Annotated in this window: 99 protein-coding genes, 1 tRNA gene, 1 rRNA gene and 2 pseudogenes (1 of these 103 cut by a window edge); 39 read left to right on the top strand and 64 right to left on the bottom strand. The window is 59.1% G+C overall.

The annotated features are described in order from the left end of the window. Positions 1 to 1,752, bottom strand: partial view of an excinuclease ABC subunit UvrB gene (uvrB, locus tag AACY19_RS13965; RefSeq protein WP_339451046.1) — the 5' portion only. Its footprint begins 264 nt before the window's first position; 1,752 of the gene's 2,016 nt are visible here — the first part of the coding sequence; the start codon lies at positions 1,750 to 1,752; its stop codon lies off the left edge, out of view. Positions 1,753 to 2,090: 338 nt separating this feature from the next. Between uvrB and AACY19_RS13960 the strand changes: the two genes are divergently transcribed. Together AACY19_RS13960 and AACY19_RS13955 are read left to right on the top strand one after the other, a co-directional pair. Then, a complete protein-coding gene (locus AACY19_RS13960; RefSeq protein WP_339451044.1) occupies positions 2,091 to 3,287 on the top strand; it encodes an amino acid aminotransferase in 1,197 nt (398 codons plus the stop codon). A 228-nt stretch (positions 3,288 to 3,515) separates the two neighbouring features. Beyond that, complete coding sequence (locus AACY19_RS13955; RefSeq protein WP_339451042.1) at positions 3,516 to 3,716, top strand: hypothetical protein; 201 nt, start codon at positions 3,516 to 3,518, stop codon at positions 3,714 to 3,716. Here AACY19_RS13955 and AACY19_RS13950 read toward each other — a convergent pair. Continuing rightward, on the bottom strand, positions 3,713 to 3,943 hold the full coding sequence (locus AACY19_RS13950; RefSeq protein WP_339451376.1) for a hypothetical protein: 231 nt from the start codon (positions 3,941 to 3,943) through the stop codon (positions 3,713 to 3,715). The genes AACY19_RS13955 and AACY19_RS13950 overlap by 4 nt on opposite strands. 219 nt (positions 3,944 to 4,162) lie before the next feature. Between AACY19_RS13950 and AACY19_RS13945 the strand changes: the two genes are divergently transcribed. Further along, positions 4,163 to 4,238: transfer RNA gene (locus tag AACY19_RS13945), tRNA-Asn, on the top strand. 134 nt (positions 4,239 to 4,372) lie between these two features. On the opposite strand, the gene AACY19_RS13940 is transcribed toward AACY19_RS13945, so the two are convergent. The 3 genes and pseudogenes from AACY19_RS13940 to AACY19_RS13930 all read right to left on the bottom strand — a co-directional run. Continuing rightward, on the bottom strand, positions 4,373 to 5,902 hold the full coding sequence (locus AACY19_RS13940) for a nucleobase:cation symporter-2 family protein (protein WP_339451040.1): 1,530 nt from the start codon (positions 5,900 to 5,902) through the stop codon (positions 4,373 to 4,375). 173 nt (positions 5,903 to 6,075) lie between these two features. Next, entirely contained in the window at positions 6,076 to 6,903 is an 828-nt protein-coding gene (locus tag AACY19_RS13935) for an arylamine N-acetyltransferase family protein (RefSeq protein ID WP_339451038.1), read from the bottom strand. 100 nt (positions 6,904 to 7,003) lie between these two features. After that, a pseudogene (locus tag AACY19_RS13930) lies at positions 7,004 to 7,153 on the bottom strand (exodeoxyribonuclease III); the annotation flags it as partial. 185 nt (positions 7,154 to 7,338) lie between these two features. Between AACY19_RS13930 and AACY19_RS13925 the strand changes: the two are divergent. After that, positions 7,339 to 7,644 (top strand): hypothetical protein, encoded by a 306-nt coding sequence (locus AACY19_RS13925; protein ID WP_339451036.1) that lies wholly within the window; start codon positions 7,339 to 7,341, stop codon positions 7,642 to 7,644. A gap of 53 nt (positions 7,645 to 7,697) precedes the next feature. Here the strand turns inward: AACY19_RS13925 and AACY19_RS13920 are convergent, their stop codons facing one another. From AACY19_RS13920 to AACY19_RS13910, 3 genes are all read right to left on the bottom strand, one after another. Next, a complete protein-coding gene (locus AACY19_RS13920) occupies positions 7,698 to 9,266 on the bottom strand; it encodes a GGDEF domain-containing protein (RefSeq protein WP_339451034.1) in 1,569 nt (522 codons plus the stop codon). Between the two features lie 176 nt (positions 9,267 to 9,442). Next, complete coding sequence (locus AACY19_RS13915) at positions 9,443 to 10,216, bottom strand: aldolase (RefSeq protein ID WP_339451032.1); 774 nt, start codon at positions 10,214 to 10,216, stop codon at positions 9,443 to 9,445. 15 nt (positions 10,217 to 10,231) lie between these two features. Then, positions 10,232 to 10,936 carry a haloacid dehalogenase type II gene (locus AACY19_RS13910; protein ID WP_339451029.1) on the bottom strand — a complete coding sequence of 235 codons (705 nt, stop codon included), beginning with the start codon at positions 10,934 to 10,936 and terminating at the stop codon, positions 10,232 to 10,234. A gap of 109 nt (positions 10,937 to 11,045) precedes the next feature. On the opposite strand from AACY19_RS13910, the gene AACY19_RS13905 reads away from it, so the two are divergent. Next, positions 11,046 to 11,903, top strand: a complete 858-nt coding sequence (locus AACY19_RS13905) for a LysR family transcriptional regulator (RefSeq protein WP_339451027.1) — start codon at positions 11,046 to 11,048, stop codon at positions 11,901 to 11,903. Between the two features lie 16 nt (positions 11,904 to 11,919). On the opposite strand, the gene AACY19_RS13900 is transcribed toward AACY19_RS13905, so the two are convergent. The 4 genes from AACY19_RS13900 to AACY19_RS13885 all read right to left on the bottom strand — a co-directional run bounded on the left by AACY19_RS13900 (position 11,920) and on the right by AACY19_RS13885 (position 14,474). Further along, positions 11,920 to 12,444, bottom strand: a complete 525-nt coding sequence (locus tag AACY19_RS13900; RefSeq protein ID WP_339451025.1) for a hypothetical protein — start codon at positions 12,442 to 12,444, stop codon at positions 11,920 to 11,922. Then, on the bottom strand, positions 12,441 to 13,169 hold the full coding sequence (locus AACY19_RS13895) for an alpha/beta hydrolase (protein WP_339451023.1): 729 nt from the start codon (positions 13,167 to 13,169) through the stop codon (positions 12,441 to 12,443). Before AACY19_RS13895 ends, AACY19_RS13900 begins: the two co-directional genes overlap by 4 nt. A gap of 3 nt (positions 13,170 to 13,172) precedes the next feature. After that, positions 13,173 to 13,670 carry a PAAR domain-containing protein gene (locus tag AACY19_RS13890; protein ID WP_339451021.1) on the bottom strand — a complete coding sequence of 166 codons (498 nt, stop codon included), beginning with the start codon at positions 13,668 to 13,670 and terminating at the stop codon, positions 13,173 to 13,175. Between the two features lie 138 nt (positions 13,671 to 13,808). After that, entirely contained in the window at positions 13,809 to 14,474 is a 666-nt protein-coding gene (locus AACY19_RS13885; RefSeq protein ID WP_339451019.1) for a ribonuclease T2, read from the bottom strand. A gap of 165 nt (positions 14,475 to 14,639) precedes the next feature. On the opposite strand from AACY19_RS13885, the gene AACY19_RS13880 reads away from it, so the two are divergent. The 6 genes from AACY19_RS13880 to AACY19_RS13855 all read left to right on the top strand — a co-directional run bounded on the left by AACY19_RS13880 (position 14,640) and on the right by AACY19_RS13855 (position 19,919). Next, positions 14,640 to 15,110, top strand: coding sequence for a hypothetical protein (locus AACY19_RS13880; RefSeq protein ID WP_007915553.1), 471 nt, complete (start codon positions 14,640 to 14,642; stop codon positions 15,108 to 15,110). Positions 15,111 to 15,211: 101 nt separating this feature from the next. Next, positions 15,212 to 16,909: a copper resistance system multicopper oxidase gene (locus AACY19_RS13875; RefSeq protein WP_339451017.1), complete on the top strand. Its 1,698-nt coding sequence runs from the start codon at positions 15,212 to 15,214 to the stop codon at positions 16,907 to 16,909. Positions 16,910 to 16,920: 11 nt separating this feature from the next. Further along, a complete protein-coding gene (locus AACY19_RS13870) occupies positions 16,921 to 17,790 on the top strand; it encodes a copper resistance protein B (protein WP_339451015.1) in 870 nt (289 codons plus the stop codon). Positions 17,791 to 17,821: 31 nt separating this feature from the next. Further along, positions 17,822 to 18,196, top strand: coding sequence for a copper homeostasis periplasmic binding protein CopC (gene copC, locus AACY19_RS13865; protein WP_339451013.1), 375 nt, complete (start codon positions 17,822 to 17,824; stop codon positions 18,194 to 18,196). 3 nt (positions 18,197 to 18,199) lie between these two features. After that, positions 18,200 to 19,069, top strand: coding sequence for a copper homeostasis membrane protein CopD (gene copD, locus AACY19_RS13860; RefSeq protein ID WP_339451011.1), 870 nt, complete (start codon positions 18,200 to 18,202; stop codon positions 19,067 to 19,069). 58 nt (positions 19,070 to 19,127) lie between these two features. Beyond that, positions 19,128 to 19,919 carry a transporter substrate-binding domain-containing protein gene (locus AACY19_RS13855; protein ID WP_339451009.1) on the top strand — a complete coding sequence of 264 codons (792 nt, stop codon included), beginning with the start codon at positions 19,128 to 19,130 and terminating at the stop codon, positions 19,917 to 19,919. A gap of 259 nt (positions 19,920 to 20,178) precedes the next feature. Here the strand turns inward: AACY19_RS13855 and rimA are convergent, their stop codons facing one another. From rimA to AACY19_RS13840, 4 genes and pseudogenes are all read right to left on the bottom strand, one after another. Then, positions 20,179 to 20,958, bottom strand: coding sequence for a S6 modification regulatory phosphodiesterase RimA (gene rimA, locus AACY19_RS13850; protein WP_339451374.1), 780 nt, complete (start codon positions 20,956 to 20,958; stop codon positions 20,179 to 20,181). Between the two features lie 140 nt (positions 20,959 to 21,098). Beyond that, on the bottom strand, positions 21,099 to 21,878 hold the full coding sequence (locus AACY19_RS27930; protein WP_445262308.1) for a methyl-accepting chemotaxis protein: 780 nt from the start codon (positions 21,876 to 21,878) through the stop codon (positions 21,099 to 21,101). Positions 21,879 to 21,956: 78 nt separating this feature from the next. Continuing rightward, positions 21,957 to 23,033 (bottom strand): annotated as a pseudogene (locus AACY19_RS27925) (methyl-accepting chemotaxis protein); the annotation flags it as partial. 455 nt (positions 23,034 to 23,488) lie between these two features. Next, positions 23,489 to 23,851: a DUF6124 family protein gene (locus AACY19_RS13840; protein WP_339451005.1), complete on the bottom strand. Its 363-nt coding sequence runs from the start codon at positions 23,849 to 23,851 to the stop codon at positions 23,489 to 23,491. A gap of 543 nt (positions 23,852 to 24,394) precedes the next feature. Between AACY19_RS13840 and dusA the strand changes: the two genes are divergently transcribed. Continuing rightward, on the top strand, positions 24,395 to 25,381 hold the full coding sequence (gene dusA, locus AACY19_RS13835; protein WP_339451003.1) for a tRNA dihydrouridine(20/20a) synthase DusA: 987 nt from the start codon (positions 24,395 to 24,397) through the stop codon (positions 25,379 to 25,381). Between the two features lie 51 nt (positions 25,382 to 25,432). Here dusA and AACY19_RS13830 read toward each other — a convergent pair whose 3' ends face one another. Further along, on the bottom strand, positions 25,433 to 26,266 hold the full coding sequence (locus AACY19_RS13830) for an undecaprenyl-diphosphate phosphatase (protein WP_339451001.1): 834 nt from the start codon (positions 26,264 to 26,266) through the stop codon (positions 25,433 to 25,435). 506 nt (positions 26,267 to 26,772) lie between these two features. Between AACY19_RS13830 and AACY19_RS13825 the strand changes: the two genes are divergently transcribed. From AACY19_RS13825 to AACY19_RS13815, 3 genes are all read left to right on the top strand, one after another. Beyond that, positions 26,773 to 27,513 carry a winged helix-turn-helix domain-containing protein gene (locus tag AACY19_RS13825; RefSeq protein WP_339450999.1) on the top strand — a complete coding sequence of 247 codons (741 nt, stop codon included), beginning with the start codon at positions 26,773 to 26,775 and terminating at the stop codon, positions 27,511 to 27,513. Positions 27,514 to 27,790: 277 nt separating this feature from the next. Then, positions 27,791 to 28,447 carry a winged helix-turn-helix domain-containing protein gene (locus AACY19_RS13820; RefSeq protein WP_339450997.1) on the top strand — a complete coding sequence of 219 codons (657 nt, stop codon included), beginning with the start codon at positions 27,791 to 27,793 and terminating at the stop codon, positions 28,445 to 28,447. 391 nt (positions 28,448 to 28,838) lie between these two features. After that, positions 28,839 to 30,233: an undecaprenyl-phosphate glucose phosphotransferase gene (locus AACY19_RS13815; protein ID WP_339450995.1), complete on the top strand. Its 1,395-nt coding sequence runs from the start codon at positions 28,839 to 28,841 to the stop codon at positions 30,231 to 30,233. A 398-nt stretch (positions 30,234 to 30,631) separates the two neighbouring features. Here the strand turns inward: AACY19_RS13815 and AACY19_RS13805 are convergent, their stop codons facing one another. The 6 genes from AACY19_RS13805 to galE all read right to left on the bottom strand — a co-directional run bounded on the left by AACY19_RS13805 (position 30,632) and on the right by galE (position 36,832). Beyond that, the gene (locus tag AACY19_RS13805) at positions 30,632 to 32,710 is read right to left on the bottom strand and encodes a YjbH domain-containing protein (protein ID WP_339450993.1); all 2,079 of its coding nucleotides are present in this window, start codon (positions 32,708 to 32,710) and stop codon (positions 30,632 to 30,634) included. Further along, on the bottom strand, positions 32,707 to 33,465 hold the full coding sequence (locus AACY19_RS13800) for a capsule biosynthesis GfcC family protein (RefSeq protein ID WP_339450992.1): 759 nt from the start codon (positions 33,463 to 33,465) through the stop codon (positions 32,707 to 32,709). Before AACY19_RS13800 ends, AACY19_RS13805 begins: the two co-directional genes overlap by 4 nt. Further along, positions 33,465 to 34,130 carry a YjbF family lipoprotein gene (locus AACY19_RS13795; RefSeq protein WP_339450990.1) on the bottom strand — a complete coding sequence of 222 codons (666 nt, stop codon included), beginning with the start codon at positions 34,128 to 34,130 and terminating at the stop codon, positions 33,465 to 33,467. The genes AACY19_RS13800 and AACY19_RS13795 overlap by 1 nt, the downstream gene beginning before the upstream one ends. A gap of 11 nt (positions 34,131 to 34,141) precedes the next feature. Continuing rightward, a complete protein-coding gene (locus AACY19_RS13790) occupies positions 34,142 to 35,203 on the bottom strand; it encodes a polysaccharide biosynthesis/export family protein (protein ID WP_339450988.1) in 1,062 nt (353 codons plus the stop codon). A gap of 144 nt (positions 35,204 to 35,347) precedes the next feature. Beyond that, entirely contained in the window at positions 35,348 to 35,584 is a 237-nt protein-coding gene (locus AACY19_RS13785) for a hypothetical protein (protein WP_007910552.1), read from the bottom strand. 231 nt (positions 35,585 to 35,815) lie between these two features. Next, positions 35,816 to 36,832 (bottom strand): UDP-glucose 4-epimerase GalE, encoded by a 1,017-nt coding sequence (galE, locus tag AACY19_RS13780; protein WP_339450986.1) that lies wholly within the window; start codon positions 36,830 to 36,832, stop codon positions 35,816 to 35,818. A 390-nt stretch (positions 36,833 to 37,222) separates the two neighbouring features. Here galE and galU point away from each other — a divergent pair, with 390 nt between their 5' ends. Both galU and AACY19_RS13770 read left to right on the top strand, forming a co-directional pair. Beyond that, positions 37,223 to 38,056, top strand: a complete 834-nt coding sequence (gene galU, locus AACY19_RS13775) for a UTP--glucose-1-phosphate uridylyltransferase GalU (protein ID WP_339450984.1) — start codon at positions 37,223 to 37,225, stop codon at positions 38,054 to 38,056. 29 nt (positions 38,057 to 38,085) lie between these two features. Further along, positions 38,086 to 38,496 carry a mannose-1-phosphate guanylyltransferase gene (locus AACY19_RS13770; RefSeq protein WP_339450982.1) on the top strand — a complete coding sequence of 137 codons (411 nt, stop codon included), beginning with the start codon at positions 38,086 to 38,088 and terminating at the stop codon, positions 38,494 to 38,496. A gap of 32 nt (positions 38,497 to 38,528) precedes the next feature. Here AACY19_RS13770 and AACY19_RS13765 read toward each other — a convergent pair whose 3' ends face one another. The 8 genes from AACY19_RS13765 to AACY19_RS13730 all read right to left on the bottom strand — a co-directional run bounded on the left by AACY19_RS13765 (position 38,529) and on the right by AACY19_RS13730 (position 48,114). After that, entirely contained in the window at positions 38,529 to 39,659 is a 1,131-nt protein-coding gene (locus AACY19_RS13765; RefSeq protein ID WP_339450980.1) for an SGNH/GDSL hydrolase family protein, read from the bottom strand. A gap of 122 nt (positions 39,660 to 39,781) precedes the next feature. After that, positions 39,782 to 40,819, bottom strand: coding sequence for an acyltransferase family protein (locus AACY19_RS13760; protein ID WP_339450978.1), 1,038 nt, complete (start codon positions 40,817 to 40,819; stop codon positions 39,782 to 39,784). A 12-nt stretch (positions 40,820 to 40,831) separates the two neighbouring features. Then, positions 40,832 to 41,935: a hypothetical protein gene (locus AACY19_RS13755; RefSeq protein ID WP_339450976.1), complete on the bottom strand. Its 1,104-nt coding sequence runs from the start codon at positions 41,933 to 41,935 to the stop codon at positions 40,832 to 40,834. Continuing rightward, the gene (locus tag AACY19_RS13750) at positions 41,926 to 43,158 is read right to left on the bottom strand and encodes a phosphoribosylaminoimidazole carboxylase (protein WP_339450974.1); all 1,233 of its coding nucleotides are present in this window, start codon (positions 43,156 to 43,158) and stop codon (positions 41,926 to 41,928) included. Before AACY19_RS13750 ends, AACY19_RS13755 begins: the two co-directional genes overlap by 10 nt. After that, positions 43,155 to 44,267, bottom strand: a complete 1,113-nt coding sequence (locus tag AACY19_RS13745) for a polysaccharide pyruvyl transferase family protein (protein WP_339450972.1) — start codon at positions 44,265 to 44,267, stop codon at positions 43,155 to 43,157. The genes AACY19_RS13750 and AACY19_RS13745 overlap by 4 nt, the downstream gene beginning before the upstream one ends. Before the next feature lie 15 nt (positions 44,268 to 44,282). After that, entirely contained in the window at positions 44,283 to 45,365 is a 1,083-nt protein-coding gene (locus tag AACY19_RS13740; RefSeq protein WP_339450970.1) for a glycosyltransferase, read from the bottom strand. 40 nt (positions 45,366 to 45,405) lie between these two features. Next, on the bottom strand, positions 45,406 to 47,634 hold the full coding sequence (locus AACY19_RS13735) for a polysaccharide biosynthesis tyrosine autokinase (protein ID WP_339450968.1): 2,229 nt from the start codon (positions 47,632 to 47,634) through the stop codon (positions 45,406 to 45,408). Positions 47,635 to 47,673: 39 nt separating this feature from the next. After that, on the bottom strand, positions 47,674 to 48,114 hold the full coding sequence (locus AACY19_RS13730) for a low molecular weight protein-tyrosine-phosphatase (protein ID WP_339450966.1): 441 nt from the start codon (positions 48,112 to 48,114) through the stop codon (positions 47,674 to 47,676). A 294-nt stretch (positions 48,115 to 48,408) separates the two neighbouring features. On the opposite strand from AACY19_RS13730, the gene AACY19_RS13725 reads away from it, so the two are divergent. Then, complete coding sequence (locus tag AACY19_RS13725; protein ID WP_339450964.1) at positions 48,409 to 49,356, top strand: glycosyl hydrolase family 5; 948 nt, start codon at positions 48,409 to 48,411, stop codon at positions 49,354 to 49,356. A gap of 202 nt (positions 49,357 to 49,558) precedes the next feature. Beyond that, entirely contained in the window at positions 49,559 to 50,485 is a 927-nt protein-coding gene (gene tal, locus AACY19_RS13720; RefSeq protein WP_339450962.1) for a transaldolase, read from the top strand. Between the two features lie 125 nt (positions 50,486 to 50,610). On the opposite strand, the gene rssC is transcribed toward tal, so the two are convergent. Next, the gene (gene rssC / locus AACY19_RS13715; RefSeq protein WP_042560140.1) at positions 50,611 to 51,093 is read right to left on the bottom strand and encodes an anti-sigma factor antagonist RssC; all 483 of its coding nucleotides are present in this window, start codon (positions 51,091 to 51,093) and stop codon (positions 50,611 to 50,613) included. Then, positions 51,093 to 52,274 (bottom strand): two-component system response regulator RssB, encoded by a 1,182-nt coding sequence (rssB, locus tag AACY19_RS13710; RefSeq protein ID WP_339451372.1) that lies wholly within the window; start codon positions 52,272 to 52,274, stop codon positions 51,093 to 51,095. The genes rssC and rssB overlap by 1 nt, the downstream gene beginning before the upstream one ends. 274 nt (positions 52,275 to 52,548) lie before the next feature. Between rssB and AACY19_RS13705 the strand changes: the two genes are divergently transcribed. Continuing rightward, positions 52,549 to 52,848 carry a PilZ domain-containing protein gene (locus tag AACY19_RS13705; protein WP_339450960.1) on the top strand — a complete coding sequence of 100 codons (300 nt, stop codon included), beginning with the start codon at positions 52,549 to 52,551 and terminating at the stop codon, positions 52,846 to 52,848. A 53-nt stretch (positions 52,849 to 52,901) separates the two neighbouring features. Here AACY19_RS13705 and AACY19_RS13700 read toward each other — a convergent pair whose 3' ends face one another. Then, positions 52,902 to 53,591 carry an MlaA family lipoprotein gene (locus AACY19_RS13700; protein WP_339450958.1) on the bottom strand — a complete coding sequence of 230 codons (690 nt, stop codon included), beginning with the start codon at positions 53,589 to 53,591 and terminating at the stop codon, positions 52,902 to 52,904. A 198-nt stretch (positions 53,592 to 53,789) separates the two neighbouring features. Here AACY19_RS13700 and AACY19_RS13695 point away from each other — a divergent pair, with 198 nt between their 5' ends. Continuing rightward, positions 53,790 to 54,410: an HAD family phosphatase gene (locus AACY19_RS13695; protein WP_339450956.1), complete on the top strand. Its 621-nt coding sequence runs from the start codon at positions 53,790 to 53,792 to the stop codon at positions 54,408 to 54,410. A gap of 108 nt (positions 54,411 to 54,518) precedes the next feature. Then, positions 54,519 to 54,782: a DUF4404 family protein gene (locus tag AACY19_RS13690; RefSeq protein WP_236428775.1), complete on the top strand. Its 264-nt coding sequence runs from the start codon at positions 54,519 to 54,521 to the stop codon at positions 54,780 to 54,782. A 173-nt stretch (positions 54,783 to 54,955) separates the two neighbouring features. On the opposite strand, the gene queF is transcribed toward AACY19_RS13690, so the two are convergent. Both queF and copI read right to left on the bottom strand, forming a co-directional pair. Continuing rightward, positions 54,956 to 55,786 (bottom strand): NADPH-dependent 7-cyano-7-deazaguanine reductase QueF, encoded by an 831-nt coding sequence (queF, locus tag AACY19_RS13685; RefSeq protein WP_339450950.1) that lies wholly within the window; start codon positions 55,784 to 55,786, stop codon positions 54,956 to 54,958. 61 nt (positions 55,787 to 55,847) lie between these two features. Next, positions 55,848 to 56,381, bottom strand: a complete 534-nt coding sequence (gene copI / locus AACY19_RS13680; RefSeq protein WP_339450948.1) for a copper-resistant cuproprotein CopI — start codon at positions 56,379 to 56,381, stop codon at positions 55,848 to 55,850. Between the two features lie 163 nt (positions 56,382 to 56,544). On the opposite strand from copI, the gene AACY19_RS13675 reads away from it, so the two are divergent. Continuing rightward, on the top strand, positions 56,545 to 57,225 hold the full coding sequence (locus tag AACY19_RS13675) for a heavy metal response regulator transcription factor (protein ID WP_339450946.1): 681 nt from the start codon (positions 56,545 to 56,547) through the stop codon (positions 57,223 to 57,225). Then, positions 57,225 to 58,574: a heavy metal sensor histidine kinase gene (locus AACY19_RS13670; RefSeq protein WP_339450944.1), complete on the top strand. Its 1,350-nt coding sequence runs from the start codon at positions 57,225 to 57,227 to the stop codon at positions 58,572 to 58,574. The genes AACY19_RS13675 and AACY19_RS13670 overlap by 1 nt, the downstream gene beginning before the upstream one ends. A 98-nt stretch (positions 58,575 to 58,672) precedes the next feature. Here AACY19_RS13670 and AACY19_RS13665 read toward each other — a convergent pair whose 3' ends face one another. From AACY19_RS13665 to AACY19_RS13655, 3 genes are all read right to left on the bottom strand, one after another. Then, complete coding sequence (locus AACY19_RS13665) at positions 58,673 to 59,917, bottom strand: lipoprotein-releasing ABC transporter permease subunit (RefSeq protein ID WP_339450942.1); 1,245 nt, start codon at positions 59,915 to 59,917, stop codon at positions 58,673 to 58,675. 63 nt (positions 59,918 to 59,980) lie between these two features. Next, entirely contained in the window at positions 59,981 to 60,679 is a 699-nt protein-coding gene (lolD, locus tag AACY19_RS13660) for a lipoprotein-releasing ABC transporter ATP-binding protein LolD (RefSeq protein WP_445262307.1), read from the bottom strand. Next, positions 60,672 to 61,922 carry a lipoprotein-releasing ABC transporter permease subunit gene (locus tag AACY19_RS13655; RefSeq protein ID WP_339450938.1) on the bottom strand — a complete coding sequence of 417 codons (1,251 nt, stop codon included), beginning with the start codon at positions 61,920 to 61,922 and terminating at the stop codon, positions 60,672 to 60,674. Before AACY19_RS13655 ends, lolD begins: the two co-directional genes overlap by 8 nt. Positions 61,923 to 62,016: 94 nt before the next feature. On the opposite strand from AACY19_RS13655, the gene AACY19_RS13650 reads away from it, so the two are divergent. Continuing rightward, positions 62,017 to 62,598, top strand: a complete 582-nt coding sequence (locus AACY19_RS13650; RefSeq protein ID WP_339450936.1) for a PilZ domain-containing protein — start codon at positions 62,017 to 62,019, stop codon at positions 62,596 to 62,598. 14 nt (positions 62,599 to 62,612) lie between these two features. Then, positions 62,613 to 63,335 carry a glycerophosphodiester phosphodiesterase gene (locus AACY19_RS13645; protein ID WP_007910500.1) on the top strand — a complete coding sequence of 241 codons (723 nt, stop codon included), beginning with the start codon at positions 62,613 to 62,615 and terminating at the stop codon, positions 63,333 to 63,335. A 42-nt stretch (positions 63,336 to 63,377) separates the two neighbouring features. Here the strand turns inward: AACY19_RS13645 and sthA are convergent, their stop codons facing one another. Further along, positions 63,378 to 64,772: a Si-specific NAD(P)(+) transhydrogenase gene (sthA, locus tag AACY19_RS13640; RefSeq protein WP_016775479.1), complete on the bottom strand. Its 1,395-nt coding sequence runs from the start codon at positions 64,770 to 64,772 to the stop codon at positions 63,378 to 63,380. Positions 64,773 to 64,973: 201 nt separating this feature from the next. After that, on the bottom strand, positions 64,974 to 65,960 hold the full coding sequence (locus AACY19_RS13635; RefSeq protein ID WP_339450933.1) for an FAD:protein FMN transferase: 987 nt from the start codon (positions 65,958 to 65,960) through the stop codon (positions 64,974 to 64,976). Positions 65,961 to 66,092: 132 nt separating this feature from the next. On the opposite strand from AACY19_RS13635, the gene AACY19_RS13630 reads away from it, so the two are divergent. After that, positions 66,093 to 67,394 (top strand): MFS transporter, encoded by a 1,302-nt coding sequence (locus AACY19_RS13630; protein WP_339450931.1) that lies wholly within the window; start codon positions 66,093 to 66,095, stop codon positions 67,392 to 67,394. Positions 67,395 to 67,550: 156 nt separating this feature from the next. Here the strand turns inward: AACY19_RS13630 and AACY19_RS13625 are convergent, their stop codons facing one another. Continuing rightward, a complete protein-coding gene (locus tag AACY19_RS13625; protein WP_339450929.1) occupies positions 67,551 to 69,014 on the bottom strand; it encodes a glyceraldehyde-3-phosphate dehydrogenase in 1,464 nt (487 codons plus the stop codon). Between the two features lie 354 nt (positions 69,015 to 69,368). Here AACY19_RS13625 and mfd point away from each other — a divergent pair, with 354 nt between their 5' ends. The 3 genes from mfd to AACY19_RS13610 are packed head-to-tail and all read left to right on the top strand — an operon-like array spanning position 69,369 to position 76,097. Continuing rightward, complete coding sequence (gene mfd, locus AACY19_RS13620; RefSeq protein WP_339450927.1) at positions 69,369 to 72,818, top strand: transcription-repair coupling factor; 3,450 nt, start codon at positions 69,369 to 69,371, stop codon at positions 72,816 to 72,818. A 10-nt stretch (positions 72,819 to 72,828) separates the two neighbouring features. Continuing rightward, positions 72,829 to 73,395, top strand: a complete 567-nt coding sequence (locus AACY19_RS13615) for a CsiV family protein (RefSeq protein ID WP_339450925.1) — start codon at positions 72,829 to 72,831, stop codon at positions 73,393 to 73,395. Between the two features lie 11 nt (positions 73,396 to 73,406). Beyond that, complete coding sequence (locus AACY19_RS13610) at positions 73,407 to 76,097, top strand: DEAD/DEAH box helicase (protein ID WP_339450923.1); 2,691 nt, start codon at positions 73,407 to 73,409, stop codon at positions 76,095 to 76,097. A gap of 75 nt (positions 76,098 to 76,172) precedes the next feature. On the opposite strand, the gene AACY19_RS13605 is transcribed toward AACY19_RS13610, so the two are convergent. The 4 genes from AACY19_RS13605 to AACY19_RS13590 all read right to left on the bottom strand — a co-directional run bounded on the left by AACY19_RS13605 (position 76,173) and on the right by AACY19_RS13590 (position 82,102). Then, a complete protein-coding gene (locus AACY19_RS13605) occupies positions 76,173 to 79,466 on the bottom strand; it encodes a DEAD/DEAH box helicase (protein ID WP_339450921.1) in 3,294 nt (1,097 codons plus the stop codon). 9 nt (positions 79,467 to 79,475) lie between these two features. Next, positions 79,476 to 80,213 (bottom strand): S-methyl-5'-thioinosine phosphorylase, encoded by a 738-nt coding sequence (locus AACY19_RS13600; RefSeq protein ID WP_339450919.1) that lies wholly within the window; start codon positions 80,211 to 80,213, stop codon positions 79,476 to 79,478. A gap of 12 nt (positions 80,214 to 80,225) precedes the next feature. Further along, entirely contained in the window at positions 80,226 to 81,236 is a 1,011-nt protein-coding gene (nagZ, locus tag AACY19_RS13595; protein ID WP_339450917.1) for a beta-N-acetylhexosaminidase, read from the bottom strand. A 158-nt stretch (positions 81,237 to 81,394) separates the two neighbouring features. Next, a complete protein-coding gene (locus AACY19_RS13590; RefSeq protein WP_339450915.1) occupies positions 81,395 to 82,102 on the bottom strand; it encodes a TetR/AcrR family transcriptional regulator in 708 nt (235 codons plus the stop codon). 229 nt (positions 82,103 to 82,331) lie between these two features. Here AACY19_RS13590 and lexA point away from each other — a divergent pair, with 229 nt between their 5' ends. Beyond that, complete coding sequence (lexA, locus tag AACY19_RS13585; RefSeq protein ID WP_003226590.1) at positions 82,332 to 82,940, top strand: transcriptional repressor LexA; 609 nt, start codon at positions 82,332 to 82,334, stop codon at positions 82,938 to 82,940. An 11-nt stretch (positions 82,941 to 82,951) separates the two neighbouring features. After that, positions 82,952 to 83,425 carry an SOS-induced cell division inhibitor SulA gene (gene sulA / locus AACY19_RS13580; protein WP_339450913.1) on the top strand — a complete coding sequence of 158 codons (474 nt, stop codon included), beginning with the start codon at positions 82,952 to 82,954 and terminating at the stop codon, positions 83,423 to 83,425. Positions 83,426 to 83,521: 96 nt separating this feature from the next. Here sulA and AACY19_RS13575 read toward each other — a convergent pair whose 3' ends face one another. The 7 genes from AACY19_RS13575 to AACY19_RS13545 all read right to left on the bottom strand — a co-directional run bounded on the left by AACY19_RS13575 (position 83,522) and on the right by AACY19_RS13545 (position 91,926). Continuing rightward, entirely contained in the window at positions 83,522 to 83,755 is a 234-nt protein-coding gene (locus AACY19_RS13575) for a hypothetical protein (protein ID WP_008082203.1), read from the bottom strand. A gap of 106 nt (positions 83,756 to 83,861) precedes the next feature. Beyond that, positions 83,862 to 84,386, bottom strand: a complete 525-nt coding sequence (locus tag AACY19_RS13570; protein ID WP_339450911.1) for a DUF6586 family protein — start codon at positions 84,384 to 84,386, stop codon at positions 83,862 to 83,864. Positions 84,387 to 84,530: 144 nt separating this feature from the next. Further along, entirely contained in the window at positions 84,531 to 87,161 is a 2,631-nt protein-coding gene (gene topA / locus AACY19_RS13565; RefSeq protein ID WP_339450909.1) for a type I DNA topoisomerase, read from the bottom strand. A gap of 114 nt (positions 87,162 to 87,275) precedes the next feature. Continuing rightward, on the bottom strand, positions 87,276 to 87,512 hold the full coding sequence (locus AACY19_RS13560; protein ID WP_123532348.1) for a DUF1653 domain-containing protein: 237 nt from the start codon (positions 87,510 to 87,512) through the stop codon (positions 87,276 to 87,278). Positions 87,513 to 87,610: 98 nt separating this feature from the next. Then, positions 87,611 to 88,786, bottom strand: coding sequence for an acetyl-CoA C-acyltransferase FadA (gene fadA, locus AACY19_RS13555; RefSeq protein ID WP_007910465.1), 1,176 nt, complete (start codon positions 88,784 to 88,786; stop codon positions 87,611 to 87,613). 29 nt (positions 88,787 to 88,815) lie between these two features. Continuing rightward, a complete protein-coding gene (fadB, locus tag AACY19_RS13550) occupies positions 88,816 to 90,963 on the bottom strand; it encodes a fatty acid oxidation complex subunit alpha FadB (RefSeq protein WP_090284755.1) in 2,148 nt (715 codons plus the stop codon). 525 nt (positions 90,964 to 91,488) lie between these two features. Next, positions 91,489 to 91,926 (bottom strand): hypothetical protein, encoded by a 438-nt coding sequence (locus AACY19_RS13545; protein ID WP_339450901.1) that lies wholly within the window; start codon positions 91,924 to 91,926, stop codon positions 91,489 to 91,491. 102 nt (positions 91,927 to 92,028) lie between these two features. Between AACY19_RS13545 and AACY19_RS13540 the strand changes: the two genes are divergently transcribed. Next, the gene (locus AACY19_RS13540; protein ID WP_339450899.1) at positions 92,029 to 92,466 is read left to right on the top strand and encodes a universal stress protein; all 438 of its coding nucleotides are present in this window, start codon (positions 92,029 to 92,031) and stop codon (positions 92,464 to 92,466) included. Between the two features lie 105 nt (positions 92,467 to 92,571). On the opposite strand, the gene AACY19_RS13535 is transcribed toward AACY19_RS13540, so the two are convergent. Beyond that, positions 92,572 to 94,494 carry an ATP-binding cassette domain-containing protein gene (locus AACY19_RS13535; RefSeq protein WP_339450897.1) on the bottom strand — a complete coding sequence of 641 codons (1,923 nt, stop codon included), beginning with the start codon at positions 94,492 to 94,494 and terminating at the stop codon, positions 92,572 to 92,574. Between the two features lie 214 nt (positions 94,495 to 94,708). On the opposite strand from AACY19_RS13535, the gene AACY19_RS13530 reads away from it, so the two are divergent. Then, positions 94,709 to 96,637, top strand: coding sequence for a transglycosylase SLT domain-containing protein (locus tag AACY19_RS13530; protein WP_339450895.1), 1,929 nt, complete (start codon positions 94,709 to 94,711; stop codon positions 96,635 to 96,637). Between the two features lie 125 nt (positions 96,638 to 96,762). On the opposite strand, the gene AACY19_RS13525 is transcribed toward AACY19_RS13530, so the two are convergent. Beyond that, entirely contained in the window at positions 96,763 to 98,541 is a 1,779-nt protein-coding gene (locus AACY19_RS13525) for an ABC transporter transmembrane domain-containing protein (protein WP_339450893.1), read from the bottom strand. Between the two features lie 257 nt (positions 98,542 to 98,798). Here AACY19_RS13525 and AACY19_RS13520 point away from each other — a divergent pair, with 257 nt between their 5' ends. Continuing rightward, positions 98,799 to 98,978 (top strand): PA1571 family protein, encoded by a 180-nt coding sequence (locus AACY19_RS13520; protein ID WP_016983726.1) that lies wholly within the window; start codon positions 98,799 to 98,801, stop codon positions 98,976 to 98,978. Positions 98,979 to 99,092: 114 nt separating this feature from the next. Here AACY19_RS13520 and pdxB read toward each other — a convergent pair whose 3' ends face one another. Continuing rightward, positions 99,093 to 100,235, bottom strand: coding sequence for a 4-phosphoerythronate dehydrogenase PdxB (gene pdxB, locus AACY19_RS13515; RefSeq protein WP_339450891.1), 1,143 nt, complete (start codon positions 100,233 to 100,235; stop codon positions 99,093 to 99,095). A 160-nt stretch (positions 100,236 to 100,395) separates the two neighbouring features. Here pdxB and AACY19_RS13510 point away from each other — a divergent pair, with 160 nt between their 5' ends. Further along, positions 100,396 to 101,805, top strand: coding sequence for an MATE family efflux transporter (locus AACY19_RS13510; protein ID WP_339450889.1), 1,410 nt, complete (start codon positions 100,396 to 100,398; stop codon positions 101,803 to 101,805). A gap of 136 nt (positions 101,806 to 101,941) precedes the next feature. Here the strand turns inward: AACY19_RS13510 and tusA are convergent, their stop codons facing one another. Further along, positions 101,942 to 102,193, bottom strand: coding sequence for a sulfurtransferase TusA (tusA, locus tag AACY19_RS13505; RefSeq protein ID WP_007910424.1), 252 nt, complete (start codon positions 102,191 to 102,193; stop codon positions 101,942 to 101,944). 90 nt (positions 102,194 to 102,283) lie between these two features. After that, positions 102,284 to 103,357 (bottom strand): 23S rRNA (cytidine(2498)-2'-O)-methyltransferase RlmM, encoded by a 1,074-nt coding sequence (rlmM, locus tag AACY19_RS13500; protein WP_339450886.1) that lies wholly within the window; start codon positions 103,355 to 103,357, stop codon positions 102,284 to 102,286. Between the two features lie 221 nt (positions 103,358 to 103,578). On the opposite strand from rlmM, the gene acnA reads away from it, so the two are divergent. After that, entirely contained in the window at positions 103,579 to 106,320 is a 2,742-nt protein-coding gene (acnA, locus tag AACY19_RS13495; RefSeq protein WP_339450884.1) for an aconitate hydratase AcnA, read from the top strand. Positions 106,321 to 106,694: 374 nt separating this feature from the next. On the opposite strand, the gene AACY19_RS13490 is transcribed toward acnA, so the two are convergent. Next, the gene (locus tag AACY19_RS13490; RefSeq protein ID WP_339450882.1) at positions 106,695 to 107,183 is read right to left on the bottom strand and encodes an SRPBCC family protein; all 489 of its coding nucleotides are present in this window, start codon (positions 107,181 to 107,183) and stop codon (positions 106,695 to 106,697) included. A gap of 133 nt (positions 107,184 to 107,316) precedes the next feature. Between AACY19_RS13490 and AACY19_RS13485 the strand changes: the two genes are divergently transcribed. Beyond that, positions 107,317 to 107,721 carry a lysozyme inhibitor LprI family protein gene (locus tag AACY19_RS13485; protein WP_339450880.1) on the top strand — a complete coding sequence of 135 codons (405 nt, stop codon included), beginning with the start codon at positions 107,317 to 107,319 and terminating at the stop codon, positions 107,719 to 107,721. A gap of 115 nt (positions 107,722 to 107,836) precedes the next feature. Here the strand turns inward: AACY19_RS13485 and AACY19_RS13480 are convergent, their stop codons facing one another. The 3 genes from AACY19_RS13480 to AACY19_RS13470 all read right to left on the bottom strand — a co-directional run bounded on the left by AACY19_RS13480 (position 107,837) and on the right by AACY19_RS13470 (position 111,495). Beyond that, positions 107,837 to 108,862 carry a histone deacetylase family protein gene (locus AACY19_RS13480; RefSeq protein ID WP_339450878.1) on the bottom strand — a complete coding sequence of 342 codons (1,026 nt, stop codon included), beginning with the start codon at positions 108,860 to 108,862 and terminating at the stop codon, positions 107,837 to 107,839. 70 nt (positions 108,863 to 108,932) lie between these two features. Further along, on the bottom strand, positions 108,933 to 110,162 hold the full coding sequence (locus AACY19_RS13475; RefSeq protein WP_339450876.1) for a Zn-dependent hydrolase: 1,230 nt from the start codon (positions 110,160 to 110,162) through the stop codon (positions 108,933 to 108,935). Positions 110,163 to 110,184: 22 nt separating this feature from the next. After that, positions 110,185 to 111,495: an MFS transporter gene (locus AACY19_RS13470; protein ID WP_339450874.1), complete on the bottom strand. Its 1,311-nt coding sequence runs from the start codon at positions 111,493 to 111,495 to the stop codon at positions 110,185 to 110,187. A gap of 161 nt (positions 111,496 to 111,656) precedes the next feature. Here AACY19_RS13470 and AACY19_RS13465 point away from each other — a divergent pair, with 161 nt between their 5' ends. Beyond that, on the top strand, positions 111,657 to 112,592 hold the full coding sequence (locus AACY19_RS13465) for a LysR family transcriptional regulator (protein ID WP_339450872.1): 936 nt from the start codon (positions 111,657 to 111,659) through the stop codon (positions 112,590 to 112,592). A gap of 18 nt (positions 112,593 to 112,610) precedes the next feature. Here AACY19_RS13465 and mrdA read toward each other — a convergent pair whose 3' ends face one another. Continuing rightward, positions 112,611 to 114,503 (bottom strand): penicillin-binding protein 2, encoded by a 1,893-nt coding sequence (gene mrdA, locus AACY19_RS13460; RefSeq protein WP_339450870.1) that lies wholly within the window; start codon positions 114,501 to 114,503, stop codon positions 112,611 to 112,613. A gap of 224 nt (positions 114,504 to 114,727) precedes the next feature. Then, positions 114,728 to 114,805, bottom strand: a 5S ribosomal RNA gene (gene rrf, locus AACY19_RS27920); the annotation flags it as partial.

The raw sequence follows: 114,805 nt of genomic DNA, 5'->3' as shown, positions 1-114,805 counted from the left end.
CGGGGTGATGCCGTTTTCCAGGTTGAAGGCGATCTGCTTGTCGCGACGTCGCTCGGTTTCGCCAATCGCCCGCTCCATCGAACCGGTCATGCGATCCGCATAGAGAATCGCCCGGCCATTGAGGTTACGCGCCGCCCGGCCGATGGTCTGGATCAGCGAACGCTCGGAACGCAGAAAGCCTTCCTTGTCGGCGTCGAGAATCGCCACCAGCGACACTTCCGGCATGTCCAGGCCTTCGCGCAGCAGGTTGATCCCGACCAGCACATCAAAGGTGCCGAGACGCAGATCGCGGATGATCTCCACCCGTTCAACGGTGTCGATGTCCGAGTGCAGATAACGCACACGCACGCCGTGGTCAGCGAGGTAATCGGTAAGGTCTTCAGCCATGCGCTTGGTCAGCGTGGTGACCAGCACCCGCTCCTCGACCGCGACGCGCTTGGTGATTTCCGAGAGCAGATCGTCGACCTGAGTCAGCGCCGGACGCACTTCAACCTGCGGGTCGACCAGGCCGGTCGGCCGCACCACTTGCTCGACCACGCGCCCGGCATGCTCGGCCTCGTAGTTGCCCGGCGTCGCCGAAACGAAAATGGTCTGCGGGCTGACCCCTTCCCACTCGTCAAAACGCATCGGCCTGTTGTCCAGCGCCGACGGCAGGCGGAAGCCGTATTCGACGAGGGTTTCCTTGCGCGAACGGTCGCCCTTATACATCGCACCGACTTGCGGCACGCTGACGTGGGATTCGTCGATCACCAGCAAGGCGTCCGCCGGCAGGTAATCGTAGAGCGTCGGCGGCGCGGCACCGGCCGGACGTCCGGACAGGTAGCGCGAGTAGTTTTCGATGCCGTTGCAGTAGCCCAGTTCGAGGATCATCTCCAGGTCGAAACGGGTGCGCTGCTCCAGTCGCTGGGCTTCGACGAGTTTGTTGCTGCTGCGCAGGTATTCGAGACGCTCCTGCAATTCGACCTTGATGTGTTCGATGGCGTCGAGCAGGGTTTCCCGTGGCGTTACATAGTGGCTCTTCGGGTAGAACGTGAAGCGCGGCATCTTGCGGATGACTTCGCCGGTCAGCGGGTCGAACGCGGAAATGCTCTCGACTTCGTCATCGAACAGCTCGATGCGGATCGCTTCGAGATCGGATTCGGCCGGGTAGATGTCGATCACGTCGCCACGGACACGGAAGGTCGCGCGGGCAAAATCCATGTCGTTGCGGGTGTACTGCAGATCGGCCAAACGGCGCAGCAGCGCGCGCTGATCGAGTTTGTCACCGCGATCAACGTGCAGCACCATCTTCAGATAGGTTTCCGGACTACCCAGACCGTAGATGCACGACACCGTGGTGACGATGATCGCGTCCTTGCGCTCCAGCAACGCTTTGGTCGCGGACAGGCGCATCTGCTCGATGTGGTCGTTGATCGACGCATCCTTCTCGATGAAGGTGTCGGACGACGGCACATAGGCTTCGGGCTGATAGTAGTCATAGTAGGAAACGAAGTACTCGACGGCGTTGTTCGGGAAGAACGCCTTGAACTCACCGTACAACTGCGCCGCGAGGGTTTTGTTCGGCGCCAGCACCAGCGTCGGGCGCTGCACCTGCGAGATAACGTTGGCGATGCTGAAGGTCTTGCCCGAGCCGGTCACACCGAGCAGCGTCTGGTGCGCCAGCCCGGCTTCGATGCCCTCGACCAACTGGCGGATGGCTTCCGGCTGATCGCCGGCGGGCTCGAAGCGGGTGACGAGCTGGAATTCGGACATATACACCTCTGGAATCGTGGTTTTCCGAGCGACGCGGAACACCACGGGGACGACCGCAAACGACCGCCGTCGCGCAAGAAAAAACCCTGGATTGTGCTCAATGTGGTGGCGATTGCCTAAGCTTTCAAGGCAAACGTCCTACATCCGGTAAAGACTCTGACACGGTCATTCGACTAACGGTCGAGAAATAATCAGAAAAACTTACCGTAAAAGCCGATTCGCCTGTCGCCATGGCTCGCCGATGGCCTCTATACTAGCTCCCCGTTTGTGCACCGCTCTAGTGCATTCGGCTGGAGCGCCACACGTCCCTCCACTATCCATTCAGAGCCGCCGTAATAATGAGCCTGTTCTCCGCTGTCGAAATGGCACCCCGCGATCCAATCCTGGGCCTCAACGAAGCATTCAACGCCGATACCCGGACCACCAAGGTCAACCTGGGCGTCGGTGTGTACTGCAACGAAGAGGGGCGAATTCCACTTCTGCGCGCCGTGATCGAAGCCGAGACGATTCGCGTCGCGCAACACGCTTCGCGCGGCTACCTGCCCATCGACGGCATCGCTGCCTACGACCAGGCCGTGCAAAAACTGCTGTTCGGCAATGATTCGCCGCTGATCAGCGCCGGTCGCGTCATCACCACTCAGGCCGTCGGCGGGACCGGCGCACTGAAAATCGGTGCCGACTTCCTCAAGCAACTGCTGCCGAACGCCGTCGTGGCGATCAGCGACCCGAGCTGGGAAAACCATCGCGCGCTGTTCGAAACCGCGGGTTTCCCGGTGCAGAACTACCGCTACTACGACGCAGCCACCCACGATGTGAATCGTGCCGGCATGCTCGAAGACCTCAACGCCCTGCCGAACGGCTCGATCGTCATCCTCCACGCTTGCTGCCATAACCCGACCGGTGTCGACCTCACCCCGGCGGACTGGAACAACGTGCTGGAAGTGGTCAAGGCCAAAGGTCACGTGCCGTTCCTCGACATGGCGTACCAGGGTTTCGGCGACGGTATCGACGAAGACGCCGCTGCGGTGCGCCTGTTTGCCGAGTCTGGCCTGACCTTCTTCGTTTCGAGCTCGTTCTCGAAATCGTTCTCGCTGTACGGCGAGCGCGTTGGCGCCCTGTCGATCATCAGCGAATCGAAAGAAGAAAGCGCGCGCGTGCTGTCGCAGGTCAAGCGTGTGATCCGCACCAACTATTCCAACCCGCCGACCCACGGCGCGAGCATCGTTGCCGCCGTATTGAACAGCCCGGAACTGCGCGCGCAATGGGAAGCCGAACTAGCCGAAATGCGCCTGCGCATTCGCGGCATGCGCGAGCAGATGGTGGCCCTGCTGGCAGAGAAAGCCCCAGGCCGCGACTTCAGCTTCGTCAGCCGTCAGCGCGGGATGTTTTCCTACTCCGGCCTGACCACTGAACAAGTGCATCGCCTGCGTAACGAGTTCGGCATCTACGCCCTGGACACCGGCCGCATCTGCGTGGCCGCGCTGAACCAGAGCAACATCAAGGCTGTAACGGATGCGATTGTTCAGGTCATCTGATAACGCTGCGTGATGAAAAACGGGAAGCCTTCGGGCTTCCCGTTTTTATTTGTCCCGGATAACGCCCCATACCCTCTAGACTGCACATAGCTTGAATGGTGGGAGCGGGCTTGCTCGCGAATGGGGTGCATCAGGCAACAATGATGGCGACTGAACCCACGTATTCGCGAGCGAGCTCGCTCCCACAATGTTGATTTGTGGACACCACCGAATTTTGTGAGAAACCAAATGAAAAACGACAACCTGCGCGCCGACCGTGACGACCTGGATGACTTCATCCCCCGCACCTCGGCGAAACGCGACAAGAGCCTGGTGCTGCAAGTCGCTGCCGGAGTGTTTCTCGGCGGCCTGGCGCTGTGGCTGGTGCAACTGGCGGCGACGGCGGCTTACGCCAAACTGATGCTCGGCACCCTCACTTTCGGCAGTTAAGCCAGTTCGGATGCGCGCTGACTGGCAGCATCGTCATAGGCCACATAGAGCGATTCGGCGATCTGGCTTTTGATCGCCTTGGTGCTTTCCAGGCCAAGAACAAAACCTTCCGCCTTGGCGCCGGCGCGATTGAGCGCTTCAGCGGTACTGGCCTGAGTGATTGCGTCGAAAAGCTTTTCAGCGTGCGGGCCGACGCCTTTAGGGAGGCTGATTTGCGTGATGCTCATGCGAGCACCTCGTTTTTGCGGGTTGAATGATGCATGGCGCGTACCTTTTTGGCGAATGGCCGGCAGCGCGTGTGACCACTTCCGGGCGGCCATGGTAGACCTCCGCGGCGGTTCTGGTAATCGCTAATCGCTGACAAACCACCGTTCGTCCTTGTGAATCCGCTATTTTTACAACCAGCGCTTGACTTCTCTTTTTGAATCAGTAACATACGCACCAATTCCGCAATAGCTCAGTTGGTAGAGCAAATGACTGTTAATCATTGGGTCCCTGGTTCGAGTCCAGGTTGTGGAGCCAAATAGCAAAGCCCCTGAATCGGAAGATTCAGGGGCTTTTTTGTGGGCGCTGGAAAAGATCATCTTTTGATCCCACAAACGAAAAGGGCCGATCTGTGTTTCACAGATCGGCCCTTTTCTATTCAGGCACCGTCGTCAGACATGTTCGCTGGGCCTCACCTGCACCTTTGGTGCGCCGTGCCCATGATCATGATCATGATCATCAGGCTCGATCACCGGCACTTCATTGCCGTCGCAATCATGCAGCTTGCCATCGCTGAAGTAATCACCTTCACGCAGTGCCGCCAGGTCGCGATAACGCAAGGTGCGCTCCTCCGCCGCCGCAAACACCGACTGCTGATCCGAGTTGCCCGCGGTGAAGTGGTTGAACGCCAGGTTCAGCAGGATCGCCATGATCGCCGACGAGCTGATGCCCGAATGGAAAATGGTCGCGAACCAGCTCGGGAAGTGATCGTAGAAGTTCGGCGCGGCAATCGGGATCATGCCGAAGCCGATCGACGTCGCGACGATGATCAGGTTGACGTTGTTGCGGTAATCCACCTTCGACAGCGTGCGAATGCCGCTCGCCGCCACGGTGCCGAACAGCACGATCCCGGCACCACCCAGCACCGACGTCGGTACCGCTGCGATGACCCGCCCCATGAACGGCAACAGACCGAGGATCACCAGGAATATCCCACCGGTGGCGACCACGTAACGGCTCTTGATCCCCGTTACCGCCACCAGCCCGACGTTCTGGGCGAAGGCACTCTGGGTGAACGAACCGAAGATCGGCGCGAACATGCTCGACAGCATGTCGGCGCGCAGACCATTGCCCAGACGTTTGGAATCGACCTTGGTGCCGATGATTTCACCGACAGCGAGGATGTCCGCCGAGGTTTCCACCAGCGTCACCATGACCACGATGCACATCGACAGGATCGCGGCAAAGTGAAAGGTCGGCATGCCGAAGTGGAACGGCGTCGGGAAGCCGAACATCGGCCCGGTGGTAACACTGGAGAAATCCGCCATGCCGAGGAACACCGCCAGCACCGTGCCGATCACCATGGCCAACAGAATCGACAAGCGTGAGATCGTCGAACTGCCGACCTTGCTCAGCAGCAGCACCAACACCAGCGTGACAGCCGCCAGACCGATGTTTTGCATGCTGCCGAAGTCCGGCGCGTGGCTGTTGCCACCCATGGCCCAGCGTGCGGCCACCGGCATCAGCGTCAGGCCGATGGTGGTGATCACGATGCCGGTCACCAGCGGCGGGAAGAACTTGGTGATACGCGAGAACACCGGCGTGATCAATAACCCTATCAAGGATGCCGCGATCACCGCGCCCAGCACCGACTGAAAGCCACCCTCCCCGCCACTGCTGACGATGGCAACCATGGTCGCCACGCCGGAGAACGACACGCCCTGAACCAGCGGCAACTGACAACCAAAAAACGGCAGCCCCAGGGTTTGCAGCAGTGTCGCCAGCCCCCCCGCAAACAATGAAGCAGCAATCAGCAAACCAATGTCCGCCGGCGACAGCCCGGCAGCCTGACCGATGATCAGTGGCACCGCGACGATACCGCCATACATGGTCAGAACGTGTTGCAGGCCGTAAGCCATATTCGCGCCGACCCCGAGATTTTCGTCCTCGGGCCGTTGGTGTGAAACATGGGGCGTTTTCATGGTGGGGGGTTCCCTGGTTTTTGTTATGCGCACACTGTATTCAATACTCAGGACAAATGTCTATAGAGTTGTATACAACTTGTCGGTCACATAATGGATAGGTAGCCACCCAACCTTTTTGCCTGCGGCTGACGTCCCCCACAAATCAGGCAACACTTGCACAACCCTGAGCGTCAGGCAGGCCGGATGATCTGCGCCAGCACCCCACGCAGCTGAGGCTGGACGGGTACGCGAAGGCCGAACTCTTCGGTCAGCAGCGCAATCAGCTCATCGACATCGGTCAATTCGCGCCGCTCGCTTTCGGCGCCCATGCGATGCAGGGCGAAGCTGCCGTTGTTCAAGGTTTTGCGCCAGCCCTCGCCGGTGCGCGCAACCATGAGTCGATTGGCGAACGGTGACTCCGGGTGCGTCGAGACATACCAGTTGCCAACGGTGTAATCGATGTCTTCCTGGCGCTGCAGATCGAACAGGTACATCGCCCGCCATTCGCCCGCCACCTTGGCGCGGAGCATGTAGCCATCGGCCTGTTGCTCAATGCGAAAGGGTTCGTGGGGCGTGGTTTGCGTGGCTTCGCAATCCAGCATCAGCGGGGCGGTAGGCACCATGCCACCGAAGCCGACGTCGGTGATGTAGCGCACGTCGTCGAGGGTCACCAGCGTCAGGCGGTGCGTCCGCGCCGTCCAGCTGCCTTCAGGTTGATTCATCACCACCCGGGCCGAAATCCCGCGCACGTCAAAACCCAGCGTCTGCAACAACGCAAAAAACAGGTGGTTGAGTTCGTAGCAGTAACCGCCGCGCCCCGCGTGAAGGATTTTCTGCTCGACAGAGGCCAGATCGATCAACACCGGCGCGCCGGTGATCGTCGCCAGGTTTTCGAAGGTGAACTCGGCGGTATGCCGCTGCTGCAATTGACGCAGGGTTGCCAGCGTCGGTGCCGGCGGAGTGTCGAACCCCAATCGGCGCAGGTAGAGAGGCAGGTCTGTCAGGCGTGTTTCGCTCATTGCTCGGTCCCTAGGCAAGTGGCTGCGCATCGCTGCGCCAATGGCCAACATGTATACGGGATTGACCCCTCGCCCCGACAATTGATTTCGCCAATCGCGACTAGCGCCGTTTGCGCGAACCGATGCGAATCCACGTCGGAGCGTGGTCACTGGCGTGAGGCTCGTTGCGCACCCAGGCATCGACGCCCGCCTCGTGCAGATAAGGACTCAGCACCGGGTTGAGCAACAGGTGATCGATGCGCAGACCGTTGACGTTGAACGTGGCAATCCGCAAGTTTTTCATCGTGCGCAACTCCTGCCCATGAGCGGTAAAAATTGTGACCTTCCGGCACTTGCAGTGGTTGCACCTGACAACACCGCTCGTCACCCGACAGGCACCCAGTGTTGCGCACGTCAGACCAATGACAGGTAACCAGCCCTTTCTGGAGACTGACCATGACAAATCGCACACTGACCTCACTCTTCCTCGCCGGCCTGCTGGCCGCCATCTCTGCGGCGACCTTTGCTGCCAACGACGGCGCGGATGCCACCGGCACCAAGTCCGGCGCCACCAGCGGCTCGACCATGCCACCCAACAGCACACCCGGTGCGCCTTCCGGCGGTACGGGTTCTGGCAACGACGGGGCGGGCGGCGGCACCGGCACCAACGGTGGCGCCAGCGGCTCGGGTTCGGGCGCTGGCGGCGGCACTGGCGCGGCAGGGGGTGGCACCGGCGGCGCGGGCGGTGGCACAGGCAGCTGAACGAACAAGAGCAGACCGTGGTGAGCGCCTTGGCCTGCTTGCCTGCGCGGACCTCAGCGATCCGAACGCATCAGCTCGGCCAGACCGGCCTCCAGCGACAACACGGCGGCGCGGTTGCGACCGGCATTTTTTGCCTGGTACAACGCCGCGTCGGCCCGCTGGATGAAGACTTCCGGGCGGTCATTGCCACTTGGAACAAACGAATAGCAGCCCAGGCTCACGGTGAGATAGCCCGTCGGTGAGCCGCTGTGGGTAATGTGTTTGTCGATGACGCTGCGGCGAATCTGTCCGGCAATCGCCAGCGCACCATTGATATCCGTGTCCGGCAACAGCACCGCAAATTCCTCGCCGCCGTAGCGCACAGCCAGATCGGACTTGCGCTGGCAACAGGCCTTGAGCACTTGTGCCACCTGAGCAAGGCAATGGTCGCCGGCGACATGGCCGTAGGCATCGTTGTAGCGCTTGAAGAAATCGATATCGAGCATGATCAGGCTCACCGGGCTGACCTGCCGCGCGCCCCGGGCAAACTCGATCTCCAGCGAACGCTCGAACAAGCGCCGGTTGGCCAGTCCCGTGAGGCTGTCATGAGTGGCGATCTGCTCCAGCGTGCGCTGAGCCTTGCGCAGGTTTTTCTCGATCCGCTCGCCATTGCGCACTTGATGGAGGAACACCCAGCCGAACAGGCCAACGCCGAGAATCAGCAGTGCAACGATCACGCTGGACTGGATAGCACGCGCATACCAGCCTTTGAAAATCGTGTCCCGCGAGGTCGCCGCCGCGACCACCAGCGGGTACGACGCCAGTTGCCGGTAACCGTACAAGCGCACGACACCGTCCACCACCGAGTTGATCATTGCCGAACCGGAGGAGGCCTCGGGCAGCAACTTCTGGTAGATCCGGCCTTGCGCCAGCGACGATCCGATCAGGTTTTCATCGAAGGGCCGGTGCGCCAGCACCGTGCCGTCGGTCAAACCGAGGAACATGATGCCGTTGTTATCCAGGCTGAAACTTTCGAAGAAGCGGTCAAAGTACGACATCTTGATCCCGGCGAGCAGCACACCCTGGAAATTGCCGGCGCGGTCATTGATGCGCTTCGACATCGGGATGATCCACTCGCCGTTCTCGCGACTGCGTATCGCCGGGCCGATGTGTGCCAGGGTCGAGGCATTCTGCTGGTGAAACCTGAAATACTCACGATCCGCCACGCCATTGCCACGGGGCAAATCCGCGAACGAAGTGATGACCCATTGCCCCTGCTGTTCAAACAGGAACAGGCCATGCAACTGATCGAGTTGCTGCACCCGCCGGGCAAACGTGCGCTGCAAGCGAGCCTTCTGTGCGGCGCCGTAGCCATCCTCCTCGATCCAGTCGACCAGACTGCTCATCACCAGATCTGCCGCGAGAAAGGTGTCCTCGGCCTGTTGCGCCATTGCCCGAGTCAGGTTGTTCGAGGCCATCTTCGCCACTGCCAGATCCTGGCGGTGCGACTGTTCCAGTTGCATGTACAGCAAACCGAAAAGACACAGGCACACCGCCACAACAAACAGCGCCGCCGCTTTGCGAAGTGGCAGGCGCTTGAGCGTGCCGGGGGTCTGTTGCGGATCGTGAATGGGGATAGGCAAAAGCGTGTCCTGGGCAGGTACGACAAGGGCGCCAGCTGGAAAACCCTCGATTGGTGAGCGTAGCCCACCGGGATGTAAGGGGCAAACGCCCCCATCCCGCCCAGTTATATCGGCGCGTAGCGAGTTTGGATGATCGCCGTTCGCCGATTTATTTTCGATTGCTTCTTTGCGGTTAATCAGTTGTGAAGGGCCAGGCGCCGCATCGCACTGTGCAGATGCGCCCGTGCACTTTCGGGGTCGCCTTCGCGCATCTGCGCAGAGGCCCGTTGCGCGATCTCATGGGGTACCGGCTTCAATTCTCGCTGGGTTGCCATCGCCAGCCATTGGACCTGGGCGGCACGCTCCAGGTAATAGAGATCGTCCCAGGCTTGGGCGATGGTCGGTGCCGCAACGATCACGCCATGGTTTTTCAGAAACAGGATGTCGGCGTCCCCCATGACGCCAGCGATGCGGTCGCCTTCCGATTCGTCGAGCGCCAGGCCGTTGTAGTCCTCGTCTACCGCCGTGCGCCCGTAGAACTTCAGCGCGGTTTGCCCCAGCCACAGCAATGGCGGCCCCTGCAGCAGACACAGCGCCGTAGCGTGAGGCATGTGCGTGTGGAAGGCGACTCTCACCCGCGGCAACTGTTTATGCAGGCGCGCATGAATGTAGAACGCCGTTGCTTCCGGCTGCCCTTCGCCCTCCACCACGTTGCCGTGAAAGTCGCAGACCAGCAGGTTCTGCGCGGTGACTTCAGCAAAGGCATAGCCATAAGGATTGACCAGAAACAGATCGTCGTGCCCCGGCAACATCGCCGAAAAGTGATTGCAGATGCCCTCCTCCAGCCCGTGCAATGCGGCCAGTTGAAAACATGCCGCCAGCTCTTGGCGAGCCGTGAGGATCTCGTCGGTATCGAGGTTCAACGCCGCCGGGCGTGAAGCCCGCGCGTTGCCGGTCAGCGTGTGAGCCATAGCGGCCTCCGTGAATTACCAGCCAAGGGATTTGAACAGTGGCAAGACTTGATCGAGGCTGTTGACGACCGCATCAGGGCGATAGTTCGGCAACAACTGGCGACCCGTGCCACGGTCGATCCACACGCAGCGAAACCCCATGTCCCGCGCCGCCGTGTGGTCGAGCATCGGGCTGGCGCAGATGTGCACGACCTCAGCGCGGCTGACGCCCAATTGCTCATGAGCGTAGTCGAACAGGCGTGGCGCCGGCTTGTAGGCTCCGGCCTGTTGCGCGGTAATCACCCGGTCGATGTGGCCACCCAGTTGCGCGACATTGCCGGCGATGATGTCGTCATCGGTGTTGGAGACGATGCACAGTTTGAAGCCCATCGCCTTGAGCTGTGCGAGGGTTTCGATGACCTCGGGAAACGGCGGCATTTTCGGGATCGCGGCGGCGAGGCGCTGACTGTCCTCAGGCAGGCTCGGCAAATCCAGTTCCTGCAGCGCCAGCTGCAAGCCGAGGGCACTCAGCTCGCGAAAGGAACGATGCGGTGGGGTTTGTTCGAGGCGATGCTCGTGACGGTCGTAAACTTCGATCAGCAGGCCGACATCGATCCGATGCTCGCCCTTCTCGCTGAGGATTTCGCCAGCCACAGCTGTCAACCCTTCATCCCATTGGATCAACGTACCGTAGCAATCGAACGTCAGCCATAGCGGACGCGGCGTGTAAGTGAGTGTCATCGGTCGGTTCCTCCGTAGTGAGGACTTCAGCTTATGAGTGCCCGGTGATAGTGTGAAATTAAATAAATAGCCGACCGTCAGTTGCCAAGCCACTATCGAGAATACCGCCATGCTGGATCTGGAATTGCTGAAAACCTTCGTCTGCGTGGTCGATGAAGGCAGCTTCACCCGCGCCGCCGAGCGCGTGCACCGTACTCAATCGACGGTCAGCCAACAGGTGCGCAAACTTGAAGACACGGTCGGTCATGCCCTGTTGCTGCGCGATCGCACCGGGCTCAACGTTGCCGTCACCGAGCACGGCGAACTGCTGATCCACTACGCCCGCCGATTGCTGGCGTTGTCCGCCGAAGCCAGCGAAGCATTGGCCAGCGACCTCGACCTGGAAATCCTGCGCATCGGCATGCCCGAAGACTTCGACGCCCGGCGCATGGCGCTGATCCTCGCCGGTTTTACCCGCAGCCACCCGCAAGCGCGCCTGGAAACCATCAGCGGCATGAGCCTCGACCTGCGCCAGCGCCTCGATGCTGGCGACATCGACATCGCCCTGATCAAACGTGAACCCGACAGCGGCCCGGCGTGGGCCACCTGGGCGGAGCGGCTGGTGTGGGTGAAAAGTGCCGAGTTTGATTCGTCCTGTGGCGTGCTGCCGCTGGCGCTGTTTCCGCAGGGCTGCCTGTACCGACAGCGGGCGATTCGTTTGCTCGACGTTGCGCAACGGCCATGGCGAGTGGCGTTTGGCAGCCACAGCCTCACCGGCATTCAAGCGGCGGTGGCGTCAGGCCTCGGAGTTTCGGTGTTGCCGGTGTCGGCGGTGTTACCGCAGCATCAGGTGTGTACGGATTTGCCGGAACTGGCGCCGACGGAGTTGGCGTTGGTCAGTCGTGAGGGTGTGTTGAGCGGGTTGCAGCGTGGATTGGTAGAGTTTTTGCGTGGTGAGCTGGGAGTGGATGCGGGGGGATTTGCCTGAATTCCCCCCGCTTTCGTCATTCGGGTTTGTTGATTTCCCGCAGCAGATCCGCGACGGGAATGTTCATGGTGTTCGAGTAGTAGGGTTTGTAGCCGTAGGCGGTGACGACGACTTTGCAGGGGATTTGTTGTTTGTTGGCGAGGAGGTGGTTGAGTTCTGGTGCTGACAAGTCTCGCTCCGTACTTCGGTCGCTGGAGGTTTCACTAAGGAATGCGCGAGTAAGATAGGAAAATCCTGCCTTGTTATCTTCATTTTTTTCCGATCTGACCAAGCCGAATGCGGAAAACCGAATGGCCTTGCCCACGGAAAAATCATGATCATCCGCCAAGGCGCAATGAAGCATGCCTGAAATCATCCCGACTCGTTCTCCGCGATCAAAAAGGTCCAGTACATCAACATCCGACCGATAGCGGATGACGTATAGCAGCGACTTTTCTTTTTCCACAGACTTGAAGCTCAGGTTTGCGGGAGGCTTTGCGTGGTCCTTCGCACACCCCGAACACATAGCGAGCAGACCGCAAAGAAGTAGCCTGTACATCATGGAAACTCCTTCATGATTGCGTCAAAAAGAATATCGCCCGCCGACTTGCTTCCGGCGATACGGGCAGTAAACAAGCCCAATGCATTTGCGTGATTCGTGTCTACATTGACGTTCAATGAAGGGCCGCAGGAGATAAGCCACTTCTCACCAAAATCAGCGACCCCATCGGATGAGTCTCTTTGGGTCGGCATCGCTTTGATGTTGATCCAGTCCGCCGTTACAGGATCAGGGCGTTCGCGATAAATATCCGAACCTAACCAGACCAAAGCACCTTCCCCCACGGGATCAAGGGTAATCAGCATCTGAATCCGGTAACCCCATTCCGACATGATTCTTGTAAGGTGAGCACCGTTCCACCCGCCGAGACTGTGACCGACGATATAGACAGGACAGCTCTTGTAGGGAATGAGACCAAGGACATGCCGCTGAATGTCCTGTTTCCCTCTGACTTGGTTGTAACCCAGCCAGTCAGACTTGTATTTACCCTCCTTTGCCAGGTTTTTCGTGCGCTCATCAAAGTCCTTGCGGGCCTCTTGGATGTTTCCATAAGGCCCCGAAAAATAATAACGCTCCTTATCTCCCGCCCCTCCGACGAAAACCACAACCGCCTTGGTACTCTCCACCGGCACAGCCTTGTCACTGACATCCTTCTTGTCCGTCAGCGCATGTTCCTTGTGAAGCTTGTAATTGTTGCCCTTCGCGCACGTTACCGTTTCAGCCGCCATGCCTCACGCCTCCAGAAACAACTTGATGGTTTCAGGCAGGTGCGAGCTGACTTCGTGGGTGAACCCGTTAGCGTCGGAGACTCCATGCTCCAGACGCCCGTCCGCGCGCTGAATAACGTAAGGGTGATCAGGCATGGGCTCACCGGTCACGTCATTGACCAGTTTCAACTTGTCAGTGAAATGCACCGGCATCGGCAGCAAACCACTGAAGGGAGCCGATGTCACGGTGTCCCCGATGATGACCGTGCCTGAACCGCCGATGACGACATTGCCGTGCCCACCGGTGCTGTCCAGCGTCGCGGCGTTCAAGCCATTGATGAACACTGTCGATGCAACAGCGCCGGTAATCGGGCTACCGCAAGCCGATTTGTCTGTCATTCGCGCAGCCGCCAGACCGTCGAAATTTACATTCGGGGAGCCACTGACAATGGGATTGGTACCATGCCCCGGCAGCGGGCAGGCGGTTGGATCGGTGACGCGGGCAGCGGGTTTTCCGCTCATGAACTGCTCCTTGCAATGCTGGTGGGTCATCCTTTTGGGGGCGCAAGCATGCGTGAATTCGCCGGTTGCTTCAAACCTCCAGGCAAAAAAAGGCGCCCGATCAAGGCGCCTGTTCTGTAACCGCAGAAACCGTTCACATCACCGCGCCGGCGGCACTCGAATATCCCCCGCCCGGCACTGGGTCTTCACACCCTTGCCACATGCACCGAACTGCAGATCCTTGCCCATGCACACGCGCACTTCCGACAGCTCCGGGCCGCTGCAAATGACTGCGATGCCGTCTGCCGGAATGCCCGGATTGGCTTTGCGGAACAGGTCGGCGATTTCCTGCGCTTCGAAGTAGTACGAGCGGCTGAACGGCTGCAGTGGCTCCGGAATTTTTACCGCCGCAACGGCTTTGTCCGCCTCATCCAGATAGCCCATTGCGCCGAGGCCGCTGCAGGTGCCGTGCTTGGACCATTCATGATCGAGCAGTTTTTTGGTCGGGAACAGTGTCAGGCCTTTGCTGGTCTCCGCCGCCGAGAGCGTGGTCAGTGGCGGGCAGGATTCCGGCCAGCCGCCCTTGGCGTATTGCGGCCACAAACCGTGCAGCACAAAACCGTAACCCTTGCCGGAACACTGCACATCCTCTTTATGGGTCAGGCAGAACGTCGGCGACCAGGACAGCGTCAGCAGGTAGTAATCGAACACCCCCGCCACCGATTCCGCCTGGACCTTGCTCGACTGCGATTGGCGCGCCGAACTCAAACCGATGCTACCGGCCGTCAGGGCGATCACCGCCAAAATTGTAAACAGCTTTTTCATCTACCCGCTCCTTGGGACGCCTGCGTCCGTGGTTTCCGATCCTGACCAGACTTGGCCAGCGCTGATTTCGACACGCTTGTGTTGCAGGCGCATGACGCAAGGCAAGGCTGTACACCGCTGAACGGTCTACGATTAACAGGCAGACATCAAACCAAGGGAACCGAAATGAGTAAAGCAGACGAACTCGCCGCCAAACTCAAGCAAACCCGGCACACCCACGCTGACGCGGCGCTGGAGATCGATTGCTGGCCGGCGCAGGTCTACGACCTGTACCACCGCATCGAAGCGTGGCTGCAACCGGTCACCGAAGTCGGCCTGAAAATCCGCCGCAATCCGACCCACGTTTGCGAAACCTCGCCCGACGGCGAAAGTCATGATTACGCCATCGACCAACTGGTGATCGAAGCCAATCATCAGACCCTGACATTTGACCCCATCGCACGGTTTACCGAGGATGGCGCCGGCCGGGTACAGATCAACCCGTCCGCCACCGACACCTATCTGCTGCGCACCGTGGATGAACACGGGGAGAGCCATTGGTGGATGCAGTCGATTGAAACCGGACAGCAACTGGACGCCATCGCGCTGACGGAAAACAATCTGTTGCTGGCGGTGCAGGAAGGCCTCGGCCTGTAGCGCAGCCGGGCAAACTGTCAAAACTGTAATCTGCGCCTCAGCCAACTGAAAGCTGGCGCTGGTTAGTCTCCCCTCATGAGTCAAACGGGGACTTCCAGCACATGCCTTCCAACCCATCACGACGCACCTTCGTCAAAGGTTTCGCCGCCGGCAGCCTGCTCGGCGGCCTCAGCCTGTGGCGCATGCCGGTCTGGGCGCTGGACGCGCCCGGTCAAGTGAATGAACTGAGCGGCAGCGACTTCGAGTTGTTCATCGGTGAAACCCCGGTCAACTTCACCGGCAGTCCGCGCACGGCCATGACCATCAACGGCAGCCTGCCAGGCCCGCTGCTGCGCTGGCGCGAAGGCGACACCGTGACGCTGCGGGTGCGCAACCGCCTCAAGGACAGCACCTCGATCCATTGGCACGGCATTCTGCTGCCGGCGAACATGGACGGCGTACCGGGCCTGAGTTTCCACGGCATCGAACCGGGCGGGGTGTACGTCTACCAATTCAAAGTTCGGCAGCACGGCACCTACTGGTATCACAGCCATTCCGGCTTGCAGGAACAGGCCGGTGTCTACGGCCCGTTGGTGATCGACGCCCTGGAACCCGAGCCGTTCCACTACGACCGAGACTTGGTGGTGATGCTCAGCGACTGGACCGACGAAAACCCGGCCAGCCTGATGAAGACTCTGAAAAAACAATCCGACTACTACAACTTCCACAAGCGAACCGTGGGCGATTTCATCAACGACGTCAGCGAAAAAGGCTGGGGAGCGACCGTTGCCGACCGCAAGATGTGGGCAGAAATGAACATGAACCCCACCGACATCGCCGACGTCAGTGGCGCCACGTACACCTTCCTGATGAACGGCCACGCGCCGGATAGCAACTGGACCGGACTGTTCCGTCCCGGTGAAAAACTGCGGCTGCGCCTGATCAACGGCTCAGCCATGACCTACTTCGACGTGCGCATTCCGGGGCTGAAAATGACCGTGGTTGCGGCGGACGGTTTACATGTCAAACCGGTCAGCGTCGATGAACTGCGCATCGCGGTGGCCGAGACTTACGACGTGATCGTCGAACCGGACGCCGAGGTCCATACCCTGTTCGCACAGGCGATGGATCGCACCGGTTATGCTCGTGGCACCCTCGCCACTCGCGCGGGACTCTCGGCCGCGGTGCCTGCGCTGGACCCGCGCCCGCTGGTGAGCATGGACGACATGGGCATGGGCGGCATGGATCACGGTTCGATGGACATGAGCGCCATGGACCACTCGACGATGGGGCCGATGCAATCCCATCCCGACAGCGAAAAAGACAACCCGCTGGTGGACATGCAAGCCATGACTACCGCGCCAAAACTCAACGACCCCGGCCTCGGTCTGCGCAATAACGGGCGCCGCGTGCTGACCTACGCCGACCTGCGCAGCACCTTCGAAGACCCGGATGGCCGCGACCCGAGCCGCACAATCGAACTGCACCTGACCGGGCACATGGAAAAATTCGCCTGGTCGTTCAACGGCATCAAATTCTCCGACGCCGAGCCCTTGCGCCTGAAGTACGGCGAGCGCATCCGCCTGGTGCTGGTCAACGACACGATGATGACCCACCCCATTCACCTGCACGGCATGTGGAGCGATCTGGAAGACGAAAACGGCGACTTCCAGGTGCGCAAACACACCATCGACATGCCGCCCGGCACCCGCCGCACCTACCGCGTGACGGCTGACGCACTTGGCCGCTGGGCCTATCACTGCCATCTGCTTTATCACATGGAAATGGGCATGTTCCGCGAAGTGCGGGTGGAAGAATGAAGGGGCCCCTCATGACTCGATTCACTGCGTTATCCGTGCTGCTGATTGGCAGTTCGGCGATGGCCGCCAGCGACATGCAGGGGATGGATCACAGCCAGATGTCCGGCATGGACCACTCTGCAATGCAAAGCATGGACGACGGCATGATGCAACCCGCCGCGCCGACCGACAGTCGCACGCCGATCCCGCCGCTGACCGACGCCGACCGCGCCGCCGTGTTCACCAGCCCCGGCAGTCATCAGGTGCACGACCGCGCGATCAACACGTACTTCCTCGCCGACAAACTCGAATGGCAGGACGCCGACGACGGCAGCGCGCTGGCGTGGGATCTGTCCGGCTGGATCGGTGGCGACATCGACCGTCTGTGGCTGCGCTCCGAAGGTGAACGCAGCAACGGCAAAACCGAAGACGCCGAGATTCAGGCGCTGTGGGGCCACGCAATTTCGCCGTGGTGGGAGGTGGTCAGCGGCGTGCGCCAGGACTTCAAACCCGGCGCACCGCAGAGTTGGGCCGCCTTCGGCTTGCAGGGCATGGCGCTGTACAACTTCGAAGCCGAGGCCACGGCGTTTGTCGGCGAAGGCGGCCAGAGCGCGCTGCGATTGGAGGGCGACTACGACATCCTGCTGACCAATCGCCTGATCCTGCAGCCCACCGCTGAACTCAACATCTACGGCAAAAACGATGCGCAACGGGGTATCGGTTCCGGGCTGTCCAACACCGAAGCCGGCCTGCGTCTGCGCTATGAAATCCGCCGCGAGTTTGCGCCGTACATCGGCGTGACCTGGAACCGCACCTACGGCAAGACCGCTGATTTCGCACGCGATGAGGGCGAGGATCGCAGCGAAGCGCGACTCGTCCTCGGTGTGCGGATGTGGTTCTGAATCCCATTAGAAAACAACCCGGAGGTCTTGCATGCGCACTTTGAGAATCCCCCTTGTACTCGCTAGCGGCTTGCTCTTGAGCAGCCTCGCCCAGGCTCACCCGAAACTGCTGTCGTCGAGCCCGGCCGAAGGAGCCGAGGGCGCTGCGCCCGGCAAGATCGAACTGCACTTTTCGGAGAACCTGATGACCCGCTTCTCCGGCGCCAAACTGGTGATGACCGAAATGCCCGGCATGGCCCATTCACCGATGCCGATGAAAGCCAAAGTCAGCGCCGGCAGCGACCCGAAAAGCATGCTGATCACCCCGCTCTCGCCGTTGCCCGCCGGCACTTACCAGGTTGAATGGCGCGCAGTGTCCAGCGACACCCACCCGATCACTGGCAACGTCACGTTCAAAGTGAAGTGAGCGATGGTTGAGCTGATCAATATCATCCTGCGGTTTGCGTTGTATGTGGATTTGCTGCTGTTGTTCGGGCTGGCGTTGTTTGTGCTGTACAGCGCTGAGACCCTGCTGCGGTTTCGGCCGATGCTCCGCGGGATGGCATTGATCGGGGCGTTGTTGTCAGTGGCAGGATTGGTGTTGATGACCCGCTCCATGAGCGGCGAAACCGCGCTCGCGGCGCTGTGGCCGCATGTGCAAATGATGGTGCTGGAAACAGATGTCGGGCTGGCGTGGGCAGTGCGGATGACAGCATTGATCATCGTGGTGATTCTGCCGGTTTTGCCGCTTACAGCGATTGCCGGCGCAATCGCCCTCGCCTCTCTGGCCTGGAGCGGGCACGGGGCGATGGACGAGGGAGCGCTGCGTTTCTGGCATTTTCTCAGCGACATTCTGCACCTGCTCGCGGCGGGGGCATGGCTGGGCGCGATGCTGGCGCTGATGTTGATGGCGCGCGGTGCCAGGGATGAGACGCGCATTGGCCTGCTGGCTATTTCGGTCAAGCGCTTTGAATGGGTCGGCGCGGTGATTGTGCTGACGCTGTCGATTACCGGCGTGGTGAACTATCTGCTCATCGTCGGCCCGAGGCTGGACGACGTGCTGCTCGGCACTTACGGAATGTTGCTCGCGATCAAGGTTTTACTGTTTGCCGGGATGTTGGTGCTGGCGGCGTTGAACCGCTTTCATCTTGGTCCGGCATTGGCACAAGCGTTGTGCGATGGACAGCATGTCGTCGCGGCGCAGGCACTCAGACGAAGCGTCGCAGTAGAACTGGGCATTGCATTGCTGATCGTGGCCTTGGTGGCGTGGCTCGGCATGTTGAGTCCGGACGCGGGATGACACCCGGCAAAGCCTTTTACTACACTGGGCCACCTTCCTTTTCAGAAGCCCATTCGCAATGACAACTCTAAAAAGCACGATGATCTTCTGCGGCCTGCTGACCTTGGCCGCCGGCGCTCACGCAGAGCACGCTCCTACACACCTCGACAGCATCCAGCAACAAGGCGAACTGCGCGTCTGCACCACCGGCGACTACAAGCCTTACACCTTCAAACGCCCCGACGGCGACTTCGAAGGCATCGACATCACCATGGCCCGCTCGCTGGCCGACAGCCTCGGCGTCAAAGTGCAATGGGTGCAAACCACCTGGAAAACCCTGATGCCGGACATGCAGGCCGGCAAGTGCGACATCGGCATGGGTGGTATTTCGGTGACGCTGGAGCGACAGAAAAAAGCCTACTTCAGCAACACCCTCGACACCGATGGCAAGATCCCGCTGGTGCGCTGCGCCGATGTCAGCAAGTACCAGACTGTCGAGCAAATCAACCAGCCCGACGTGCGCCTGGTCGAACCCGCCGGCGGCACCAACGAAGCCTTTGTTCACGCCTTCCTGCCCAAGGCGCAACTGGCCCTGCACGACAACGTGACGATCTTCCAGCAACTGCTCGACAACAAGGCCGACGTGATGATCACCGACGCCTCGGAAGCGCTGTATCAGCAGAAACTCAAACCGGGTTTGTGCGCGGTCAATCCGCATCAGTACATGCAGTACGGCGAAAAGGCTTACTTGCTGCCGCGCGATGACATCAGCTGGAAACTGTATGTCGATCAGTGGCTGCATCTGAACAAAGTCACCGGCAAATATCAGCAAACCCTGAGCGAATGGATAGCCGTACCCGCCGCGCAGTAATCCTCAACCGTCATGCAACATCCCGGAGCTGTGCTGCTTGAGACTGTTGCCACCAAACTTCAACGTATTGGCGTTACGCCTCTCCGGCGACTGACAGTCGCCGGAGAGACAACGAATGCTGGTCAACCCACCCGCGCCCGAACAGCGTCATTGCACGGCAACCTTCGGCAGCAAATGTCCGGGATGATCAAGAATGAGCAAGCGGAGGGTGTTGTTTGGGTGAATGCGCTCAACGTTTTGCACACGTGCGCGGACGGGATTATCTCTCCAGCCACGCACTCGTCGGGATCTGCGCCAATGATTTGAAAGCAGGCCTGGCGAACCAGTACCCCTGCATCAGATAAATGCCGCAATCGGCAAGAAAGTCTCTTTCCTCGGCATCTTCTATGCCCTCGGCGATCACCTCAACGGCCAACTCTCTACACATGTTCACCACGTTACGCACGATGGTCTGGCGCACCCGGTCGCGGTGAATATTGCGGATCAGCGCCATATCCAGCTTGATCAAGTCCGGCTGGAAATCCGCCAACAAGTTAAGGCCGGAATAGCCTGCGCCAAAGTCATCAATCGCCGTCTTGAAACCGAACTCACGATACTCACGCAAGATGTTCATCAAATGCTTGTTGCTTTCAACGTGCTCGCCTTCCACGGCTTCGAAGATCAGCCGTTCCAGCGGAAAGCCGTAAGTGCGCGCCGCTTCAAGCGTGCTGCGAATGCACACTTCCGGCCGGTACACGGCATTCGGCAGAAAGTTGATCGACAGGTACTGGCTCATCCCTAACTCGGTCGCCGTGGAAATCGCCCGCACTCGACACAGTTGATCGAATCGATAACGGTTGTGATCGTCCACCTGCTCCAGCACGGAAAAGGCGCCCTCACCATTCACCCCTCGAACCAGGGCTTCATGGGCAAACGTCGTTTTATCGCGCAGATCCACAATGGGTTGAAAAGCGAAGGCGAAATCCATGTCCGGCACGCCTTTGTTCTTACAGCCCTGGCAGCCCCCGGGAGACGCGAATGATTTTGGAAAGTCGGTCATGACACCCCTGATAACGGGTTGCAACCTTCCATGGCGATAAATAAAACAGTGCTTGCCTTGGTTATCTGCAAACAAGGCAATAACTGAAGCCCGACGGCGCCTGGGTATTTGAAGACGCCGCGTGCTCTACGTTGAAATGATCAGGTGCGGAAATGCGCGGTCATTCGCTGCAGGTCCTGCCCCAGTGACGCCAGCTCAATTGTCGCTGCCGCACTTTCTTCGCTGGCGACAGCCGACTGGTCAGCCACATCACGCACACTGACAATGCTGCGATTGATTTCGTCGGCCACGGCACTTTGCTGCTCGGCGGCGGCCGAGATCTGCAGGCTCATTTCCTGAATCGTACCGATGGACTGGTTGATCTCGGTAATCGCCAAGTCGGCTTTCTGCGCCAACACCACCGTATCGAGGGTGCGCTCGCGGCTGGACGCCATCAGCGTCGCCGCCGCTTGCGTGCCTTGTTGCAGGGTGACGATCAGCGCTTCGATTTCCTTGGTCGAATCCTGCGTGCGCTGCGCCAGCGAGCGCACTTCGTCTGCCACCACAGCAAAACCACGCCCCTGCTCACCCGCCCGCGCCGCTTCAATCGCGGCGTTCAACGCCAGCAGATTGGTCTGCTCGGCAACGGCTTTGATCACATCGATCACTTTGCCGATCTGCTCGCTGTCCTGAGTCAGCACGTTCATCGCACCGCCCAACTCTTCAATGGCTACAGCGAGCTCGCTGATCTGTACCGTCGCCTGCTTCACCACCGTACTGCCATGGCGCGCCTGCTGATCGGCCAGGGTCGCGGCAGCGGAAGCATCGGTGGTGTTACGCGCAACTTCCTGCACCGTCGAAGCCATTTCGTGCATCGCCGTGGCGACTTGATCGACCTCGCTTTTTTGCTGACGCACACCCGCGCTGGTCTGCTCGCTCATGGCCGAGAGTTTTTCCGCAGAAGTGGAGATATGCGTGACGCCATTGCCGATACCTTGCACCAGCGTGTTCAGGTTCTGCGCCATGTCCTGCATTGCATTTTGCAGATCACCCAACTCGTCTTTGCGGTTTGATTTGGCCTGTACCGTCAGGTCGCCCTTGGCAATACGCCGAGCCAGTTCAACCGTCAGCGCCAGCGGCGCGGTGATCTGACGCGAGATGACCACCGAAGCAAACAGCCCGATCACCAGCGCCAACACGGTCAATACGGCCATCTGGATAAAGGCTGAATGCTGATCTTCACGCGCCAGGCGCTGCTGGGTGTCCATCAGCCCGTCCATGATGTTGTCCATCGCCTTGCTTTCCTGGTCGACCTGCTCGCGCATGGTCTGCTTCTGCTCAAACAGCCCGGCCACTTCCACCAATACGTCGCGATAACGCCGCATGCCGGTGTGCGCTTCCTCCAGTTGGCCCGACAGCGCCGTCGGCAGGCTGGTGCGCGCCTTGGTGATATCACTCAAGAAGCTATCGATGGTTTCCATCAGCAGTTTTTTGTTCACGTCGTTGGGCACCGCAATGTAACGGCGCAACATCAGGCGAAACGTGGTCATGCCATTGCGCAAATCGGCCACCGTGCGCAGCTCCCGAACGCGTTCGCCATCGGCAGACGCCAGCGCACTGGTCGTGGTGCCTTCAAGCATGCCGGCAAAAGTTTGCGCGTACTTGTCCGACAGCGCCGTCAGCGGTTTCAGGGCATCCGTGGTCGACTGATCGGCAGCGATCAGCCGCTTGACCTTCTGATCGTAGGCAACAATCGTGGTTTGCAAAGCCTTCAGGGCTTGCTGGTTCTCAGCGCGGGTCAAGGTGTCCAGCGCCTTGTTCACAAGGCCCTGCAAAACATTCAACTGCGCGGTATAGGACTCGGCGAACGCTGCATCAGCCGCGGCTTCGTACTGTTTCTCGGACAAACGCATCTCTTGCGTAGCGTCATTCAACGTGCCGATCAGACGCGTCGTACTCAAACGATCAACCAGCACGCTGTTGCTGTTATAGCCAATGAAGGCAACCGCCAAAACAGCCAACAGAAGAATGCCGAAACCGGTTCCCAGCTTGCGGGAAACCTTGATGTCACCCAGGAAATTCGATGCTACTGCCATATTCGGCCTCAAACGCCCTGACGCGAAACGCCAGGCACAAAAAATTGATCTCCGGTAACCACAGTCACCGTCCAGACATTCGGGGGTCGTCATCCAAGGCGTAATACGGGACGCTCCAGCTGTCCCTGAAATGCAAATGCCGATGCTGTTGAAGCGTCGAAAACAACCCGACGCGAGCACCGGCAGACAAACCCGTTACGTCGCAAACAGAGCGTCTGCACGCTGGATTTATCGTTTCAGCAAAGGTGTCTTGGAGGGATGCTATTAATTTTGCGAAAACTTGTACAACTTTATATTTTTGTATAATCGTTGAACTTTTTGAGCGGCGTGATGACGCATTGCCATCATAATTTGTGGCACATCGCTACTGGTGTAAAACGGGGCTGAAAATGCGAATTCTGGCGGTCGCCCCTCTGCGGCGAGCAGTGGCTGCAGGCCACAGAGGCGCGAAGGGTTTACGGCTTGATTTCGACCTGATCCAACGCCTGATTCACCGCCAACTCCCCTAACATCACCACCTGCGCAATGCCCAGCGCGGTCTTGCGCTGTGAGGGTTCGAGCGTCGCGGCGAAGTTATTGAGCATTTCCGAGGCGGAACCCAGCGTTTCGCTGGCATTGGCCAGCAGGGATTCCGAGTCGTACTTCGGGTTGGCAAAGTACATGCGTTCGGGCTCGTTGGTGCTGGCCATGATGTGGCTAGCGGGAAGGAGATAGTGATCGAGCGCGCGCTCGGCGGCTTCGTGGAGTTTTTTGGAGTTGAGGGAATCGTAGGGGGATGCGGGGTCGGTGTCCGGCGGATTCGGTGTTGGTTTGAACATGGTGTAACTCCTGACGGATGAACGAAAAGGAGCCATCACTCTCGCTACCAAACGAAGGGTGGAGGCCATACGCAGGTTGGTAGACCGGTCGTCAGGAACCCCGGCGCATCCGAAGACGCCCCGCGCATGACCACCATAAAACGAAGACGAGAAACGTCGTCGCAAGACAGTAGTCCTGTGCTTCTGACGGAGACGGGCTACCAAACCCGATCACTGGTTTTCAGTGACGTAGGGACGATAGAACCTGCGGGCTAGAGGCACAAGCCGGGGGATTCTGTCTTAGGTGTAGGGGGAGACGCAAGGTGGCGTAGGCTTAGGACTGCAGCGACAGGCTTCATTTAAACAAAAGTGTTTTTTCTGTTTGAAAAGGCTCTACGAGCAAGGTGATCGATTCAGAGCCAATAGGGACCAGACCACAATATTCAGTCGATTCGTCTCGCCTCATCCGCAAGCCAGAGCACGTAGTGCCGACCAGTAAGCCTCCACCCTATCCCAATCCTGATAAACTCCCCCACCTTCGCCCCTCTGATCCAGATTCCCCCAATGCCTCTACAACCCGCCCCACTCTCCCGCCGCTTCTCCGTCGCCCCGATGATGGATTGGACTGACCGCCATTGCCGTTTCTTCCTACGCCTCCTGTCGAAGAACGCCCTGCTCTACACCGAAATGGTCACCACCGGCGCGCTGCTCAACGGCGATCACGAACGTTTCCTCCGTCACAACGAAGCCGAGCACCCTCTCGCGCTGCAGTTGGGCGGTAGCGTCCCTCTCGATCTGGCCGCCTGCGCGCGAATGGCCCAGGAGCACGGCTACGACGAGGTAAACCTCAACGTCGGCTGCCCAAGTGATCGTGTGCAGAACAACATGATCGGTGCGTGCCTGATGGGCCATCCGCAACTGGTGGCGGATTGTGTGAAGGCGATGCGTGATGCGGTGTCGATTCCGGTAACGGTGAAGCATCGCATCGGCATCAACGGTCGGGACAGTTACGCGCAGCTGTGCGATTTCGTCGGCACCGTCCGCGATGCCGGGTGTACCAGTTTTACCGTGCATGCGCGGATTGCGATTCTGGAGGGGTTGTCGCCGAAGGAGAATCGCGACATTCCGCCGTTGCGTTATGACGTGGCGGCGCAGTTGAAGGCGGATTTTCCCGAGTTGGAGATTGTGCTGAATGGCGGGATCAAGACGATGGAGGCTTGCCATGAGCATTTGCAGACGTTCGACGGTGTGATGCTGGGGCGTGAGGCTTATCACAATCCGTATTTGCTGGCGGAGGTCGATCAACAGTTGTTCGGCAGTTCGGCGCCGGTGATCAGTCGGGCTGAGGCGTTGGCGCAGTTGCGTCCTTATATAGCCGAGCATTTGCTGGCCGGTGGCGCGATGCATCACATCACCCGGCATGTGCTTGGTTTGGGCACCGGGTTCCCGGGGGCGCGGAAATTCCGTCAGTTGTTGTCAGTGGATATCCACAAGGCCAAAGATCCGCTGGCGTTGCTGGATCAGGCTGCCGGGTTGCTTGAAGGGCGTTAATCCCCTGCTCTTGCATTGAGCCAGGCGGATTGCTCCGCCTGGCTTCAGCATTCAGGCGGCCGCTGCGGCGGTCCAGTTCACCCAGCCAAACACCCACGTCGCCAGAATCAACAAACCAAACGCGATTCGATACCACGCGAACGCGGCGTAGCTGTGGTTGGCGATAAATTTGAGCAAGCCACGCACGGCGATCATGGCGAAGATGAACGCGGTGACGAAGCCAAGGGCGAAGACTGGCAGGTCGTTGGGCTGGAACAGGTCGCGGTATTTGTAGCCGGAGTAAACGGCGGCGCCGACCATGGTGGGCATGGCGAGGAAGAACGAGAACTCGGTGGCGGCTTTGCGCGACAGGCCGAAGAGCAAACCGCCGATGATGGTGGAGCCGGAGCGTGAGGTGCCGGGAATCATCGCCAGGCATTGTACGAATCCGACTTTCAGTGCGTGGGACCAGCGCATGTCGTCGACATGTTCGACGCTGATCACATGGCTGCGCTGCTCGGCCCACAACATGATGATGCCGCCAACGACCAGTGCGACGGCAACGGTGATCGGGTTGAACAGGTATTCGTGAATGGCGTCGGCGAACAATACGCCCAGGACCACGGCGGGCAGAAAGGCGATCAGCAAGTTGAGGGTGAAGCGTTGCGCATTGCGTTCGGTGGGAAGGCCTTTGACGATTTCGAAGATCTTCGGGCGAAACTCCCAGACGACGGCGAGAATGGCGCCGAGTTGAATAATGATGTTGAACGCCATGGCGCGTTCGCCGCCAAACTCGAGCAAGTCGGCTACGATGATTTGGTGACCGGTACTTGAGATCGGCAGGAATTCGGTCAAGCCTTCTACCGCACCTAATATCAACACCTGAAAAAGCGTCCAGAAATCCATTAATCCTCCGTCAGAGCGCTCTTTTGCCGAGCGACCGGGTAATAACACTCAGGGGTTGAGTATCTGCAGTGAGACCATTGACCTACATAAATGCAAAAGTTCATCAGCCATAAAGATTACGTCTTATTAAAAGACGCACTCAAGGCATGTTAGTAATCGTCGGCTGACGAACTACGCAGAAAATATTTAGGGCTTGCTACAGAAAAAAGTTGCCCTGCCGATAAAGTGTGATCAATATCACATTATCCAGAGATGGCCAGACAGTGGCAAAAGGACATAGACAAAGGCATCGCAATAGACTCAAAATAGTGGCACCATTGCATATCGCCACCATCTAACCGCTAGTTCACAGCTCCGAGAAAAGCAACTAAAAGCCTGAAAAGCTTAATTATTGTTAGAAAACTCGCGAGACACGTCTAAATTCCGCGCAAATGTTACCAATTGTCAGTCACAGATGAGAACCGGTGCTTTAACATCCCGATGTCAGCACTAATTCGAGTCAATGCATGATGCTCTCAGGGAACTTGGCGACTAGAAGTCCGCGCCCGACAAATGACGAACCTGGAGTTCTCACTCTGGGCCGTACCCGTGGCGTGGCGGAACATCTTAGAGCGCTGCTCGCCAGGCACGTGCGCACTGATATGGCATTAGACGCCGACTCTTACACGCACTCATATCAGTTCAATGAACAATCTGTACCGTATCGAGCAATCTTTCTGGTCATCGACAGCCCACAAGCGCTTGAGGACAATCTCGCGCTGGTGGAAAACCTGCGCAACGAAAACCTGAAACCGATTATTTGCGCAGTCATCACTGGGCGCGGCGCCTTCAACAAGATCAAGTACTATCTGGCCGGCGCGGACTTTTGTATCAAACTCAACACCCTTTCCGAGGATGGCGCCGAGTTGCTGGGCGAGTTCTTCAACAGTGAAGAATGGCAAAGGGATATCAATCTCACACTCGACCCGACACGTATCTGCCTGATGGATGCGAGCAAGAAACTCGACATCTCGTTTGCCGAGATGAAGATCCTCGAAGCCTTTGCGCAAACCGGTAATCACATTCTGAGTCATGATGAAATTGCCAGCATCATGGGCCTCAATACCAATTTCTACGATCCTCGAGCGCTGGAGAAGTCGATCAGTCGCTTGCGTGGAAAAATCAAGGACATGTATGGTACAAACGCGATTCAGAGCATCCGCGGCTACGGCTATCGCCTGACGCGGGGCCTGATTTCGACTGCCTGATCAAGGCAGCCATCCCTTTTGCATACGAACGAAGGATCGTCTGATGCAACCATATAGCTCCTGTTCTGCTTTACCCCTGCTGAAAATCAAGCAATTGAATGAGCGCGGCAACACGACCCATAACAATAAAACTCCATAACATAGCAGCAGTTCGAGTGGAATTCATCGAGGGCCAACTTTGGGCCCAGACCCTGCCTATCGATTACTTCCGAGGAAGTCATTGCTCGCCTGCCGATTTATCTTTTAGCCAATTTTGGTGTGTATTTAGGAGAGAGACATGGAAACTAGTACAACCCTCCCAAGGAAATATTTTGTCGTCGTGACTCACAGTACAACGTCGCAGCGTGAACTTGAGAACATCCTGTCCAGCGAGCGCTTCAACTCGTTTGGCACCTCCCAGGCACAAATGTTTGTTGAAGGTGTTGCATCGCCCTCTTCCGCTCCAATGGTGATGGAGTTCACATATCCAAGCGTCAGTCGAAAGAATGTCGCACGCACCATCGAACATGATACCCAGCGAATATTGGCCACTCTCGAATCCGAATGGCTGGCTGCGCAAACCGCTAACCCTTTCCAAAGTATCCCGACAATGACCGCGCAAAGCAGTCACTTGCGGCCAGTTGAAGACAATATGCCTTGCGATGAAACCTGGCATCTCGACAACGAACAAGGCGCATTGGTCAAAGAAGGCGTCGAGATCAGCCTGACAGGTCTGGAAACAACACTGGTACGCAAAATGCTCACCCACGAAGAGCGTGTTGTCAGCCGTGACGATTTGATCCTGAGCATTGGTCGGGAACCCGAACAGTATCGCGGTCTGGAAATGTGCCTGAGCCGCCTGCAAGACAAATTCAAAAGCGCCAGCAATGGTGAGCGACTGTTTCGTGCGGTAAGAAATCGCGGTTATTGCCTCATCCAGGAAATCGTCGCATAAACCCAAGCGACCTTCCGGACAGAACAAACAGATCCAAAGTGCGAATACAACAACAAGAAGAGCACTCTGTTTGATTCACCTCCCTTTGATACATCAGACATCCCTGCCTCCACCCCTCCAACAGTAACAAATACAACATCCTTAATTCACCCCTCGCTCTGCGACCTTTTCTAACACCCGCCTATTTAATTATTAAAAAGTTGGCACTATGCCATCTTGTTAGAACTCGTCAGACACCATCTCCAGCAATAACTTAGTCTATTGACTGACGACAGTTCGACATATCGATGTTGTTACCTCAGGACAATCGCTACAACAAAAACAATAAGTCTGCATAACAACTCGGTTTTCAACTGTTGAAACCTGAATGGACGTCTTTTGGGGATATCGTATGGATCTTTCTCTCAGTATCAATCGAAGCACGGGCCTCAAGGGACTGACCTTTTGGGGCCAATGGGCGCTGGCACAGGGCTTTGTTGTAACGCTGCTGTTCATACTCGCCGAGCAGCACACAGGGACGGTGGCGTTCTATTACCGTATGTGTGCAACGCTGGCGGTATTGGCCTCGGTGCCGGCGTATACGTTTAGCGGTGTTTATCGTAAACGCGACAATTATCTGACCGGGCTGGGTCGCTTGTTCATGGGCTGGTCCATGACCATGGCGGCGCTGGAGTGCATTGCCTTCGTCTGCCAGGCCGATGAGCTGTTTTCGCGGCAGGTGATTCTGAGCTGGGCGGTGTACGGCTTCCTCGGCCAGGCGTTTCTCTACGCACCGTTGCATGCGTTTTCCAAGTACTACCAGCGCTCGCGTAAAAGTGAGCACAAGACGCTGATCGTAGGCACGGGTGACCTGGCGCTGGGTCTGGCGAAGAAGCTCAGCCAACTGGAAAACCTGCCGCTGGTAGGTTTGGTCAGCAACGGTGATACGTCGGCGCTGGGTAAAGATGCACCGCGTGTGGTCGGCGCTCAGGAAGACTTGCTGAAGTTGATCGAAGCCCACGACATTCGTCGTTTGTACATCACCCTGCCGCTGTGCGAAGCGGCGAAGATCGAAGCGATGTATGTCGATTTGCTCGGCGCCAACGTCGACGTGGTGTGGGTGCCGGATCTGAACAGCCTGACGCTGCTCAATCACTCGGTGAAAGTCGTGGACGGTCTGCCGGCGATCTACTTGAACGAAAGCCCACTGACGAGCCGCCCGACCGCTGCATTGAGCAAAAGCCTGGTCGAAAAAACCGTGGCGTTTCTGGCGATCATCGCGTTGAGTCCGATCCTGCTGATCATTGCGCTGGCGGTGAAAATCAACTCGCCGGGGCCGGTGTTCTTCAAGCAGGATCGTCACGGCTGGAACGGCAAGGTGATCAAGGTCTGGAAGTTCCGCTCGATGCGTGTTCACGATGACCGCGAAGTGAAACAGGCCAGCCGCAATGACTCGCGCATCACCGCAGTCGGTCGTTTTATTCGCCGCACTTCGCTGGATGAATTGCCGCAACTGTTCAACGTCTTGCAGGGGCACATGGCACTGGTAGGCCCGCGCCCACACGCGGTTGCGCACAACCATTTCTACTCGGGGAAAATCCTCGCCTACATGGCGCGTCACCGGATTAAACCGGGGATCACCGGCCTGGCGCAGATCAGCGGCTGCCGTGGCGAGACGGACACCCTCGACAAGATGCAAAAGCGTGTGGAGATTGACCTGCAGTACATCAACAGCTGGTCGTTGTGGCTGGATCTGAAGATCCTGGTGAAGACGCCGTTTACGTTGTTGTCGAAGGATATTTACTGAGGTTCAAGGCTGCATACCGCAAGGGGACGAAAGTCCCCTTTTTTGTGCCTGGGATTTGACGCGCCGGAGTGACTGCGGATGCATGCAGAAACCTGTGGGAGCGGGGCTGTGGTTGGCTCGGGATTTGTGGCGTGAGGAAAATCCAATGTGGGAGCGAGCCTGCTCGCGAAAGCGGTGGGTCAGGCAATGATGATGTTGACCGTGCTGACGCCTTCGCGAGCAAGCCCGCTCCCACAGGGATTCGGGATGGGATCTGGATTTATGGTGTGCCAGATAACCAATGTGGGAGCGAGCCTGCTCGCGAAAGCGGTGGGTCAGGCAATGATGATGTTGACCGTGCTGACGCCTTCGCGAGCAAGCTCGCTCCCACAGGTTTTGGGTGGTCGGGAGATCCGCGCTTACTCGGTAATCTTGTCGAAATTGCGATAGAACATATCCCCTTCCCGGCTATCGGTCATCGAGTGCAACTGGAAGCTGCGATTCAGTCGCGCACCACCGTCACGGGTCAGTGGGGCCCAGACCAGATTGGCGCGGCGCATGGTCGACATGCTCATCATTTCGTCGAACGGGATGGACAGGTAGAGGCCTTTGTCGAAGCTACCTTCGCCATATTCAGCGCTGCTCGCCGTGGTGATCGTGGCCCAGGCACCAAAGCGCACACCGTTGGAAAACTCGCGGGAGATGTCCAGCGTGCCGCCCCAATCCCCAGCCAGATATCGCCCGACGCTCACGGCCGCCAGCGTATCGAACGGCAGATCCGTGTAACCGGTGATATGCCCGGTCACCACCGAGTAATCGCGCAGCGCAAAGCCTTGATCGAAATCACGCTGACGCACCCAGTTGATATCCGCGCCCACCGACCAGCGCTCACCGGTTGGGCGGAACAACACCTCACCGCCGACCCCGGCAAACATCGACTCCAGATAACCGCCATACACCATGCCGTACAGGTCTTTATCCAATTGCTCGGCATGGCTGACCTGGAACAACGGCATGGTGGTATCGGACGTGGTCAGGTACTGGCGCAAATCCGTGCGCACGCGCGGCAATCCGCTCGGCGCGTCGTAGCTGAACTTGTCGAAGTTGTTGACCAGATTGGTGCTGAGCAAACCGTTCCACCAAGTGTTGCGAGTGAACCGGTATTCGGCGTCGGCATCGGCCGTGAATTGATAGAGCAAACCATCCGGGCCACCGACGTTCTGCTTGAAGCCCAGCCCCACGCCATAACTGAAATGCTGCGGCGCTTCGGTGTAGAGGGTTTTCTCGTTGTGCGGCATCGCCGGGTTGATCTCGGTGGTGCGGTGCAGCGACACCAGCGGCTCTTCGTTGTTGATCACTTCGCGGAAAGTCTGACGTGGCACACTGGTTTCTTCCACCGGCAAGTCGTAGCGCTTGTTGACCACGGTGAACCAGTCGATGTCGTCATTGACGCTGTTATCCAGCACCCGACTCGCCCGCCCGACAGCCTTGGGCGAATGGAAGTAACGCTGCTGCTCGCCGTAGACGATCAGTTCGGAATCGCGCTGCGCAATACGCTCGACTTTGTAGCCGGCATTCTGTTGCAAGCGTTGCGAAACGCTGGCCCAGTCGACCTGATCCATCGCTGTGGTCGGCGCCTTTGCCGGCAGCGGTTCGGGGGTCGGATCGTAGGTCTTGGCCGGTGCCTTGCGACTGACGAAATTGGTGTGGAAAGTCACGCCGAACATCGCCGTATTGCCGCGCTCCCACGCAGCGCTGAGGTCGATCGAATCGGTGACTTTGAACACTGCGCCAAGGTTGATCGGCGAGTCCTGCTTGATGACGTTGTCCTTCGGCTCGTTCTTGTAATCGTTGCCTTCGTATTCGAGTTTCAGGCTGAGGCGATCCCATGGCGTCTGATAACTCACGCCACCGAAAAACGACGGACGACCGCGAAAGTAAGAACCCGAATTGACGTCACCGGTGCCTTCAAGCTCAGGCCGGGTATCGAAGCGATTGCTGACGTAGCCCAACGGGTTGTCGAGGTCGCCGCGATTGCCCAGATAACCCCAGGCAAGGCCGGCGCTGAAATCGAAATTGTCATAACGCTTGTTGGCGACGAAAAACTCACTGGAGAACAAACCCGTACCACCGATATCCCGGAAGCCCAGGGCCACGTCCGGCAGCCAGTGACTTTCCTGCCACAGCCGGACTTTGACGTCGACCGCCTTGTCCTTATAGCTTTGGCTGCCGCTCAGGGCCTCCGAGCCGTAAGGCCGGTTGGTGATCGCGGTGTAACGAAACGAGCCTTCGAGCCAGTCCAGCGGCTGCAACGAAACGCTGTAGCGACTGTACGGTTCGGTGCGGTTGGCGTTGACGCTCAATTCGCCGGCCGGGGCCATGCGCGCCGTCGGCGTCTGCAACAGACCGGTGCCACCGAAGTCATTCTGGGTAATGCGCGGCTCGGCGTGGGCCAGACCGCAGGGCAATAACAACACAGCTGCAAAACGTAACTTCAACGAACCACCTCGGTCAGCTGCGTGGCAATAAATTCAGCCAACTGCTGATTCAGTTCAGGAAGAGGCGGATCAAGATCATCATTTTTCAGCGGCACCAGTATCTTGCTGCCGGCCACGGGAAAGTGTCCGGACTCGCGATTCCAGTGGGCGATGCCGACACGCTGCGAGACGCCGTTGGGCTGAATCAGCCACAGATAATCGGCCTCGGCATCGCTCAGAATCGAGCAGCCTTGCAGGTACTCCCGGGCCTCTTGCAACGGCTGATACGGCAAATGGCACGGCTCGCCGACAGCGCCGAGCACTTGCACTTCGTCGACCCGTTTCGGGTAGATCAGGCGATCACCGTCGTCGAGGCGAATGTTTCGCGCGAAACCGACTTCCAGCGCCACCGGATCAAGATCGGCAATCTGCCGACCCGTCACCGGCATCTGCCGCACTTCTTCGGCAATGCGCTGCGCCAGCGCCGCACGACTCGGCCGAGCAAACAGCATCGACATGCGCTGCAGCACGTCCAGATCAAACAGCACGCCGACCTTGAGCCGTGTCTGCTCCTCAACCAAGGACTGCCGTAACAAGCCGCCCGCCAGCCAATAACCTTCGGCATTCGGCACGGCTTCACCGATCACGTCGAGCAAGCGCCCGCCCGGTGGCAACGCGACCGGCCCCGGATTGGCGACATCACCCGATACGGTCACCGCCGCCTGACTGACACTCGCGATCAACATCAGACCCGCCGATAACAGTTTCAGGCGCATCACGGCAGGTGCCTGCGATCAGGCGTCAGCTGTACGACCTTGACGCGCAACTGCGACGTCAGTTGCTGCTCACTCTGCAAAATGAAACCGTCGCGCGGGTCGACCCAGTAATGATTGGTCGCGCGCAGGCCGATGGCCGGCGCGTCGATCTGCTCATCGACACGCAGCACGGTGTATTCCTTGTCGAGAATCTGCAGGGTTTGTCCGGAGCGGCGCGAGAAGCGGCTGTTGACGATCACCCCGACTTCCTGACCCTTGTAGAGATCGATCCAGCGCCGCGAGGTGAAGCCGTCCGCCACTCGATGCAGGCCTTGTTTGAACGGCGAATCATCGGACAGCCGCGTGCCGTCGAGATCGCCTTCCAGGCCCAGGCCGACGCTGCGCACGGCGAGGCCATCGCGCAACAGCAGCACCTGCTTGCCGGACGCGACCCAGAACTGCAAGTCTTCACGTTCGCGCATCAACGCCAACACCCCGGAGCCGGAAGGTGTGGTCAGTTTCAGTTGCGGATAATTGACCCCGGCCACTTCGGCCGGCGTCACGTCCACTTCGTCCGGGCCAACGACCGCAGCCTTGAGGTTGTTCAGCGAGGCGCTCATCAGCGGATTACAGCCACACAGCAACGAGACGGCCATCAGGCACAGGCCCACTTTCAGATTATTCAACGTCGGCGGCCTTATTTGCTGTTGTTACTGTATTCGCTCCAGTTCTTCGCAGCGGAAGCGCCCGTACCGACCAGCGATGCCGATGGCACCAACTGGCTGATCAGACGGTTCCAGCGAGTCACGTTGGCAGGCCCGACATACACCACATCCTGGGGACGAACTTCAAAGTGCGAGGCCAGCGCCATGGCGGTCGGCGATTCGGCTTCCAACTGATAGATCTTCGCAGGCTCGACATCGAGGTTTTCCACGCCACGAATCACGTACACCGCGTTGCCATTGGAAGTGGTCTGGGCCAGGCCGCCGACCGAACCGAGCACGTCGGTCAGGTTCATGGTTGCCGTCTTGAAGCTCAGTGCGCGTGGCTGGTTGACCTCGCCCATCACGTAGATGCGCTTGTTGTCGTTGTACGGCAGGTAGAGCTGATCGCCGCCCTTGAGGTAGACGTTCTGCAACTCGGAATCCTGGTGATTCAGCGAGTCAAGATTCAGCAGGTAGGTGCGCCCTTTGCGCGTCAGCAACAACCCGGACAAGTCGGCGTTGTTGGTGTCGATACCGGCCGAACCGAGGGCTTCGACCACGCTCAGCGGGTTGGTGGAAATGGCTTGCGGTCCGGCCTTGGTCACGGCACCGGTGACCACGACTTTCTGGCTGGCAAAACGCAACACCGCGACATCCACTTGCGGCTCGGCGATGAACGCCGAGAGCCGCTGTTCGATGTCCGAGCGCAGTTGCTGGATGGTCCGGCCGGCCGCCTGGACTTCCTTGATGAACGGGTAATAGAGCGTGCCGTCGGAGCGCACCAGTCGGCCGTTGGCATCGATCTGTTGTTGCGCGCCGGAGGGCGCCGTCAGCTCGGGGTGATCCCATACCGTGATGTACAAGACATCGTTGTTGCCGATGCGGTATTCGGCCGGGGTCGCCAGCAGCTCCGCCGGCAGCGACTCACGCTTTTGCGTGGCGCGGTTCATGGCAATCAGCTTGGGGGTGATCGGAATCAGCTCGACCCGGCTGCTTTCGCTGGCACCCTGACGGGTAATGTCACTGGTGCTCAGGTATTGACCGGGGGAAAACATGCAACCTTGCAAAGCGAGACTTGCCAACATTAAAAGATAAACACTACGAGTCATAATGGCACTACGCTATTCAAGGGCGAATCCAAAAAGAAAGTCACCCGACTTGCGTCGGGCGACCTTGTACTGCACTAACAAATGTTCCTGTTAGTTATGCGTGCCGGTTGTACCGGTGGTACCCGTGGTACCGGTAGTACCGCCGTTGGCACTGCCACCGCTGTTGGACGCCGCTACTGCACTGGCAACCATTGCAGTACTGGCTGCAGGCGCTTGAGAAGCCGCTACATTGCCACCTACATTGGTTACCGCCGTCAGCGGTGCTTCAGCTGCGGCAGCCCAGTTGCTCAACATCGTCAACAGGGCAACTGCCATCACTTTTTTCATAACAACTCCTTTCTAACATTCGACCTGTTAAAAAACCGGTCTGAGTCAGAGTGGGTAGCGTTCAAATCCGCAAAAAACGCGAACATGATCCGTCGTTCTTTCACAGTCTTACCCAACTGATAAAAGTCGAACGGCAGGTTTATATCTACGGACTTGCAAAAGGCATTGCCAGTGTAATTTCCCGACGTTATCTAACAACCTGACTGAAAATAACATCAGGCTAAATGGCCATCATCCCAAGTAGCCCTTGGGATGATTCGATTGCCAGCGCCATGTATCGGTGACCATGTCCTGCAAGTTGCGTGTGGCTTTCCAGCCCAACTCTTTCGCCGCCTTGGAAGCGTCGGCCCAACTCTCGGCGATATCGCCACTGCGACGCGGCATCATGCGATACGGCACCGCTTGCCCACAGGCCTGCTCGAAGGCGTGGAGCACTTGCAGCACGCTGTAGCCATCGCCCGTGCCGAGGTTCCAGGTGTGAATGCCAGTGCGTCCCGAGATCGACTGCAACGCCTTCAAGTGCCCATCCGCCAGATCCACCACGTGGATGTAATCACGCACGCCGGTGCCGTCGATGGTTGGGTAATCGTTACCGAAGATCGACAGCTCCGGCAGGCTGCCGACCGCGACCTGACTGATATAAGGCACAAGATTGTTGGGGATGCCGTTGGGGTCTTCGCCCATGTGGCCGCTGTCGTGCGCGCCGATAGGGTTGAAGTAGCGCAGCAGTGCGATGCTCCAGCGCGGCTCGGCCCGGGCCAGATCGCGCAGCACATTCTCGACAATCAATTTTGACTGGCCGTAGGGATTGGTCGGCGTGCCGGTGGGAAAATCCTCGCGGATCGGCATCTGTTCCGGCTCGCCATACACGGTGGCCGAGGAGCTGAACACCAGCCGGAACACCCCTGCCGCTGCCATCGCCTGGCACAGATTAATGCTGCCGCCGACATTGGTTTCGTAGTACTCGAGCGGCTTGCGCACGCTCTCGCCGACTGCCTTCAATCCGGCAAAATGCAACACGGCATCGATGTTGTGCTCACGGAAAATCCGGTCGAGCAATGCCCGGTCACAGACATCACCGCGGATCATCCAGGCACTCTTGCCGCAGATACCTTCAATGGCGTGCAGTGCCGCTTCGCTGCTGTTGCAAAGATTATCGAGCACGACAACTTCATAACCTGCTTCAAGCAGCGCAAGTGTGGTGTGCGAGCCGATATAACCGGTGCCACCCGTTACCAGAATCTTCATAGCGCGGTCCGTCTGTGGATAAGTGCCCGGTGGCGTGTCAAGCCTCATGTAATGGATATGTGTCGTAATCCACACAAATAAGGCGACAACAACCTCAAACAAAATTAGTTCAACGACTGGCAATAAATATTTTTGCAGGCCAAACTGTATTGCCGGATACTTATTAGCATTCCCGGGACACTAATCACTATTAACGGATACCGACTAAAAATAACTAACAAGGCACTAACCGACATCTCATAACATTGTCATGTTTTACCCGCCCAACTAATTGCCATGAACAACCTGACTCAGGTATTAAAGTAGGCCTTCAATCAATATTGAAACTTGCAGCCATTGTTTATGGCCCGCATCTGTCGCCTGTGTTCCATGACTGTCCAGGATACTTTTATGATTCGTAAATGTTTGTTCCCCGCTGCCGGCTATGGCACGCGTTTCTTGCCGGCCACCAAAGCCATGCCGAAAGAAATGCTGCCGATCGTCAACAAGCCGTTGATCGAATACGCCGTTGAAGAAGCGCGGGACGCCGACCTGCAACACATGGCCATCGTCACCGGCCGGGGCAAGCGTGCGCTGGAAGACCATTTCGACATCAGCTATGAACTCGAACACCAGATTCGCGGCACCGAGAAAGAGAAGTTCCTCGCCGGCACCCGCGAACTGATCGACACCTGCACCTTCTCCTACACCCGCCAGGTGGAAATGAAAGGCCTCGGCCATGCGGTTCTCAGCGGCCGCCCACTGATTGGCGACGAACCCTTCGCCGTGGTCCTCGCCGACGACCTGTGCCTGAACCTGGAAGGCGACGGCGTGCTGACGCAGATGATCCAGCTGTACAAAAAATTCCGCTGCTCGATCGTGGCGATCCAGGAAGTCCCGGCTGACCAGACGCACAAGTACGGCGTCATCGCCGGCGAGCTGATCTCCGATGGCATCTACCGGGTCAACAACATGGTGGAAAAACCGGCGCCGCAGGATGCGCCATCGAACCTGGCGATCATCGGCCGCTACATCCTCACGCCGGATATTTTCGACCTGATCGCCGACACCCAACCGGGCAAGGGCGGCGAAATCCAGATCACCGACGCGCTGATGAAACAGGCGCAGAACGGTTGCGTGCTGGCCTACAAGTTCAAAGGCTTGCGCTTTGACTGCGGCGACGCCGAGGGCTATCTGCAGGCGACCAACTTCTGCTACGAAAACGTCTATCTCAAGGGCCGCTGAGACGGCTCCAACCACCCAATGAGGCGACCATGAACATTGCACGACATTCCGTAGAGATTGAACGCGAGGTGGGCAGCCTCGGGGTGATGAGCTGGTTGTCCCGCCATCAACCGCTGCCCAGCGCCAACGAAACCTGGCTGGGCACGATTCTGCTGGTGGAGCGCATCGGCGTGTTTCCCGCGTCCGGGGACATTCGCCGGCCGATGCACGATCCCTATCCCCTGCTCGCGCATTTGAAAAAGCTCTACGGCGAGCAGGCGCTGGAGATGGATGACAGCGATGGCCTGAAAGTGATCTTCAGCGACTGGCGCTTTCGCGTGCGGATTTGCTGCAACGACCCGGCAATCATCATCAACGTTGAAACCCGCTGCGATACGCGGTTGATGCCGCAGAAAACTGCCGAGTTGCTCGAACACGTCGACGTCTTCGCGCAGGACTGAGCTGATCGTTCCCACGCAGCGCGTGGGAGCAATCATTGTGGGGAGGCGTCGCAGCGATCTTTGGCGCCGGTGATCCAGGCATAGAAGTAATCGGCAATCACCTTCCCACCCGTGGCCGGCACCGGATGAATCTTGTCCGGGCCGATCATCGCCGCCGCGTAGCGTTTGACGTCAGGACCAAACGCGCATTGCAGATTGGCGTAGCCCAAATGCTGCTCCCGCGCCCAAGGTTCCAGCATCTGCGCATATGCCGACATCGGATAAGCGCTGGAGCGCGTGGTGTCCTGACGCATGATCAGGTTGATGCTCGCCTTTGGTTGAATCTCGCGCAGCATGCCCACCAGCCCCTGCACATTCTGCAAATACTGCGCAGGCTTCACGCCGAAGCCCTGATCGTTGCCACCGAGCATGATCAGGTACACGTCAGCGGGGATCTTCGCCACGGCGGCTTTCCACTGGGCCTGCCATTGCGCATCCTGATGATAGAAGTCCGCCGAAGCCGCGCCGGATGCCGCCAGTTTCGAGACCCGCACGCCGTTCTGACCGTTGCTCATCCACAGGCCAAACAACGTCGGCGCGCCCTTCACCACTTCCAGATTGAACGACCAGTCTTTGGCTGCCGAGAGCCCCGTCAGCGGAACCTCCTGAACACCCGAACCTTCAAGCTTCAAAGGCTGCCAGTCTTGCGCAGGAGCCCAACGGTAGCGGATTTCGCCGGGGTCGCCGTTACCGAGATAAAGAAGTTTCGCCTGCGTGACCGCCGTATCGATGCGCGGCGAAGGATTGGCGTCCACTTGCAGCCAGGCACCGGGCCGACCTGTGACCGTGCGACTGTCCGGGCTCGCCTGGCCCAGATCGGACACTTTCCAGCCCCCACCGAAATACTTTTCACTGCTGCGGGTGTATTTGAAATGCGTGCCGCCCAGTGCTGCGCCATGGTTAAAACCGACATAACCGGGCCCGGCAAAACCGACCTCCCCGGCCACGCGCTGTACCAGTTTGTTCAGATAAAAGTCCTGCCCGGCACTGTAGCTGTCGCCAATCACCGAGATCGACAACACCTTGCCGGCCTTGCCTTCGCGCCACTGCGCAAAGCGCTCGCGGGCATCGCCCACCTGAACCACCGATGCTGCAACGGGTTGAGCGTCATCGACTGCCAACATGAAAAATTTCCTTGAGGCTGGAATGACCCCTTCGCGAGCAAGCCCGCTCGTGGTCATCCGCCAAATCTGAGTACACCGGAAAACCGGTGGGAGCGGGCTTGCTCGCGAAGCTTTTGGCTCTTTTAAATGTGCACCACAGGCGCAATGGCTGGCGCCGGTTTCTTCTTCGCCGCGCGCTCCCCAAGGAACAACACCGAAGTGAAAGTGAACCGACTGAAAACCATCGACAACACCACCGGCCCGAGCAAGCCACAACTCAAGCCCCCGAGCACCAGCAGGCTTTCATCCTTCACGCCCAAGCGCCCCAAGACAAACCGCGAGGTCGCCGCGAACAGCACATGAAACAGGAAAATCGCATAGGAATACCCGCCCAGCCAGGTCAGCGCTTTGGACCGCACATCACTCGACAACAACGCAATGCAGGACACGCACCCTACGGTCAAGCCGATCAGACTACGGCGATCAACAATCAACTCGCGATCAATCGCCGCCACATACAGTAGCGTCAGCGAAATCAGCACAAACACCAACGGCCCGATCACCTTGAAGCGTTGCTTCAGTGCGACGACATTCTCCTGACCAATCATCCCCGCCACAAAGAACGGCAGCAGGTAGATTGCGCCATTGATCCCGAACGCATCGAACCTGAACGGCGGCAGCAGAAACAACACCGCCGCAAACGCGAACAACCCGTACAAGCGCGTCGGCGAACGCAACAGCCCGCGCCATTCCAGCAGCCCGACGAACATGAAAATGATGAACACCGCCTGCAGGAACCAGAAGTGGTTGACCGGCACCCAAAACGACAACAGCGCGTCGATCACGCCGACGTCCTTGTTCACCCCCGGCGCCACCGCTTGCAACACCGAGAACGGCACACCGACGCAAAACAGCGGCACGATCAAGCGGCGCACCTTGCCGCTGAAGAAAGCGGAAAAGTCATTGCCGCGAATTTTGTAGATGGAATAGATATAGCCGGAAATGAACGTGAACAGCGGCATGCGCACGTAGACCATCGAGTCGGCGATCACCCGGAACGGCGAGCCGATATCGATCTTCAACCCGCCGCCCAACGGCCCGATGACGTGATAGAGCACCAGCAACAGGCACGCCAGGCCACGCAGGGTTTCAATCTCCAGGGACTTTTTCTTGCTCGACATAAAGCACCTGCCTCAATTCAGAATTCTTGATTCAACCTGCACCGGTTTGTTCGCCCGCAACATCAGACCCAGGCCGACAAACAACACCGGCACCACCATCGAAAAGTGCCGGGCGAAGGAGCCGAAGTCCGGCTCGAACAGACCTTGCACCAGCAAAAATGCCAGCGGGATCGCGATCAGTTCCTTGGGCTTGGTCTGGATCGGTGCGCCCTTGTAATCGGTCGAGGTGATCACTTTGAACAGCAGCAGCGCGGTCATGATCATCAACGCCACAAAGATCACCTGCCCCGGCCCGGACAGCAGGATCAACTCCACCGGGAACGACAAGCGGAAGAAGATGATCATGGAATCCAGCGCCTGCGAAACGAAGTCGCTGCCGCTGAGCCACGAGACGATCAACGACTTCGAGCCCTCCTCGCCCGCCGTGCGCAGTTCGTTGTTGCTGGCGCGAATCGACGACACCGGAAACCCCAGCGCGACCTGAATCGCCATGGCCACTGCCAGATAAAACAGAAACAGCATCAGAAAGAAGGTCATGCGCGACACGTATTTTTTCATCACGCAGACGCCGACCCACGACAGTGAAAACAGAATCCAGTAGGGCCGGATCAGCACGCCGTAAATCACCGCCGAGAGGAAAAAGCCGCCGCGATATTTGCGCGTCAGCGAGCTGAGCAGAATGCTCAACACCGCCACCGAGACGATGATTTCCTTGGTCAGGTTCTCAAGGAAGAACGAACGGACAACGCCCCACAGGCACAGGGTGCCGAAGATCGCCAGCGGCATGCGGCGGAACACCACCACCGGAATCGCCGTGAGGAAAAAATTGCAGAACATGCCGTAGGCCCAGGCGTTGGTCAGGTTGATCCCGGTGGGCCGCAGCAGGAACGCCGAGCACTCGTAGGATGAGCGATCCGGCGAGAACGGGTTCCAGAAATTGCAGTTGTCGGCGCGGGCGTAAGACGACCACAAGGTCATCGCATCCGGGCCCGGATCGCGGGGAATCAGCAGCGGCATGGCCACCGACAGAAACAGCCCGGTGAAGAGGATCAGGAACGACACATATGAATCGAGTTTCTTGCCGCGAAACTCGATGCACGGCAGTTTCAGGCCCATGACAGCGCGGCCTTTTTCGCTTGGGTCACGCGGGTCAGCACGGCGATGACCCCGAGTTGCACGATGATCGCAAACACATTGCCCCACGCCGCGCCGTAGATCGAATAATGCTTGATCAGCACCCAGCTGACCGGCACCGAAACCAGCAGGCAGATCGCCGCACTGGCAAGCGATACACGACTGTTCTTGGAGGCAATCAAACCGCCCCAGACAATGTCGCCAATCGCGCGCAAGGCAAAGGAAACAATCAGCACGCCAAGGATGCCGTTGTCCGGGCGCGGCACGCTGGTGGCGACGTAATCGAGCACCACGTTGAAGAACAGATAAATCGCCACCGCCACCGCTGCCGACACCACCAGCGAGCGCATGACCCACTTGTTGACGAACAACTGCTTGACCGTGAACGCCTGTTGATCCGCCTGGAAACGCTTGGCCAGCACCGGAATCCCGACCACCGCCACCACCGCATACGATAACGCTTGCAAGGTGTTCGCCGCCGACCACGCGTACACGTATTTGCCGAGGCTGGCGTAGGGTTCCAGATCGATGATCAGGAAGCGTTCGGCGTACTGACTCAGCGCGATCAAACCGGTACCGAGGTAGAACGGCAGCCCGGCCTTCCACACCGTCGCCGTCGCCAACGTGCCGCTCTCGCGGCCCTTGTGCACGTTCACGACGATCAGGTAACCGGCGATGATCACCAGCACGTTGGCGGCGACCCACAGCCACAACACACTGGCGATGCCCGACACCCAGCCGAGCATCATCCCGCCTACCGCCAACACCGCCCACAGACCGGTCTTGATGAAAAACAGCAACGCGCCGGCCGTGGCTTTCTGCGCCGAGAACACGAACGAGTTGATTTCGAACGACAGGTGCTCGGTGAGCAGCACCAGCGTCACGCAGAGGATCAGCATGGCGGTCGCTTCAACCGTCTGGAACAGTGAATAAATCAGCACCGTCACCACCGACAACAGCAATCCCACTGCCAGATACAGCAGCAGGACTTTGTCGACCACCCGGCGCGAACTGCCGCCGACGCTGATCAGCCGATTGATCTCGGAACTGAAACCGACGCTGTAGAACTTCGAGGCGATCAACGATGCCGCGACCACAACGCCGTAAAACCCCAGCGCCTCGTAACCGAGGTAATGGGTAATCGCCAACACCAGCAAAAACTTCGCGCCTAATGCTCCGCCGCGAAGCAGCAGCCGAAATATCATCGAACGACACCTTTGATGATGTCGTCCATCGCCACGGTTTTGGCTTCGATTTCCCGGCAGGTGTCGGTCAGGCGTCTGCCGAAATTCGACAACGCATTTGGCGCGTAAACCGTGTCGATGATGGTGTCGACATTGATGTCGCCGCCGTTGATTACCCAGTCCTCGACGCCCATGTCCTGATAGGCACCGAAGCCTTTGCGCTCGTAGCTGATGTGATACGCCGGCACGCCGGAAAGCAGCGATTCGATGGCGCCGTGCAAGCGAACGGAAATCACCAGATCCGGCTGATATTTGGCAATCGTCGCCTTCAGCGACAGCAGGTCTTCACTGATGCCCAGTTCACGATAGAACGCGCCGTCGTCGTTGCCGCGCACGGCGCTCTGCACAGCGCAGACCACTTTGCTTTTTTGCTTCAGGCGCTGCAGCAGCAACTTCAGATTGGCCACGTAGGCGACTTTCTTGTCCTTGCTCCACTCCGGCGGCTTGCGCAGCACCACGCACACCGTGGCCGGCGAGGCGGCGCAGCGGGTGAATTTTGGCTGCTGGAGGATTTTGCTCGCCAGCGACTGCACCGCCAGATCGGGGGCGCGATAGACATTTTCGCAGGCGTCGAAAATCGCCGAGGAACGGTTGTCGCGCACGAACACCGCGTCAGCGCTGGCGTAGTGCTCGACGATCTTGCTGCTCTCGCCATGGAACGGCCCGATGCTCTGCGGCAGGTACACCGACGGCACCTTGCTGAGAATCGCGGTTTCCAATTGCTTGGCGTGGCCGAGTTTCAGCTTGACGTGCTCGAAGGCGCTTTTCGAGCGCATGTAGCCGCCACCGACGCCGACGATCAGATCGGTTTTCTTCAACAGATCCGCCAGCCCGGCGTAGGACTGGTTGAGAAACACCGCTTGTTTGACCCGGCCCAGGCCCTTGGCCGCCATCACCGGAGCGTCAAAGCGCGGGTGCGGCAAGTAGCTGAAAGAGTCCGGGTCGGAAGCCACCACGCTGATCGCGGTGTCTTCGCCAAAGTTGCGCTGCACCAGGGCGATGGCCAGATCGACGAGCAGGCCGTCACCGGAGTTGGACGCACTGTAGCCATGCAAAATCGTTACGTTCATATGCTTGAGTTCTACTTAAAAAGTGGGAGCGCGATACAGGTCGTAGGTTTGGCGAATCATCAACGCGGCACTGAAACGCTCGCGAACGATGCTGCGCCCTTCGTTGCCGAGGTCGAGCAAGCGCGGCTTCTGGATTTTCTTCAGAACCTCGGCCAGTGCCTGATGATCACCGGTGGGAAAGACGTAGCCGGACACTTCGTTGGTGACCAGCTCCGGCAGTGACGTGCAGTTGCTGGCGATCACCGGCAAACCCAGCGCCATGCCTTCGAGCGGCACCATGGCAAAGCCTTCCCAGCGGCTCGGCACAATCAGCGCGTCGGCCTGTTGATACAGCGCCTGAACTTCGCCTGGGGTAACCCAAGGCAAATACTCGACGCCGGCCATAGGTGGGCACTCGACCGCATCTTCGTTGACCGCACTGCCGACCACCGTCAACTTCAAGTCACTGCGCTGCACGCTGGCGTAGGCCTTGAGCAGTACGTCGAAACCTTTCTGATAGTCGAGCCGGCCAACAAAGAGCAGATGAATCGGCTCGGGACTGCTGGCTTTGGCGACGTCGTCCTTGTGATGAATACCGTTGTAAACCAGCTTCATGCGCTTGCGCTGAATGCCGAAACGCGCGGCTTTATCCAGCTCGTACTGGCTGACGCAGATGATCACGTCGGTGACTTTCTGCAGCACCCGCTCGATCCACGCATAGAGTTTCTGCTTGATCGGCGAGCTTTCCATCAGGAACGAAAACGCGTGCGGGCAGTAGACGATTTTCGGCTTGCGCCACGGTCGCAACAGCACGCACACGCAACGGCCGATCACCCCGGAAAAGGTGCTGTGCAAATGCACCACATCGGGTTTTTCCTTCAACATCACCTGAGTCAACCGCCAGGCGAAACGGAGCAATGACGGCACATTACGGCCGCTGCGGGGAAAGGTGCGGATCTGCTGCGCATCGATACCGTGCAGTTCTTTGGCCTGATCTTCCGGCACCAGGTAGACCAGTTCATAGCTGGCCGCATCACCTTCGGGCGACGCCGAAATCGTGCGGATCACCGTCGCGACGCCACCTTTGATCGTCTCTGCCACGTGCAGTATTTTTTTCACAAATCACCCACTTCAAACAGGAAAAAACAGTCGCTGACAGTCAGGATTTGTCGGACGCGTATTCATAGTTGTAATAGCCGTAACCGCCGTTGCCGTAGTAGCTGGCGGCACGCTTCTCGACGCCGTTGAACACCGCGCCTTTCAACTCGATGCCGTTCTGCGCGAAACGGCGAATGGTCAGTTCGATCTCTTTCGCCGGGTTCACGCCGAAGCGCGTGACGATCAGGCTGATGCCCGCTTCACGGCCGACAATCGCCGCGTCCGTCACCGCCAGCAGTGGTGGTGTGTCGATGATCACCAGGTCGTAGCGCTCGCTCAGCTCGGCAAGCAATTCGCGGAAGTTGGCGTGCATCAACAGCTCGGAGGGGTTGGGCGGCACCTGGCCGCGACTGATGAAATGCAGGTTGTCGACTTCGACTTTGTTGATCGCCTGATCGATGCTGCAACGCTTGACCAGCAGATCGGACAAACCGTTGGTGATCGGCGTGTTGAGGGTTTTGTGCAGGTGCCCTTTACGCATGTCGGCATCGATCAGCACCACGCGCTGACCGCTGAGTGCCATGACCGCCGCGAGGTTGGACGACACGAATGTCTTGCCGACCTGTGGGCTCGGCCCGGAAATCATGATGCGGTTGTTGGTCGAGTCGAGCCCGGCGAAGTGCAGGCAAGTGCGCAGGCTGCGGATCGACTCGATGGAAAGATCGGTTGGATTACGCAGCGCCAGCAGGTACGCCGGTTTGTCGACGCCATCGCGGGCGCGACCTTTTTTGCTGTCTTCTTCCTGCTGCAACGCGCTGTACGGAATCGACGCGTACACCGGCAAACCCAGTTGCTCGATGGCTTCCGGGCCTTCCAGACCCCGGCTCAGGGATTTGCGCAGCAGCACCAGCGCCACGCCGACAAAGGCGCCGAGAAAGGTGGCGATCAGCACGATCAGGGCTTTTTTCGGTTTGACCGGGCTGGTCAGGTCGACGTCTGCGGTATCGACCAGGCGCACGTTCCCTACCGCACCGGCGCGGATGATGTCGAGCTCCTGGGATTTGTTCAGCAACTGCGTATAGATCTGCGAGGCCACTTCGACGTCGCGGGTCAGGTTGAGCAATTCCTGCTGCGTGGCGGGCAGATCGCCGACCTTGCCTTCCAGCGACTTCTGTTGCTGGGTCAGCTCGCCGATCTGGCTCATCAACGCACGGTAGGCCGGGTGTTGCCTGGTGAACTTGCGATCCATCTCCGCCTGCTGCATTTTCAGCTCGGAAATCCGCGTTTCCAGGGCCACGGCCTGGCCGAGCACCGATTGCGTTTCCAGGGAAATGTTCACCGTCTTGCCGTGGGTCTGGTAGGCGTTCAATGCATCGCTGGCCTTGGCCAGATCACGTTTGACCTGCGGCAACTGGCTTTGCAGGAAGGCCAGACTCTGCGCCGCTTCCGCCGAGGTGCGACGCACGTTCTGCTCGACATACAGCGCGGCGATCTTGTTGAGGATCTTCACCGCTTCAGCGGCGTCGCTGCTGGCCAGGGCCAGTTTGATAATCCCCGATTCCTTGCCCTGCTCGGAAATATCCAGCGCGTCCTGGTAACCCTGAATGGTCACGATGCGCGGGTTACGCACCACCTCGAAACGGGTGCCGGGGTTGGCCTGTAGCTGCGCGATCTGGCCTTCGACACCGTCCTGCGCGAACGCTGCGCCCGCGACGCCTTCGACCAGCAGGTTGTCGTTGTCATCGAACAATTGAAAGTGCTGTTGTTCGCCGGCAATCAAGCTGAGTTTCTTGCCCAGCAGTTCTTTCGGCAGGTTGAGCCGGGCGAACTCCAGACGCTCACCGCCCCACGCGTAGCTGCTCAGGCCGAAACGCGGCGCCGCGACGCTGGTCTCGGTTTCGCCGCGAAAACGTCGGGCGAGAAAGCCGCCAATCATCGGGAAGGTGTTGGGGGTGACGTCGATGTCCAGACGCAGGTCGTCGACGGTTTTGCCGATCACTGCGCGGGATTTGATGATGCCGATTTCGGTCACCGACGGCGATTGCCCGCCGAGCATGCTGTTGAGGTCGGAGAATCCGAGCATGTCGTTCTTTTTCGGTTCGACCTGTACCAGCGCGTTGGCCAGGTACACTGGCGTGGCCAACACCGCGTAGGCGACGCCGGCGACCATGAAGGCACCGGTCAGGGCACCGATCAACCATTTCTGGTCAATCAAACTGCCAAAGATACCGAGAAGATCAATACTGTCTTGATCGCTGTCACGGGTGCCGTTTACGGACGGTAACTGCATAAGTCTGTTCTTACCATTCACTGTTCTGAAGAATATTCATCAATACCGGAGACGCTTTGCCCATGAACTAACAGCATCTTCAATCAATGCGTGGGCATGAATAAAAGCGGCCTTGCCTTGACGATACGGATCTTGTATTTCGCGCTCGCTCTGCCACTTGCCGAGCAGAAACACTTTGCCTCTGGCGTGAGAGGCAATCTTCAGCACTTGTTTTACATGCTCTTTTTCCATGACCAGAATCAGATCTGATTCATTAACGATGTCCGGGGTCAGTTGCCGCGCCTTGAACCCTTCGGCGTTGTGCCCGTGATCTTCGAGCACCTGCCGGGCCGAGGCCTCGACGCCCTCGCCGACCCGGGCGGACAGGCCCGCGGAAGACACCGTAATCGATGACGGCGCCAGCGCATTTCGCAACATGAGCTCTGCCGTCGGACTTCGGCATATGTTGCCCACGCAGACAACAAGGATCTTTCTGAACAAGGTTTTACTTTCCTGTGTAATGTCAAACGGCCAACATCCCGAGGGCAATTGAATGAACCCTCAAGATCCTCCTGCACTCAGAAATAGATTCGCCCTGTTAGTACTGGAGCATTAAGTACCACAGCGTTTTAAAGTCCCCCAACCACAATTAGCGGACTAAAAATAACTGTGATTTTCAGAGAATGGTTTCCCGACAAAAAATAACATTCGTGCACTAAGTGCCATCACCTCACTCGAAAATTGAGAAAAGAGATCAATTATTCGAAGTTGTCACTTCTCTTCGGGAGAGCAGACATGAAATCAACACATCTCAACAAACTCGGCGCCTTGGTGCTCACGATGCTGGGTGCCACGCCTCAAGTTCACGCCAGCGAACTGTTTCCCAACCTTCCGGCCAAAAACATCGGGGTTCAGGTCAAGATCCAGAACTTCTCCACCGCGGACGCCGCGCAGATCAAATCGGCAGGCTTCGGTTTTGTGCGTTTCGGCGTCTGGAGCGACAGCCTCGGCGCCAAGGCCTATCAGAAGCAGGTCAGCGATGCGTTTGCGGCGGCAAAATCCGCAGGGCTGCCGGTGTTGCTGACGGTACGCGCGCTCAAGCCCTTCAATAGCGCAGAACTGGCAAGCGCGGGCGAGGCCTTCGCCAATGCCGTGACCACCCTGGAAACGTCGTACAGCGGGCAACTGATCGCCACCGAACTGTGGAACGAACCGGATCTGCAGACCTATTGGCCGACGGGCAATTTCGACACGACGTTCGTGCCGTTCATGAACACCGTGTGCAAGGCACTGCAAGGCAAGCCGCAAGTGAACCCCCGCGTCGGTTACGGCTTCGCCCGGCCACCGAGCGCCGGTTCGGCCTCCACCGTGGCACTCAATCGCATCGTCAGCGAATACCCGAAATGCCTGAATGCGATTTCCTATCACCCTTATGGCATGACCGCGACGCAGATCAGCAACGCGCAGACCTTCATTCAACAGAACTTCCATCTGCCCGGCGTCATCAGCGAATGGGGCATTTCAGCACTGGCCTCAAACGGCGGCGCCGAAGGGCAAGCAAGCAAGATCAACGCGTTCATCGGCGGTGTTAAAAAACTCAACATCCCGCTGACCTCTATCTACGAATGGAAGAACAGCGATTCAGGCAGCAACGAGCGTGAGAAGAACTTTGGCCTGCTGACCTCTGACGGCCAGCCGAAACCGGCACGAATGTCGGTCGAAGCCCTGCTGAACGCCGAGTAACCCATGCGCAACTGATCTGTGCGCAGGTCGGTTGCTTTGAACCTGTGAGCGCTTTTGGCATCGTATTCATCGATAGCACGCCCCGCCTTTCAAACAATCGTTTTCAGGTTGTTGCCGCAGGGGCTGTCGATACACGTACCCGCCCTTGAGTGGCTGTCAGCGCTCGGGTAATGTCATCAGACCCATAGGACAGAGCACGCCCATGACTTCCAAGCTGGAACAACTCAAACAGTTCACCACCGTCGTTGCCGACACCGGCGATTTCGAAGCGATTTCTCGTGTGAAACCGGTCGACGCGACCACCAACCCTTCCCTGCTGCTCAAGGCAGCGGCCATTGCTGGCTATGCAGAGCTGCTCAATGCCTGCGTCAGCGATTGCAAGGGCGATGTTGGCCTGGCCAGCGACCGCTTTGGCGTCGCGGTCGGCCAGGAAATTCTCAAAGTGATTCCGGGCCGTATTTCCACTGAAGTGGATGCGCGCCTGTCGTTCGACAAAGATGCCGTACTCAAACGCGCCCATCGCCTGATCGAGCTGTACGACAAGGCCGGCATCGGCCGCGACCGCGTACTGATCAAGATCGCTTCGACCTGGGAAGGTATCCGCGCTGCCGAAGTGCTGGAGAAGGAAGGCATCCAGACCAACCTGACCCTGCTGTTTTCGTTCGCCCAGGCCGCCGCCTGCGCCGATGCCGGCGTGTTCCTCATTTCGCCGTTCGTAGGCCGCATCTACGACTGGTACAAGAAAGCCAACGGCAACGACTACACCGGCGCTGATGATCCGGGCGTGCAGTCGGTGACCCGCATCTACAACTACTACAAGGCCAATGACTACAAGACCGTGGTCATGGGTGCGAGCTTCCGCAACCTCAACCAGATCGAGCAGCTGGCCGGTTGCGACCGCCTGACCATCAGCCCGGACCTGATCGACAAGCTGGCGGCGGATACCGGCAAGCTGGAGCGCAAACTGGCTCCGGGTCATACCGGTGAAGCCCGCCTGAGCCTCAACGAAGCGCAATTCCGCTGGTTGTCCAACGAAGACGCGATGGCCACCGAGAAACTGGCCGAGGGCATCCGTCAGTTCGCCCGCGACCAGGAGAAGCTTGAGGCGCTGTTGCAGGCCAAGCTGTGATTTGACTTTGTAGAATGCGAAAAGGGCGAACCTGTGAGGGTTCGCCCTTTTTTGTTTGCGGAAGAATTGGATGTTCTTGCGGACGCTAGCCCTGCTGGCGATGGGGCCGGCAGGGCCCACACCACTCAATGCCGCTCGAGGGCATTCACCAGATCATGGAACGCTTCTCTATTGGAGTCGTTCAGGCCCATGAGGATCTTGTGTGCTTCAAGCACCTTGATCCGCACCACTTCTTCCGACTGATCCTGATCCGGCAGGTCGTCCAGGCACTCCGGGCATGGCACCGGATGGTTGACGATGTTGAACACCTGCTCGAAGCCCATCGATTGCAGCAGGCGGGTGATGTCATCGTGGGTGGTGACAACGGTCGGCAAGAGGCCGACCTTCTGCCGTGACAGGATCGACAGCTTGGCCAACAGGCCCAGCGTCGTGCTGTCGATGCTGCGGGTTTCGGTCAAATCGATCACGATCGCGTTGAAATTCAGCGCGGTGAAGATTTTCTCAATAGTCGCATCCAACGCCGAACACAGGGTCAGGCGAACTTCACCGACGAACTTGAGGACGAAGGTGCCGTCCTGCTCGGCGAACTGGATTCTACCGGTACTCATTAAAGATTCCTGCTCAACACCAACAGGGCGATATCATCCGGCATCTCCCCTAGCGTGGCCAATCCAAACACTTGCCGCAGACCATCCAGGCTGCCGCCCGCCGACTTCACCCGTTGAGGCAAAGCGGCTTCTTTTTCTTTGAGCGTAGGTTCTGGCAAAAGATCCAGAATGCCATCAGACATCAGCGTCAGGCTGAACGTCGGTGGCAGCTCAAGCACGTGGTCTTCGTAGGTGGCTTCGTTGAAGAGCCCCACCGGCAGACCACGCCCCTCCAGATAACGAACACTGTCAGGCGTATACAACACAGGCAACGGCAGATGGCCGCCGATGCTATAGGTCAACAAACCGGTCTCCTCGTCGATGACTCCACCGACCATTGTGACGTGTTTACCCAGCTTACAACTGATCAGTCCCCGGTTGATATGACCAAGGACTTCCGAAGGCTTGAATTCCGGCAATGTGCCGTTGCGCTTGGATTCGAACAGCAAGCGCGTGGTCATGAACTTCAACAGCACGGTGACGAAGGCTGAAGAGGCGCCATGGCCCGATACATCCGCCAGGTAAAACGCAACCCGACGGTCATCGACACGGAAATAGTCGACAAAATCACCCGACAGGTACAACGACGGGATGATCTGATGGGCAAACCTGAACTCGTCGATGCTCCACGGGCTTTCCGGCAACATGTTCATCTGCACCTGGCGACCGGCGTTCTGGTCTTCCTGGAGCAGATTCAGGCTGGCCTCAAGCTCACGGTTGGCCTTTTCCAGCTTTTCGCGGTAACGCTGGTTTTCCAGCAGCAGGCGCGCACGATCCAGGGCCCGGCGCACGGAGTGCTCGAGCACGGCCAGATCTTCGAGAGGCTTGATCAGGTAATCCGCCGCGCCCAGGCGCAAGGCCTCGACTGCGTCGTTCATCACGCCGGCACCCGACACCACGATCACCGGCGTTTGCGGCGACAGTTCGGTGACCTGACGGATGAGTTCGAGACCGCCCATCTGTGGCATGCGCAGATCGCAGATGACCAGGTCGGGCTCGTCTTGCTCGAATACCTGAAGACCCTGCTGACCATTACTGGCCTGCAGGACGCTGAAACCACTGTCTTCCAAATAGGCCGCGAGGCTCGCGCGCACTACTTCGTCATCATCGATTATCAGCAGCGTGGCACTGGATTTTGGCATGTGGGCAAACGGCGCCAGAATTAGGTTGGCGTAGTTGGCGGGCATCGGGCCCTGCACAGACTACTGGATTCGCTTTCTAGCCTCTCTGCTGCACCGCTTTCGAGCATTGGCTCCAAACGCGGTTGCACCAGAGGTGCCCTTCTAAGGCGCAGACGGTACTCCCATCCGCAGAGCGTTTCAAGCATGCGCCGATGGTCGCTTGACGACTTTACTTGTCAAATCACCGAGAGTTATAAGAACAGCTCAAACCGTAACCCAATGGAAGGTCACACCCATGAGTCAAACCGGTCGGGACTACAGCGAAAAGCGCGATTTCATCCGCATGCGGGTCGATGCCGATGTCATGTTGATTCATGCGGGCGATCAGATTTCAGGAGTGTGCATCGATCTCTCCAGCAGTGGCATGCAGGTCGAAGCACCCCGTCAGTTCAAGGTCGGCGACCGATTGACCGTGCGTATCGATTCCGATCACGCCGCGCTCAGCGGACTTGAAGCAGAGACAGAAGTGGTCTGGATCAAACCCCAGGATGACGGCGGCCAGAAGCTCGGCCTGATCATTTTGAAGATGAAATAGCTACACACAAAAAAGGCGACCAAGAGGTCGCCTTTCTGTTTTATCGGTCGAGATCAAAAATCGTCTTCGACCTGGCCATCTTTCACCTTGAACTCGCGATTCTGCAAGTAGGCGTTGCGGATGAAGGTGTACTTGTCGCCACTGATCAGCTTCTCGCTCGACAGCAGGCTGGCGCGGGTGTCGACGATGTTCAGGCCAAACACCGAGTTACGCACCGGCACGTCGTTGATGTAGCGGTAAGGACCGGTGTAGCTGTCGACGTACTTCGACGGCGCATCACGCAGGGTGCTCGGCCCCATCAATGGCAGCATCACATAAGGGCCGCTGCCGACACCCCAGTAGCCGAGGGTCTGGCCGAAGTCTTCGTCGCTGCGCTGCAGGCCCATCTTGGTGCCGACATCGAAGAAGCCGAGCAGACCGAAGGTCGTGTTGAAGATCAGGCGCGCGGTGTCGACGCCCGCAGCAGCCGGTTTGGCCTGCAGAATGTTGTTCGCCAGGTTGGTGACATCACCGACGTTGCGGAACATGTTGTGGATGCCGTCCTCCAGAAACTGCGGCGTGACAAACTCATAGCCTTGCGCCAGAGGCTTCAGGGCGTAGGTGTCGACAAAGTCATTGAACTGGAAAATCGGGCGATTGACGCTTTCCCAAGGGTCTTCTTCCGTCGCCGCCTGAGTGGCGAACGGAGCCAGCAACAGGCCGGCACATACACAAAGCTGAGCGAGCGGATTGCTCCAGCGCATAGAAAAACTCCTTGGATTTTGTACTGGCGCGGGCAGCAGGGCCCAAGCATTAAGGCCGCTAGTATAAGCGTAAAAGCCAATTTGGGCAGTGCAACGATGAAGCACCACGTAGGACGCCTCCTACGCAGCGCTTCACAGGTCTGTCACGCAACTGTCACCGACACCGCCTAATGTCATGGCTATTTCAGGGACGTTGCCATGACTCACGCCGAAACCTTGCCCGTCGCCGCGCCCAGCCTGACCGCCGTACTGTTCGGACTGAGCGGATGCCTGGTGGATTTCGGCGCCCGCGCGCGGCAACAGGCCCCCGCCCTGCCCGAGCATGGGGCTGCCACTCCGGGCGCTCTCGACAGCCTGCTCAGCCTGCAACATCAACAGATTCCCTGCGCATGGCTCGATGAGTTACCCCCCGACCTCGCACGAGGGTTGTCCGCCTCGCTGCCGGCGTGGATCAAACCTGCGCAATATTCAGCAACAATCAATCCGTGGCCCGCTCCTGACGCCTGCTGGCAGGCATTGATGGACCTGAACGCCGCCAGCCTGGATGGCTGTGTGCTGGTCAGCGGCGAGCCGCGCTTGCTGCAATCCGGCCTGAATGCCGGGCTGTGGACCATCGGCCTCGCCTCGTGCGGCTCGTTGTGCGGCCTCGCTCCCGACGAGTGGCAGGCCCTGAGCCAGAAGGAACGCGAGCAGTTGCGCGGCAAGGCCACGGTGCAACTGTTCGGGCTCGGCGTGCACTCGGTCATCGACCATCTCGGCGAACTCGACACCTGTCTGGCCGATATCAGCCTGCGCCGCCTCAAAGGCGAAAAGCCCTGATCGGGATCATGCACACTGGGCGAGAGTGGATTAATCTAAAGGTCAGCCATAGACCTTTGGCGCGCGGCTGCGGTCAATGCCAGTGCCTCTTGATAAAAGGAATACACCATGCCCGCCCAAGAACTTCAGAAACAGCTCGATACCCTGCGCGAGCAACTGGAACAGAACCCGCCGCTGTCGGAAGCCGAACGCGAGGACCTGCATGCGTTGATGGCGCAGATTGAATCGGAAATCCAGCTGGAAAACGCCACTCAAGACGTGAGCATTGCCGACGGCGTGAACCTGGCGGTCGAACGCTTCGAAGTCGAGCACCCGGCGATCGCCGGCACCTTGCGCAATATCGTCAATGCACTGGGCAGCATGGGGATCTGATTCCCCGCCACACAAAGAAGCCCTGCCATCACTGGCAGGGCTTCTTCATTTTTGAAACGTGGTCAATATGGGAGCGGGCTTGCTGGCGGAGGCGTCCTGTCAGCCGACATCATCCTTGAATGACACACCGCAATCGCGAGCAGGCTCGCTCCCACATTGGATATCCTGGATTTTTATTGACGCACGAGCCGGTGATTCGGCAGCTGCATGCTTTCGGTGCTCCGATACGGGTTGATATCCAGACCACCGCGACGCACATAACGCGCAAACACGGTCAGCTTTTCCGGTTTCAGCAGGCGTTGCAGATCAAGGAAAATCCGCTCCACACACTGCTCATGGAAATCCGAGTGCTGGCGGAAACTGACGATGTATTCGAGCAGACTCGCGTGATCCAGCGCCGCGCCGCGATATTCCACAACGACGCTGCCCCAGTCCGGCTGACTGGTCACCGGGCAATTGGATTTGAGCAGATGAGTGTGCACGCTCTCCTCGACAATCCGCGAATCATCGCAACGCAACAGCTCAGGGCGCGGATGCTCGTAGTTGCTGACGCTGATGTCCAGATCGTCGATGCACACGCCCGGCAACGCCACGACGCCTTCCGCTTCAACGTCCTTCAGGCTGCGAACCCGCACACCCACCGGTTTGCCGGCGGCAGCAGACAGGTCTTTGACCAGAGTGGCTTCCAGCGTCGCAATATCGGCGAACGGCGTCTGGTTCAGTGAGTTCAGGTACAGCTTGAACGACTTGGATTCGATGATGTTCGGCGAATCCGCCGGAATGCTGAATTCGCCAATGGCCACTACTGGCTTGCCGGATGGCAGCAGCCACGACAACTCGAAGCAGTTCCAGAAATCCACACCTTTATACGGCAGGGTTTCGGCGGTCAGGCCCAGCTCGGCCCATTTCGCGGTGCGCGGAATGGGGAACAGCAGGGACGGCGTGTACGTGGCGATGTATTCGCTGGATTTGCCCAGCGGCGAATGTTCGGCTGCGGGATGCATGGCGGAAACCTGACTGAAGAATCAGCGGATTCTACCAGTCTTTGCCCGCGCCTTTGAGTGCTTACTGACTGACAGTCAGTTTGCCGACCATACCCGCTTGATAATGCCCGGGGATGTTGCAGGCAAACTCCAGACTGGTGGCCTTGTTGAAAGTCCAGGTCAACTCGGCGGTTTTGCCCGGTTCCACCAAGACACTGTTGGGGTCATCGTGTTTCATGCCATGGCCCATCGCTGCGTGATCCATGCCCGCCATGTCGTGGGACATTTCCTTCATGCCGGTAGGCGTGAGCATGCCGCTTTGTTGCATCTGCAACATTTCCTGCTGGTGTCTGGCGTGCATCGCCGCGTCACCGAGGTTGAATTCGTGCAGCAACTGACCTTTATTCACCAGCACAAAGCGAACCGTCTCACCGGCCTTGATCTGGATTGCCTTCGGGTCGAAGGACATGTCCCCCATCACCACTTCAATGCTGCGTGTGGCTTTGCTGGCTGCAGCGGGCTGACCAAAGGCGTAGGTGTGTGCCGGCGCGGCCCACGCCGACGAACTCAGTGCCAGCACACAGGCAGTCAACATCAGGGATTTGCGCAAAAACATGGTCGTACTCCAACAAGAAAAGGTTCAGCCTGTGGGAAACTTTAGCCGGCCTGCGCTGGCATCTGCCTGACAGGCAGATTACAACTTTGTCAGGTTGGCGCTTGTTGCGAGCCCTCAAGGTATAACGTTTGCATTTCTACACCCCGAATCCACCGAGTCGCCCATGAAACTGTTGATCGTCGAAGACCAAGTGAAAACCGGCCAATACTTGCGTCAAGGCCTGACCGAGGCCGGGTTCAATACGGAACTGGTGGCCGATGGCAACAGCGGTCAGCAACTGGCGCTGAGCGGTGATTACGCGCTGCTCATTCTCGACGTGATGCTGCCCGGCCGCAGCGGCTGGCAGATCCTGCAAGCGGTGCGCAACGCCGGTCTCGACACGCCGGTACTTTTTCTGACGGCCAAGGATGCGGTGGAGCACAGGGTTCACGGCCTCGAACTGGGCGCCGACGATTATCTGGTCAAACCTTTCGCCTTCTCCGAACTGCTGGCCCGGGTGCGCAGCCTGTTGCGTCGCGGCAGTGCCACGACGCAGGAGACCAGCCTGCAAATGGCCGACTTGCGCCTAGATCTGATCCGCCGCCGGGTTGAACGCGGGGGCCAGCGCATTGACCTGACCGCCAAGGAATTCGCCCTGCTGGAAATGCTCCTGCGCCGCCAGGGTGAAGTGCTGCCGAAAACGCTGATCGCTTCACAGGTCTGGGACATGAACTTCGACAGTGACACCAACGTCATCGAGGTGGCGATCCGGCGGTTGCGCCTGAAGATCGACGACGACTTCCCCAACAAACTGATTCACACCGTGCGCGGCATGGGCTACGTGCTAGAAGAGCGCAGCGCCTGATGCGCCGCTTGTCCCTGAGTTCCCGTCTGGCCTTGTTGTTTGCTGCGTGCACCGCCGTGGTCTCGCTGTTTGCCGGGGTGCTGTTCAACCGCGCCAGCGAGGCGCACTTCATTGAGCTCGATCAGCAACAAATGGACGGCAGACTGATTGGCTTGCGCCGGGCATTACAGGATGTCGAACCGGCTCAGCGCGAGACGCGGCTGGTGGATGAGCTTAGCCGCCAGGCCGACTTGTCCTTGCGCATTACCGGCAGCGACGGCCAACGCGAGTACGACAGTTCGCCCCGGATTCCCGAGGATTTACCGCAACAATCCGGTTTATCGAAGATCAGCAGCAGCGGCACGGACTACCGCGTGCTCAATGCCCCGCTCTACCCTGACCGACCCGACTCGCCGCAACTGACGCTGCTGCTCGACATCACCCATCACCAGCACTTTCTGCAACGCATGCAGCATCTGATCTGGCTCACCGTGGGTCTTTCGGCCGTGGCGACCGCGCTACTCGGTGCCTGGGCAGCACGCAGCGGCTTGCGCCCGCTGCGGCGCATGAGTGCCGTGGCCCGTGGGATTTCTGCGCAGTCGCTCAACGCCCGACTGCCAGAAGATCAAATGCCTCCAGAACTTGCGGAAATGGCCCACAGCTTCAACGCCATGCTCGCACGCCTCGACGACTCGTTTCAGAGGCTCTCGGGGTTTTCCGCTGACATCGCCCATGAACTGCGCACACCGCTGTCGAACCTGCTGACCCACACTCAGGTCACCCTCACCCGCCCGCGCCCCATCGAGGACTATCGCGAAGCGCTGCACAGCAATCTCGAAGAACTGCAATGGATGGCACAACTGGTCAACGACATGTTGTATCTGGCCAAGGCTGACCACGGCTTGCTGATGCCCAGCCGGGAACCGCTGGCACTGGCCGATGAAGCGGATGTGTTGCTGGAGTTCTTTGCGCCCTTGGCGGAGGACGCCGGGGTCAGGCTGACGCGTGAAGGCAATGCGCGGATCGAGGGTGATCGCAGCATGCTGCGTCGGGCGCTGTCGAACTTGCTGGATAACGCGCTGCGGTTTACGCCGAATGAAGGCGCTGTGAATGTGCGGATCACTGATCTGCTCAGCGTGGTGCGCGTTACAGTTGAGAACAGTGGTGAAGAGATTTCTGCGCAATGGTTGCCACGGTTGTTTGACCGGTTCTATCGGGCCGATCCGGCGCGACAGGAAGGCAGCAGCGAGCATGCGGGGCTGGGGTTGGCGATTACTCAGTCGATCATCCGGGCCCATGGCGGACAGATTCATTGCGAATCGCAGGCGGGATGGACGCGGTTTGTGATTGAGTTGCCCAAGGGCGATTGAGGTCAACAGCTGCGACCCCTTCGCGAGCAAGCCCGCTCCCACAGTTGGAATGCATTTCCCTGTGGGAGCGGGCTTGCTCGCGAAAGCGGTCTAGAAAGTCACGAATATCGCAGGGCGTGAGCCGGCTCGATCTTCGCCGCGCGCCAGGCGGGATACACCGTCGCCAGGAAGCTCAGGATAAAGCCCGCCGAGCAGATCAACAGCACATCCCCGCCCTGCAATTCCGACGGCAGATTGCTGACGAAATACACGTCGGAACTGAAGATATGCTGTCCGGTCACCCGCTCGACCCAGCCGACCATCTCACTGACATTCAGCGCGGCGATCACGCCCAGCACGCCGCCAATCATGGTGCCGACGATGCCGATCACCGTGCCTTGCACCATGAAAATCGCCATGATCTGTCGAGGAGTGGCGCCGATGGTGCGCAGGATCGCGATGTCCGCGCCCTTGTCGTTTACCACCATGATCAGCGTCGCGATGATGTTGAACGCCGCCACCGCGACGATCATCAGCAACAGCAGGCCGATCATGGTTTTTTCCATTTTCATCGCGCTGAACAGGCTGCCCTGGGTATGGGTCCAGTCGTCAGCCTTGAACCCGGCACCCAGCCCGGCGGCAATGTCCGAGGAAACCTTCGGTGCCGCGTACAGATCCTTCACAGCCAGACGCACGCTCTGCACCTGATTCGGTTCCCAATGCTGCATGGTTGCGGCATCCGCCACGTGGATCAGGCCCATCGAGCCGTCCAGCTCGGCGCCAACCTTGAACACGCCGACCACGTTCAAACGCTGCATGCGCGGAGTAATCCCACCCGGCGCAGTGCTGACTTCCGGCACGATCAGGGTGATCTTGTCGCCGACATTGAGGCGGAAGCGCCGCGCAGTGATTTCACCAATCACCACGCCGAACTCGCCCGGCTTCAAGGCATCGAGACGGCCCTGCACAATGTGCTGGGCGACGATGGACACCTTGCCTTCCTGCGCCGGATCGACGCCGCTGATCTGGATCGGCTGCATCAACCCCTTGTAGGAGAGCATGCCTTCCATTTCAGTGAACGGCACAGCGGCAGTCACCTCAGGATTTTTCATGGCAGCGGCGGCCACGGGCTGCCAGTCATCAATCGGCTTCACGCCGACGATGGTCGCGTGCGGCACCATGCCAAGGATGCGCGAGCTCATTTCGCGCTGGAAGCCATTCATCACCGACAACACCACGATCATCGCCAGCACGCCGAGGGCGAGGCCGATCATCGAGGTCATCGAAATGAACGAAACAAAGCGATTGCGGCGCTTGGCGCGGGTATAGCGCGTGCCGATAAAGATCGATAACGGTCTGAACATTCGCTGGGGCACCGTATAAAAATAAAAGACCCGGCGCCTTTACAGCCGCCGGGTTTCAGCCAATCAGACAGGCGTGAGGCAACCTTCTTGCAGGTGCAGTACGCGGTCCATCTGGCGGGCCAGGTTCATGTCGTGAGTCACCACCAGAAACGCCGTGCGCATCGAGGTACTGAGTTCCAGCATCAAATCCTGAATGCCCTGGGCGGTGTGGGAGTCGAGGTTGCCGGTTGGCTCGTCGAGCATCACCAAGCCTGGCTTGTTCACCAGCGCACGGGCGATGGCCACACGCTGACGTTCACCCCCGGACAGTTCCGCCGGCTTGTGCTCCAGACGATGGCCGAGGCCGACGCGCTCCAGCAATGCCGTGGCACGCTGACGGGCCTCCGGGATTGGCGTCTTGCCAATCAACAGCGGCATGCAGACGTTTTCCAGCGCAGTGAATTCCGGCAGCAAGTGGTGGAACTGGTAAACGAAACCGAGCGAACGGTTACGCAGCAGGCCACGCTTCTTCTCGCTCAGGGCCGACAGTTCTTCGCCGTCGAGCCAGACGCTGCCCTTGGTTGGCGTATCGAGGCCGCCGAGCAGGTTAAGCAAAGTACTTTTGCCCGAACCCGAGGTGCCGACGATTGCTACACGCTCGCCCGGATGCAACTCCAGTTGCAGGCCGGCCAGCACTTCTACCGATTCCGGGCCTTCCTCGTAGGACTTGCCCAGGTTGCGGCAGCTCAGGATTGCTTGTTCACTCATGCCCGACTCACTCATAACGTAGCGCCTCCGCCGGCTGGGTGCGCGCGGCACGCCAGGCTGGATACAGGGTGGCGAGAAAACTCAGGACCAACGCAGCGGCACAGACCATGACCACGTCCTGGCTCTGCACCTGCGACGGAAGATAATCAATGAAATACACGTCAGCATTAAGGAATTTGTGGCCGATCAGGCCTTCCAGTGCCGAGATCGCCGCGCTGACATTAAGTGCGGCGAAAATGCCGACCACCGCGCCAATCGCCGTACCGACCACACCGATCACCGTGCCTTGCACCATGAACGTGCGCATGATCGTGCCCGGCGTCGCACCGAGGGTGCGCAGAATGGCGATGTCACCCTTCTTGTCGTTCACCACCATCACCAGTGTGGAAATGATGTTGAACGCAGCGACCGCGACGATCAGCAACAGCAGCAGGCCGATCATGGCTTTTTCCATGCGGATGGCCTGATAAAGATTGCCGTGGGTGCGCGTCCAGTCGCGGGCGTAGTAATGGTCTTCACCCAACTGCTGGGCGATATTCCACGCCACACGCGGCGCCTGGAACAGGTCGTCGAACTTGAGGCGGATACCCTGCACCTGATCAGGCTTCCAGCGGTGCATCTTCGCCAGATCCTGCAGGTTGGTGACGCCCAGGTAACCATCGAGCTCACCAGCGCCGACATGGAAAATGCCGACTACGGTGAAGCGCTTCATGCGCGGGAACATCCCCGCCGGGGTCACGCTGACTTCCGGCGCGACGAAGGTAACCTTGTCACCGAGGCCGACGCCGAGCTTGGTCGCGGCCTTGTCGCCGATGACGATGCCGAAGCTGCCGGGCGTCAAATCGTCGAGTTTGCCCTGCTTCATGAAGTTGTCGATGATCGACACGTTGCGCTCGAGCGCAGGGTCGATGGCGTTGAGCAACACCTTGGAAACCTGACCGTTATTGGTCAGCAGGCCCTGCATCTGGGTGAACGGCGCAACCGCCGTCACCTGCGGGTTCTGTTTGACCTTGGTGGCCAGGCTTTGCCAATCGTTGATCGGCTCAGTGGATTCAATGGTCGCGTGGGGCACCATGCCCAGCACGCGGGTGCGCATCTCATGGTCGAAGCCATTCATCACCGACAGTACGACGATCATCACGACCACGCCAAGGGCGAGCCCGATCATCGAAGTCAGGGAAATGAATGACACAAAATGATTGCGACGCTTTGCACGGGTATAACGCGTGCCGATAAATACGAAGAGAGGTCTGAACATGTCGGGGCTTGTTCGGAGGGAAAAGGAACGTCCTTGTGGCGGGGGTCGATAACCAGCTTTACACTCAGACCACCGCCGCTACCATGGGTTCGCCATGTCGACATTAGATGAAGAAGATCGCCGCGAATACTACCGTATCGAGGACACGATCGCACTGGAAATTCAGCCCCTGTCCGCTCCCGAAGCCGCAGGCCAGGAAGTGTTGCAGGATGCTTCCCCACTCTTCAACCTGCTCAGTGAACTGCACCTGAGCGAATTCGAGTCGCAGCACCTGTTGCGCCAGATCAGCGAGCGCGACCGGGCCATTGCCGCGTTCCTGAAATCCCAGAACAAACGCATCGACCTGCTCAGTCAGGTGGTCGCCCTGACCGTGCTCGGCCACATCGGCGAGCCGCAGCCGGTGATCATCTCCGAAGGCGGGATCGACTTCCAATACCCCAATCCGATTGCCACCGGTGCGCACCTGTCGGTGAAACTGGTGCTGATGCCCCAGGCGCTGGGCCTGCTGCTGCGCGCCCGCGTCACCCATTGCGACCGCAAGGGCGACGGCTATGACATCGGCACCGAGTTCGAACACCTGACCGATGCCCAGCGCCAGTTGCTCGCCCGCTATATCTTGCAGAAGCAGGCCCAGGAACGACGCCTGGCCCGCGAACAAAACGAATCAGGCATTTAATTTAAGGAAGCACCGTGACCCTCATCTACGGCCACCGCGGCGCCAAGGGCGAAGCACCGGAAAACACCCTGAGCAGTTTTCAGGAGTGTCTCAAGCACGGCGTGCGCCGCTGCGAACTGGATCTGCATCTGTCCAAGGACGGCGAGCTGATGGTGATCCACGACCCGACCCTCAAGCGCACCACGGAACGGCGCGGCAAAGTCGTCGAACACACCGCCGCCGAGCTCGTGACTTACGACGCGCGCAAGGGCGGCCCGGGCTGGATCAAGCCGTGCCCGATTCCAACACTGGAAGAACTGTTCGAGAAATGCGATTTCGAGCACTGGCAGCTCGAGGTGAAAAGCGCTTCGCGTACTCGCGCGGCCACCACAGTGCTGGCGATTCGTGAAATGGCCCAGCGTCATGGCCTGCTCGACAAGGTGACGATCACCTCGAGTTCGCGGGAAGTGCTGAAAGCGGCGCTGGATCTGGTGCCGGATGTTTCGCGTGGACTGGTCGCCGAATACGCCTGGCTCGACCCGCTGAAGGTTGCGGCCAGTTACGGCTGTGAGATTCTTGCGCTGAACTGGACGCTGTGTACCCCGGAACGCCTGCAGAAGGCGCAGCGTCAGGGGCTGCATGTGTCCGTCTGGACCGTCAACGAGCCTGCACTGATGCGCAGACTCGCCGACTTCGGCGTTGACAGCCTGATTACAGACTTTCCCGGTTTGGCCACTGCCACGCTCGAGAATTGCTGAAATCGGTCTCCCCGGCCGGCTCAGGCCACCGGCCGGAGCCCGTCAAAAAAGCCGGTTGAGGCCATCATACGCCGCTACCCGATAGGCTTCGGCCATGGTCGGGTAGTTGAAGGTGGTGTTGACGAAGTACTTCAGGGTGTTCAGTTCGCCCGGCTGGTTCATGATCGCCTGACCGATATGGACGATCTCCGATGCCTGATAACCGAAGCAGTGAACGCCCAGCACTTCCAGGGTTTCCCGGTGGAACAGGATCTTCAGCATGCCTTGCGGCTCGCCGGCGATCTGCGCACGCGCCATGCTTTTGAAGAACGCCTTGCCGACTTCGTATGGCACTTTGGCCTGAGTCAGCTCCTGCTCGTTCTTGCCGATCGAGCTGATCTCCGGAATGGTGTAGATGCCGGTCGGCACGTCATTCACAAAGCGCCAGCTACCGTTATCAACGATGCTGCCAGCGGCCGAACGGCCCTGGTCGTGGGCGGCACTGGCCAGGCTCGGCCAGCCGATCACGTCACCGGCACCGTAGATATTCTCGACGCAGGTGCGGTAGTTCTGGTCGACTTCGATCTGGCCACGGCTGTTGACCTTGACGCCGATGTTTTCCAGACCCAACGTGTCGGTATTGCCGGTACGGCCGTTGCACCAGAGCAAGGCGTCGGCCTTGATCTTTTTGCCGGACTTGAGGTGCAGGATCACACCATTGTCGACGCCTTCAACGCGGTCGTACTCTTCGTTATGACGCACAGTGATGTTGTTGTTGCTGAAGTGGTAGCTCAACGCCTGGGAGATTTCCGAGTCGAGGAAGCTCAGCAACTGACCACGGTTGTCAACCAGCTCAACCAGCACACCCAGACCACTGAAGATCGACGCGTATTCGCAACCGATCACGCCAGCGCCATAGACGATGAGTTTGCGCGGGGTGTGGCCGAGGCTGAGGATGGTGTCGCTATCGTAGATACGCGGGTGGTGGAAATCGATGTCCGCCGGGCGATAGGGGCGCGAGCCGGTGGCGATGATGATGTGCTTGGCCACCAGTTTTTCGACTACGCCGTTGCCGCACACCACTTCAATGGTTTGTTCGTCAGCGAAGCTGCCGGTGCCAAAGAACACGTCGACGCGGTTACGGGCGTAGTAGCCGGTACGCGAGGCGACCTGTTTGGAAATGACTTTCTCGGCGCTCTTCAACACGTCCGGGAAGGAAAACCAGCGCGGCTCACCGATGGCCCGGAACATCGGGTTGGTGTTGAACTGCATGATCTGCCGCACCGAGTGACGCAGTGCCTTGGACGGGATGGTGCCGAGGTGGGTGCAGTTGCCGCCGACCTGGCGACGGCTGTCGACCATCGCGACCTTGCGCCCTGCTTTGGCGGCGTTCATTGCCGCGCCTTCTCCCGCCGGGCCGGAACCCAGCACCACCACGTCGTAGTTGTAGACAGCCATGCGTACTCCTCAGAACAGGCCGCGGTGCCAGCAGCACCGGCGGCTAAATCACGCCGAACGGCGGCGTGAAGGAACAATTGGGGGTCAATCAAGAACCCGGACACAGTCTATAGAAGCGTCAACGCCGCGCACATTAACCCTTGGTCGCGTCGTAGGCTACTTTTGCCTGCACTACAACGCCAGCTTTCGTATTGTTCCCAGTCAGTTTTTTGCGCCACTGAGCCTTTCAAAAGTGCGGCTGGTGCGAATGACAAAACCTGTATCGGCACGAATGACAAAGAATGCACCAACGTCATGTTTTTCGGCATAGTCCCACGCCCTTTCCGGGCCGAGAATAAGCAACAGCGTCGATAGTCCATCGGCCATCAACGCTGAAGGATGAATCACCGTGACTGACGCCAGATTGTGTAGGACGGGCGCACCGTTACGGGCATCGAAGGCGTGGGAATAACGCCGGCCCTCCTGCAGGAAATAGTTGCGGTAGTCGCCGGAGGTGGACACACCGTAGCCGTCGACATTGATGATGCGCTCGGCCACCTGCTGATCATCGCGAGGTTCTTCCAGGGCGATGCGCCAAGGCGATCCGTCGGTTTTTTTCCCTTTTGCCTTCAACTCACCCGTGGCCTCGACGAGGTAATCGTGGACACCCATGGCGTCGAGCCGGGCGGCGATGGTATCGACGGCATACCCGGCGGCAATACTGTTGAAGTCGACTTCTACCGGCGCGTCCTTGCATAACCGCTCGCCCTCGATATGCAAATGTTGATGGCCGATCCTTTGCATCACTTCAGCAAGAGTGGCGGCGCCAGGAATTTTCTCTTCGCGACCTTGCGGGCCGAACCCCCACAGATTCATCAACGGCTCAACTGTCAGGTCGTAGGAACCTTCGCTTTGCACTGACAACTGCTCGCCCACGCGGATCAGTTCAAGCACTGCCTCGGGCATTTTCTGACAACTGTTGGCGGGTAATGCATTGAAGCGTTCGATCTCCGAATCGCTGCGGTAAGTGGACACCTGGCGATCAACTTCGGCGAGGATGCCTTCTACTTCGCCGCGAACTTTCCCAGGCTCGGCCAGACCGGCGTGGCGCACGTACTTGATTGAATAGGTGCTGCCCATGGTCGGCCCGCCAAAGCTCTCCAGAGAATCGCCATTGCCACAGCCGACCAGCACGCCAGCGACCACCATGAGCCCAAGCCATCGTCCAGTGAACAATTATTCATCTCTCCGCAAAACCGCGACGGCCATTATGGATTAAAGGGCCCGCTCGCTCCGAACGGATGCTACGCGTTTTTACAATCCAATAATGAGTAACTGAACATGTCCACGACCACGGGCAATGGCAAAGCGATTTTTCGCGTTGTCAGCGGCAATTTCCTCGAAATGTTCGACTTCATGGTCTACGGCTTCTACGCCACGGCCATCGCCAAGACGTTCTTCCCGACCGACAGCGCCTTCGCTTCGCTGATGCTTTCGCTCGCCACATTCGGCGCTGGCTTTCTGATGCGTCCGCTGGGGGCGATCTTCCTCGGCGCCTACATTGACCGTCACGGACGCCGCCAGGGCCTGATCATCACGCTGGCACTGATGGCGGCCGGCACGGTGCTGATTGCCTGCGTGCCCGGCTACGCCACCCTTGGCGTCGCAGCCCCCTTGCTCGTGCTATTTGGTCGGTTGTTGCAAGGCTTTTCGGCGGGCGTCGAACTCGGCGGCGTGTCGGTGTATCTGGCTGAGATCGCCACGCCAGGCCGCAAGGGCTTCTTTGTCAGTTGGCAGTCCGCCAGCCAACAGGCGGCGGTGGTCTTTGCCGGGTTGCTCGGCGTCGGTCTCAACCATTGGCTGAGCCCGGCGCAAATGGGCGAATGGGGCTGGCGCGTGCCGTTCCTGATCGGCTGCATGATTGTGCCGGTGATCTTCGTCATCCGCCGTTCGCTGGAAGAAACTCCGGAGTTCCAGGCAAGAAAAAACCGCCCTCACCTGAAGGAGATTGTCCGCTCGATTGGTCAGAACTTTGGCATCGTTATCGCCGGCATGGCACTGGTGGTGATGACCACGGTGTCTTTCTACTTGATCACCGCTTACACGCCGACCTTCGGCAAGGCCGAGTTGCACTTGTCTGACCTCGATGCGTTGCTGGTGACGGTGTGCATCGGCCTTTCCAACTTCTTCTGGCTGCCGGTAATGGGTGCGGTGTCTGACAAGATCGGGCGTAAACCCCTACTGCTTGCGGCGACAATTCTGGCGATTCTCACCGCTTACCCTGCCCTGTCGTGGCTGGTGGCGAACCCGAGCTTCAGTCATTTGCTGATTGTCGAGCTGTGGCTGTCGTTCCTGTACGGCTCGTACAACGGCGCGATGGTGGTGGCGCTGACCGAGATCATGCCGGTGGAAGTGCGTACCACGGGGTTTTCGCTGGCCTACAGCCTGGCGACCGCGACGTTTGGCGGGTTTACCCCGGCGGCGTGTACGTATCTGATCCATGTGCTGGACAACAAGGCTGCGCCGGGGATCTGGCTCAGTGGCGCGGCGGTATTGGGGTTGATTGCGACGCTGGTTCTGTTTCGTGGCAATAAACATGAACTGCGCACTGCGCAAGCGGCCATACCCGGCGGCGCTCGATAGAACGCTTTCGCGAGCAGGCTCGCTCCCACACTGGTTCTGTGTCGCTCAGACAATCCCCTGCTCGCGAAGGGGCCGGTACTGACAACACAGCTCTAAAAGGCACACAAAAAAAAACGCCCCGACCAAAGTCGGGGCGTTTTCATGTACAGCTAAGGCTTAGCGCGGGAACGCTGGCGGATTTACATCAGCCATGTCTTCCATCACGCGGATAACCTGGCAGCTATAGCCAAACTCGTTGTCGTACCAGACGTACAGAACAACGCGGTTGTCCTGAACGATGGTCGCTTCAGCATCGACCACACCGGCGTGGCGCGAGCCTACGAAGTCGGTCGAAACCACTTCCTGCGAGTTGACGAAATCGATTTGCTTGTGCAGATCGGAGTGCAGCGCCATGTAGCGCAGGTACTCGTTCATCTCTTCACGGGTGGCGGCTTTCTCAAGGTTGAGGTTGAGAATAGCCATCGACACGTTCGGCGTCGGAACACGGATCGCGTTACCGGTCAGCTTGCCAGCCAGCTCAGGCAGGGCCTTGGCAGCAGCGGTCGCAGCACCGGTCTCGGTGATGACCATGTTCAGCGCGGCGCTGCGGCCACGGCGATCACCCTTGTGGAAGTTGTCGATCAGGTTCTGGTCGTTGGTGTACGAGTGAACGGTTTCGACGTGACCGTTGATGATGCCGAACTTGTCATTCACGGCTTTCAGCACCGGCACGATGGCGTTGGTGGTGCAGGAAGCGGCGGACACGATCTTGTCGTCAGCGGTGATTTCGTTGTGGTTGATACCGTGAACGATGTTCTTCAGCTTGCCCTTGCCAGGCGCGGTCAGAACTACGCGGTCGATACCCGGGCACTGCAAGTGCTGACCCAGGCCATCAGCGTCGCGCCAGACACCGGTGTTATCCACCAGCAGCGCGTCTTTGATGCCGTACTGGGTGTAATCCACTTCAGTCGGGTTCTTCGCGTAGATCACCTGGATCAGGTTACCGTTGGCGGTGATGGTGTTGTTTTCTTCGTCGATGGTGATGGTGCCGTTGAACGAACCGTGTACCGAATCGCGGCGCAGCAGGCTGGCGCGTTTGGTCAGGTCGTTTTCGGCGCCTTTGCGCACGACGATGGCACGCAGACGCAGACCGTCGCCACCACCGGTTTTCTCGATCAGGATACGCGCCAGCAGACGGCCGATACGACCGAAGCCGTACAGCACAACGTCGGTGCCTTTACGTGCGGAAGCATTTTGCTGACCAACCACGTCAGCCATTTCTTCACGAACGAACTGCTCGGCGCTGCGGCCATTGCCTTCGTTGCGGAATTTGAACGCCAACTTGCCCAGATCTACCGAAGCCGCGCCGAGCTTGAGCTCGCTCATGGCCTTGAGCAGCGGGAATGTTTCGTGGACGGAGAGTTCGCTGTCGTCGGAAGAACGGTGGCGAGCAAAGCGGTGAGCTTTGAGAATCGCGATGACAGACTGGTTGATCAGGCTGCGGCCATAGATCGAGCTCACCACGTTGTTATTGCGGTAGAGCTGACCGATAAGCGGAATCATCGCTTCTGCGAGTGCTTCACGGTCGATCCATTCACCAAGACACTGGTCGGGCTTCTGAGTCACGGTAACCTTCCACATGTAGGGGCAGAAAAAAGGGGCTACATTATGCCGCTCAGAACCTCTTGTAGCAATGCGCGCTTGTCGCGCAATCGGTAACAAAATTCCTTCCAAAAAAAATACGCCCCTCTGCAGACCAGTAAATCCGGGGCTTCCAGCGCAGTCAATTTTCCGACGACTGTTAGACGATGTCTGTAACCCTCCGTAACACCACCCACTTTCGGCACTACATAACCACAAAAAAACTGCTCGTTTTTATGGTTACCACTACATTTCGCCAAATCCGCGAAGATAGACGTAGTCTGCAACTGACAGGCGGCACCGGACGCCGCTACAATTACCGACTTTGTCGCAAAGCCTGGAGCTCAACCTTCCGTGCCCGTTCTGCGTCTACCGCTACTCCCTGCCGAGGCAGGTAAACAGCATTGGGGCAATTTGCCCGGTGCTGCCCTCAGCCTGGCGATTGCCGAGGCTGCCAGCGCTGCCAAGCGCTTCACCCTGCTACTGACCGCCGACAGCCAGAGCGCTGAACGACTGGAACAGGAGCTGAGTTTCTTCGCCCCGGATTTGCCCGTTCTGCATTTCCCAGACTGGGAAACCCTGCCCTACGACCTGTTCTCGCCGCACCAGGACATCATTTCCCAGCGCATCGCCAGCTTGTACAGGCTGCCGGAGCTGGCCCATGGCGTGCTGGTGGTGCCGATCACTACCGCCCTGCACCGTCTCGCGCCGACCAAATTCCTGCTCGGCAGCAGCCTGGTGCTGGATGTCGGCCAGAAACTTGATGTCGAACAGATGCGCTCGCGCCTCGAAGCCAGTGGCTATCGCTACGTCGACACGGTCTACGAGCACGGCGAATTCACCGTGCGTGGCGCACTGATCGATCTGTTCCCGATGGGCAGCAAACTGCCCTATCGCATCGATCTGTTCGACGACGAAATCGAAACCCTGCGCACCTTCGACCCGGAAAACCAGCGCTCCATCGACAAGGTCGATTCGGTCAAGCTGCTGCCGGCCCGCGAGTTTCCTCTTCAGAAAGACGCGGTCACCCGCTTCAAGGCACGGTTTCGCGAGCGCTTCGACGTCGACTTCCGTCGCTGCCCGATCTTCCAGGACCTGAGCAGCGGGATTACCCCGGCGGGGATCGAGTACTACCTGCCGCTGTTCTTCGACGAAACCTCGACCCTGTTCGACTACCTGCCGCAAGACACGCAAGTGTTCTCCCTGCCAGGCATCGAGCAAGCGGCGGAAAACTTCTGGAACGACGTGCGCAATCGCTATGAAGAGCGCCGCGTCGATCCTTCGCGTCCTTTATTGCCACCTGCGGAATTGTTCCTGCCGGTAGAGGACTGCTTCGCCCGCTTGAAAAACTGGCCGCGCGTGGTTGCCAGTCAACAGGACGTGGAAAGCGGCGCCGGCCGCGAGCGCTTCCCGGCACAGGCACTGCCGAATCTGGCAATCGAAGCCAAAGCCACACAACCGCTGGCAGCGCTGTCGGCGTTCCTCGATGAGTTCCCCGGTCGGGTGTTGTTCACCGCCGAATCGGCGGGCCGTCGCGAAGTGCTGCTCGAGCTCCTTGATCGACTGAAGCTGCGCCCGAAAACAGTCGACAGCTGGCCGGACTTTGTCGCCAGCAAGGATCGTCTGGCGATCACCATTGCCCCGCTCGACGAAGGCCTGATGCTGGATGACCCGGCGCTGGCACTGGTCGCGGAAAGCCCGCTGTTCGGTCAGCGCGTGATGCAGCGCCGGCGTCGCGAGAAACGTGCCGACGGCAACAACGATGCGGTGATCAAGAATCTCACTGAGCTGCGCGAAGGCGCGCCGGTGGTGCACATCGATCACGGTGTCGGGCGCTATCTGGGCCTGACGATTCTGGAAATCGACAATCAGGCTGCCGAGTTCCTCACCCTGGAATACGCCGAGAACGCCAAGCTCTACGTGCCGGTGGCCAACCTGCATTTGATCGCCCGCTACACCGGGAGCGACGACTCGCTGGCCCCACTGCACCGCCTCGGCTCCGAGACCTGGCAGAAAGCCAAGCGCAAAGCCGCCGAACAAGTGCGCGATGTCGCTGCCGAACTGCTCGACATCTATGCACGCCGCGCCGCTCGCGAAGGTTATGCGTTCGCCGATCCCAAAGCCGATTACGCAACGTTCAGCGCTGGCTTCCCGTTCGAAGAAACCCCGGACCAGCAATCGACCATCGAAGCCGTGCGCGAAGATATGCTCGCGCCAAAACCGATGGATCGACTGGTCTGCGGCGACGTCGGTTTCGGCAAGACCGAAGTGGCCATGCGCGCGGCATTCATCGCCGTGCACGGTGGCCGCCAGGTGGCGATTCTGGTGCCGACCACCCTGCTCGCCCAGCAGCACTACAACAGCTTCCGCGACCGTTTCGCCGACTGGCCTGTGACCGTGGAGGTGATGAGCCGCTTCAAGTCGGCGAAGGAAGTGAATGCGGCAATCGCGGATCTTGCCGAGGGCAAGATCGACATCGTCATCGGCACTCACAAGCTGCTGTCCGATGATGTGAAGATCAAAAACCTCGGGCTGGTGATCATCGACGAAGAACACCGCTTCGGTGTCCGTCAGAAAGAACAGCTCAAGGCCCTGCGCAGCGAAGTCGACATCCTCACACTGACCGCCACGCCGATTCCGCGCACATTGAACATGGCGGTGTCGGGTATGCGCGACCTGTCGATCATTGCCACGCCGCCAGCGCGGCGTCTGTCGGTGCGCACCTTCGTCATGGAGCAGAACAAGAGCACGGTCAAGGAAGCCCTGCTGCGCGAACTGTTGCGTGGCGGCCAGGTTTACTACTTGCACAACGATGTGAAGACCATCGAAAAATGCGCCGCCGACCTCGCCGAACTGGTACCGGAAGCGCGTATCGGCATCGGCCACGGGCAGATGCGCGAGCGCGAACTCGAACAGGTGATGAGCGACTTCTACCACAAGCGCTTCAACGTGCTGATCGCCTCGACCATCATCGAGACCGGCATCGACGTGCCGAGCGCGAACACCATCATCATCGAGCGCGCCGACAAGTTCGGCCTGGCGCAACTGCACCAGTTGCGTGGTCGCGTTGGCCGCAGTCACCACCAGGCTTACGCGTACCTGCTGACGCCGCCGCGCCAGCAAATCACCTCGGATGCGGAAAAGCGTCTGGAGGCCATCGCCAACACCCAGGATCTCGGCGCCGGTTTCGTGCTGGCGACCAACGACCTGGAAATCCGTGGCGCCGGCGAACTGCTCGGTGACGGTCAGAGCGGGCAGATTCAGGCCGTTGGCTTCACGCTCTATATGGAGATGCTGGAACGCGCGGTGAAATCGATCCGCAAAGGCGAGCAACCGAATCTCGATCAACCGCTGGGCGGTGGCCCGGAGGTCAACCTGCGAGTGCCGGCGCTGATTCCGGAAGACTATCTGCCGGATGTTCACGCCCGTCTGATTCTGTACAAGCGCATCGCGTCGGCCACCGATGAAGAAGGCCTGAAGGATCTGCAAGTCGAGATGATCGACCGTTTCGGCCTGCTGCCGGAGCCGACCAAGAACCTTGTGCGCATCACCGCGCTGAAGTTGCAGGCCGAGCAATTGGGCATCAAGAAGGTCGATGGCGGGCCGCAAGGTGGCCGTATCGAATTCGAAGCGCAGACACCGGTTGACCCGATGACCCTGATCAAATTGATCCAGAGCCAGCCAAAACGCTACAAATTCGAAGGCGCCACGATGTTCAAATTCCAGGTGCCAATGGAACGCCCGGAAGAGCGCTTTAATACTGTAGAGGCGCTGTTTGAGCGCCTCCTCCCGAAATCTGTTTGAAGGACGCCCAATGCGCCTGTTTCGCTCTCTGACCCTGCTGCTGACTTTCGTAGCACCGATGGCATTTGCCGATGACCTGTATCAGGTCGAAATGATTCTGGTCCGCCAGAACGCCGTGCCGGCCATCGTCAGCCGTGCCGCGCCGGAAGACTGGGCTGCCGGTGCCCAGCGCCTGGGCGATGACAGCAAGCGCACGCCCGCGCTGAATGATGTGGTGAGCAGACTTACCGCCAGCGGCGACTACAGCGTGCTGATGCACAAGGCCTGGCAGCAGACTCTCGGTGAAGCACCGGCGAAAGTGGCCGTCAGCGACGGTCAGGAGCAATTCGGCCAGTTCCCGATCGAGGGTACGCTGGAAATGAAACTCGGCCGCTTCACCGATGTGAACGCCGATTTCTGGGTCAATCAGATCGACGCCAACGGCTTGGTCACCGCCAGCGAGCGGCTGAAACAGGACAGCCACACCAAGAACGGCCAGCTCAACTACCTCGACAACGGCCACTTGGCCCTGCTGATCAAGATCACTTCCCTGACCGCGCCTGCGCCACGGGAAGCACCTGAAGTCGTTCCGGACTGATCGAAGTCCTCATGAACCCGCCGCTGAGTAAACCGTTGGCGCCCTCCTGGGTCAGCCGATTCAAGGAACAGAGCCTGGAGCGTGGCCGCCGCTACGCCCTGGAAAACCGGGTTCGCATCGCGCAAGTCGGCGATGCAACCATCACCGCCAGTTGCGAAGGCTCTGGCGGTAACGTCTACCGTCAGACCATTCACCTGCGCGAGTCAGCCAAAGGCACCTTGCTGCTGGTGGATGCCGGCTGCACCTGCCCGGTTCGCAGCAACTGCAAACACTGCGCAGCGGTATTGCTGAAAGTGCAGGAAACCCTCGACTACCCCGCCGCCGCCAAAGACGCCGAGCTATTGGAAAAACTGCAAGCCGTGCTGGAAAACCGTGGGCCGAAAGCGCCACCGCAAGTGCTGGTGGACAACGTGCAACCGGTGCCACGCCTGTGGCTGGCCAGCGTCGAATTCAGCGCTTTCGAACCGCGTAACGGCAAGATGCAGCGCTATATTCAGCATCGCGCGGCGTTGTCGTTCAGTTATCTGGACGAATACGTCAGCGGGCAGAAACACAGCGATATCCTGATTCGCCAGGAAACCCAGACGCTGCGGATAAAACGTCACCCGGATGTCGAACAGTCCTACCGCGAACAGTTAAGAATCCTCGGTTTCCGCATTGCCACACGCCAGAGCAAAGCCCTGCCGGAAAGCGCCGGCGAGCTCTACGAGATGGTCAACGACAGCGCTTGGCTGACCTTCACCCTCAACGATCTGCCGAAGCTACGCAATCAAGGCTGGGAATTGCAGATCGACGAGGAGTTCGGCTTTGATCTGACCGCGGTAGATGACTGGTACGCCACGGTCGAACAGGCGCCGGAGCGCGACTGGTTTGATCTTGAGCTGGGAATCATCGTCAACGGCGAGCGCCTGAGCCTGCTGCCGATTCTGCTCAACCTGATGCGCTCGCACGCGGAGATTCTCAACCCGGAACGCTTGGCTCGCCGCCGCGATGATGAACTGATTCTGGTGAATATTGCGCAGCGCAACAGCGAGCACGGGCCGTTGCAAGTCGCGCTGCCGCTGGGGCGGTTGAAACCGGTATTGATGACGCTCGGCGAGTTTTATTTGCAGGAACCGGGCGAAACCACCTTGCGTCTGAGCAAGGCGGATGCCACGCGCCTCAATTCGCTCGAAGGTCTGCCGCTGCTGTGGGAGGGTGGCGAGCAGATCCGCACGTTCGCGCAGCGCCTGCGCGACATTCGTGATTTCAGTGCCGAGGCGCCGGAAGGTCTGAATGCGACGCTGCGCCCGTATCAGCTCGAAGGCTTGAGCTGGATGCAATCGCTGCGGCAACTGGAAGTCGGCGGAATCCTCGCAGATGACATGGGTTTGGGTAAAACCCTACAGACCCTGGCGCATATTCTCAGCGAGAAAAATGCCGGGCGCCTGGATCGCCCGTGCATGGTGGTGATGCCGACCAGCCTGATCCCGAACTGGCTCGATGAGGCGGCACACTTCACGCCGCAACTGAACGTGGTCGCGCTGTACGGTGCCAGTCGCAAAAAGCACTTCGACCACCTGGCCGACTTCGACCTGATCCTCACCACCTACGCCTTGCTGCCCAAGGATGTCGAACATCTGGCCAAGCAACCACTGCATGTACTGGTGCTGGACGAAGCGCAATACATCAAGAACCCGAACAGCAAAGCCGCACAAGCGGCCCGCGAGCTGAATGCACGCCAGCGCCTGTGCCTGAGCGGCACGCCGCTGGAAAACCACTTGGGCGAGCTGTGGTCACTGTTCCACTTCCTGCTGCCGGGCTGGCTCGGCGACGTGAAAGGCTTCAACGCCGATTACCGCGTACCGATTGAAAAGCGCGGCAGCGAAGTCAGACTGCAGCACCTCAACGGTAGGATAAAACCCTTTCTGTTACGTCGAACCAAAGAGCAGGTGGCCACCGAACTGCCGCCGAAAACCGAAATCATCCACTGGGTCGACCTCAACGAAGCGCAGCGTGATGTGTACGAAACGATGCGCCTGGCGATGGACAAGAAAGTCCGCGACGAGATCACCCGCAAAGGCGTCGCGCGCAGTCAGATCATCATTCTTGAAGCGTTGCTCAAACTGCGTCAGGTCTGCTGCGATTTGCGCCTGGTCAACGACGCTCCCCTGCCCACTCGCGGCAGCACCTCGGGCAAGCTCGACAGCCTGATGGAAATGCTTGAGGAACTGTTCGAGGAAGGTCGGCGGATTCTGCTGTTTTCGCAGTTCACCTCAATGCTGTCACTGATCGAGGACGAGCTGAAAAAACGTAACGTGTCCTATGCGCTGTTGACCGGCCAGACCCGTGATCGGCGCACGCCGGTCAAGGAGTTCCAGAGCGGCAAGCGTCAGATTTTTCTGATCAGCCTGAAGGCCGGTGGCGTCGGTTTGAACCTGACCGAAGCGGACACGGTGATTCACTACGACCCTTGGTGGAATCCGGCAACCGAGAATCAGGCGACCGACCGCGCGTATCGGATTGGCCAGGAAAAACCGGTATTCGTCTACAAGATGATTGCCCGCGGCACGGTGGAAGAGAAGATTCAGCACCTGCAAAAGGAAAAATCCGACTTGGCGGCGGGCGTGCTGGATGGGCGCAAGGCCGGGGACTGGAAGTTGCAGAGTGATGATATTGAAGCGCTGTTTGCGCCGTTGCCGGATAAGTCCGACAAGCGTTGAGATCTGCGTCGCCAGATAGCAAGCTAGCCCTGCTAGCGAATGGGGTCACCTCGGTTTAACGCTCAGAACCGAAGCTCAGTCCTTGGAAACAGGCAACGGCGCAAACAGCGCCTCAATGTCGCTCTGCTCCAATTTCCAGCCACCCGTCGTCCCGCCCTCAAGCACCGCTCCGGCCAACGCCGCTTTCTCCTGTTGCAGCGCCTGTATTTTTTCCTCCACCGTGCCGCGAGCGATCAGCTTGTAAACGAACACCGGGTTGTTTTGCCCGATTCGATACGCCCGATCAGTGGCCTGATTCTCCACCGCCGGATTCCACCAAGGGTCGAAGTGAATCACCGTGTCCGCAGCGGTCAGGTTCAAACCGGTACCCCCGGCCTTCAAACTGATCAGAAACAGCGGCACCTTGCCGCCCTGAAAATCCTTCACCGGCGTGCGTCGATCCGTGGTTTCACCGGTCAGCAGCGAATAGCCAATGTCACGTTGCTGCAATTCTTCCTCGATCAAGGCGAGCATCGAGGTGAACTGCGAAAACAACAGGATCCGCCGACCTTCGCCGAGCAGCTCTTCAAGCATTTCCATCAAGCTGACCAACTTGCCACTGCCGGAGCGCAGCGCCTTCGCCGTCAGCGGCATGTTGATCAGGCGCAAGTCGCAACAGACCTGACGCAGCTTGAGCAATGCATCAAGAATGATGATCTGACTGCGCGCCACGCCACTGCGGGCAATTTCCTCGCGCACTTTTTTGTCCATCGCCACACGAACGGTTTCATAGACGTCGCGCTGGCCGTCGCTGAGATCGACCCAATGGACAATTTCGGTTTTCGGTGGCAATTCAGTGGCGACCTGATCCTTTTTGCGGCGCAGCAAAAACGGCTTGATGCGCGCTGTCAGGTGCTGCATGCGCTGAACATTGCCGTGCTTCTCGATTGGCGTGCGGTAATCGCGATTGAAGGACTTGCTGTCGCCGAGCCAACCGGGCATGAGGAAATGAAACTGCGACCAAAGCTCGCCCAAGTGGTTTTCCAATGGCGTGCCGCTCAGGCACAAGCGCTGACGGGCCTGCAAGTCGCGCGCAGCCTGCGCAGCTTTGCTGAGCGGGTTCTTGATGTTCTGCGCTTCGTCGAGAATAAGCACGCTCCACGTCTGCGACTGCAAGGCCTCCAGATCCCTCGGCAACAACGCGTAAGTAGTCAGTACCAAATCATACTCAGCCAGATCAGCAAAATCCTTTTGCCGCCCCGAGCCGTGCAGCGCCAATACTTTCAACTGGGGGGTGAAACGCTCGGCCTCGTCGAGCCAGTTGGGAATCAGGCTGGTCGGCATCACCGCCAGTGCCGGGAAATCGAGGCGTCCGGCATGTTTTTCCGTGAGCAGATGCGCCAAGGTTTGCAGCGTTTTGCCCAGCCCCATGTCATCGCCCAGAATGCCGCCTACTTCAAGCTCGCGCAGGGTTTGCATCCAGTTCAGACCTTCGAGCTGATACGGGCGCAGTTGCGCGTTAAGGCCGGCCGGCGCAGCGACGTGGGTGTGACTGGAGTTCTGCAGGCGCTTGGCAAAGGTGCGCAGCCGCTCGCCACCCTGCCAATCCAGCGGTACGCCATCGAGCATACTCAAGCGCGCGGCGTCCGGGACACTCAAGCGCAGTGCATCGCCCTGATGACTGCCCAGGTACAACTCGCCCAGCGTGGCCATTAGCGGTTTGACCCGGCTCAGCGGCAGCGCGACCTTGGCGCCCGATGGGTCGCCAAAACCGCTGGGTTTCAGTTCTATCAGGAGTTTTTCGTCATCGCTGCGTTGTGCCAGATTGTCCGGGTCCAGCAAGCGCGGCTGGGTGCGCAACAAGTGCAGAATGATCGGTAGCAAGCTGTAGCGCTGGCCATTGACGACAATACCCAACTGCAAATCAAACCACTGATGGCCAGCCTCTTCCTCAACCTCGGCGTACCAATGCTCGACTGGCTGCACATTGAAATGAAAGCCGGGACTGATCTCGACGTCCCAGTTCAAGGCGCGCAGCGTGGCAAGCCCTTCGTGCATAAACTCGAGCCAGGCGGAATCATCCGGCAAGGTGAACATCTCGCCGGGACGATCCAGCGAACTCTTGCGGGTGGCTTTCTTGAAGCCGTGCTTTTGCAAAATCTGGCGCAGTTTCTTTTCCACCGCAGGCTGGCGTTGAATGCGCTGGGTTTCGGTACCGTTGAGGATCATTACTTCCGGGTTGCGATCCACCGTCGGCTGGCCGTTGTAGGTAAACACCAGAGCGGCGCGGTGCTCAAGAATGTATTCCCAGCGTGATCGCTCCCGACCGCTGACGAGGATGAGTTGCGGCTGCGGAAGTACGTCGTCGATGACTCGTTCGGTCAGTTGGTGGGGTGGCGGGATTCTCGTCGCGGCGCTCAAGCGATGGCTGAACTGCATCGCCTGACGCGCTGGAATGTCCGGCGCCAGAGTCAAATGGCTGGCCAGTTTTTCTTCCAGCTCATTGAACAGAGGGCCAATCTGCCGCTGTTCACGATCCAGGTAATAAAGCGGCTCCAGTGCCAGAACGGTTTCCTGCGCGGCCTCGGCACTGCTCCACTGCGCGCGGAACCCGCCGTCGGCCTGCTCGACCCAGGCGAACTGGCCTATGCGTTTCGATCCCGACACCAACGGTCGCAGATCCACGAAATCGAGGAAAAGCCGCGAGGTGCGCAGGAGCATTTCCAGCAGTTCAGCACCGCTGCTGCCTTCCAGCGGATAGCCGCTGTAATAGGCGTGGTGGGAGTGCATGGCAACCAGCAGCCTGGCGACGCGCAGATCCAGCTCGGACAGGTAGCCGGGCTGACGCATGAGCATTTCCGCTAGCGAATATATCGGTTTGACTTCACGTAACTCGCCGCTCTTGAGCTGGGCGACCTTGAAAATATCGAGCAGCCACTTGCCGCTCACTGACGTTGGCTTGAGCTTGTAAAACAGGCGCGTGCCTGCGGTTTGCGCGCCTTCTTCGGCAGGCTTGGCCGGCACGGGAATTGTCGAAAGCCAATGTTCCAGCGCCCGCCCCAACTGGATCTGTGCGTCACTTTCAGACGCTTCATGATCACTGCCCTGCAGGTGATAGAGCACCGCAGCGCAGTGTTTGCAGTCGATTGAGACAGGACAGGTGCATAGGCAACGCAAGTTGACGGAACCCAGCCGATCTTCGGGCAGATAAATGCTTTGTTCATACGCCTGATTTTCCGAACCGACGCAGAACGCCTCGATCTTCCTGTCATCGATCTCGATGATCTCTACCCGATCATCGGCGGCATAAGCCCGGGCCTTGGCCAGCGCGCTGCTAGTAAATGCCCGGGGCCAAGCCAACGACTTAAGCCGTTCGATGAGCATGCTCATGGGCAGTCCTTAGCCGGCCAGCACACGGGCCAACACCGATTTCACCTTGCCGATGCCATCGTGCAATGCCTGTTCGATCTCGGCCATGGTGATCACTTGCGCGGTCTTGCCCGCTGCAGGGTTCACCACCAGCGCCAGACAGGCGTACTCCAGCCCCAGCTCGCGGGCCAGCGCCGCTTCCGGCATGCCGGTCATGCCGACGATGTCGCAGCCATCACGCTCCAGGCGCACGATCTCCGCGACCGTTTCCAGACGCGGGCCCTGGGTGCATGCATACACACCCTGATCGCTGTATTCGCAGCCTTCGGCGGCGACCGCAGCAATCAATTGCTGACGCAGCGGTTCGCTGTAGGGAAAACTGAAGTCGATGTGCGTGACGTGCTCCAGATCATCGGCGAAAAAGGTATGTTCACGCCCACTGGTGTAGTCGACGATCTGGTGCGGCACGCAGAAATGCCCGGTGCCCATGGCCGAATGAATTCCGCCCACGGCATTCACCGCGATGATCGCTTCGGCGCCGGCCTGTTTCAGCGCCCACACGTTGGCGCGGTAGTTGACCTTGTGCGGCGCAAAACGATGCGGATGGCCGTGGCGGGCAAGGAACAGCACGTCCTTGCCGGCGTACTCGCCAACCTGCACTTCTGCCGACGGTGCGCCGTAGGGCGTGTCCACCGCCAGTGATTGACGAATGGTCAAGCCTTCCAGCTGGGTCAGTCCGGTGCCACCGATGATTGCGTAAGCCGTCATAACGAAAACTCCTTAATCGATCAGTTGAGCGTCCTTGAGCGCGCCGATAGCGGTTAGCCAACGCGGATCCTGACGGTAATCAGTGCTGGCGAATGCCTGACCGCGCATGCGGCCGATGCGCGCGGACGGCTTGACTTTCATGCGTTGTGCGGCGCTCAGGGCCAGTTCGGCAGCCGCTCGGTCGTTGCACACCAGGCCCATGTCGCAGCCGGCGGTCAGCGCGGCTTCGATACGACTGGCAGCGTCGCCGACCACGTGGGCGCCGGCCATCGACAAGTCGTCGCTGAAAATCACCCCGTCGAATTGCAACTCACCGCGCAGGATGTCCTGAAGCCAACGCCTGGAGAAACCGGCTGGCTGCGAATCGACCTGCGGATAGATGACGTGCGCCGGCATGATCGCGGCCAGTTGTTTGCTGAGTCTGGCGAAAGGCACGAGGTCATTGGCGCGGATCTCGTCGAGGCTGCGCTCGTCATTCGGGATTGCCACATGGGAATCCGCTTCCGCCCAGCCGTGACCGGGGAAGTGTTTGCCGGTGGCGGCCATGCCCGCGCTGTTCATGCCGCGAATGAATGCACCGGCGAGCAATGCGGCGCGCTGCGGGTCACCTTCGAATGAACGCGTGCCGACCACAGCGCTGCGCTGGTAATCGAGATCGAGTACGGGTGCGAAGCTCAGGTCGAGGCCGACCGCCAGCACTTCAGTCGCCATGATCCAGCCGCACTGCTCAGCGAGGTATTCGGCATTCGGGTTATCGGCGATGGCGCGCATGGCCGGCAGACGGACGAAGCCTTGGCGCAGGCGCTGCACACGACCGCCCTCCTGATCCACCGCCAGCAGCAGATCCGGGCGAATCGCACGAATGGCTGCGCTGAGCTCGCGCACCTGACGCGGATGCTCGATGTTGCGCGCAAAAATGATCAGGCCGCCCACTTCGGGCTGACGTAACAATTGGCGATCTTCAGCCGTCAGCCAGGTACCGGCGACGTCCACCATCAACGAGCCTTGCAGGCCAGCAGTCATAGAGATTCCTTGAAAACAAAAAACCCGATCCGCAGGAAATCGCTACCGTGAGCCATGCTCGGCAGGTCAGCAATTTCTATGGAGATCGGGTTCAGAACGAGAGTCGGCATGGGCGGCTAGCTTAGCGGATACCAGCAGCCGCGCCCACCCGTGCGCGGTTAAACCTTGGCAGCGACCGGCGTTGACTTGCTGCGCGGACGCAGTTGCGCAGAAGCCATCGCCGTGTCGGTTACGCCGGTTTCAGCACGCATACCGGCGGCGAGAAACGGCACCATCAGGCGCATCACCTGCTCGATTGAAGTGTTGACGCCGAAATCCGTCTCGGCAATGGCGCGCAATGCCTTGATACCGGACATGCTGAACGCGGCGGCGCCGAGCATGAAGTGCACGCGCCAGAACAGCTCAATCGGCGGAATACGTGGCGCGGCTTCGTTGACCAACAACATGTAGCGGCGGAATACCTTGCCGTACATGTCTTCCAGATAACGACGCAAGTGACCTTGGCTCTGGCTGAATGCGAGCCCGAGCAAACGCATGAAGATCGACAGATCGTTGCCGCTGCGCGGCTGCACGACAAGGGCTTGCTCGACGAGGATTTCCAGCAACTCCTCGAGCGTCGGCTTGCTATCGGGCTTGGCCTGACGCCGTTCCAGCTCTTTATCGAGGCTGATGCAGAACGGACCGAGGAAGCGCGAGAACACTGCCTGAATCAGCGCTTTCTTCGAACCGAAATGGTAGTTCACCGCTGCCAGGTTGACGCCAGCCTTGCTGGTGATCAAACGCAATGAGGTTTCAGCGAAACCTTTTTCCGCGAACAACTGCTCGGCAGCATCAAGAATGCGTTCAACGGTTTCCGACTGGGCCATGGCTACTCCGCCTGACAAACACTTGTTTGAAACATACGTTTCAGCCTGTGCCTTGTCAAGCCTGCCAGTTCGTTTTGGGAATGGTCGGTCAGCTATTTAACCACACAAGACCACCGCATTAATAAGCGCGCCCGCCGACCGTCCGGCGGCGAGGAAAAAAACGGCCATTGCCAAGACCGCTTCACTGTATATAATCCCAGTCACTGTATAAAAAGACAGAGCGATCAATATGCTAAAGCTGACGCCACGCCAAGCCGAGATTCTGGCCTTTATCAAACGCTGCCTCGAAGACAACGGGTACCCGCCAACCCGCGCGGAAATCGCTCAGGAACTGGGCTTCAAGTCGCCGAACGCGGCTGAAGAACATCTCAAGGCACTGGCCCGAAAAGGCGCCATCGAGATGACACCCGGCGCTTCCCGCGGCATCCGCATCCCAGGCTTCGAAGCCAAGGCTGACGATTCCACCCTGCCGATCATTGGCCGGGTCGCCGCCGGTGCTCCGATTCTCGCCCAACAGCACATCGAAGAATCATGCAACATCAATCCTGCCTTCTTTCATCCGCGCGCCGATTACCTCTTACGCGTACACGGCATGAGCATGAAGGACATCGGCATTTTCGATGGTGACCTGCTGGCTGTTCACACCACCCGCGAAGCACGTAATGGCCAGGTCGTCGTCGCCCGTATCGGCGATGAAGTGACGGTCAAACGCTTCAAGCGTGAAGGCAGCAAGGTCTGGCTGATTGCCGAAAATCCCGAATTCGCCCCTATCGAAGTCGACCTGAAAGATCAGGAACTGGTGATCGAAGGCTTGAGTGTCGGCGTAATCCGCCGTTAAAAGGAGGCTTTATGCAGTTCCCACACCCCCCCCAGCAAACACAACTGCCTTTATTCGAAGCGTTTCTGGCGCAACCGATGGCGCCGATCCTCAAAGAGGTCGTCGAGCGCCCATGGAATGCCGAACCCGAAGTATTCAGTGAGCTGTCACTGCGTGGTGCGGCCGGGAACTGCCTGAACCTGCTTGCTCCTATCCTCCGCGAACTGAGCGAGGATCAGGATGCGCGCTGGCTGACTCTGATCGCGCCGCCTGCCAGCCTCACTCAAACATGGCTGCGGGATGCCGGCTTGAATCGCGAGCGTATTCTGCTGCTGCAACCACGCGGTACGCAAAGCGCTCAGCAACTGGCGTGCGAGGCCTTGCGCCTGGGACGCAGCCACACGGTGGTGACCTGGATCAACCCGCTGAACACAAACCAACGGCAACAGTTGATCAGCGCGGCGCGAACAGGCGACGCTCAAAGCCTGAACATTCGATTAGGTTGATTGACGGAGTAACGTGCGCTGTGTGAAGCGCAGGGCTTCTCCAAGGATAGAGAAGCCGATCTGAAACGATTACGACAAAACTGAAAAGTGCGGGGATCAGTGAAGAACCCGCGGCCCCTCTTCCTTATCAAATTCGCCTTCAATCATTCGACCTGCCATCTGCACGCCGACGCTCAACATCGCCTTGGCGATTTCTACGTGCTGGCCTTGCAGGAAAGTTTTGGCATCCTCGGAGAAATCCAGAGTCACCAGAGAACCTTCGTCCTCGGCCCTGCGCAGTTCGATTCGGCCGTCGGGTAACTCGACAATTTCTAGAAAGGACGTTGGCATATAGGTCTGTTCTCCACGAAAGGCAGGCATTATATAGACATCATTCGGGATTCGCTCGGGATCTTGACCAGCAGCATGTTTCAGATTGCCACCGTATCAATCGCCATCAGCACTCGCTCAAGCCTTCGCGAAAGCGGATCGCCAAGCCCTTCAAGTTCTGCCTCCAACTCTCCAGTTCCTCTCGGCTCAACTCCTCCGGCGTTTCTTCTTCATCCAGGTTAATCGCCTGAATCAACGGCTGGGTCACATCGCCTTTGGGTTTGTGTGGCACCCGTGGTGGTTGAAACAACGCTGAATGCGCAGCCAACAGTTTTGCCAGCCATGTCTCAGAGTTTCCCGCCAGCTCAACCATCTCAGCCAACTCAGGGATAGCAATCGACTCCAGCACTTCACGCGTCAGCAGCATTTCAGCCCGTGGCACGTTCGCCTGCGGCAGACGATAGAAGCCAGCAATCTCGTGACAAAGGCCCAGCAAAGCGCCGTAGAGGTGGAACAACGCCGATTCACGCCCAGCCTGAATCAGCGCCAGAGAATTCATCGCCCGCCCCTCTTCTGCGCGTGCCAGGGCTTCCAGCGACAGGCCGGCGAAATAGATCTTCTGATTGGTACGGGTATAGAGTTCGTGAGCCATGACGGCGCTCTCCACAACGAAATAATTGCTTCACACAGGCCGGACAGTGTCGTGGATCAGCCGATCCCACCGCAAGCACAAAAAAAAAAGGCCGCATGAAAACCCGAAGGTATTCATGCGGCCTTTTCAGTATCGGACTAACGCTTACTCAGCCTTGGCCTTCGGACGCTTGTCTTCTACCGTCCACTTGCCACCGTCGAAGTAAGCCTTCCAGCCGGTAGGCTTGCCGTCGACTTCGGTCTGCACGTATTGCTCCTTGGTCTTGCGGCTGTAGCGGATCACCGCTGGCAGACCGTCAGGGTCCTTCTGCGGTGCTTCGCACAGGAAGTGATACTTCGGATCGATTTCGTCCTTGTGCGGCAGAATCTCGATCACCAGCGGAGCACGGGTCTCACGGTTTTTCGGGAACTGACTGGCTGCCAGAAACAGACCGGAAGCACCGTCGCGCAGGATGTAAGTGTCGTTGACCTTTTCGCATTTCAGCTCAGGCATCTTCACCGGGTCCATCTTCGGCGGCGCCGCGTCACCGCTCTTCAGCAGCTTGCGAGTGTTTTTGCAGGTCGGGTTGGTGCAACCGAAGAACTTGCCGAAACGACCGGTCTTGAGTTGCATCTCGCTGCCACACTTGTCGCACTCCAGGCTCGGACCTTCGTAGCCCTTGATGCGATAGCTGCCTTCTTCGATTTCGTAGCCGGCGCAATCAGGGTTGTTACCGCAGATGTGCAGCTTGCGCTTCTCGTCGAGCAGGTAAGCGTCCATCGCCGTGCTGCAAATCGGGCAGCGATGCTTACCACGCAGAACCAGCGATTCCGACTCACCTTCGTCGTCCGCAGCGATTTCATCGCCCGGCACCAGGTTGACGGTGGCCTTGCAACGCTCTTTCGGCGGCAGGCTGTAACCCGAGCAACCGAGGAACACGCCGGTCGAAGCAGTACGAATCTGCATCGGGCGACCACACGTCGTGCACGGAATATCAGTCATGACCGGCTGATTGGCACGCATGCCGCTTTCCGGGTTTTCGGCTACTTCGAGTTTCTTTTTGAAGTCGCCGTAGAACTCGTCCAGCACGTTCTTCCAGTCGCGCTCGCCCTGCGCCACGTCATCGAGATTCTCTTCCATGCCGGCGGTGAAGCCGTAGTCCATCAAGTTCGAGAAGCTTTCCGACAGACGTTCGGTGACGATGTCGCCCATCTTTTCCGAATAGAAACGACGGTTGTGCAGGGTCACGTAACCACGATCCTGGATGGTCGAAATGATCGCCGCGTAGGTCGAAGGACGACCGATGCCACGCTTTTCCATTTCTTTAACCAGGCTCGCTTCCGAATAACGCGCAGGCGGCTTGGTGAAGTGTTGGGATGGATCAAGCTTGATCAGCTTCATCACATCGCCCTGCGCCATATCAGGCAGAACGTCGTCGTCGCCAGGCTTGGCAATTTGCGGCATGACGCGGGTGTAACCGTCGAACTTGAGGATACGACCCTTGGCACGCAGCTCGAAGTCGCCAGCTCCGACGCTGACGGTGGTCGACAGGTATTGCGCCGGCAGCATCTGACAAGCGAGGAATTGACGCCAGATCAACTCGTAGAGACGCTCAGCATCACGCTCCATGCCCGCCAGCTTGCTTGGAATGGTGTTGGCGTCAGAAGGACGAATCGCTTCGTGAGCCTCTTGTGCGCCTTCCTTGCTGCTGTAGACGTTCGGCGTTTCCGGCAGGTACTTCTTGCCAAACTCGTCTTCGATGTAAGCACGCGCCATCGTCACGGCGTCAGCCGAAAGATTGGTCGAGTCAGTACGCATGTAAGTGATGTAGCCGGCTTCGTACAGACGCTGGGCCATCATCATGGTTTTCTTCACGCCGAAGCCCAAACGGTTGCTGGCCGCCTGTTGCAGCGTGGACGTGATGAATGGAGCCGAAGGCTTGCTGCTGGTCGGCTTGTCTTCGCGCTTGACGATGCTGTAGCTGGAAGACTTGAGCTTCTCCAGCGCGGCCATGGCTTGAGCTTCGTTGAGCGGCTTGAAGGCTTCGCCTTTCTCGCGAGCCACTTCGAAACGCACGGTCGAACCTTTGGTGGTGCCGAGATCGGCATGCACTTCCCAGTACTCTTCCGGGTTGAACGCACGGATCTCGCGCTCACGTTCGACCACCAGCTTCACGGCAACCGATTGCACACGACCTGCCGACAGGCCACGGGCGATCTTGGCCCACAGCAGCGGCGAGACCATGTAGCCCACGACGCGGTCGAGAAAACGACGCGCCTGCTGAGCGTTGACGCGATCGATGTCCAGCTCGCCAGGCTCGGAGAAGGCTTCCTGAATCGCCTTCTTGGTGATTTCGTTGAACACCACGCGCTTGTAGCGGCTGTCGTCACCACCGATGGCTTCGCGCAGGTGCCAGGCAATGGCTTCCCCCTCGCGATCCAAGTCGGTTGCGAGATAGATGGTGTCAGCATCCTTGGCGAGCCGGCGCAGCTCTTCGATCACCTTTTCTTTACCCGGCAGGATCTCGTACTGGGCTTTCCAGCCATGATCGGGATCGACACCCATACGCGAGACCAGCTGCTTGCGCGCTTTCTCTTTCGGCGAGAGCACCGGACCTTCGCCCGCAGCAGCCTTGCCGCGCTTCGCGGCTGGCTCTTTGCTGGCACTAGCCGAACCGCTGGTGGGCAGGTCTCGGATATGGCCGATACTCGACTTCACCACGTATTGGTTACCCAGATACTTGTTGATGGTCTTGGCCTTAGCCGGGGATTCCACAATGACCAGCGATTTGCCCATGGATCAGAAAATTCCTGAATTCTAGAAGTGAAAGGCGGTTGGCGCCTGACGCGGCACCGCTATATATAGTTGATACAAGGTGAGGTCAAGCACAGGGTTCTGTGCGCACTCGCCTCATGCCCTGGAAAAAAGGCTCGGTTCGGCTTGCACCAAAGCAAAGCGCGGCACCTGTTCGCCGTCAACCTCGACCGACTCGAGAAACATGCTCAGAGGGCGTACCCAAAAGCCGTAATCGCCATACAGGGCTTGGTAAAAGACCACGTCTTCTTCGGTCTCGGAATGCCGCGCAACACTGAATACGCGGTACTGCGGACCTTTGTAATGTTGGTAGAGCCCAGGTTGTATCGGCATGTGTTGGCCCTCACTCAAATTTTTTCAAAATAAAAACAAAATAAATCCACAAAAACAAAAACCGGGGCACTTGGCCCCGGCTTCCATCGACGAAACGCTTAAACGCGTTCGAAGACGGTGGAGATGCCTTGGCCGAGACCAATGCACATAGTGGCCACCCCGAAGGTGCCGCTATTCTGCTTCATCACGTTCAGCAACGTGCCGGAAATACGGGCACCGGAGCAACCGAACGGGTGACCCAGGGCGATCGCGCCGCCGTGCAGGTTAACCTTCTCGTTCATCTTGTCGAGCACTTTCAGATCTTTCAGCACTGGCAGTGCCTGTGCAGCGAAAGCTTCGTTGAGCTCGAAGAAGTCGATATCGTTGATGCCAAGACCTGCGCGCTTCAGGGCTTTCTGTGTAGCCGGAACTGGACCATAGCCCATGATTGCCGGGTCCACACCTGCCACTGCCATCGAACGGATAACCGCCATTGGCTGGATACCAAGGTCCTGCGCACGCTGCGCCGACATCACGATCATGCACGAAGCACCATCGGTGATCTGCGACGAAGTACCAGCAGTCACGGTGCCGCCCTTTGGATTGAAGGCTGGCTTGAGAGCCGCCAGACTTTCCAGGGTGGTTTCCGGACGAATGGTTTCGTCGTAGTCGAACAGTTTCAGGAAACCGTTCTCGTCGTAGCCCTGCATCGGGATGATTTCGTCTTTGAACTTGCCCTCCACAGTAGCCTTATGGGCCAACTGGTGGGAACGCACGCCGAAAGCATCTTGCTGCTCGCGAGTGATGCCGTGCATTTTGCCCAGCATTTCAGCGGTCAGGCCCATCATGCCCGAGGCTTTCGCCGCGTACAGCGACATGTGCGGGTTCGGATCGACACCGTGCATCATGCTCACATGGCCCATATGCTCGACGCCACCGACCACGAACACGTCACCGTTGCCGGTCATGATCGCTTGCGCGGCAGTGTGCAGCGCGCTCATGGACGAGCCACACAGACGGCTGACGGTCTGGCCGGCCGAGGTGTGCGGGATCTGGGTCATCAGCGACGCCATGCGTGCGATGTTCCAGCCCTGCTCCAGGGTCTGGTTCACACAGCCCCAGATCACGTCCTCGACTTCAGCAGGATCGACCTTGGCGTTGCGTTCCAGCAATTTGCTGATCAGGTGTGCCGACATGTCTTCGGCACGGGTGTTGCGGTGCATGCCGCCCTTGGAGCGGCCCATCGGAGTACGACCGAAGTCGACAATCACGACGTCTCTAGGATTCAAGCTCATAAGTTCACTCTCACTCTAGTTGGGGGCGCTTAACCGAAGAAGCTCTGGCCGTTTTTGGCCATTTCACGCAGCTTCGCGGTCGGGTGGTACAGCGCGCCCAAATCAGCGTACTGGTCAGCCAGGGCAACGAACTCGGCAACACCGATGGAGTCGATGTAGCGCAGCGCACCGCCACGGAATGGAGGGAAACCGATACCGTAGACCAGACCCATGTCGGCTTCAGCGGCAGTTTCAACGATGCCGTCTTCCAGGCAACGCACGGTTTCCAGGCACAGCGGGATCATCATCCAGTTGATGATGTCTTCGTCAGTGACTTCGCGCTGCTCGTAAACGATCGGCTTGAGCACTTCCAATACCGATGGATCGGCAACTTTCTTCTGCTTGCCCTTCTTGTCGGCCTCGTAGGCATAGAAACCTTTGCCGTTCTTCTGACCCAGACGCTTGGCTTCGTAAAGCACGTCGATGGCCGAGCGACGGTCATCCTTCATGCGATCCGGAAAGCCTTCAGCCATTACGTCACGACCGTGGTGACCGGTGTCGATGCCGACCACGTCCATCAGGTACGCCGGGCCCATTGGCCAGCCGAATTTTTCCATGACCTTGTCGATACGGACGAAGTCCACACCAGCGCTGACCAGCTTGGCGAAACCGCCAAAGTACGGGAACAGCACGCGGTTGACCAGGAAGCCCGGGCAGTCGTTGACGACGATCGGGTTCTTGCCCATTTTCTTGGCGTAGGCAACGGTGGTGGCAACAGCCAGCTCACTCGACTTCTCGCCACGGATCACTTCCACCAGCGGCATCATGTGCACCGGGTTGAAGAAGTGCATGCCGACGAAGTTTTCCGGACGCTTGAGGGCTTTCGCCAGCAGACTGATGGAAATGGTCGAGGTGTTGGACGCGAGGATAGTGTCCTCTTTGACCTGACCTTCAACTTCAGCCAGTACGGCTTGCTTGACCTTCGGGTTCTCGACGACAGCTTCGACAACCAGATCGACGTGACCGAAGTCGCCGTAAGACAAGGTCGGACGAATACCGTTGAGCACTTCAGCCATTTTCGCAGCAGTCATGCGGCCTTTATCAACGCGACCAACCAGCAGTTTGGCGGCTTCGGCCAGACCCTGTTCGATACCGTGCTCGTTGATGTCCTTCATCAGGATCGGCGTGCCTTTGGAGGCCGACTGATAAGCGATACCGCCGCCCATGATACCGGCGCCGAGTACGGCAGCCTGCTTCACGTCTTTGGCGATTTCGTCGTAGGCCTTGGCCTTTTTCTTCAGTTCCTGATCGTTCAGAAACAGACCGATCAAGCTCTGCGCGGCAGAGGTCTTGGCCAGTTTGACGAAACCGGCAGCTTCGACTTCCAGCGCCTTGTCACGACCGAAGTTCGCGGCTTTCTGGATGGTCTTGATCGCCTCGACCGGCGCCGGGTAGTTCGGGCCAGCCTGCCCTGCCACGAAACCTTTGGCGGTTTCGAAAGCCATCATTTGCTCAATGGCGTTCAACTTGAGTTTTTCAAGTTTCGGCTGGCGCTTGGCCTTGTAGTCGAACTCGCCCGAGATGGCGCGTTTGATCAGTTCAAGGGCAGCTTCCTGCAGCTTCTCTGGAGCAACCACGGCGTCGACGGCGCTGACTTTCAGGGCGTCTTCAGGGCGATTTTCCTTGCCGGCGGCAATCCACTCGATGGCGTTGTCGACACCGATCAGGCGTGGCAGACGCACGGTGCCGCCGAAGCCTGGGTAGATGCCCAGTTTGACTTCCGGCAGACCGATCTTGGCCTTGGTGGACATGACGCGGTAGTCAGCTGCCAGGCACATTTCCAGACCGCCGCCCAGGGCGATGCCATTGATGGCCGCTACGGTCGGCACATTGAGGTCTTCGAAATCGCTGAAGATCTTGTTGGCTTCGAGATTGCCAGCAACCAGCTCGGCATCCGGCAGCTTGAAGTTGTCGACAAATTCGGTGATGTCGGCGCCGACGATGAACACGTCCTTGCCACTGCTGACGATCACGCCCTTGATCGAAGCATCTGCCTTGATGGTGTCTACGGCCTGACGCAGTTCGTTCAGGGTTAGACGGTTGAACTTGTTGACGGACTCACCCTTGAGGTCGAATTTCAATTCGACGATGCCACTTTCAAGAGCTTTAACCGTGATGGCTTTACCTTCGTAAATCATCAACTGATCTCCACGATATGGAAGCTGAACAGTACACGTCGGACGCAGGCGAATGGCTCGGCAGGACGCTTTTTCGTCGATGCTAACGCCAATCCACCCGGCACACCCGCCAACGCGATAGTCGGGATTCTGTAGGAGCAGTCTGTAAGACAAACGCTCAATTCATACGCCCGTTTGATTTGGGTACGTCACCTTCACGGAATTTCCGACAATTGTCAATCGCCCAAAATACGGGCTGAAATACGACTTTGCGGTCATTTCCGTAACACGAAGACCAGCAACACGCGCCTGCATGTGAAGCCATTCATAGAATCAATAGTTAGAAAAGTCGCCCTAATTCGCGCCGATGCCTGTTTAACAGGCTACGCTGGACGGACTACAGGGAAATGCATCAATCGCTTACGGCAAGATGCCGTCAGAAATTCACCGGCCTGCCTGGCCAACCCCGCCCGATGAATCATGTCGGGCTTTTTATCGCTCGTCTGCCGGACATTTCACACCATTGCAGTGTGAAATCTCCGCGCATCACGCCAGCGCTTTCAGCGTGGCGTCGATATCCTGCAGAACCGTAACTTCGCCCTTCTCGCCCCAGTACAAAGCGATCATTTGGTTGTCCGCCTCGACCTTGAAAACGTTGCCCGGCAACTTTTCAAAATGATTGAGCAGCGCCCGATCTTCACAGATTTCCTGCCACTGATTGACCCAAACCCCCGGCGACTTCTGCCAGTAAGCCCAGCAGACCGGCTGCTTGCCCCGGCGCGGCCGATGATATTGCGCACACGGGTTCGGCGGTTCTTGCCCCAGCCAGTGTGGCCACTCCTGCGGCGCCAGTTGCATGGCCAGACCGATGCGCCGCGCCTCCATGCGCAGCGCCATGCGACCGCTCTGCACGCGCGAAGGGCGCAACCAGGCCAGCGGACTCAAAACCACCAACAGGATTGACATCACCAACCAGACCGTCATATCTCTACTCCCAATTCACGGTGAGCCCATTGTGTCACTTTGGAACCAATGCGCTTGAAACCAGCCATACTTACAATATTGAAACCTCAGGAGGAGCACCTCATGCCCTACCACCACATTCTGGTCGCCGTAGATCTGACCGAAGAGTGCGACCCTGTCATCCACCGCGCCCGAGAGCTGTCGGTAAGCAACGGCGCCAAGCTGTCGCTTGTGCATATTGTCGAGCCAATGGCCATGGCCTTTGGCGGCGACGTACCGATGGACCTGTCACAATTGCAACAGCAGCAGTTCGATCAGGCCAAAGAACGCCTTGAGCGTCTGAAGCTCAAGTATTCCGAACTTGAAGGCGCCAACTGCCATTTGACCTACGGTCAGCCACGTCAGGAAATCCATCATTTCGCCAAGGAACAGCAATGCGATCTGATCGTGGTCGGCAGTCACGGCCGGCATGGCCTGGCATTGTTGCTCGGCTCGACGGCCAACGACGTTCTGCACGGCGCGCCATGCGATGTGCTGGCGGTGCGCCTGGTCAAACACTGATAACACCCGCCCCCACATTTGATCGGCCTGGGCCGATAGATCGCATTACATATGAAAAGCCCGGCGCTCATCACTGAACGCCGGGCTTTTTCACATCCGGATCAATCAGGCATCCAGCTCGGCCCAACGCTCCACCAGTGCATCCAGTTCGGCCTGCAACTGCTCCAGCGATGCGATTACCTTGGCGGTTTCTGCCGGCGGACGCTGATAGAAACCGGCTTCTGCCATTTCAGCTTCCACCGCTGCAATCTGCTGCTCCTTGGCGTCAATGTCGCCCGGCAATGCTTCCAGCTCACGCTGGAGCTTGTAGCTCAGCTTCTTCTTGACCGCCGGGGCAGCGGCAGCAGGCGCGGCGACCACGGCAGGCTCAGCGGTGACCACCGCCGAGTTCAGGTCAGCCTTGCCCGACTTGCTTTCAGTCACGCCCAGCAGGCGCGGCGAGCCGCCCTGACGAATCCAGTCCTGATAGCCGCCAACGTATTCGCGTACCTTGCCTTCACCTTCGAAGACCAGGGTGCTGGTGACCACGTTGTCGAGGAATGCCCGGTCGTGGCTGACCATCAGCACAGTGCCATTGAAGGTCAGCAGCACTTCTTCGAGCAGCTCGAGGGTTTCCACGTCGAGGTCGTTGGTCGGTTCGTCGAGTACCAGCAGGTTCGCCGGCTTGCTGAACAACTTCGCCAGCAACAAGCGCGCGCGCTCGCCACCGGACAGCGCCTTGACCGGCGTGCGGGCACGCTGCGGGCTGAACAGGAAGTCGCCGAGGTAGCTCAGCACGTGACGGCTCTGACCGTCGATATCGATGAAATCGCGACCTTCCGCAACGTTGTCGATCACGGTCTTTTCCAGGTCCAGTTGATGGCGCAACTGGTCAAAGTAGGCCACGTCGATCCGGGTGCCCTCTTCCACTTTGCCGCTGGTCGGTTGCAGACCGCTGAGCATCAGTTTCAACAGGGTGGTCTTGCCGGTGCCGTTGGCGCCAAGCAGGCCAATACGGTCGCCGCGCTGCAGAACCATCGAGAAATTCTTGATCAGGAACGGGCCGCCCGGATGCGCGAAGCTCACATCCTCAAGCACCATCACTTGCTTGCCGGACTTGTCAGCGGTTTCCAGCTGAATGTTGGCCTTGCCGGTGCGCTCGCGACGTTCGCTGCGCTCAACACGCAACGCCTTCAGGGCGCGGACGCGGCCTTCGTTACGGGTACGTCGGGCCTTGATGCCCTGACGAATCCACACCTCTTCCTGGGCCAGACGCTTGTCGAACAGCGCGTTGGCGGTCTCTTCTGCGGCCAGCGCGGCCTCCTTGTGCACCAGGAAGCTGGCGTAGTCACCGTTCCAGTCGATCAGGCCGCCGCGATCCAGTTCCAGGATGCGCGTGGCGAGGTTTTGCAGGAAGGAACGGTCGTGCGTGATGAACAGCACGGCGCCCTGGAAATCCTTCAGCGCTTCTTCAAGCCAGGCAATCGCACCAATGTCGAGGTGGTTGGTTGGTTCGTCGAGCAGCAACAGATCCGGCTCGGACACCAGCGCCTGCGCCAGCAATACGCGGCGACGCCAGCCGCCGGACAGTTCGGCGAGGGTCTTGTCGGCCGGCAGTTGCAGGCGGCTCAGGGTGCTGTCGACCAGAGTCTGCAAGCGCCAGCCATCCCGGGCTTCGAGGTCGTGCTGGACGTGCATCAGCTTGTCCAGATCGGCGTCGGTGACAATGTTCTGGCTCAGGTGATGGTATTCGGCGAGCAATGCACCGACGCCATCCAGGCCTTCAGCCACCACGTCGAACACGGTCCGCTCGTCGGCCACTGGCAATTCCTGCGGCAATTCGCCGATTTTCAGACCGGGGGCACGCCACACCGAGCCGTCATCGGGTTTCTGGTCGCCCTTGACCAGTTTCATCATGCTGGACTTGCCAGTGCCGTTGCGGCCGATGATGCACACCCGCTCACCACGGGCGATCTGCCAGGACACCTTGTCCAACAACGGCATAGCGCCGAACGCAAGGGACACATCGCTGAATTTGAGCAGGGTCATGAGCTTCTCCAAAAACCGGGCGCGCATTCTACCTGACTTAGGGCTTCAGCAGGCCGGCAATTTGTCTGTCGAAGCACTCTGCACAACATTTGTTGCGAACTTGTGCTGAGAGGCCTGCAAAGCTTTCGCCGCTTGCTGGCAAAAGGCTAAGCTACAGACAATTCAGTGCCGATTCAGATTGGCACTTGTCATGATTTCTCTGCCCGGATGTCTCATGCGCAGTCGCCTTTTCAGTGTCTTTTCCTGCTTGCTACTTACCGCCGCTGCCGCTCAATCCGCCCAGGCGGTGGACCTGTCCACCCAACGCCAGTATTACGATGAAGCCAAGCGCGCCCTGGCCAAAGGTGATACCGGTCCGTATTTCCGTTACAGCCAGGCCTTGGCCGATTATCCGCTGGAACCGTACCTGGCCTACGACGAACTGACCGCGCGCCTGAAAACCGCAAGCAACGCGGAAATCGAGAAGTTCCTCGCCGAACACGGTGACCTGCCCCAGGCCAACTGGATGAAGCTGCGCTGGTTGCGCTGGCTCGCCGACCGTGGCGAATGGGCGACTTTCGTCAAATATTACGACCCGAAACTCAACTTCACCGAACTGGATTGCCTCAATGCGCAGTACCAGATCACTCACGACAAAAAAGCCGAAGGCTATGCCAATGCCGAAAAGCTCTGGCTGACCGGTAAATCGCAGCCCGCCGCGTGTGATGCGCTGTTCGGCATCTGGGCCGCTGATGGCCAGCTCACCGAACAGAAACGCTGGGAGCGCACCAAACTCGCCGCCCAGGCACGCAATTACCCGTTGGCCAACAGCCTGGTCAACGGCCTGACCACCCTCACCCCTAGGGGTCGTCTGCTGGTGGACGTGGCGCAGAAGCCGGAGCTGCTCAACCAGCCGTCGCGTTTCACCCCGGCGGATGAACCAATGTCCGACGTCGTCAGCCTTGGCCTGCGACGCCTCGCGCGCCAGGCCCCGGACAAGGCGATGGCCCTGCTCGACGGTTACGCCAGCAGAATGCATTTTTCCCGCGATGAGAAAGTCGCCATCGCCCGGGAAATCGGTCTGACCCTGGCCCGCCGTTTCGACAGCCGCGCGCTGGACGTAATGACCAAATACGATCCGGAGTTGCGTGACAACACCGTTTCCGAATGGCGTCTGCGTCTGCTGTTGCGTCTGGCCCGCTGGGACGATGCCTATCAGCTGACCAAGCGTCTGCCGCAGGATCTCGCCACCACCAACCGCTGGCGCTACTGGCAGGCGCGCAGTCTGGAACTGGCGCAGCCACAGAATCCGGAAGCGCAGACCCTGTATAAAAATCTCGCCCGCGAGCGCGACTTCTATGGTTTCCTCGCCGCCGACCGTTCGCAATCGCCGTACTCGTTGAACAACAAGCCGCTGGTGCTCAGCCAGGCACTGGTCAACAAAGTGCGTAATACGCCGGGGATTCGTCGCGCGCTGGAATTCCACGCCCGTGGCCAGATCGTCGACGGTCGCCGCGAGTGGTATCACGTCAGCCGGCATTTCAACCGCGACGAAATGGTCGCCCAGGCCAAACTGGCCTACGACCTGAAGTGGTACTTCCCGGCAATCCGCACCATCAGTCAGGCGAAATACTGGGACGATCTCGACATCCGCTTCCCGATGGCCCACCGCGACACCCTCGTGCGTGAGGCCAAAGTGCGCGGCCTGCATTCGAGCTGGGTGTTCGCCATCACCCGTCAGGAAAGCGCGTTCATGGACGACGCTCGCTCCGGCGTTGGCGCCAGCGGCCTGATGCAATTGATGCCCGGCACCGCCAAGGAAACCGCACGCAAGTTCAGCATCCCGCTGGCTTCGCCGCAGCAGGTGCTCAATCCGGACACCAACATCCAGCTCGGCGCCGCCTACCTGAGTCAGGTGCACAGCCAGTTCAACGGTAATCGCGTCCTGGCCTCCGCCGCCTACAACGCCGGCCCCGGTCGCGTGCGCCAGTGGCTGCGCGGCGCCGATCATCTGAGTTTCGACGTCTGGGTGGAGAGCATCCCGTTCGACGAAACCCGCCAGTATGTGCAGAACGTGCTGTCGTATTCGGTGATCTACGGTCAGAAACTCAACTCGCCGCAGCCGTTGGTGGATTGGCACGAGCGCTACTTCGACGACCAGTAACCCGTGGCCGCAGCCCCAGGCTGCGAGGGCTTGATCCAAAAGAATGCCCGCATGAACATGCGGGCATTCTTCTTTGGAGCAACGTCAAAGGATTGTCCGGGCGCGGCCCGCACCGGCGGCAGCGTTTACACCGGCACGGTGTGGCCGTCGTTGAACTGCAAGGCTGCCAGCCGCGCATACAACGGATTACTCGCGATCAGTTCCTGATGGGTGCCGATCGCCACCAGTTGGCCTTGATCCATCACGGCGATCCGGTCGGCATTCTTTACCGTGGCCAGGCGATGGGCGATCACCAGTGTGGTGCGGTTCTGCATCAGGTTCGGCAGGGCTTGCTGGATCAAATGCTCGCTTTGGGCGTCAAGGGCGCTGGTGGCTTCGTCGAGCAGCAGGATCGGCGCATCCACCAACAATGCCCGGGCGATAGCCAGACGCTGGCGTTGGCCGCCGGAAAGACCAAGCCCGCCGTCGCCCAGATGCGTCTGGTAGCCCTCCGGCATTTGCTCGATGAAGTCATGGGCGTGGGCAATTCTGGCGGCTTCCTTGACCTGTTCCAGCGTAGCCGTCGGGCAACCGTAGCGAATGTTTTCTTCCACGCTGCCGAAGAATAGCGCCGGCGTTTGCGAGACCAAAGCAAAGCAGCGGCGCAGATCCAGTGGATCAAGGCTTGTCAGCGGCACGCCATCCAGCAGAATCCGCCCCTCGCGCGGGTCGTAGAAGCGCAGCAGCAAGTCATACACCGTGGATTTCCCGGCGCCAGACGGCCCGACCAGCGCCAGGGTTTCGCCGGCCCTGACCTTCAAATTCAAGCCGTCGACGGCGTAGCTTTCTGGACGCGAGGGGTAGGAAAAACGCACATCCTGCAATTCCAGCTCACCCTTCACACGCGCAGGCAGCGTCACCAATCCGCTGCTCGGCGGCTGGATGATATTTTCCGAACGCAGCAATTCGGCAATGCGCTCGGCGGCACCGGCGGCACGCTGCAGTTCGCCGATCACTTCGCTCAACGTACCGAATGCACTGCCGACAATCAGGCTGTAGAAAACGAAGGCCGCCAGCTCACCGGCAGAAATCCGTCCGGCGATCACGTCCATGCCGCCGACCCACAGCATCACCGCCACTGCGCCGAGCACCAGCACGATCACCAGAGTGATCAGCCAAGCCCGCTGGAAAATCCGCTTGCGCGCGGTTTCGAATGCCTGCTCGACAGTCGAGGCAAACCGCTGCTCGTCCTGCACCTGATGGTTGTAGGCCTGCACCGTTTTGATCTGACCGAGGGTTTCCGCCACATAACTGCCAATGTCGGCGATACGGTCCTGGCTCTGTCGCGACAGATTGCGCACGCGGCGTCCGAAAATCAGGATCGGCGAGATAACCAGCGGCAACGCGATCACCACGATGCTGGTCAGCTTGGGGTTGGTGATGAATAGCAGCGCGATGCCACCGATCACCATCAGCAGATTGCGCAGAAACAGCGACAGCGACGAACCGATCACTGATTGCAGGAGCGTGGTGTCGGCGGTCAGGCGTGACTGGATTTCCGAGCTGCGGTTGTCCTCGTAGAACCCAGGGTGCAGGTACACCAGATGGTTGAAAACCTGTCGGCGGATATCGGCGACGACCCGCTCGCCAATCCACGACACCAGGTAAAACCTGGCAAAGGTGCCTATCGCCAGCCCCAACACCAGCAGCATGAACAGCCCGATGGACTGGTTGAGCAAATGCGCTGATTGGGTCATGAACCCCTGGTCGACCAGCAGCTTGATGCCCTGCCCCATCGACAGGGTGATACCCGCCGTGACGATCAGCGCCAGCAGCGCACCAAAGGCCTGCAAGCGATACGGGACGAGAAAATGAGCGGTCAGGCGCAGGGCGCGTCGGTGCCGGGAGGAAAGCGTCGGGATCATTCGGTTTCACATCTTTGCTGATGGATAGGGCCAGCCTACACACTGAAATGGGGTGGAACTCTGTAAATCACAATGAGTCAGGTTAAATATGCCCGTGGCGACTGGAGGCTAGAAACTATTGGTCTAAAGTCCCGGTTGAGACGAGCGGCCATTTCTGTTTGAGTGGAGATGCGCCCCTGACAGACCGCAGGGAGTTGTCACAGCCTGGTCACGTGGCGGTTCTACCCTAGGCGCACAACCTGATGAGGAGACAGGCCATGTCCTTGCAACACAGCAGCGACGACAAGATTGAAGTGATCCGCACCAAGCCCGGCCAATCTCTGGGTTGCTCGATACTTGATAAGGATGGGCGTGAAGTACCGATCACTGAAGAAATGATCCAGCAAGCGTGCAGCGAACTGGAGAAGCGATTGGTCAAGCCTGCCGAACAAGAGTGATATAGCCACCGTCTTCCTGACCCGGCCCCTTTTGGCCGGGTTTTTTCTGTCTGCAAGACTGATATCTGAGGCGCAGCCTTGGCGAGCAGGCTCGCGAATGAGCCACCTCGGTCTCTAGACAGCCACCGCTCCGAGCGCGGCCACAATCTGTCGCAAAGCCGGCGATTGGCCTTCAATCCGAACCCTCAGCCCTTCAATCTCACGGCGCACCGGATACTGCTTGCGCAACACATCGAACGCCCTACGCTGCTCCCCGACATTGCCTACAAGGCTGCGACGAAAATCCGCGTCATCGCGGCGCGGGTCGTACACGCCACGGCACAACATCGCCAGCGCCCAGGCCGGATCGCTATCGCCGTGCAGGGTGACTTGCGACAACCACGGTGCCGGCAATAGATCACCCAACTGGATGATCCCCGGTTGACCGATGAATTCGCAGTACGCCTGATAGATCTGCGCCGTGCCGCGCTGCTTGCCATCGAGGCTGTAACCGGCGATGTGCGGCGTCGCCAGCACACAGAGTTCGGCCAACGCCGCATCGACTTCGGGTTCCGCCTCCCAGACATCCAGAACGGCTTGCAGGTCTTCACGCGCCAATAACGCTTCGCGCAGGGCGACGTTATCCACCACCGGACCACGTGCCGCGTTGATCAGCCACGCCCCCGGTTTGAGTTGCTGCAAACGCGGCTGATCGAACAAGTGCCACGTCGCGCCATCACCGCTGCGGGTCAACGGCGTGTGCAGGCTGATCACATCGCAGTGCTCGATGATCTGCTCAAGGCTGACATAATCGCCACCCTCGGCAGCCTGGCGCGGCGGATCGCAGACTTTCACGTTCCAGCCCAGGCCCTTCAACACCTTGATCAGTCGACCGCCCACTTCACCGGCGCCAACAACACCGTAGGTGCGTTGAGTCAGGTCGACACCTTCGATTTCCGCCAGCGTCATCAAACTGCCCAACACGTAATCGACCACGCCACGGGCATTGCAACCGGGTGCGCTCGACCAGACGATGCCCGCTGCGTTGAAGTAATCCAGATCCAGATGATCGGTGCCAATGGTGCAGGTGCCGACAAAACGCACCTTGCTGCCCTCGAGCAGCGCACGATTGACGTGGGTCACCGAACGCACCAGCAACACATCGGCCTGTTCGACCGTGGCACGGTCAATCGAGCGGCCAGGTACGCGGCGAATCTCGCCGAAACCGGCAAAAAAAGCGTCGAGCAGGGGGATATTTTCGTCGGCAACAATCAGCATGGCGGGCTCCTTGGGCGGATCGGCAGTTTAGGTGCAGATCGGTTGATGAGCCAGCAGGCTTTGCACTTACAAATCCGCAACAGAGGATTTTTCCTGACCAACGCGTCAGCGGCGTAGAATGCGCCGCCTTGCGCATCAATACCTTTTGGACGCTTCGCCTGTGAATTCCGTAACTGATCAACCTGTCGCCATTTCCCTGACCCGCCCCGCGCGCATTCGCCTGGAGTTGAAGAACCTGCTCGCTCTGGCGTTGCCGATCATCATCGCGCAACTGGCGACCACAGCCATGGGCTTCGTCGATGCGGTCATGGCCGGTCGTGTCGGGCCCAAAGATCTGGCGGCCGTGGCCTTGGGCAACTCGATCTGGGTGCCGGTGTTTCTGTTGATGACCGGCACCCTGCTGGCGACCACGCCGAAAGTCGCCCAGCGTTTCGGTGCCGGTACGCATAGCGAAATCGGCCCGCTCGTCCGTCAGGCATTGTGGCTGGCGCTGGTGGTCGGACTGATCGCGACGGCGATGCTGATGGCCGCCGAGCCGGTGCTGCACCTGATGAATGTCGACCCGGAGCTGATCGGCCCATGCATGCAATACCTGCACGGCATCGCCAGCGGTTTGCCAGCAGTGGCGCTCTATCACGTGCTGCGCTGCACCAGTGACGGCATTGGCCGTACCCGCCCGGCGATGGTGCTGGGCTTGTGCGGTCTGGCGTTGAACATTCCGCTGAACTACATCTTCATCTATGGCCATTTTGGTGTGCCGGCGATGGGCGGCGTGGGCTGCGGCTGGGCCACGGCCATCGTGATGTGGGTGATGGCGCTAGGTCTGGGCGGTTATGAGCGCTGGGCCCCCGCTTATCGTTCCGCCGAAATCTTCAGCCGTTTCGACTGGCCGCAATGGGCGGTGATCAAGCGCCTGCTGGCGATCGGTTTGCCGATTGGCATCGCGGTGTTTGCCGAGTCGAGCATTTTTGCCGTGATCGCCCTGCTGATCGGCAGCCTCGGCGCCACCGTGGTTGCCGGCCACCAGATTGCGCTGAACGTCAGTTCGCTGGTGTTCATGATCCCGTATTCGCTGGGCATGGCTGTTACCGTGCGTGTCGGTCAGGCACTGGGCCGCGAAGAACCGCGCGAGGCGCGTTTTGCCGCGGGTGTCGGCATGGGCACCGCGCTGGCTTATGCCTGCCTGTCGGCGAGCATGATGTTGCTGCTGCGTGAGCCGATTGCAGCGATCTATACGGCTGACCCGACAGTGATTCATATCGCGGCCATGCTGATCGTGTATTCGGCGCTGTTCCAGTTTTCCGATGCGATCCAGGTCACCGCTGCCGGCGCACTGCGGGGTTACCAGGACACGCGCGTGACAATGATCCTGACCCTGTTCGCCTATTGGGGCATCGGCCTGCCGGTGGGTTACGCCCTCGGCCTGACTGACTGGCTCGGCGAACCGCGCGGCCCGAGCGGCTTGTGGCAGGGTTTGATCGTTGGCTTGAGCTGCGCGGCGCTGATGCTGTCGATTCGCCTGACGCGTAGTGCGCGTAAACGTATCCGGATCAGTCGCTCGGCGGGCTGACCCTGACGCAGGACAAAAAAAATGTGGGAGCGGGCTTGCTCGCGAATGCGGTGTATCAGTCGACATATACAGTGACTGACACTCCGCTTTCGCGAGCAAGCCCGCTCCCACATCTGGTTTTGCGTGTACCTGGAGGTCAGGCGTGCTTCTTGCGAATCCAGTACAGGTAAGTTCCGGCCTCTTCGTGCTGGCTCACCAGTTCATGGTCCAGAAACACGCAGAACTTGGGGATGTCGCGCTTGGTCGACGGGTCGGTGGCGATCACCTTGAGCAGGCCGCCGGGCACCAGGTCACGGATGTGCTGGTGCAGCATCATCACCGGCTCCGGGCAATTGAGGCCGGTGGCGTCGAGGGTCCCGTCGACCGGGGTATCGATCATTTCACTCATGATTCACTCCTGAAACTGGCCGGCATTGTCGCGCATTGCCGGGCATTCGGTCATCTGCGGTGTTACGCTCCCACAAGGCTTGGCGGTGTTTCAGCGGGATCTGGTTTTTTTGATGTCGTGACGGCGCAGGTGGCAGGTCACTTCCTCGCGGTCGTGATACAGCTGTTTGCAGCCGATATCGACCTTGATCCCGCGCGCCTTGAAGCCTTCGGCAATGCGCTCGAGCAAACGCTTCACTTCGGCGTAGCGCTGCTTCATCGGCAACTTCAGGTTGACCACCGCCTCGCGGCAATGCCCCTCGCCGATCCATTCTTCGAGCATCGCGGCATTGCGCGCCGGTTTCTCGACAATGTCGCAGACCATCCAGTCCACCGGTTGCTTGGGCTTGAAGGTAAAACCGTCGGCCATCAGATGCTGCACAAGGCCGGTGTCCATCAGGCTTTCAGCCATCGGGCCGTTGTCGATGGCGGTCACCAGCATGCCGCGGTTGACCAGTTGCCAGGTCCAGCCGCCCGGTGCGGCGCCGAGGTCGACCCCGGTCATGTCGCTGTGCAGGCGATCTTCCCACTGATCACGCGGGATGAAATGGTGCCACGCCTCTTCCAGTTTCAGCGTCGAACGGCTGGGCGCCTCGCGCGGAAACTTCAGGCGCGGAATGCCCATTGGCCACATCGCTGAGTTACCGGCATCGGCCATCCCCAGAAACACTTCGCGACCACTTTTGAAGGTCAGCAGCAGACGCGGCTTGCTGGCGTCTTCCACCAGTTTGCCGGCAGCGGTCAGGGCCTTGCGCAGCGGGCCTTCGAATTTCTTGCAGAAATTCGACAGTTCCTTGCCGTCGTTGGTGTCGACGACTTCCAGCCAGAGGCTGCCACACAGCGGAAAATCAGCCATCTGCGCGAGGATCACGCTGATGCGGTCGTTTTCCGGCAGATCGATGAATACGCCACGCGCCCATTGGCGCGGGAAAATCAGCTCGGCAAAACGCTGACCGCGCATCAGGCGCTCGGCGCCATCTTCCTCGGTGCAAACAAACTCGGCGCAGGCGGTCGCCGCTTTGGCCTTGGCGTAGCCGGCCACGTTGAGTTGTGCCGCGAGGTCAGAAATCTCGGAACAGACTTCGCCTTCGAAGCCTGGCCGGCAATGCATGAATAGGGTGTTCATTCTTACTCCTGGGCAGAGGGCGGTGATTCGGCCCCTGCGCGATGCTCAAGCCCTGCGTTGCAACAAAGCCTGTCACGAAAACCGGCGCATGATAGCCGATGTCGGAACCTTGGTTCCGCTCATAGAGTCCAGTTATTAGCCAGCTACCTGAAACAGGGCTAGGTTTAAAGCTCTATTCGTCCCCCGATCCGTAGCCGTGCGGATTCAAAGGAGTGATTGTAATGCCGTCCCTCGATAGCCTGAAAACGCTCAAAACACTGCAAATCGATGACAAGACCTACCATTATTTCAGCCTGCCGGATGCCGCCAAAAGCCTGGGCGACCTCGACAGGCTGCCCATGTCGCTGAAAGTCCTGCTGGAAAACCTGCTGCGCTGGGAAGATGAAAAAACGGTCACCGGCGCCGACCTCAAGGCGCTTGCCGCGTGGCTCAAGGAGCGCCGTTCCGACCGGGAAATCCAGTACCGCCCTGCCCGCGTCCTGATGCAGGATTTTACCGGCGTCCCCGCCGTGGTCGACCTCGCCGCCATGCGCGCAGCGATGGCCAAGGCCGGTGGCGATCCGCAGCGCATCAATCCGTTGTCGCCGGTGGATCTGGTGATCGACCACTCGGTAATGGTCGACAGGTTCGGCACCGCCAGCGCGTTCGAACAGAACGTCGACATCGAAATGCAGCGCAACGGCGAGCGTTATGCGTTCCTGCGCTGGGGCCAGAGCGCCTTCGACAATTTCAGCGTGGTGCCGCCGGGCACCGGCATCTGCCACCAGGTCAACCTTGAATACCTCGGCCGCACCGTCTGGACCAAGGAGGAAGATGGCCGCACCTATGCCTTCCCCGACACACTGGTCGGCACCGACTCCCACACCACCATGATCAACGGCCTCGGCGTGCTCGGCTGGGGCGTTGGCGGGATCGAAGCGGAAGCGGCGATGCTCGGGCAACCGGTGTCGATGCTGATTCCGGAGGTGATCGGTTTCAAACTGACCGGCAAACTCAAGGAAGGCATCACCGCCACTGACCTGGTACTGACGGTTACGCAAATGCTGCGCAAGAAAGGTGTGGTGGGCAAGTTCGTCGAGTTCTACGGTGACGGTCTCGCCGACCTGCCGCTGGCTGACCGCGCGACCATCGCCAACATGGCCCCGGAATACGGCGCGACGTGCGGTTTCTTCCCGGTCGACGACGTGACGCTGGAATACCTGCGCCTGTCTGGCCGTCCACCGGAAGTGGTGAAACTGGTCGAGGCCTACACCAAGGCCCAGGGCCTGTGGCGTCTGCCCGGTCAGGAACCGGTGTTCACCGACAGCCTGGCGTTGGACATGAGCAGCGTCGAAGCCAGCCTCGCCGGGCCGAAACGCCCGCAGGATCGCGTATCGCTGCCGAATGTCGCGCAGGCGTTCAGTGACTTCATGGACCTGCAATTCAAACCCACCAGCAAGGAAGAAGGCCGCCTGGAAAGCGAAGGCGGTGGTGGCGTCGCCGTGGGCAATGCCGATCTGGTCGGGGAAACCGAGTACGAGTACGAAGGTCACACGTATCGCCTGAAAAACGGTGCGGTGGTCATCGCCGCGATTACCTCCTGCACCAACACCTCCAACCCGAGCGTGATGATGGCCGCCGGGCTGCTGGCGAAAAAAGCCGTAGAGAAAGGCCTGACGCGCAAACCGTGGGTGAAGAGTTCGCTGGCACCGGGTTCAAAAGTGGTCACCGACTATTACAAGGCTGCGGGGCTGACGCAGTATCTCGACCAGCTCGGGTTTTCTCTGGTCGGCTACGGCTGCACCACCTGCATCGGCAACTCCGGGCCGCTGCCTGAGCCGATCGAGAAAGCCATCCAGAAAGCCGACCTGACCGTGGCCTCGGTGCTGTCCGGCAACCGCAACTTTGAGGGCCGCGTGCATCCCTTGGTGAAAACCAACTGGCTGGCCTCGCCGCCGCTGGTCGTCGCTTATGCCCTCGCCGGCAGCGTGCGCAGCGATATCAGCAGCGAACCGCTGGGCGAGGATCAGCAAGGCAATCCGGTGTATTTGCGCGATATCTGGCCTTCGAGTAAAGAAATCGCCGATGCGGTCAATCAGGTCAACACGGCGATGTTTCACAAGGAATACGCCGAAGTGTTTGCCGGTGATGAACAGTGGCAAGCCATCGAAGTGCCGCAAGCGGCGACTTACGTGTGGCAGGACGATTCGACCTACATTCAGCATCCGCCGTTTTTCGACGACATCTCCGGCCCGTTGCCGGAAATCAAGGACGTCAAAGGCGCGCGGGTATTAGCCCTGCTCGGTGATTCGGTGACCACCGACCACATCTCCCCCGCTGGCAACATCAAGGCCGACAGCCCGGCCGGACGTTATCTGCGCGAAAAAGGCGTCGAGGCGCGGGACTTCAACTCCTACGGGTCGCGGCGTGGCAACCACGAAGTGATGATGCGCGGCACCTTTGCCAACATTCGTATCCGCAACGAAATGCTCGGCGGCGAAGAAGGTGGCAACACGATCTACATTCCGACCGGTGAGAAGCTGGCGATTTACGACGCGGCGATGAAGTATCAGGCCTCGGGGACCCCGTTGGTGGTGATTGCCGGGCAAGAATATGGCACCGGTTCAAGCCGTGACTGGGCAGCGAAAGGCACCAATTTGCTCGGTGTAAAAGCGGTGATCGCCGAAAGCTTTGAACGGATTCACCGTTCCAACCTGGTCGGCATGGGCGTGTTGCCGCTGCAGTTCAAGCTGGATCAGAACCGCAAGAGCCTCAACCTGACCGGCAAGGAAACCTTCGAGATTCTGGGCTTGACCGGGGTCGAACTGAAACCGCGCATGAACCTGCCGCTGGTGATCACCCGCGAGGACGGCAAGCAGGAGAAAATCGAGGTGCTGTGCCGGATTGATACCTTGAATGAGGTGGAGTACTTCAAGTCAGGCGGGATTTTGCATTACGTCCTGCGTCAGTTGATTGCTTCATAAACTGCAGATATGAAAACACCGCCATTCGGCGGTGTTTTTGTTTGAATGCGGAGCTTTTCTGCAGACGAAAAAAAACCCGCCGAAGCGGGTTTTCCCAAGACCATTATCGACTCCCTGTCGGCAGCGATCCTTGCAAATGGTCGATCATCCGTGATCCTGAAACACTCCCTGTGTCTCAGTTGATGTGTGTAGATTACGCAGTGGATCCAATCAGCAATAGTCGTAAAAGCTACCAGCGCGTGTAGGACATTCGCCATAGCAGCCCTTCCGAAAACCCTTAGGGGTGTCAGGCATCGAGCCTTGACTGACGCGATTTGCGCCACTTTCAGCTCCCGCAGGCTTGCTGCCACCGCGTCAGCCAAGGCTCGACGACATCAGCCGCCGCCATACGCGCGTGCCTTGGCGCTCTCGGCGAGGAACTGTTCGAGCCTGCTCAACTGCTCTTCCCAGCCACGGCTATCCATGAAATAGGCCTCTTTCTGCCGTACATCGGGGATATGCGCGAAACCGGACTCGCAAACCTTGAGCAGTGTGCCGTCCTCGTAATCCTGCAATTCGAACCTGACCAGCGTGGTCGGTTCCTGGGAATAGTCGATGTTCGGATTGACCGCATACGGATGCCAGCGAAACGAGAACAACTGCTGGGGCTCGACCCGCTCGATCAGCACATTCCACAACACATGTTCATAACCGGGATAGGTGACCTGACCCTGCGTCCATTCACCGGCAATGAATCGCCGGCCCTCCAGCGCCACCCCAAACCACTGACCAAACGCCTCGGCATCGACCAATGCCCGCCAGACATGGGAGCGCGGCACCTTGAGCGTGATCTTGCGTTCGAAACTATTAGGTACTGGTGTCATACGTCACCTCCTGTCTTGAACACTAGGCTTGTATGACCACATGTCCAACATGAAGTTGTATCAGAAGTCTGCACGGTGCACTGCACTAACCGACTAAACTGCCAACTCTTTACCGTCAAACGAGTCGATTCCAATGTCCCCACGCCTGCTCCTGGCCCTGGTGCCCGTTCTCTTCACCCCTCTCGCCCACGCCGCTGTCGACTGCGCGAATGCCAGCGATCAGGCGACCATGAATCAGTGCGCCGGGCAGGAGTTCAAAGCGGCGGACAAGGAGTTGAATGCGGTGTATCAGCAAATCACCGGTCGGTTGAAAGACAATCCGGATGGCAAAAAGCTGTTAGTCAGCGCGCAGCGGGCGTGGATCGGCTTTCGTGATGCCGAGTGCACGTTTTCGGCGTCCGGGGTGGCGGGCGGAAGTGTTTATCCGCTGATCTACAGCAATTGCCTGACCGGGGTGACCAAGGTGCGGGTCGAGGCGCTGAAGCAGTATTTGAAGTGCGAGGAAGGTGACATGAGTTGCCCGGTGCCCGGGGCCTGATTCTTTGCAGCGGTTTTAAGGGCCCTTCGCGAGCGAGCCCGCTCCCACATTGGAATGCATTTCAATTGTGGGAGCGGGCTTGCTCGCGAAGGGAATCTGCCAGACAAGCCCGATCTCAGACTTGCCAGACCTCGGGATTGACAAAGAATGCCCGCGCATTGTCCTCAAGACTTTCCAGGTGATACCCACCTTCCTGGACTATCAGACACTGCAACCCGAGGCTGCGAATCCGCGCGCCCAGTTCGGCAAATCCTTCGCGTGTCACCGCCACCTTGCTTTGCGGGTCGAGCTCATAAATATCGAAGCCCAGCGACAGCACCAGAACCTCGGCACCAAAATCACGCACTGCCACCAACGCCACCTCCAGTTGCGCGAGGAAGTCCGCTTCGCTCGCGCCATGCGTCAATGGCAGATTGAGGTTGAAGCCCTCACCCGCGCCCGCTCCGTGCTCATCGGCAAAGCCGGCCACACCCGGGTAGAAGTTGGTCGGATCGCCATGCACCGAGACGTACAACACATCGTCGCGGTCGTAGAAAATTTCCTGAATGCCCTGACCGTGGTGCATATCGGTATCGAGCACCGCGACCTTGGCGAATTTGTTGCGCAAGACCTGCGCGGCCACCGCAGCGTTGTTCACGTAGCAGAATCCGCCAGCCGCTTCGGCACGGGCATGATGTCCCGGCGGACGGCACAGCGCGTAAGCCGCCGCCTCGCCGTCGATCAATGCCTGAGCAGCCGCCACTGCGCTCTGTGCCGACCAATACGCCGAGCGCCAGGTCTGCTCGCCCACCGGGCAACTGCCATCGGCCAGATAGCGCGCGGCTTGCGCGAGGATGCCACGCAGGGCGTTGGGCTCACGGACGAAGATGTTCGACATCACTTCATCGCCCCAATCTTCGGGGATTTCTTTCCAGCGCGCGTGCGCTTCCTGAAGAAAGGTCAGGTAGGCCGCGCCGTGTACCGCCAGCAACGGCGCCAGGCCGGCATCGCTCGGTTGTTCAACGCTGAAGCCCAGAGTGTGCGCGGCCTGTACCAGTCGCTGCGCACGCTCGGGGACTTCCTGCGGCGTGCGCATCTGACCACGGGAGTAGTAGCTGCGCGGATGATGGAGCAATTGTTCAGGGTGGAAAAAACTGCGCATGATGGATTCCTGTCAGTGAATACAACTCTTCAACCCGCCAGCAAGCCCGCTTCCACATTGGGATTGGGGGTTACCGAGATATTTCCGCGCGGGCGAGCACGGCGTTGAGCAGTACGTCGGCGCCCTGTCGGACGTCTTCGGGTAGCACGTCTTCAGCTTCGTTATGGCTCAAGCCACCGACACACGGGATAAACACCATCGCCGTCGGGCAGTACCTCGCGAGCAGAATCGCGTCATGCCCGGCGCCGCTGACAATCGATTGCTGAGCGTAGCCCAGCGCATCCACCGCTGATTGCACCGCCGCCACACACTCGGCATTGAACGGTGTTGCGGGGCTGGTCCAGTGTGGGGTGATCGTCACGCTCAAACCCCGGCTATCGGCGATTGCCTGCAACTGCGCGCGCACCTGTGTTTCCAGCGCGGCGATGGCGTCGTCACGGTGATGACGCAGATCGACGGTGAAATTTACCCGCCCCGGAATGGTGTTGCGCGACGATTTGTTGATGCTCAATTCGCCCACGGTCGTCAGGCCCTCAGGGGCGAAATCCGCCGCGAGGGTTTCAATCGCCTGAATCATCCGCGCCACGCCGTACAAGGCATCTTTGCGCAGCGGCATCGGCGTAGTGCCAGCGTGCGCAGCCATGCCTTCGACCCGCACATCGAGCCAGCGGATCGCTTGGCCACCCGTCACGACGCCAATGCTTTTCGCGTTGTCTTCGAGGATCGGGCCTTGTTCGATATGCGCCTCGAAATACGCATCGACTGCGCCACCCAACGGACGATCTGCGCTGTAACCCAAGCGCTGCAATTCATCGGCAACACTGATGCCGTCAGCATCGCGCACCGCCAGCGCGGCGTTCAGATCCATGATCCCGGTGAACACGGCCGAGCCGAACATCGCCGGGGTAAAACGCGCACCTTCCTCATTGGTCCACACCGCGATTTCCAGTGGTTTGCGCGTCCTGATGTGGCGGTCGTTGAGGCAACGCACCACCTCCAGACCGGCCAATACGCCGTAGACGCCATCGAAACGGCCGCCCTCCGGTTGCGTGTCGAGATGGCTGCCCATCATCACCGGCGCGGCATCGGGATCGGTGCCCGGGCGACGGGCGAACAGATTGCCGATAGCATCGACGCTGAGGCTCATGCCAGCTTCGCGGCACCAATGCGCGAACAGTTCGCGGCCGGCCTTGTCCTCGTCGCTCAACGCCAGACGGCAACTGCCGCCACGTGGGGTGGCGCCGATTTCGGCCATCGCCATCAGGCTCGCCCACAGGCGTTCGCCGTTGATCTTCAACATGAGGTACTCCTGGAATGGGGAATCAAATGGAGGCCATTTCCGCGCGATGCGCGCTGGCGTGGCGGCGTGCGAGGGACAGCACGCAGATCAGCGAGACAGCTGCAATCAGGCTGTAGAACACCGCCAGCGGCCACCACTGACCGGTGAATTCATGCGCGAGCATCGTGCCGACCAGCGGCGTCAAACCACCGGCCACCGCGCCGCAAATCTGATAGGCCAGCGAGATCGCGGTGTAGCGCACACGCGTCTCGAACATGCCGCTGACGTAACCGGCGATCACGGCGTAGAACGACGCCATGCACACCACCGCCAGGGCGATGCCGAGGATGATCAGCGGCGCCTGCGCCGAGCTGACCAGGACGAACATCGGATACGGCGAAGCCATCGCCAGCAGCGACACGAGACACAGGAAGCGCGTGGCGCCGATCTTCTCAGCCGTCCATGCCGCCAGCGGCTGAATGCAGAACTGGATGATCGCGACGAAGAACAGGCACTCGAGAATCAGCGAACGCGGTAATGCCAGTTGCTGGGTGGTGTAGGCAATCATGAACGTGTTGGTGAAATACACCCCGGCAATCCCCAGCGTGTTCGCGCCAATACACAGTAACAGCGGCCGCCAGGCGGTACGCAGAACTTCCATGACCGGCGCCTGCTCCTTGCGGGTCTCCCTGCTCGCTTGCTCGCGGCTGGCGATGAACTCCGGAGACTCATTCACGCCCAGACGAATCGCCAGACCAACCAGCAACAGCAATGCGCTGGCGAGGAACGGCAGGCGCCATCCCCAGCTCATCAGGTCTTCTTCGGGCAACCGCGTCACCGCGCTGAACGCCAGCAGCGACAGAATCAAACCCGCCGGGCTACCAAGTTGCGCGAAGGAGGCGAAGAAATTGCGTCGACCTTTCGGGGCATGCTCACCGGCCATCAACACTGCCCCGCCCCACTCCCCACCGACGGCGATGCCCTGAACGATGCGCAGTAGAATCAGCAACACCGGTGCGGCGACGCCGATCTGCGCGTAAGTCGGCAACAGGCCGATGCACACGGTAACCACGCCCATCATCAGCAACGTGATAATCAACGATTTCTTGCGGCCGATGCGGTCACCGATGTGGCCAAAAATGATCCCGCCCAAAGGCCGCGCAAAGAAGCCCACGGCGAAGGTGCCGAACGCAGCCATGGTGCTGAACAAAGGATCATCGGACGGAAAAAACAGTGCGCCGAACACCAGCGCGGCGGCGGTGGCGTAGATGTAAAAGTCGTACCACTCGATCATGGTGCCAACAAAGGCTGCGGCTGCCGCACGGCGCGGCTGGTTGGAAGCTGAGGGCTTCATGGTCGGGCTCCTTTGATTGTTTTTTTGGCAGGAGGAAAACGCTAAATCGGAGGCACTCTGGCGGCGCCTGTCTGGACATGATTTATCGTCCGGGGGCTATGATTAGTCAATTTTCTATTTATTATTCCGATTATTACGCCAACTAATAATCGAGAGCCGCCATGGCTGAACGCGACGTGCAACGCCTGCTCAATGATCGTCTGGACTGGAACCTTTTGCGCACCTTCAGGGTGATCGGTCAGGAGCTAAGCATCAGTCGCGCTGCAGCGCGCCTGCACCTGACGCAACCGGCAGTGAGCCAGGCGCTCAAGCGTCTGGAAGAACAACTCGGGCGACAGCTGATTGCCCGGCGCGGCCCGCGTTTTGCGCTGACCGAAGTGGGTGAGCAGATCTTCCAATTGGCTGGCGAGATTTACGGTCAAGTTTCACAAGTCGGCGGATTACTCGAACAACCGGCTGACGAAGTGATCGGCAAAGTACGTCTGCTGATCATTAGCCGGATCTTCTCCGAACGCTTTGATGACTTCCTCGCTGACTTTCACCGGCAATATCCGCGTGTGGATCTGGAGGTCGATGTGATGCGCAGTTCGGACATCGTCAGCGCCTTGCACGAGAAAACCGCGACTCTCGGCCTGAGCCTCAATCGCCGGCCGCAACCGCGCCTGGAACAGCGTTTGTTCCTGCGGCAGCGCTATGCGTTTTTCTGCGGCAAGCACCATGAACTGTTCGCCCGGGAGGACGTCGACGAAGGCGATTTGCAGCGTGAGAATTTTGTCAGTTTTACCAGCGACCAGATCGGCGGAATGCTCTCGCCGTTGACGATTTTCCGCGATCAGCAAGGTTTCAGCGGGCGCATCGTAGCGTCATCGCCGAGCCTGGAGGAAGTCCGGCGACTGGTCATCGCCGGCTTCGGTATTGGTTGTCTGCCAGAACACGTAGTGGCGGCAGACGTCGAGGCTGGATTGCTCTGGCGCCTACCGCCCGATGAGGGGATTGCCGATGTCGACATTCATTTGCTGTGGAACCGTGACCAGCGCATGAGCCGCGCCGAGACGCTGTTCATCGAGCGCTTGCAGGTGTGTCTGGCGGACCACTAACCCTGCAGGCGATCAGCGTTAAACGTGGGGATCGCCCGGCGCTTTGGTCGGCGCCGCGTACTGCGGTTTGAGATGGCCGTCCTGATCAAGTAGCCAGGCGTCCATGATCTGCCGCACAACAGGGCCTGCCACCCGACCACCCGCCTCACCGTTTTCGATCATCACGGAAATGGCGATTTTCGGATGCTCGGCCGGCGCAAAACCGACGAACAAGGCGTTATCACGATGGCGTTCGAGGGTCTTCTCGCGGTTGTAGCGTTCACCTTGCTTGATCGCCACCACCTGCGCCGTACCACTCTTGCCGGCGATGCGGTATTGCGCACCTGCCGCTGCCGCGCGGGCAATACCGCGGGCGTCGTGCATCACCATCTGCATGCCGTGATTGACCTGCTCCCAGTCACGCGGGTCCTTGAGCAAAATATTCGGCATCGGATGCTCATCCACCGGGGCTATGCCATCGACCGTCTTCGCCAGGTGCGGACGATTCCACACGCCTTTGTTGGCGATCAGCGCCGTGGCTTGGGCCAGTTGCAGCGGCGTCACCTGCATATAGCCCTGGCCGATACCAAGGATTACGGTTTCCCCGGGGTACCACGCTTGACGGCGCGTGGCACGCTTCCAGGCTTGTGAAGGCATCAGGCCGGCCGACTCTTCGAACATGTCCAGCGAGACTTTCTCGCCAAGACCGAACATCGCCATGTAATCGTGCAGCCGATCAATGCCAAGCTTGTGCGCCAGGTCGTAGAAGTAAGTGTCGTTGGATCGCATGATCGCAGCATCCATATCCACCCAGCCATCGCCGCTGTGGTTCCAGTTGCGGTACTTGTGGTCGTAGTCGGGGAGCTGGTAGTAGCCAGGATCGAAGACGCGGGTCTGTGGTGTGACGACTCCAGCGTCGAGACCGGCAATGGCCACTTCCGGTTTGATCGTCGAGCCCGGGGCGTACAAGCCGCGCAGTACGCGGTTGAACAGCGGCCGGTCGATGGAATCACGCAGCGCCGAGTATTCCTTGGAACTGATGCCGGTGACGAACAGGTTGGGATCGAAACTCGGATTGCTGACCATCGCCAGCACTTCGCCGGTCGATGGATCAAGCGCGACCACCGAACCTCGACGATCACCCAGGGCAGCCTCGGCGGCCTCCTGCAATTTGACGTCGAGACTCAGGACGATGTTCTTACCGGGCACCGGGTCAGTGTGCTTGAGCACTCGCAACACACGGCCCTGAGCGTTGGTTTCCACCTCTTCATACCCGACGTGGCCGTGGAGCTGCGCTTCATAGAATCGCTCGATACCGGTCTTGCCGATGGATTGGGTACCGCGGTACTCCACCGAGTCGAGGGTCTTGGATTCTTTTTCGTTGATCCGGCCGACGTAGCCGATCGAATGCGCGAAGTGCTCGCCGAAGGGGTAATGCCGAACGAATTGCGGTTCGACATCAAGGCCCGGCAGACGGAATTCGTTGACGGCCAGAACGGCGATCTGCTCCTCCGTCAGCTCATAGAACAACGTTACCGGCGTGAATGGATGCCGGGATTGCTTCATGGCTTTATCGAACACCGCGCGGTCTTCAGTTGGCAGATGCAGGAGACTGATGACCTCATCCAACTCTTGGTTGACATCGGTGGCGCGTTCGCGGGTGATGGTCAGGTTGTAACTGGGACGGTTATCGGCGAGCAGCACACCGTTACGGTCGTATATAAGCCCACGCGTTGGCGGGATCGGCAGGACATGGACACGATTGTTTTCGGAGATGGTCGAGTGGTAGTCGAATTCCACCACTTGCAGAATGTACAGCCGCACCACTAAAGCACAGCTGACGGCGAAGACAAACAAGGCGCAGGCGATCAACCGCTTGTTGACCAGACGCGTCTCTTTTTCGTGATCCTTGATCGGGATGGGTTCAGGCATTTCTACAGCAACTCTTTGACATAAATGAGTGCCGATCCGTGGCCATCACATCAGTCCGTTAAAAAACGAGCTGCACCATACCAAAAACCGCCCAGTCACTTCAGAAGGATTTTCCCAATGGCAGCCTCTTGCGACGGCTGGGGGTAGATGCATGCGAAGGCAGGACTTTTCTACAGGCAAAACAAAACCCCAACTGCTTTCGCAATTGGGGTTTCGGAATTTAATCTTGACGATGACCTACTCTCACATGGGGAAACCCCACACTACCATCGGCGATGCATCGTTTCACTGCTGAGTTCGGG

This window comes from Pseudomonas sp. EA_5y_Pfl2_R50 (genome assembly GCF_963970475.1).
Taxonomy (GTDB): Bacteria; Pseudomonadota; Gammaproteobacteria; order Pseudomonadales; family Pseudomonadaceae; genus Aquipseudomonas.
This window is presented reverse-complemented; position numbering and strand designations above follow the sequence as displayed.

What these genes read in the sequence shown, in the direction of transcription:
- rimA (WP_339451374.1), bottom strand. Translation starts at nt 20,958, where the DNA reads ATGACCGACTTTCCAAAATCATTCGCGTCTCCCGGGGGCTGCCAGGGC.
- AACY19_RS13750 (WP_339450974.1), bottom strand. Translation starts at nt 43,158, where the DNA reads ATGATATTTCGGCTGCTGCTTCGCGGCGGAGCATTAGGCGCGAAGTTT.
- AACY19_RS13825 (WP_339450999.1), top strand. Translation starts at nt 26,773, where the DNA reads ATGATGCTCTCAGGGAACTTGGCGACTAGAAGTCCGCGCCCGACAAAT.
- AACY19_RS13520 (WP_016983726.1), top strand. Translation starts at nt 98,799, where the DNA reads ATGTCCTTGCAACACAGCAGCGACGACAAGATTGAAGTGATCCGCACC.
- AACY19_RS13885 (WP_339451019.1), bottom strand. Translation starts at nt 14,474, where the DNA reads ATGAAAAAGCTGTTTACAATTTTGGCGGTGATCGCCCTGACGGCCGGT.
- AACY19_RS13485 (WP_339450880.1), top strand. Translation starts at nt 107,317, where the DNA reads ATGTCCCCACGCCTGCTCCTGGCCCTGGTGCCCGTTCTCTTCACCCCT.
- rlmM (WP_339450886.1), bottom strand. Translation starts at nt 103,357, where the DNA reads ATGAACACCCTATTCATGCATTGCCGGCCAGGCTTCGAAGGCGAAGTC.
- copD (WP_339451011.1), top strand. Translation starts at nt 18,200, where the DNA reads ATGGTTGAGCTGATCAATATCATCCTGCGGTTTGCGTTGTATGTGGAT.
- AACY19_RS13925 (WP_339451036.1), top strand. Translation starts at nt 7,339, where the DNA reads ATGACAAATCGCACACTGACCTCACTCTTCCTCGCCGGCCTGCTGGCC.
- AACY19_RS13695 (WP_339450956.1), top strand. Translation starts at nt 53,790, where the DNA reads ATGACTCACGCCGAAACCTTGCCCGTCGCCGCGCCCAGCCTGACCGCC.
- lolD (WP_445262307.1), bottom strand. Translation starts at nt 60,679, where the DNA reads ATGAGTGAGTCGGGCATGAGTGAACAAGCAATCCTGAGCTGCCGCAAC.
- acnA (WP_339450884.1), top strand. Translation starts at nt 103,579, where the DNA reads ATGCCGTCCCTCGATAGCCTGAAAACGCTCAAAACACTGCAAATCGAT.
- lexA (WP_003226590.1), top strand. Translation starts at nt 82,332, where the DNA reads ATGCTAAAGCTGACGCCACGCCAAGCCGAGATTCTGGCCTTTATCAAA.
- queF (WP_339450950.1), bottom strand. Translation starts at nt 55,786, where the DNA reads ATGCATCCCGCAGCCGAACATTCGCCGCTGGGCAAATCCAGCGAATAC.
- AACY19_RS13690 (WP_236428775.1), top strand. Translation starts at nt 54,519, where the DNA reads ATGCCCGCCCAAGAACTTCAGAAACAGCTCGATACCCTGCGCGAGCAA.
- AACY19_RS13575 (WP_008082203.1), bottom strand. Translation starts at nt 83,755, where the DNA reads ATGCCAACGTCCTTTCTAGAAATTGTCGAGTTACCCGACGGCCGAATC.
- galE (WP_339450986.1), bottom strand. Translation starts at nt 36,832, where the DNA reads ATGAAGATTCTGGTAACGGGTGGCACCGGTTATATCGGCTCGCACACC.
- AACY19_RS13875 (WP_339451017.1), top strand. Translation starts at nt 15,212, where the DNA reads ATGCCTTCCAACCCATCACGACGCACCTTCGTCAAAGGTTTCGCCGCC.
- AACY19_RS13890 (WP_339451021.1), bottom strand. Translation starts at nt 13,670, where the DNA reads ATGAGCGGAAAACCCGCTGCCCGCGTCACCGATCCAACCGCCTGCCCG.
- tusA (WP_007910424.1), bottom strand. Translation starts at nt 102,193, where the DNA reads ATGAGTGAAATGATCGATACCCCGGTCGACGGGACCCTCGACGCCACC.
- AACY19_RS13785 (WP_007910552.1), bottom strand. Translation starts at nt 35,584, where the DNA reads ATGAAAAAAGTGATGGCAGTTGCCCTGTTGACGATGTTGAGCAACTGG.
- AACY19_RS13905 (WP_339451027.1), top strand. Translation starts at nt 11,046, where the DNA reads ATGCTGGATCTGGAATTGCTGAAAACCTTCGTCTGCGTGGTCGATGAA.
- AACY19_RS13910 (WP_339451029.1), bottom strand. Translation starts at nt 10,936, where the DNA reads ATGACACTCACTTACACGCCGCGTCCGCTATGGCTGACGTTCGATTGC.
- AACY19_RS13615 (WP_339450925.1), top strand. Translation starts at nt 72,829, where the DNA reads ATGCGCCTGTTTCGCTCTCTGACCCTGCTGCTGACTTTCGTAGCACCG.
- AACY19_RS13600 (WP_339450919.1), bottom strand. Translation starts at nt 80,213, where the DNA reads ATGACGGCTTACGCAATCATCGGTGGCACCGGACTGACCCAGCTGGAA.
- dusA (WP_339451003.1), top strand. Translation starts at nt 24,395, where the DNA reads ATGCCTCTACAACCCGCCCCACTCTCCCGCCGCTTCTCCGTCGCCCCG.
- AACY19_RS13725 (WP_339450964.1), top strand. Translation starts at nt 48,409, where the DNA reads ATGAAATCAACACATCTCAACAAACTCGGCGCCTTGGTGCTCACGATG.
- AACY19_RS13530 (WP_339450895.1), top strand. Translation starts at nt 94,709, where the DNA reads ATGCGCAGTCGCCTTTTCAGTGTCTTTTCCTGCTTGCTACTTACCGCC.
- nagZ (WP_339450917.1), bottom strand. Translation starts at nt 81,236, where the DNA reads ATGACTGCTGGCCTGCAAGGCTCGTTGATGGTGGACGTCGCCGGTACC.
- AACY19_RS13650 (WP_339450936.1), top strand. Translation starts at nt 62,017, where the DNA reads ATGTCGACATTAGATGAAGAAGATCGCCGCGAATACTACCGTATCGAG.
- AACY19_RS13880 (WP_007915553.1), top strand. Translation starts at nt 14,640, where the DNA reads ATGAGTAAAGCAGACGAACTCGCCGCCAAACTCAAGCAAACCCGGCAC.
- AACY19_RS13870 (WP_339451015.1), top strand. Translation starts at nt 16,921, where the DNA reads ATGACTCGATTCACTGCGTTATCCGTGCTGCTGATTGGCAGTTCGGCG.
- AACY19_RS13475 (WP_339450876.1), bottom strand. Translation starts at nt 110,162, where the DNA reads ATGTTGAAGATCAACGGCGAACGCCTGTGGGCGAGCCTGATGGCGATG.
- AACY19_RS13535 (WP_339450897.1), bottom strand. Translation starts at nt 94,494, where the DNA reads ATGACCCTGCTCAAATTCAGCGATGTGTCCCTTGCGTTCGGCGCTATG.
- AACY19_RS13635 (WP_339450933.1), bottom strand. Translation starts at nt 65,960, where the DNA reads ATGGTGGTCGCTGGCGTGCTGGTCGGCTGTGGCAATGGCGATTCTCTG.
- AACY19_RS13665 (WP_339450942.1), bottom strand. Translation starts at nt 59,917, where the DNA reads ATGTTCAGACCGTTATCGATCTTTATCGGCACGCGCTATACCCGCGCC.
- mrdA (WP_339450870.1), bottom strand. Translation starts at nt 114,503, where the DNA reads ATGCCTGAACCCATCCCGATCAAGGATCACGAAAAAGAGACGCGTCTG.
- rssB (WP_339451372.1), bottom strand. Translation starts at nt 52,274, where the DNA reads ATGCCAAAATCCAGTGCCACGCTGCTGATAATCGATGATGACGAAGTA.
- AACY19_RS13760 (WP_339450978.1), bottom strand. Translation starts at nt 40,819, where the DNA reads ATGTCGAGCAAGAAAAAGTCCCTGGAGATTGAAACCCTGCGTGGCCTG.
- AACY19_RS13480 (WP_339450878.1), bottom strand. Translation starts at nt 108,862, where the DNA reads ATGCGCAGTTTTTTCCACCCTGAACAATTGCTCCATCATCCGCGCAGC.
- tal (WP_339450962.1), top strand. Translation starts at nt 49,559, where the DNA reads ATGACTTCCAAGCTGGAACAACTCAAACAGTTCACCACCGTCGTTGCC.
- AACY19_RS13815 (WP_339450995.1), top strand. Translation starts at nt 28,839, where the DNA reads ATGGATCTTTCTCTCAGTATCAATCGAAGCACGGGCCTCAAGGGACTG.
- AACY19_RS13770 (WP_339450982.1), top strand. Translation starts at nt 38,086, where the DNA reads ATGAACATTGCACGACATTCCGTAGAGATTGAACGCGAGGTGGGCAGC.
- AACY19_RS13590 (WP_339450915.1), bottom strand. Translation starts at nt 82,102, where the DNA reads ATGGCCCAGTCGGAAACCGTTGAACGCATTCTTGATGCTGCCGAGCAG.
- fadB (WP_090284755.1), bottom strand. Translation starts at nt 90,963, where the DNA reads ATGATTTACGAAGGTAAAGCCATCACGGTTAAAGCTCTTGAAAGTGGC.
- AACY19_RS13625 (WP_339450929.1), bottom strand. Translation starts at nt 69,014, where the DNA reads ATGTGGAAGGTTACCGTGACTCAGAAGCCCGACCAGTGTCTTGGTGAA.
- AACY19_RS13955 (WP_339451042.1), top strand. Translation starts at nt 3,516, where the DNA reads ATGAAAAACGACAACCTGCGCGCCGACCGTGACGACCTGGATGACTTC.
- copI (WP_339450948.1), bottom strand. Translation starts at nt 56,381, where the DNA reads ATGTTTTTGCGCAAATCCCTGATGTTGACTGCCTGTGTGCTGGCACTG.
- AACY19_RS13895 (WP_339451023.1), bottom strand. Translation starts at nt 13,169, where the DNA reads ATGGCGGCTGAAACGGTAACGTGCGCGAAGGGCAACAATTACAAGCTT.
- AACY19_RS13570 (WP_339450911.1), bottom strand. Translation starts at nt 84,386, where the DNA reads ATGGCTCACGAACTCTATACCCGTACCAATCAGAAGATCTATTTCGCC.
- rssC (WP_042560140.1), bottom strand. Translation starts at nt 51,093, where the DNA reads ATGAGTACCGGTAGAATCCAGTTCGCCGAGCAGGACGGCACCTTCGTC.
- AACY19_RS13855 (WP_339451009.1), top strand. Translation starts at nt 19,128, where the DNA reads ATGACAACTCTAAAAAGCACGATGATCTTCTGCGGCCTGCTGACCTTG.
- AACY19_RS13735 (WP_339450968.1), bottom strand. Translation starts at nt 47,634, where the DNA reads ATGCAGTTACCGTCCGTAAACGGCACCCGTGACAGCGATCAAGACAGT.
- AACY19_RS13545 (WP_339450901.1), bottom strand. Translation starts at nt 91,926, where the DNA reads ATGACGGTCTGGTTGGTGATGTCAATCCTGTTGGTGGTTTTGAGTCCG.
- AACY19_RS13790 (WP_339450988.1), bottom strand. Translation starts at nt 35,203, where the DNA reads ATGTTTTCCCCCGGTCAATACCTGAGCACCAGTGACATTACCCGTCAG.
- AACY19_RS13490 (WP_339450882.1), bottom strand. Translation starts at nt 107,183, where the DNA reads ATGACACCAGTACCTAATAGTTTCGAACGCAAGATCACGCTCAAGGTG.
- AACY19_RS13820 (WP_339450997.1), top strand. Translation starts at nt 27,791, where the DNA reads ATGGAAACTAGTACAACCCTCCCAAGGAAATATTTTGTCGTCGTGACT.
- AACY19_RS13840 (WP_339451005.1), bottom strand. Translation starts at nt 23,851, where the DNA reads ATGTTCAAACCAACACCGAATCCGCCGGACACCGACCCCGCATCCCCC.
- AACY19_RS13605 (WP_339450921.1), bottom strand. Translation starts at nt 79,466, where the DNA reads ATGAGCATGCTCATCGAACGGCTTAAGTCGTTGGCTTGGCCCCGGGCA.
- AACY19_RS13525 (WP_339450893.1), bottom strand. Translation starts at nt 98,541, where the DNA reads ATGATCCCGACGCTTTCCTCCCGGCACCGACGCGCCCTGCGCCTGACC.
- AACY19_RS13960 (WP_339451044.1), top strand. Translation starts at nt 2,091, where the DNA reads ATGAGCCTGTTCTCCGCTGTCGAAATGGCACCCCGCGATCCAATCCTG.
- fadA (WP_007910465.1), bottom strand. Translation starts at nt 88,786, where the DNA reads ATGAGCTTGAATCCTAGAGACGTCGTGATTGTCGACTTCGGTCGTACT.
- AACY19_RS13755 (WP_339450976.1), bottom strand. Translation starts at nt 41,935, where the DNA reads ATGGGCCTGAAACTGCCGTGCATCGAGTTTCGCGGCAAGAAACTCGAT.
- AACY19_RS13950 (WP_339451376.1), bottom strand. Translation starts at nt 3,943, where the DNA reads ATGAGCATCACGCAAATCAGCCTCCCTAAAGGCGTCGGCCCGCACGCT.
- AACY19_RS27930 (WP_445262308.1), bottom strand. Translation starts at nt 21,878, where the DNA reads ATGAGCGAGCAGACCAGCGCGGGTGTGCGTCAGCAAAAAAGCGAGGTC.
- AACY19_RS13630 (WP_339450931.1), top strand. Translation starts at nt 66,093, where the DNA reads ATGTCCACGACCACGGGCAATGGCAAAGCGATTTTTCGCGTTGTCAGC.
- AACY19_RS13745 (WP_339450972.1), bottom strand. Translation starts at nt 44,267, where the DNA reads ATGAACGTAACGATTTTGCATGGCTACAGTGCGTCCAACTCCGGTGAC.
- AACY19_RS13935 (WP_339451038.1), bottom strand. Translation starts at nt 6,903, where the DNA reads ATGAGCGAAACACGCCTGACAGACCTGCCTCTCTACCTGCGCCGATTG.
- AACY19_RS13915 (WP_339451032.1), bottom strand. Translation starts at nt 10,216, where the DNA reads ATGGCTCACACGCTGACCGGCAACGCGCGGGCTTCACGCCCGGCGGCG.
- AACY19_RS13655 (WP_339450938.1), bottom strand. Translation starts at nt 61,922, where the DNA reads ATGTTCAGACCTCTCTTCGTATTTATCGGCACGCGTTATACCCGTGCA.
- copC (WP_339451013.1), top strand. Translation starts at nt 17,822, where the DNA reads ATGCGCACTTTGAGAATCCCCCTTGTACTCGCTAGCGGCTTGCTCTTG.
- AACY19_RS13540 (WP_339450899.1), top strand. Translation starts at nt 92,029, where the DNA reads ATGCCCTACCACCACATTCTGGTCGCCGTAGATCTGACCGAAGAGTGC.
- AACY19_RS13465 (WP_339450872.1), top strand. Translation starts at nt 111,657, where the DNA reads ATGGCTGAACGCGACGTGCAACGCCTGCTCAATGATCGTCTGGACTGG.
- AACY19_RS13800 (WP_339450992.1), bottom strand. Translation starts at nt 33,465, where the DNA reads ATGCGCCTGAAACTGTTATCGGCGGGTCTGATGTTGATCGCGAGTGTC.
- galU (WP_339450984.1), top strand. Translation starts at nt 37,223, where the DNA reads ATGATTCGTAAATGTTTGTTCCCCGCTGCCGGCTATGGCACGCGTTTC.
- AACY19_RS13830 (WP_339451001.1), bottom strand. Translation starts at nt 26,266, where the DNA reads ATGGATTTCTGGACGCTTTTTCAGGTGTTGATATTAGGTGCGGTAGAA.
- AACY19_RS13700 (WP_339450958.1), bottom strand. Translation starts at nt 53,591, where the DNA reads ATGCGCTGGAGCAATCCGCTCGCTCAGCTTTGTGTATGTGCCGGCCTG.
- AACY19_RS13560 (WP_123532348.1), bottom strand. Translation starts at nt 87,512, where the DNA reads ATGCCGATACAACCTGGGCTCTACCAACATTACAAAGGTCCGCAGTAC.
- AACY19_RS13470 (WP_339450874.1), bottom strand. Translation starts at nt 111,495, where the DNA reads ATGAAGCCCTCAGCTTCCAACCAGCCGCGCCGTGCGGCAGCCGCAGCC.
- AACY19_RS13940 (WP_339451040.1), bottom strand. Translation starts at nt 5,902, where the DNA reads ATGAAAACGCCCCATGTTTCACACCAACGGCCCGAGGACGAAAATCTC.
- pdxB (WP_339450891.1), bottom strand. Translation starts at nt 100,235, where the DNA reads ATGCTGATTGTTGCCGACGAAAATATCCCCCTGCTCGACGCTTTTTTT.
- AACY19_RS13670 (WP_339450944.1), top strand. Translation starts at nt 57,225, where the DNA reads ATGCGCCGCTTGTCCCTGAGTTCCCGTCTGGCCTTGTTGTTTGCTGCG.
- AACY19_RS13610 (WP_339450923.1), top strand. Translation starts at nt 73,407, where the DNA reads ATGAACCCGCCGCTGAGTAAACCGTTGGCGCCCTCCTGGGTCAGCCGA.
- topA (WP_339450909.1), bottom strand. Translation starts at nt 87,161, where the DNA reads ATGGGCAAATCGCTGGTCATTGTGGAATCCCCGGCTAAGGCCAAGACC.
- AACY19_RS13765 (WP_339450980.1), bottom strand. Translation starts at nt 39,659, where the DNA reads ATGTTGGCAGTCGATGACGCTCAACCCGTTGCAGCATCGGTGGTTCAG.
- sulA (WP_339450913.1), top strand. Translation starts at nt 82,952, where the DNA reads ATGCAGTTCCCACACCCCCCCCAGCAAACACAACTGCCTTTATTCGAA.
- AACY19_RS13900 (WP_339451025.1), bottom strand. Translation starts at nt 12,444, where the DNA reads ATGATGTACAGGCTACTTCTTTGCGGTCTGCTCGCTATGTGTTCGGGG.
- sthA (WP_016775479.1), bottom strand. Translation starts at nt 64,772, where the DNA reads ATGGCTGTCTACAACTACGACGTGGTGGTGCTGGGTTCCGGCCCGGCG.
- AACY19_RS13675 (WP_339450946.1), top strand. Translation starts at nt 56,545, where the DNA reads ATGAAACTGTTGATCGTCGAAGACCAAGTGAAAACCGGCCAATACTTG.
- AACY19_RS13705 (WP_339450960.1), top strand. Translation starts at nt 52,549, where the DNA reads ATGAGTCAAACCGGTCGGGACTACAGCGAAAAGCGCGATTTCATCCGC.